General features: G+C 41.4%; 111 protein-coding genes, 5 tRNA genes and 1 pseudogene (1 of these 117 only partly in view). 54 read left to right on the top strand and 63 right to left on the bottom strand.

Annotated features, from left to right (window positions below):
• Window positions 1-522: the start of a glycerate kinase family protein gene (locus tag AC25JC_RS07645; protein WP_180115887.1), read on the bottom strand. The gene continues 648 nt to the left of window position 1, outside the view; 522 of the gene's 1,170 nt are visible here — the first part of the coding sequence; it begins with the start codon at window positions 520-522; its stop codon lies beyond the left edge, outside the window.
• An 83-nt stretch (window positions 523-605) separates the two neighbouring features.
• Here AC25JC_RS07645 and AC25JC_RS07640 point away from each other — a divergent pair.
• Window positions 606-1,054 (top strand): annotated as a pseudogene (locus AC25JC_RS07640) (carboxymuconolactone decarboxylase family protein).
• A gap of 77 nt (window positions 1,055-1,131) precedes the next feature.
• Here the strand turns inward: AC25JC_RS07640 and AC25JC_RS07635 are convergent.
• The 6 genes from AC25JC_RS07635 to AC25JC_RS07610 form a co-directional block, all read right to left on the bottom strand.
• Entirely contained in the window at window positions 1,132-1,704 is a 573-nt protein-coding gene (locus AC25JC_RS07635) for an HdeD family acid-resistance protein (RefSeq protein WP_486923791.1), read from the bottom strand.
• Between the two features lie 126 nt (window positions 1,705-1,830).
• Entirely contained in the window at window positions 1,831-2,589 is a 759-nt protein-coding gene (locus AC25JC_RS07630) for a hypothetical protein (protein ID WP_486923790.1), read from the bottom strand.
• Window positions 2,590-2,758: 169 nt separating this feature from the next.
• The gene (topA, locus tag AC25JC_RS07625) at window positions 2,759-5,401 is read right to left on the bottom strand and encodes a type I DNA topoisomerase (RefSeq protein ID WP_078192741.1); all 2,643 of its coding nucleotides are present in this window, start codon (window positions 5,399-5,401) and stop codon (window positions 2,759-2,761) included.
• A 38-nt stretch (window positions 5,402-5,439) separates the two neighbouring features.
• The gene (locus AC25JC_RS07620; protein ID WP_078189705.1) at window positions 5,440-5,889 is read right to left on the bottom strand and encodes a hypothetical protein; all 450 of its coding nucleotides are present in this window, start codon (window positions 5,887-5,889) and stop codon (window positions 5,440-5,442) included.
• A gap of 70 nt (window positions 5,890-5,959) precedes the next feature.
• Window positions 5,960-6,961 (bottom strand): hypothetical protein, encoded by a 1,002-nt coding sequence (locus tag AC25JC_RS07615; RefSeq protein ID WP_180024467.1) that lies wholly within the window; start codon window positions 6,959-6,961, stop codon window positions 5,960-5,962.
• 132 nt (window positions 6,962-7,093) lie between these two features.
• Window positions 7,094-7,339, bottom strand: a complete 246-nt coding sequence (locus tag AC25JC_RS07610) for a SlyX family protein (RefSeq protein WP_078189840.1) — start codon at window positions 7,337-7,339, stop codon at window positions 7,094-7,096.
• A 34-nt stretch (window positions 7,340-7,373) separates the two neighbouring features.
• Between AC25JC_RS07610 and AC25JC_RS07605 the strand changes: the two genes are divergently transcribed.
• From AC25JC_RS07605 to AC25JC_RS07590, 4 genes are all read left to right on the top strand, one after another.
• Entirely contained in the window at window positions 7,374-9,278 is a 1,905-nt protein-coding gene (locus AC25JC_RS07605; RefSeq protein ID WP_078192744.1) for an ATP-binding cassette domain-containing protein, read from the top strand.
• A 185-nt stretch (window positions 9,279-9,463) separates the two neighbouring features.
• Complete coding sequence (locus tag AC25JC_RS07600) at window positions 9,464-10,225, top strand: 3-oxoacyl-ACP reductase (protein ID WP_078192745.1); 762 nt, start codon at window positions 9,464-9,466, stop codon at window positions 10,223-10,225.
• 87 nt (window positions 10,226-10,312) lie between these two features.
• Window positions 10,313-11,248 carry an LpxL/LpxP family Kdo(2)-lipid IV(A) lauroyl/palmitoleoyl acyltransferase gene (gene lpxL, locus AC25JC_RS07595; RefSeq protein ID WP_180084716.1) on the top strand — a complete coding sequence of 312 codons (936 nt, stop codon included), beginning with the start codon at window positions 10,313-10,315 and terminating at the stop codon, window positions 11,246-11,248.
• Window positions 11,249-11,280: 32 nt separating this feature from the next.
• Window positions 11,281-12,393, top strand: a complete 1,113-nt coding sequence (locus tag AC25JC_RS07590; protein ID WP_486923789.1) for a glycosyltransferase family 4 protein — start codon at window positions 11,281-11,283, stop codon at window positions 12,391-12,393.
• A 138-nt stretch (window positions 12,394-12,531) separates the two neighbouring features.
• Here AC25JC_RS07590 and AC25JC_RS07585 read toward each other — a convergent pair whose 3' ends face one another.
• Together AC25JC_RS07585 and AC25JC_RS07580 are read right to left on the bottom strand one after the other, a co-directional pair.
• On the bottom strand, window positions 12,532-12,837 hold the full coding sequence (locus AC25JC_RS07585; protein ID WP_486923788.1) for a hypothetical protein: 306 nt from the start codon (window positions 12,835-12,837) through the stop codon (window positions 12,532-12,534).
• A gap of 372 nt (window positions 12,838-13,209) precedes the next feature.
• Complete coding sequence (locus AC25JC_RS07580; RefSeq protein WP_486923787.1) at window positions 13,210-14,337, bottom strand: endonuclease/exonuclease/phosphatase family protein; 1,128 nt, start codon at window positions 14,335-14,337, stop codon at window positions 13,210-13,212.
• A gap of 185 nt (window positions 14,338-14,522) precedes the next feature.
• Between AC25JC_RS07580 and asd the strand changes: the two genes are divergently transcribed.
• From asd to truA, 5 genes are all read left to right on the top strand, one after another.
• Window positions 14,523-15,641: an aspartate-semialdehyde dehydrogenase gene (gene asd / locus AC25JC_RS07575; RefSeq protein ID WP_180132702.1), complete on the top strand. Its 1,119-nt coding sequence runs from the start codon at window positions 14,523-14,525 to the stop codon at window positions 15,639-15,641.
• 143 nt (window positions 15,642-15,784) lie between these two features.
• Window positions 15,785-17,209, top strand: a complete 1,425-nt coding sequence (locus tag AC25JC_RS07570; protein ID WP_486923786.1) for a FimV/HubP-related protein — start codon at window positions 15,785-15,787, stop codon at window positions 17,207-17,209.
• A 75-nt stretch (window positions 17,210-17,284) separates the two neighbouring features.
• Window positions 17,285-18,595 carry a fimbrial protein FimV gene (locus tag AC25JC_RS07565; protein ID WP_472585054.1) on the top strand — a complete coding sequence of 437 codons (1,311 nt, stop codon included), beginning with the start codon at window positions 17,285-17,287 and terminating at the stop codon, window positions 18,593-18,595.
• Window positions 18,596-18,644: 49 nt separating this feature from the next.
• Window positions 18,645-19,607 carry an asparaginase domain-containing protein gene (locus AC25JC_RS07560; protein WP_486923810.1) on the top strand — a complete coding sequence of 321 codons (963 nt, stop codon included), beginning with the start codon at window positions 18,645-18,647 and terminating at the stop codon, window positions 19,605-19,607.
• A gap of 16 nt (window positions 19,608-19,623) precedes the next feature.
• Window positions 19,624-20,421, top strand: coding sequence for a tRNA pseudouridine(38-40) synthase TruA (gene truA, locus AC25JC_RS07555; RefSeq protein ID WP_486923785.1), 798 nt, complete (start codon window positions 19,624-19,626; stop codon window positions 20,419-20,421).
• Between the two features lie 127 nt (window positions 20,422-20,548).
• Here truA and AC25JC_RS07550 read toward each other — a convergent pair whose 3' ends face one another.
• A complete protein-coding gene (locus tag AC25JC_RS07550; protein WP_078189717.1) occupies window positions 20,549-21,556 on the bottom strand; it encodes an AraC family transcriptional regulator in 1,008 nt (335 codons plus the stop codon).
• Window positions 21,557-21,787: 231 nt separating this feature from the next.
• Here AC25JC_RS07550 and infA point away from each other — a divergent pair, with 231 nt between their 5' ends.
• From infA to AC25JC_RS07535, 3 genes are all read left to right on the top strand, one after another.
• Entirely contained in the window at window positions 21,788-22,009 is a 222-nt protein-coding gene (infA, locus tag AC25JC_RS07545) for a translation initiation factor IF-1 (protein ID WP_001284370.1), read from the top strand.
• A 148-nt stretch (window positions 22,010-22,157) separates the two neighbouring features.
• Complete coding sequence (locus tag AC25JC_RS07540; RefSeq protein ID WP_078189718.1) at window positions 22,158-22,532, top strand: hypothetical protein; 375 nt, start codon at window positions 22,158-22,160, stop codon at window positions 22,530-22,532.
• Between the two features lie 114 nt (window positions 22,533-22,646).
• Window positions 22,647-23,093 (top strand): hypothetical protein, encoded by a 447-nt coding sequence (locus tag AC25JC_RS07535; RefSeq protein WP_486923784.1) that lies wholly within the window; start codon window positions 22,647-22,649, stop codon window positions 23,091-23,093.
• 73 nt (window positions 23,094-23,166) lie between these two features.
• On the opposite strand, the gene leuB is transcribed toward AC25JC_RS07535, so the two are convergent.
• The 5 genes from leuB to AC25JC_RS07510 form a co-directional block, all read right to left on the bottom strand.
• The gene (gene leuB, locus AC25JC_RS07530; RefSeq protein WP_078189719.1) at window positions 23,167-24,246 is read right to left on the bottom strand and encodes a 3-isopropylmalate dehydrogenase; all 1,080 of its coding nucleotides are present in this window, start codon (window positions 24,244-24,246) and stop codon (window positions 23,167-23,169) included.
• 41 nt (window positions 24,247-24,287) lie between these two features.
• Window positions 24,288-24,851 carry a hypothetical protein gene (locus AC25JC_RS07525; RefSeq protein WP_486923783.1) on the bottom strand — a complete coding sequence of 188 codons (564 nt, stop codon included), beginning with the start codon at window positions 24,849-24,851 and terminating at the stop codon, window positions 24,288-24,290.
• A gap of 109 nt (window positions 24,852-24,960) precedes the next feature.
• Complete coding sequence (gene leuD, locus AC25JC_RS07520) at window positions 24,961-25,611, bottom strand: 3-isopropylmalate dehydratase small subunit (RefSeq protein ID WP_180062913.1); 651 nt, start codon at window positions 25,609-25,611, stop codon at window positions 24,961-24,963.
• 24 nt (window positions 25,612-25,635) lie between these two features.
• Window positions 25,636-27,084 carry a 3-isopropylmalate dehydratase large subunit gene (gene leuC / locus AC25JC_RS07515; protein ID WP_486923782.1) on the bottom strand — a complete coding sequence of 483 codons (1,449 nt, stop codon included), beginning with the start codon at window positions 27,082-27,084 and terminating at the stop codon, window positions 25,636-25,638.
• 157 nt (window positions 27,085-27,241) lie between these two features.
• Entirely contained in the window at window positions 27,242-27,442 is a 201-nt protein-coding gene (locus AC25JC_RS07510) for a hypothetical protein (protein ID WP_486923781.1), read from the bottom strand.
• Between AC25JC_RS07510 and AC25JC_RS07505 the strand changes: the two genes are divergently transcribed.
• A complete protein-coding gene (locus AC25JC_RS07505) occupies window positions 27,441-27,677 on the top strand; it encodes a DUF2061 domain-containing protein (RefSeq protein WP_486923780.1) in 237 nt (78 codons plus the stop codon). The two genes, AC25JC_RS07510 and AC25JC_RS07505, sit on opposite strands and share 2 nt — an antisense overlap.
• A gap of 129 nt (window positions 27,678-27,806) precedes the next feature.
• Here AC25JC_RS07505 and AC25JC_RS07500 read toward each other — a convergent pair whose 3' ends face one another.
• Window positions 27,807-28,016 carry a hypothetical protein gene (locus AC25JC_RS07500; protein WP_180131715.1) on the bottom strand — a complete coding sequence of 70 codons (210 nt, stop codon included), beginning with the start codon at window positions 28,014-28,016 and terminating at the stop codon, window positions 27,807-27,809.
• 466 nt (window positions 28,017-28,482) lie between these two features.
• Between AC25JC_RS07500 and AC25JC_RS07495 the strand changes: the two genes are divergently transcribed.
• On the top strand, window positions 28,483-29,346 hold the full coding sequence (locus AC25JC_RS07495; protein WP_078189725.1) for a LysR family transcriptional regulator: 864 nt from the start codon (window positions 28,483-28,485) through the stop codon (window positions 29,344-29,346).
• Window positions 29,347-29,962: 616 nt separating this feature from the next.
• Here the strand turns inward: AC25JC_RS07495 and AC25JC_RS07490 are convergent.
• The 3 genes from AC25JC_RS07490 to AC25JC_RS07480 form a co-directional block, all read right to left on the bottom strand.
• The gene (locus AC25JC_RS07490; protein ID WP_078189726.1) at window positions 29,963-30,205 is read right to left on the bottom strand and encodes a DUF2789 family protein; all 243 of its coding nucleotides are present in this window, start codon (window positions 30,203-30,205) and stop codon (window positions 29,963-29,965) included.
• Between the two features lie 96 nt (window positions 30,206-30,301).
• Complete coding sequence (locus AC25JC_RS07485; RefSeq protein WP_180132706.1) at window positions 30,302-30,775, bottom strand: DUF2628 domain-containing protein; 474 nt, start codon at window positions 30,773-30,775, stop codon at window positions 30,302-30,304.
• A gap of 93 nt (window positions 30,776-30,868) precedes the next feature.
• Window positions 30,869-31,525 (bottom strand): HAD family hydrolase, encoded by a 657-nt coding sequence (locus AC25JC_RS07480; RefSeq protein WP_078192760.1) that lies wholly within the window; start codon window positions 31,523-31,525, stop codon window positions 30,869-30,871.
• A gap of 181 nt (window positions 31,526-31,706) precedes the next feature.
• Here AC25JC_RS07480 and AC25JC_RS07475 point away from each other — a divergent pair, with 181 nt between their 5' ends.
• Together AC25JC_RS07475 and ptsP are read left to right on the top strand one after the other, a co-directional pair.
• A complete protein-coding gene (locus tag AC25JC_RS07475; RefSeq protein ID WP_078192761.1) occupies window positions 31,707-32,186 on the top strand; it encodes an RNA pyrophosphohydrolase in 480 nt (159 codons plus the stop codon).
• A gap of 77 nt (window positions 32,187-32,263) precedes the next feature.
• The gene (gene ptsP / locus AC25JC_RS07470) at window positions 32,264-34,558 is read left to right on the top strand and encodes a phosphoenolpyruvate--protein phosphotransferase (RefSeq protein ID WP_180024480.1); all 2,295 of its coding nucleotides are present in this window, start codon (window positions 32,264-32,266) and stop codon (window positions 34,556-34,558) included.
• Between the two features lies 1 nt (window position 34,559).
• On the opposite strand, the gene AC25JC_RS07465 is transcribed toward ptsP, so the two are convergent.
• Complete coding sequence (locus AC25JC_RS07465) at window positions 34,560-34,745, bottom strand: DUF7230 family protein (protein ID WP_078192875.1); 186 nt, start codon at window positions 34,743-34,745, stop codon at window positions 34,560-34,562.
• A 193-nt stretch (window positions 34,746-34,938) separates the two neighbouring features.
• Window positions 34,939-36,600 carry an acyl-CoA dehydrogenase family protein gene (locus tag AC25JC_RS07460; protein WP_486923779.1) on the bottom strand — a complete coding sequence of 554 codons (1,662 nt, stop codon included), beginning with the start codon at window positions 36,598-36,600 and terminating at the stop codon, window positions 34,939-34,941.
• Between the two features lie 91 nt (window positions 36,601-36,691).
• On the opposite strand from AC25JC_RS07460, the gene AC25JC_RS07455 reads away from it, so the two are divergent.
• Window positions 36,692-37,300 carry a TetR/AcrR family transcriptional regulator gene (locus AC25JC_RS07455; RefSeq protein ID WP_111884098.1) on the top strand — a complete coding sequence of 203 codons (609 nt, stop codon included), beginning with the start codon at window positions 36,692-36,694 and terminating at the stop codon, window positions 37,298-37,300.
• Window positions 37,301-37,926: 626 nt separating this feature from the next.
• Here AC25JC_RS07455 and AC25JC_RS07450 read toward each other — a convergent pair.
• A complete protein-coding gene (locus AC25JC_RS07450) occupies window positions 37,927-38,175 on the bottom strand; it encodes a hypothetical protein (protein ID WP_486923778.1) in 249 nt (82 codons plus the stop codon).
• A 1,036-nt stretch (window positions 38,176-39,211) separates the two neighbouring features.
• On the opposite strand from AC25JC_RS07450, the gene AC25JC_RS07445 reads away from it, so the two are divergent.
• On the top strand, window positions 39,212-40,732 hold the full coding sequence (locus AC25JC_RS07445) for a catalase (protein ID WP_486923777.1): 1,521 nt from the start codon (window positions 39,212-39,214) through the stop codon (window positions 40,730-40,732).
• A gap of 82 nt (window positions 40,733-40,814) precedes the next feature.
• Here AC25JC_RS07445 and AC25JC_RS07440 read toward each other — a convergent pair whose 3' ends face one another.
• The 9 genes from AC25JC_RS07440 to hcaE form a co-directional block, all read right to left on the bottom strand.
• A complete protein-coding gene (locus AC25JC_RS07440) occupies window positions 40,815-41,870 on the bottom strand; it encodes an MBL fold metallo-hydrolase (RefSeq protein ID WP_078192767.1) in 1,056 nt (351 codons plus the stop codon).
• A 60-nt stretch (window positions 41,871-41,930) separates the two neighbouring features.
• Window positions 41,931-42,872, bottom strand: a complete 942-nt coding sequence (locus AC25JC_RS07435; RefSeq protein ID WP_078192768.1) for a cation diffusion facilitator family transporter — start codon at window positions 42,870-42,872, stop codon at window positions 41,931-41,933.
• Between the two features lie 230 nt (window positions 42,873-43,102).
• Window positions 43,103-44,005 (bottom strand): DMT family transporter, encoded by a 903-nt coding sequence (locus tag AC25JC_RS07430; protein ID WP_486923776.1) that lies wholly within the window; start codon window positions 44,003-44,005, stop codon window positions 43,103-43,105.
• Between the two features lie 435 nt (window positions 44,006-44,440).
• Entirely contained in the window at window positions 44,441-45,676 is a 1,236-nt protein-coding gene (gene hcaD, locus AC25JC_RS07425) for a 3-phenylpropionate/cinnamic acid dioxygenase ferredoxin--NAD(+) reductase subunit (protein WP_249680721.1), read from the bottom strand.
• Between the two features lie 11 nt (window positions 45,677-45,687).
• Entirely contained in the window at window positions 45,688-46,650 is a 963-nt protein-coding gene (locus AC25JC_RS07420; protein ID WP_180007135.1) for a 3-carboxyethylcatechol 2,3-dioxygenase, read from the bottom strand.
• Window positions 46,651-46,715: 65 nt separating this feature from the next.
• Window positions 46,716-47,534: a 3-phenylpropionate-dihydrodiol/cinnamic acid-dihydrodiol dehydrogenase gene (gene hcaB / locus AC25JC_RS07415; RefSeq protein WP_078192772.1), complete on the bottom strand. Its 819-nt coding sequence runs from the start codon at window positions 47,532-47,534 to the stop codon at window positions 46,716-46,718.
• A gap of 2 nt (window positions 47,535-47,536) precedes the next feature.
• Window positions 47,537-47,863, bottom strand: coding sequence for a 3-phenylpropionate/cinnamic acid dioxygenase ferredoxin subunit (gene hcaC, locus AC25JC_RS07410; protein ID WP_067763933.1), 327 nt, complete (start codon window positions 47,861-47,863; stop codon window positions 47,537-47,539).
• Window positions 47,863-48,381, bottom strand: coding sequence for a 3-phenylpropionate/cinnamic acid dioxygenase subunit beta (gene hcaF / locus AC25JC_RS07405; protein ID WP_067763936.1), 519 nt, complete (start codon window positions 48,379-48,381; stop codon window positions 47,863-47,865). The genes hcaC and hcaF overlap by 1 nt, the downstream gene beginning before the upstream one ends.
• A complete protein-coding gene (hcaE, locus tag AC25JC_RS07400; protein ID WP_078192774.1) occupies window positions 48,378-49,745 on the bottom strand; it encodes a 3-phenylpropionate/cinnamic acid dioxygenase subunit alpha in 1,368 nt (455 codons plus the stop codon). The genes hcaF and hcaE overlap by 4 nt, the downstream gene beginning before the upstream one ends.
• A gap of 278 nt (window positions 49,746-50,023) precedes the next feature.
• On the opposite strand from hcaE, the gene hcaR reads away from it, so the two are divergent.
• Window positions 50,024-50,929: a DNA-binding transcriptional regulator HcaR gene (gene hcaR, locus AC25JC_RS07395; protein WP_078192775.1), complete on the top strand. Its 906-nt coding sequence runs from the start codon at window positions 50,024-50,026 to the stop codon at window positions 50,927-50,929.
• Window positions 50,930-51,335: 406 nt separating this feature from the next.
• On the opposite strand, the gene AC25JC_RS07390 is transcribed toward hcaR, so the two are convergent.
• The 7 genes from AC25JC_RS07390 to AC25JC_RS07360 all read right to left on the bottom strand — a co-directional run bounded on the left by AC25JC_RS07390 (window position 51,336) and on the right by AC25JC_RS07360 (window position 59,556).
• Entirely contained in the window at window positions 51,336-52,193 is an 858-nt protein-coding gene (locus AC25JC_RS07390) for an alpha/beta fold hydrolase (protein ID WP_078192776.1), read from the bottom strand.
• Between the two features lie 292 nt (window positions 52,194-52,485).
• Window positions 52,486-53,766, bottom strand: a complete 1,281-nt coding sequence (locus AC25JC_RS07385; RefSeq protein WP_180115909.1) for an OprD family outer membrane porin — start codon at window positions 53,764-53,766, stop codon at window positions 52,486-52,488.
• A 547-nt stretch (window positions 53,767-54,313) separates the two neighbouring features.
• Window positions 54,314-55,333: a 4-hydroxy-2-oxovalerate aldolase gene (gene dmpG, locus AC25JC_RS07380; RefSeq protein WP_111884105.1), complete on the bottom strand. Its 1,020-nt coding sequence runs from the start codon at window positions 55,331-55,333 to the stop codon at window positions 54,314-54,316.
• Between the two features lie 11 nt (window positions 55,334-55,344).
• Window positions 55,345-56,241 (bottom strand): acetaldehyde dehydrogenase (acetylating), encoded by an 897-nt coding sequence (locus AC25JC_RS07375; RefSeq protein ID WP_180024489.1) that lies wholly within the window; start codon window positions 56,239-56,241, stop codon window positions 55,345-55,347.
• A gap of 36 nt (window positions 56,242-56,277) precedes the next feature.
• Window positions 56,278-57,075 carry a 2-keto-4-pentenoate hydratase gene (gene mhpD, locus AC25JC_RS07370; RefSeq protein ID WP_078189749.1) on the bottom strand — a complete coding sequence of 266 codons (798 nt, stop codon included), beginning with the start codon at window positions 57,073-57,075 and terminating at the stop codon, window positions 56,278-56,280.
• A gap of 689 nt (window positions 57,076-57,764) precedes the next feature.
• Window positions 57,765-58,433 (bottom strand): HAD-IA family hydrolase, encoded by a 669-nt coding sequence (locus AC25JC_RS07365; RefSeq protein ID WP_486923775.1) that lies wholly within the window; start codon window positions 58,431-58,433, stop codon window positions 57,765-57,767.
• Between the two features lie 151 nt (window positions 58,434-58,584).
• On the bottom strand, window positions 58,585-59,556 hold the full coding sequence (locus AC25JC_RS07360; RefSeq protein ID WP_078189751.1) for an RluA family pseudouridine synthase: 972 nt from the start codon (window positions 59,554-59,556) through the stop codon (window positions 58,585-58,587).
• Window positions 59,557-60,314: 758 nt separating this feature from the next.
• On the opposite strand from AC25JC_RS07360, the gene AC25JC_RS07355 reads away from it, so the two are divergent.
• From AC25JC_RS07355 to AC25JC_RS07325, 7 genes are all read left to right on the top strand, one after another.
• Window positions 60,315-63,743, top strand: coding sequence for an Rne/Rng family ribonuclease (locus AC25JC_RS07355; protein WP_486923809.1), 3,429 nt, complete (start codon window positions 60,315-60,317; stop codon window positions 63,741-63,743).
• Between the two features lie 185 nt (window positions 63,744-63,928).
• On the top strand, window positions 63,929-65,770 hold the full coding sequence (locus tag AC25JC_RS07350; RefSeq protein WP_078192782.1) for a long-chain-acyl-CoA synthetase: 1,842 nt from the start codon (window positions 63,929-63,931) through the stop codon (window positions 65,768-65,770).
• A 140-nt stretch (window positions 65,771-65,910) separates the two neighbouring features.
• Window positions 65,911-65,986: transfer RNA gene (locus AC25JC_RS07345), tRNA-Lys, on the top strand.
• Window positions 65,987-66,007: 21 nt separating this feature from the next.
• Window positions 66,008-66,083: transfer RNA gene (locus AC25JC_RS07340), tRNA-Lys, on the top strand.
• A 49-nt stretch (window positions 66,084-66,132) separates the two neighbouring features.
• Window positions 66,133-66,208: transfer RNA gene (locus AC25JC_RS07335), tRNA-Lys, on the top strand.
• Between the two features lie 49 nt (window positions 66,209-66,257).
• Window positions 66,258-66,333, top strand: a tRNA-Lys gene (locus tag AC25JC_RS07330).
• Between the two features lie 262 nt (window positions 66,334-66,595).
• A tRNA-Lys gene (locus AC25JC_RS07325) sits at window positions 66,596-66,671 on the top strand.
• Window positions 66,672-66,794: 123 nt separating this feature from the next.
• On the opposite strand, the gene AC25JC_RS07320 is transcribed toward AC25JC_RS07325, so the two are convergent.
• On the bottom strand, window positions 66,795-67,448 hold the full coding sequence (locus AC25JC_RS07320) for a hypothetical protein (RefSeq protein ID WP_180115912.1): 654 nt from the start codon (window positions 67,446-67,448) through the stop codon (window positions 66,795-66,797).
• A gap of 300 nt (window positions 67,449-67,748) precedes the next feature.
• Between AC25JC_RS07320 and AC25JC_RS07315 the strand changes: the two genes are divergently transcribed.
• Window positions 67,749-68,006 (top strand): PspC domain-containing protein, encoded by a 258-nt coding sequence (locus tag AC25JC_RS07315; protein WP_078189754.1) that lies wholly within the window; start codon window positions 67,749-67,751, stop codon window positions 68,004-68,006.
• A gap of 119 nt (window positions 68,007-68,125) precedes the next feature.
• Here the strand turns inward: AC25JC_RS07315 and AC25JC_RS07310 are convergent, their stop codons facing one another.
• Window positions 68,126-69,232, bottom strand: a complete 1,107-nt coding sequence (locus AC25JC_RS07310; RefSeq protein ID WP_180034978.1) for an HPP family protein — start codon at window positions 69,230-69,232, stop codon at window positions 68,126-68,128.
• 126 nt (window positions 69,233-69,358) lie between these two features.
• Window positions 69,359-70,150, bottom strand: coding sequence for a tetratricopeptide repeat protein (locus tag AC25JC_RS07305; protein ID WP_078189755.1), 792 nt, complete (start codon window positions 70,148-70,150; stop codon window positions 69,359-69,361).
• Window positions 70,151-70,300: 150 nt separating this feature from the next.
• On the opposite strand from AC25JC_RS07305, the gene AC25JC_RS07300 reads away from it, so the two are divergent.
• From AC25JC_RS07300 to AC25JC_RS07260, 9 genes are all read left to right on the top strand, one after another.
• The gene (locus AC25JC_RS07300; RefSeq protein WP_180010262.1) at window positions 70,301-70,741 is read left to right on the top strand and encodes a hypothetical protein; all 441 of its coding nucleotides are present in this window, start codon (window positions 70,301-70,303) and stop codon (window positions 70,739-70,741) included.
• Between the two features lie 103 nt (window positions 70,742-70,844).
• The gene (gene glyQ, locus AC25JC_RS07295; protein ID WP_180105942.1) at window positions 70,845-71,828 is read left to right on the top strand and encodes a glycine--tRNA ligase subunit alpha; all 984 of its coding nucleotides are present in this window, start codon (window positions 70,845-70,847) and stop codon (window positions 71,826-71,828) included.
• On the top strand, window positions 71,828-73,897 hold the full coding sequence (gene glyS / locus AC25JC_RS07290) for a glycine--tRNA ligase subunit beta (protein WP_180115913.1): 2,070 nt from the start codon (window positions 71,828-71,830) through the stop codon (window positions 73,895-73,897). Before glyQ ends, glyS begins: the two co-directional genes overlap by 1 nt.
• Before the next feature lie 107 nt (window positions 73,898-74,004).
• Window positions 74,005-74,478, top strand: coding sequence for a hypothetical protein (locus AC25JC_RS07285; RefSeq protein WP_180115914.1), 474 nt, complete (start codon window positions 74,005-74,007; stop codon window positions 74,476-74,478).
• 235 nt (window positions 74,479-74,713) lie between these two features.
• Window positions 74,714-75,070 (top strand): DUF3060 domain-containing protein, encoded by a 357-nt coding sequence (locus AC25JC_RS07280; RefSeq protein ID WP_180115915.1) that lies wholly within the window; start codon window positions 74,714-74,716, stop codon window positions 75,068-75,070.
• A 106-nt stretch (window positions 75,071-75,176) separates the two neighbouring features.
• The gene (locus AC25JC_RS07275; RefSeq protein WP_078189759.1) at window positions 75,177-75,566 is read left to right on the top strand and encodes a hypothetical protein; all 390 of its coding nucleotides are present in this window, start codon (window positions 75,177-75,179) and stop codon (window positions 75,564-75,566) included.
• Between the two features lie 352 nt (window positions 75,567-75,918).
• Window positions 75,919-76,566 carry a hypothetical protein gene (locus AC25JC_RS07270; RefSeq protein WP_486923774.1) on the top strand — a complete coding sequence of 216 codons (648 nt, stop codon included), beginning with the start codon at window positions 75,919-75,921 and terminating at the stop codon, window positions 76,564-76,566.
• 260 nt (window positions 76,567-76,826) lie between these two features.
• Window positions 76,827-77,315: a hypothetical protein gene (locus AC25JC_RS07265; RefSeq protein ID WP_180024513.1), complete on the top strand. Its 489-nt coding sequence runs from the start codon at window positions 76,827-76,829 to the stop codon at window positions 77,313-77,315.
• 110 nt (window positions 77,316-77,425) lie between these two features.
• Window positions 77,426-77,935 (top strand): hypothetical protein, encoded by a 510-nt coding sequence (locus AC25JC_RS07260; RefSeq protein WP_180093233.1) that lies wholly within the window; start codon window positions 77,426-77,428, stop codon window positions 77,933-77,935.
• A gap of 82 nt (window positions 77,936-78,017) precedes the next feature.
• On the opposite strand, the gene AC25JC_RS07255 is transcribed toward AC25JC_RS07260, so the two are convergent.
• The 4 genes from AC25JC_RS07255 to AC25JC_RS07240 form a co-directional block, all read right to left on the bottom strand.
• Window positions 78,018-78,398, bottom strand: a complete 381-nt coding sequence (locus AC25JC_RS07255; RefSeq protein WP_180115917.1) for a hypothetical protein — start codon at window positions 78,396-78,398, stop codon at window positions 78,018-78,020.
• 101 nt (window positions 78,399-78,499) lie between these two features.
• Window positions 78,500-79,453 carry a 2-hydroxyacid dehydrogenase gene (locus AC25JC_RS07250; protein ID WP_486923773.1) on the bottom strand — a complete coding sequence of 318 codons (954 nt, stop codon included), beginning with the start codon at window positions 79,451-79,453 and terminating at the stop codon, window positions 78,500-78,502.
• Between the two features lie 97 nt (window positions 79,454-79,550).
• Entirely contained in the window at window positions 79,551-79,742 is a 192-nt protein-coding gene (locus AC25JC_RS07245) for a hypothetical protein (protein WP_078189765.1), read from the bottom strand.
• Between the two features lie 124 nt (window positions 79,743-79,866).
• Complete coding sequence (locus AC25JC_RS07240; protein ID WP_486923808.1) at window positions 79,867-81,138, bottom strand: alpha/beta fold hydrolase; 1,272 nt, start codon at window positions 81,136-81,138, stop codon at window positions 79,867-79,869.
• Between the two features lie 116 nt (window positions 81,139-81,254).
• Between AC25JC_RS07240 and AC25JC_RS07235 the strand changes: the two genes are divergently transcribed.
• Both AC25JC_RS07235 and AC25JC_RS07230 read left to right on the top strand, forming a co-directional pair.
• Window positions 81,255-82,031 (top strand): class I SAM-dependent methyltransferase, encoded by a 777-nt coding sequence (locus AC25JC_RS07235; protein ID WP_486923772.1) that lies wholly within the window; start codon window positions 81,255-81,257, stop codon window positions 82,029-82,031.
• A gap of 15 nt (window positions 82,032-82,046) precedes the next feature.
• Complete coding sequence (locus AC25JC_RS07230) at window positions 82,047-82,619, top strand: hypothetical protein (RefSeq protein WP_373685863.1); 573 nt, start codon at window positions 82,047-82,049, stop codon at window positions 82,617-82,619.
• A 78-nt stretch (window positions 82,620-82,697) separates the two neighbouring features.
• Here AC25JC_RS07230 and AC25JC_RS07225 read toward each other — a convergent pair whose 3' ends face one another.
• The 3 genes from AC25JC_RS07225 to AC25JC_RS07215 form a co-directional block, all read right to left on the bottom strand.
• A complete protein-coding gene (locus AC25JC_RS07225; protein ID WP_180084744.1) occupies window positions 82,698-83,108 on the bottom strand; it encodes a GFA family protein in 411 nt (136 codons plus the stop codon).
• Between the two features lie 73 nt (window positions 83,109-83,181).
• Window positions 83,182-84,387 (bottom strand): TIGR03862 family flavoprotein, encoded by a 1,206-nt coding sequence (locus AC25JC_RS07220; protein ID WP_486923771.1) that lies wholly within the window; start codon window positions 84,385-84,387, stop codon window positions 83,182-83,184.
• 6 nt (window positions 84,388-84,393) lie between these two features.
• Window positions 84,394-85,044, bottom strand: a complete 651-nt coding sequence (locus AC25JC_RS07215) for a class I SAM-dependent methyltransferase (RefSeq protein WP_180026647.1) — start codon at window positions 85,042-85,044, stop codon at window positions 84,394-84,396.
• An 83-nt stretch (window positions 85,045-85,127) separates the two neighbouring features.
• Between AC25JC_RS07215 and AC25JC_RS07210 the strand changes: the two genes are divergently transcribed.
• The gene (locus AC25JC_RS07210) at window positions 85,128-85,313 is read left to right on the top strand and encodes a DNA gyrase inhibitor YacG (RefSeq protein WP_078189771.1); all 186 of its coding nucleotides are present in this window, start codon (window positions 85,128-85,130) and stop codon (window positions 85,311-85,313) included.
• Window positions 85,314-85,403: 90 nt separating this feature from the next.
• Here the strand turns inward: AC25JC_RS07210 and AC25JC_RS07205 are convergent, their stop codons facing one another.
• The 5 genes from AC25JC_RS07205 to AC25JC_RS07185 form a co-directional block, all read right to left on the bottom strand.
• On the bottom strand, window positions 85,404-86,048 hold the full coding sequence (locus AC25JC_RS07205) for an MBL fold metallo-hydrolase (RefSeq protein WP_180078086.1): 645 nt from the start codon (window positions 86,046-86,048) through the stop codon (window positions 85,404-85,406).
• Window positions 86,049-86,060: 12 nt separating this feature from the next.
• Window positions 86,061-87,083, bottom strand: coding sequence for a ferrochelatase (gene hemH, locus AC25JC_RS07200; RefSeq protein WP_180115920.1), 1,023 nt, complete (start codon window positions 87,081-87,083; stop codon window positions 86,061-86,063).
• 65 nt (window positions 87,084-87,148) lie between these two features.
• Window positions 87,149-88,177, bottom strand: a complete 1,029-nt coding sequence (locus tag AC25JC_RS07195) for a DUF4062 domain-containing protein (RefSeq protein ID WP_067764038.1) — start codon at window positions 88,175-88,177, stop codon at window positions 87,149-87,151.
• Window positions 88,178-88,299: 122 nt separating this feature from the next.
• A complete protein-coding gene (gene murI, locus AC25JC_RS07190) occupies window positions 88,300-89,187 on the bottom strand; it encodes a glutamate racemase (RefSeq protein WP_168377950.1) in 888 nt (295 codons plus the stop codon).
• A gap of 49 nt (window positions 89,188-89,236) precedes the next feature.
• Complete coding sequence (locus AC25JC_RS07185; protein ID WP_486923770.1) at window positions 89,237-89,845, bottom strand: DUF1285 domain-containing protein; 609 nt, start codon at window positions 89,843-89,845, stop codon at window positions 89,237-89,239.
• 194 nt (window positions 89,846-90,039) lie between these two features.
• Between AC25JC_RS07185 and AC25JC_RS07180 the strand changes: the two genes are divergently transcribed.
• Window positions 90,040-91,752 (top strand): electron transfer flavoprotein-ubiquinone oxidoreductase, encoded by a 1,713-nt coding sequence (locus AC25JC_RS07180; RefSeq protein ID WP_078192805.1) that lies wholly within the window; start codon window positions 90,040-90,042, stop codon window positions 91,750-91,752.
• A gap of 77 nt (window positions 91,753-91,829) precedes the next feature.
• Here the strand turns inward: AC25JC_RS07180 and AC25JC_RS07175 are convergent, their stop codons facing one another.
• Window positions 91,830-92,204 carry a hypothetical protein gene (locus AC25JC_RS07175; protein WP_257223763.1) on the bottom strand — a complete coding sequence of 125 codons (375 nt, stop codon included), beginning with the start codon at window positions 92,202-92,204 and terminating at the stop codon, window positions 91,830-91,832.
• A 163-nt stretch (window positions 92,205-92,367) separates the two neighbouring features.
• Here AC25JC_RS07175 and AC25JC_RS07170 point away from each other — a divergent pair, with 163 nt between their 5' ends.
• Complete coding sequence (locus AC25JC_RS07170; protein ID WP_180002753.1) at window positions 92,368-92,781, top strand: transposase family protein; 414 nt, start codon at window positions 92,368-92,370, stop codon at window positions 92,779-92,781.
• Window positions 92,729-93,205, top strand: a complete 477-nt coding sequence (locus AC25JC_RS07165) for a transposase family protein (RefSeq protein WP_218949540.1) — start codon at window positions 92,729-92,731, stop codon at window positions 93,203-93,205. The genes AC25JC_RS07170 and AC25JC_RS07165 overlap by 53 nt, the downstream gene beginning before the upstream one ends.
• Before the next feature lie 1,045 nt (window positions 93,206-94,250).
• Here AC25JC_RS07165 and AC25JC_RS07160 read toward each other — a convergent pair.
• The 4 genes from AC25JC_RS07160 to tusA form a co-directional block, all read right to left on the bottom strand.
• On the bottom strand, window positions 94,251-94,730 hold the full coding sequence (locus AC25JC_RS07160; protein WP_180034993.1) for a hypothetical protein: 480 nt from the start codon (window positions 94,728-94,730) through the stop codon (window positions 94,251-94,253).
• A 128-nt stretch (window positions 94,731-94,858) separates the two neighbouring features.
• Window positions 94,859-95,650, bottom strand: a complete 792-nt coding sequence (locus AC25JC_RS07155) for a hypothetical protein (RefSeq protein ID WP_067764051.1) — start codon at window positions 95,648-95,650, stop codon at window positions 94,859-94,861.
• Window positions 95,651-98,428: a type VI secretion system Vgr family protein gene (locus AC25JC_RS07150; protein ID WP_486923769.1), complete on the bottom strand. Its 2,778-nt coding sequence runs from the start codon at window positions 98,426-98,428 to the stop codon at window positions 95,651-95,653.
• A gap of 133 nt (window positions 98,429-98,561) precedes the next feature.
• The gene (gene tusA / locus AC25JC_RS07145) at window positions 98,562-98,819 is read right to left on the bottom strand and encodes a sulfurtransferase TusA (RefSeq protein ID WP_078189780.1); all 258 of its coding nucleotides are present in this window, start codon (window positions 98,817-98,819) and stop codon (window positions 98,562-98,564) included.
• Between the two features lie 200 nt (window positions 98,820-99,019).
• On the opposite strand from tusA, the gene AC25JC_RS07140 reads away from it, so the two are divergent.
• The gene (locus AC25JC_RS07140) at window positions 99,020-99,859 is read left to right on the top strand and encodes a CorC family transporter (protein ID WP_078189781.1); all 840 of its coding nucleotides are present in this window, start codon (window positions 99,020-99,022) and stop codon (window positions 99,857-99,859) included.
• Window positions 99,856-101,415, top strand: a complete 1,560-nt coding sequence (lnt, locus tag AC25JC_RS07135; protein WP_486923768.1) for an apolipoprotein N-acyltransferase — start codon at window positions 99,856-99,858, stop codon at window positions 101,413-101,415. The genes AC25JC_RS07140 and lnt overlap by 4 nt, the downstream gene beginning before the upstream one ends.
• Before the next feature lie 85 nt (window positions 101,416-101,500).
• Here lnt and AC25JC_RS07130 read toward each other — a convergent pair whose 3' ends face one another.
• The 4 genes from AC25JC_RS07130 to gspF form a co-directional block, all read right to left on the bottom strand.
• Entirely contained in the window at window positions 101,501-101,839 is a 339-nt protein-coding gene (locus AC25JC_RS07130; protein WP_180182600.1) for a tRNA-binding protein, read from the bottom strand.
• 247 nt (window positions 101,840-102,086) lie between these two features.
• Window positions 102,087-102,422, bottom strand: a complete 336-nt coding sequence (locus AC25JC_RS07125) for a hypothetical protein (RefSeq protein WP_078189783.1) — start codon at window positions 102,420-102,422, stop codon at window positions 102,087-102,089.
• Window positions 102,423-102,705: 283 nt separating this feature from the next.
• Entirely contained in the window at window positions 102,706-103,122 is a 417-nt protein-coding gene (gene gspG / locus AC25JC_RS07120) for a type II secretion system major pseudopilin GspG (protein ID WP_373685861.1), read from the bottom strand.
• Window positions 103,123-103,179: 57 nt separating this feature from the next.
• The gene (gene gspF, locus AC25JC_RS07115) at window positions 103,180-104,385 is read right to left on the bottom strand and encodes a type II secretion system inner membrane protein GspF (protein ID WP_078189785.1); all 1,206 of its coding nucleotides are present in this window, start codon (window positions 104,383-104,385) and stop codon (window positions 103,180-103,182) included.
• 150 nt (window positions 104,386-104,535) lie between these two features.
• Here gspF and AC25JC_RS07110 point away from each other — a divergent pair, with 150 nt between their 5' ends.
• The 9 genes from AC25JC_RS07110 (at window position 104,536) to AC25JC_RS07070 (ending at window position 113,491) form a co-directional block, all read left to right on the top strand.
• Window positions 104,536-106,758, top strand: coding sequence for a primosomal protein N' (locus AC25JC_RS07110; RefSeq protein ID WP_486923767.1), 2,223 nt, complete (start codon window positions 104,536-104,538; stop codon window positions 106,756-106,758).
• Between the two features lie 78 nt (window positions 106,759-106,836).
• Complete coding sequence (locus AC25JC_RS07105; protein ID WP_486923766.1) at window positions 106,837-108,678, top strand: monovalent cation:proton antiporter-2 (CPA2) family protein; 1,842 nt, start codon at window positions 106,837-106,839, stop codon at window positions 108,676-108,678.
• A gap of 50 nt (window positions 108,679-108,728) precedes the next feature.
• Window positions 108,729-109,604: an Hsp33 family molecular chaperone HslO gene (gene hslO / locus AC25JC_RS07100; RefSeq protein ID WP_180116660.1), complete on the top strand. Its 876-nt coding sequence runs from the start codon at window positions 108,729-108,731 to the stop codon at window positions 109,602-109,604.
• A gap of 246 nt (window positions 109,605-109,850) precedes the next feature.
• Window positions 109,851-110,303, top strand: coding sequence for a DUF2147 domain-containing protein (locus AC25JC_RS07095; protein ID WP_373686227.1), 453 nt, complete (start codon window positions 109,851-109,853; stop codon window positions 110,301-110,303).
• A gap of 284 nt (window positions 110,304-110,587) precedes the next feature.
• Window positions 110,588-111,052, top strand: coding sequence for a DUF2147 domain-containing protein (locus AC25JC_RS07090; protein ID WP_168377964.1), 465 nt, complete (start codon window positions 110,588-110,590; stop codon window positions 111,050-111,052).
• 188 nt (window positions 111,053-111,240) lie between these two features.
• A complete protein-coding gene (locus tag AC25JC_RS07085) occupies window positions 111,241-111,705 on the top strand; it encodes a DUF2147 domain-containing protein (protein WP_078192815.1) in 465 nt (154 codons plus the stop codon).
• 141 nt (window positions 111,706-111,846) lie between these two features.
• Complete coding sequence (locus AC25JC_RS07080; protein WP_486923807.1) at window positions 111,847-112,809, top strand: DnaJ C-terminal domain-containing protein; 963 nt, start codon at window positions 111,847-111,849, stop codon at window positions 112,807-112,809.
• A gap of 10 nt (window positions 112,810-112,819) precedes the next feature.
• Window positions 112,820-113,158, top strand: a complete 339-nt coding sequence (locus tag AC25JC_RS07075; RefSeq protein ID WP_078189792.1) for a chaperone modulator CbpM — start codon at window positions 112,820-112,822, stop codon at window positions 113,156-113,158.
• Between the two features lie 69 nt (window positions 113,159-113,227).
• Window positions 113,228-113,491 carry an HP1242/YdcH family protein gene (locus AC25JC_RS07070; RefSeq protein ID WP_180002890.1) on the top strand — a complete coding sequence of 88 codons (264 nt, stop codon included), beginning with the start codon at window positions 113,228-113,230 and terminating at the stop codon, window positions 113,489-113,491.
• A gap of 477 nt (window positions 113,492-113,968) precedes the next feature.
• Here the strand turns inward: AC25JC_RS07070 and AC25JC_RS07065 are convergent, their stop codons facing one another.
• Window positions 113,969-115,237, bottom strand: a complete 1,269-nt coding sequence (locus AC25JC_RS07065) for a magnesium transporter CorA family protein (protein WP_486923765.1) — start codon at window positions 115,235-115,237, stop codon at window positions 113,969-113,971.
• Window positions 115,238-115,343: the final 106 nt, after the last annotated feature.

The raw sequence follows: 115,343 nt of genomic DNA, 5'->3' as shown, positions 1-115,343 counted from the left end.
TTTAATTTGATCAAGACAACCACCACAAACTGCTATTTGCAAGCCATTTTCATCTAAAAATTGTGCCCCCAAGGCCTGCGCCATACCTGCACCGCCATCATTGGTCACACTCCCGCCTAAGCCAATGATAATTTTACTTACTCCGAAGTCTAGAGCAGCCTGGATCATTTCGCCCGTACCATAAGTTGACGTCAGTAAAGGATTTCGCTGAGCCATATCAACAAGATGAATACCATTAGCTTTTGCCATTTCAATCACCGCAGTTTTTCCACCGTCGATCAAACCGAAATACGTCGTCACACGTTGATTGGGCAAAGGACCTGTAAGCGCTATCGTCACTTTTTGGCCGTCGCAAGTACTGAGTAACGCATCTACAGTTCCCTCACCGCCATCTGCCATTGGCACAGCGATGACATTTGCGTCAGGTATGAGCTTTAAAATTGCACGCCGCATCGCGTCACAGGCTTGTTGAGCACTCATACTTTCTTTAAATGAATCGGGCGCAAGAACAAAAGTGGTCATCTAAATGCTCAAAATAAAACTTGTCCTCAACCATAACGGTTTTAAAATAGCAGGTATATCTAAAAACATCAGAAAGGTTCGAAATGTCACGAATCAACCTAGGTCAGTCTGCACCTGAGCTATATAAAAAAGTTGCAGAACTTGATGCACTGGCAATGCAAAAATAAATGAAGCTGGCCTAAGTGAAGGATTAGCTCATTTACTCAAATTACGTGCATCCCAAATCAACGAATGTGCGTTCTGTATTCGTATGCATGCACACGATGCACTGAAAACAGGTGAAAGCATTGAACGTATTAGCCTACTGACTGCATGGCGTGAAACTGCGTACTATGACGAAAAAGAACGTGCTGCTTTAAGCTTGATCGAAGCAATTACATTAATTGCCGAAGGCCAAGTTCCTGATGCAGTTTATGAAGATGCCCTACCATTTTTAACGGATGATCAAATCAGTGCGATTGAATGGCTCGCAATTGTCATTAACACATGGAATCGTATCGCCATTAGTAGCCGCTATAGCGTGAAACCTTAACGGGTAGTACACATTTTAAATAAATAAAAAAAGAGTGCCTCAGCACTCTTTTTTTATTTATCAGATCCGCAAGCAGCTTACTGCTCTGCCGAGCTTTTCGGCACTTCACGTCGAATATAAGAAGCCAAAGTAAGGTAGTTGACCCCTTGGAATAAAATATCAACCGCCAAGAATAATCCTAATACCCAAAATGGTGCATCAGGTGACATCAAAATGATCACACCCGTAATCAAGGTCAATAGACCTGAAAATAGTGTCCATCCCCAACCTTGAAATGCTCGAAATAGCACAGCATTAAAGATACGAATGACCCCTGCAATGATCAAAATAATCGCCAATAAATTGGTTAGGACAATGGCCGTTTTGACAGGCGTTGTAAATGCATAATAGCCTGCGACCAAATACAGCACCCCAAATAGTGCCCAGAACCAGCGGTAACCGCCTTCAAAAATTTTAAATGCCGCGATGAAATGAATTACACCACCTAACATCATCAGCACACCAAAAATATAAATGACAGTGATTGTCGCGAATGGCAAAGCTGCCAAAAGGACCAATCCGAAGACCACCAATAAAGCACCTAAACCGAGATACCACTTACGGTTTTCATGGAGCTGACTGCGAATAAAATCGTTGCCTACTGTTCTCATGTTTTTTCTCAAGTTATTCGTTATTTAATGGATTATGCAACTTCATGATGAAGAAAAATGAAAGAAAAGTCCAAATCTTATCCACACTGCTGACTTAGACTGTGGATAAGATAGGTTTTATCCACATTATTTTTTCCATCCCACTTCAATTGCTGTGACGTCACTCACCACAGTATCAGCTAAATCTTCAGGCATTTTACTTTGCGTCTGTGAGGTAGGAATATGCCCAGCCATTAGTTCAGCTTTACTTTGTGGAAACAAAGGCTGCCGCTCAGGTTCTGCATAGCCGACAGGGAAGATAGGCTGACCTGTGGCCAAATCATACTTATCCGTTGCACCAAAAGCGTGTAATAACTCATGGGCTAAAACGATTTTATTCTGCGCTGTCTGTTTATTCGATGCAAATAAATTCACCGATCCAATTCGACCATTTTCCAAAGCTGTGGAATGTTTAAGTTCTTTGGTTTGGGTCGGATCGTAATAATTTAGAAAAAGTGTAACACTCGAAACGCCATCTACATTTTCATGCTGCTGCCAACCATAGTAGCGGAATTTCAAACTCCATAAGATAACGTCCAACATGCCAGCATCATTGGGTACTTTGGGAGGTAAAACTTTCAACTCGCGACCTAACTTAAAATACACATAAGTCGGTTGCCCTCGGTATTTCTGTGCTGTCGCTTGTAAATATTGTTGAACATCGTTTAAATCATTGACAGAGAGCTGCTGTATATACGCTTGTGTGCTCTCTCGACCATCTGCATTAATTGGATGTAACAATACAAAGATCGGTTTACTCCAGTCTTGATTTTTGTCTTTATAGGCATTGACTGCGACCACTAGTAGAATCAGCAGTAAACACAGTACCCGAATTTTTTTCCACATTCCCCAAGATCTCAATTAATTTTTAGCGTTTATTTTCAGAATTAAAACAGAACATTCGTAGAATGTCTTGGTCAATTTAAAAGCTCAATCGATTACTTGCTTTAAAAAATCCTTGATCAAAAGACATAAAAAATGCCGACCGAAGTCAGCATTTTATTGATTTTAAAGCTTAAGCCTCAACCCACTTACCGTCTTGGTACACCAAAGACCATTTGGTTTGTTTTCCTTCAGCATTTTCAGAACCAATATATTGCGCTTGGTTCTTACGGCTGAATTTCACCAATGTTGGGTTTCCTTCAGGATCGACATCCGGCGCTTGCAAGATGAACTGATATTTTGCATCCAACTGATCTGCGACAGAACGTAGTTCAGCCACTTTCGGTGCACGAGTTTCACGTACTTTCGGGAACTTACTTGCAGCTAAGAATAAACCTGCTGCGCCATCACGAAGGACAAAGAAGTCATCATGTTTTGTTGAACGTAAGTGCTCCATTTTAATTGGATCTACACGTGGAGGTGCAGGCTGACCACTCTTCAACACTTTACGTGTATTGTCACAGCTATTACATGCAAAGTATGGACCGAAACGGCCTGTCTTCAATTGCATTTCGCCATCACATTTGTCGCACGGAATGGTTGGGCCATCATACCCTTTGATTTTGAACTCACCTTCTTCAAGCTCAAAACCAGCACAGTCTGGGTTATTACCACAGATATGCAACTTACGCCCACCATCAATCACATAGCTGTCCATGGCTGTTTCACAGATTGGACAGCGTTTTTTCGACATTAAATCTGCTGTTTCTGCCGAGTCATCGTCAGACAGTGCAGCCAATGATTCTACAGGTGTCAGGTTCAAAGTCCCCTTACAACGCTCTTTTGGCGGTAAGTTATAACCTGAACAACCCAAGAACACGCCTGTAGTCCCTGTACGAATCTGCATCGGACGATCACATTCTTTACAGTGCACCGCATCCACTTCTACAGGTAAATTACGGCGCATGCCATTTTCACCCTGAGCTGTGGTTAAACGTGTTTTAAAATCACCGTAGAAGCTATTGAGTAACTCTTTCCAGTTACGATCACCATCCGCGACTTTATCTAGCTGACCTTCAAGATCTGCCGTGAATGCATAGTTCATCAAGTTATTGAAGTTTTCATCGAGACGATCTGTCACGATTTCACCCATTTTCTCGGCGAACAAACGACGGTTATCAAGCTTCACATAACCACGGTCTTGAATAGTTGAGATAATCGCAGCATATGTCGATGGACGACCAATCCCTTTTTTCTCAAGCTCTTTGACCAAAGATGCTTCAGTGAAGCGCGCAGGTGGTTTAGTAAAGTGTTGCGATGGATCTAATTTTTCAAGTTTCAGTACTTCACCGACTTTTACAGCAGGCAACAGTACATCATCATCCGATTTGTTTTGACCACGCACTTTAGTGAAACCATCAAAAACCAATGTACGGCCTTTGGCTTTGAGTTCGACACCATTGGCATTAACTAAAATCGTTGATGATAAATATTCTGCTGGAGTCATTTGACATGCAACGAACTGACGCCAGATCAAGTCATAAAGACGCTGTGCATCACGCTCTACACCCACCAAACTATCGCCTTTTAACGCGACATTCGATGGACGAATCGCTTCATGGGCTTCTTGCGCACCGGCTTTATTGCCATAACGATTTGGTTTAGCTGGTAAATATTTTTGACCAAACTCAGTTTCGATATGACCACGAACCATATTCACAGCATCATCACTCAAGAATGTTGAGTCTGTACGCATGTAGGTAATAAAGCCGGCTTCATATAAACGCTGTGCCAACATCATGGTTTTCTTCACAGAAAAACCTAAACGTGTACTTGCTGCTTGTTGCAATGTAGACGTGATGTATGGCGCACTTGGATTGACCTTGGTTGGTTTGTCTTCACGTGCTGAAACTGTGTAGTCGGCATCTTTAATCAAGTTCAGTAAAGCATCTGTTTCAGCTTTATTGTGCAGTTTTAAAGTCTTGCCATTTTGCTTCACCGCTTCTAAGCGGATATCGTCTTTCTTCGACTTGGTATCTGCAAAAACTTGCCAAAACTCTTCTGGAACGAAGGCACGAATTTCACGTTCACGCTCAACCACAAGTTTTACAGCCACAGATTGCACACGACCTGCCGATAAACCACGAGCGATTTTTTCCCATAAGAGTGGCGAGATCATAAAGCCCACAATACGGTCGAGGAAACGACGGGCTTGTTGAGCATTTACTTTATCTGTATCGAGGCGAGAAGGATGTTTAAACGCTTCTTGGATGGCATTTTTGGTAATTTCGTTGAACACCACACGTTGATAACGTGAGTCGTCACCGCCAATCACTTCTTTTAAATGCCAAGCAATTGCTTCTCCTTCCCTATCCATATCCGTTGCGAGATAGACCTCGTCAACTTGCGATGCAAGCTTTTTCAGTTCCGCAACAACATGTTCTTTACCCGGTAGGACTTCGTACTGTGCCTTCCAGTCATTTTCAGGGTCTACACCCATACGATTAACCAAAGCTTTTTGTGCTTTTTTGGCTTTTTCAGCTTCAGTTAATTTTGCACGAGTTACTGGCTTTTTCTCTGCTGTTTTACTCGAGCCGCCTGTAGGTAAATCACGGACATGACCCACCGATGATTTCACGATGTAATCAGAGCCCAAATATTTATTGATTGTTTTCGCTTTTGCAGGCGATTCCACAATCACTAACGCACGCTTTTTCCCAGCATCGGCAGATTTTGCTGTGGTACTTTTAGATGTGGACCGAGGAGCGTTCGCCATAGTTAACCATCATTCCTGTTTAATAGGTTTTTTTAAATTTAAAGTTCAGCCAATGAATGTAAAAATGCTTTCATATCATCAAGCTGTGTGGCTCTTAAGTCAGATTCTTCGTTCCAATAGAGTCCTACACAGTTTGCCTGCATATCAATAGCATAAATGCCCTTTAATGTAATGGCTAAATCCTTGAACTTGTCATCACCATGCACCAGTTCAAGTTTGTCATCGACCACTAAAGCACGCATTAAAGGCAAACGCGCATCTGGAATCAGCACACTGTAATACGCCACCATACTGGCACGTTTTTCAGAAGCCATTGGAATCTTGGTCCAAGCAGGTGCAGCCACTAAACGTGGGTGCAGCCCCATCTTACGCGCCTTCTCGCGCATAATGCCCAAGGCTTTTTCTCTAGGATTTACTCGAAGTCCAAAAATCGACCCAAGTACAAAGACCACAATAAAAACAGTAACCCAGATTCCAGTATTTTCCATAGCACAACCTTTATATTCCTTTATTAGAGTTGCATAAGCGCAATATAAAACGCAAGTTCACTCGATAAAATTAATTCAGGAACATCTCGTGGCTATACAGCACTTCGTGACCATTCCAGTAGATATATCCTTTTTCGATCAACTCTTTAAGTAATAATCGAACGTCAGATTGCGGGAACATTTGCTCCAATAAATCACGTAAGGCATAGATATCTTTTGGTTTATCTGACTTTAATTCATGCAATTTTCGGATCACTTCCATTTGCACAGGATCAATCTTATTGAAATTTTTAAATAAGCCTTGCTGTGCAGCCTGAATCATCGACGCCGTATCATCAGTATTTGAGGTTTGTTCTTCGAGTGAAGCAGTAAATGCATTCAGGTCTGTTTTTATCGGCAATGCTGTTTCAGCAGTCGTATTTAAATCTAGCTGCACCCATTGTTTGAGTACTTTTTTTCGAATCGAAATCTGCTCATCAAAGCGTTTGACGATTTTTAGATTGATCAACATACCGACCAAATGCTGAGCTTTTTCGCTAGAGACTTGCAAAATATTCATCAGCGAGTTTTTCAGTTTATCCAAACTGTTTGGCTTGCCACTGAGTTTTTCCAGACCATCACAATAGTGTTTAATCAGTAATAAATCAGGTTTATTCCGAATGGTTTCTAGGTCAGGAATTTTATATTTCACTTTATGTGAAACTTCTTGTTCTGACTGAATTTGAATAAGATGTGCGCTGAGTCCAGAGCCATCCAATTGTTCCATCAGTAATTCAATATCAGGCATTGCTGAAATCACTTCAATATGCGCATCTGGATCCATCAAGGCCATCAGTTGCCCCACAATCACCGCATATTCAAATTCTTTTTGCGGCGTTTCTGGAATATCCAAAACCACCAATTGACCACTCGCGATCCACCCTGCAATTTCAGTCAAATCTTCAAGTGCATATTCAAATTTTCCGCTGCAGCTAAACACATACAAAGTACTGTAATGTTCAATGATATTGCGCAATAGATTTGCTGTGGGCGGGTTATTTTCCAAATCTAGCAGGACAACTTTTTGACTCATGAGATGAAATAATGGGTTTCGATCAGCAGATGCGGTGCATTAGACCTGTCACGCTGCAAAAGGTCAAATAAATTTACACCAATCCACAGCTTTGGCGCTGATTCGTCATCTGCCTGTCATTCAATAGTGACATTAATAATGCGGTGGGCGGTTAGTCATTGGGTCAAATGCCGCAATACCTTCAGATAAATCTGCCGATTCAATACGACGATACAACATCTGCATTTGTTTCTTTAAATCAGCGATTTCGGCGTTTTGACGCGCAACTTGATCATTCAGTTGGTCAACTAAATCATCTAAAAATGCAATTCGGACTTGCAAATCTTCAATGGGTGCGGAAAATGACGCCTGTTCATCAAGATTTTGTTGTGTAGTCAATTTACACTCCTCATATAAGATTTCAGGAAACATTATGGCCTATATTACTTTAAGGGACGTCCAGCTTGCATTTGGCGGACCTTCCCTACTCGACGGCGCGAACTTCAGTTTAGAACGTGGCGAGCGAGTGTGTCTAATCGGTCGTAATGGTGAAGGTAAGTCTACTTTACTTAAACTGATTGAGGGAACTTTATTGCCAGATGGCGGTGAAGTTTCATTGCAAAATGGCATTACGATTTCAATGCTTGCTCAAGATGTACCCATGGATTCGGGCAAAGTTGCTGATATTGTTGCCGATGGTGCAGGTGAAGCTGCAACTGTTCTACGTGCTTATCATGAAGCCAGCGAAGCCTGCGTACTCGGCGATATGGACGCCTGTGAGCGCATGGGCAACCTACAACATCAGATGGATCAAATGGATGGCTGGTCACTTGAAACCAAGGTGAATGCTATCCTCAGTAAAATGGGCCTAGACCCAGAAGCTGACCTTGCAGATTTGTCTGGTGGTCGTAAGCGTCGTGTTTTATTGGCACGTGCTCTCTTGACGCAGCCCGATGTCTTACTACTCGACGAACCAACCAACCATTTGGACGTTGAAAGTATTGAATGGCTCGAAAAATTCCTGCTTGATCAAAACAACTTAACCCTGTTGTTTATTTCGCATGACCGTTCATTTGTCGACAGCATCGCAACCCGTATTGTGGAACTTGACCGCGGTATTTTGCGTAGCTATGAAGGTAACTATTCACGTTACCTCGAACTCAAAGCTCAGCAAATGGAAGCGGAAGAAAAGCAAAATGCACTATTCGATAAAAAACTCGCTGAAGAAGAAGTATGGATTCGTCAGGGCATTAAAGCGCGTCGTACCCGTAACGAAGGTCGTGTTCGCGCCCTAAAAGCATTGCGTGAAGAGTCTAAAGCACGTCGTTCACAACAAGGCAAAGTGAGCATGGCAACGCAAGATGCGCAGCGCTCAGGTAAAGTGGTCTTTGAAATTGAAAACTTAGCTGTGCAATTTGGCAACAGTGCGCCAATCATCAAAGACTTCTCGGCACTGGTATTACGTGGTGACCGTATCGGCTTAGTCGGTGACAACGGTGTGGGTAAAACCACTCTTATCAAAGCTATTTTGGGTGAGCAAGAACATACTGGTACAGTAAAAACAGGTACACAGCTTGAAGTTGCTTACTTTGATCAGCTTCGAAATGCACTTGATCTTGAAAAATCAGTGAAAGATAACGTCTCTGAAGGCTCAGACCATGTCGATGTCAATGGTAGCCGTCGTCACATCTACAGTTATTTACAAGACTTCTTATTCTCTCCAGAACGTGCACGTACACCTGTTAAAGCACTGTCTGGGGGTGAGCGTAACCGTATTCTGTTGGCAAAGCTTCTACTAAAACCATCGAACCTTATCGTGATGGACGAACCGACCAACGACTTGGATATGGTGACGCTTGAACTGTTGGAAGAAATGCTCAGCGCTTACAAAGGCACACTGTTACTGATTTCGCATGACCGTGCCTTTATGGACAACGTGGTGACTTCGACTTGGGTATTTGATGGTAAAGGTCAAATCGATGAATACATCGGCGGTTACCAAGACTATTTGGAACAGCGTCCTGACCAAACTGTCGTGGATCAAAAAAGCGATGTGAAAAAAGCCATGGCTAAAGCCGAAGCAGCGGCTGCCGCTGCGGTGCCTAAAAAAGTCAAGCTCAGCTATAAAGACCAACGTGCCCTAGAACAACTGCCGACTGAAATTGAAGCATTGGAACAAGAGCAAGCTGAATTGTCTGAAAAATTAGCTGACGGTTCTTGGTTCATGACTGACGCCGATGCTGCGACCAAAGCATCACAGCGTCTAGCTGAAATTGATGACGAAATGCTAGAAAAAATGGAACGTTTAGATGAGCTAGAAACGCTCGCAAAAGGCTAAGCCTACAAATATTCCACACAGAAAAAGCCGTATTTCGATACGGCTTTTTTTTGTCATATGACTCGGCTGAATTATTAGATCGGATAACTCAGTTTCAAATTGGAGTATACAGCGTCTGTAAAGATGATTCCGCTAATGCGAAAAGCTTGCTATGGTGACGTTCAATATAAGATTGAGTCACGAGCATGCAAATTTCAGATCAAATTGTCTTGGTTACAGGAGGCGCACGTGGCCTCGGTTTGGCAATTAGCCAAACTTTAATAGCTGAAGGCGCACGCGTGGTCGTGAACTATCTATCCAGTCAAACTGCGGCAGAACAGTTGGCGACCGCATTTCCTCAGCAAGTGTTTGCCTATCAAGCAGATGTCACAGATAAAGCTCAAGTAGAACAGCTTTTTGCCGCAGCAGAAGCACATTTTGGTACCGCGATCACCTCTGTCGTGAATAATGCCCTCATCCATTTTCAATTTAATGGCGATGCCCGTCCTAAAATGGAAGAACTGACCGCACAGCACTTACAGCAACAATTTGATGGCGCAGTCGTTGCTGCTCTCAACACCACTCAAGCGGCGCTTCCCAAGATGAAAGCACAGGGTTTTGGTCGCATTGTCAATATTGGTACCAACCTGGTACAAAACCCTGTCGTTCCTTACCACGACTACACTGCAGCAAAGGCAGCTCTGTTGGCCTTCACCCGCACAGCGGCGCATGAGCTGGGTGAGTTTGGGATTAATGTGAATATGCTTTCAGGTGGCTTATTACAAAGCACCGATGCCAGTAAAGCCACACCCGATGCCGTGTTTGATTTAATCGCAGCATCGACACCTTTACGCACAGTGACCACACCTGAAGAATTTGCGGCGGCCATCATGATGTTCTTGTCCCCTTACTCACGTGCAGTCACAGGGCAGAATTTGATTGTCGATGGCGGTTTAGTCAAAGGTTAAGTCTAGTGCAGCATGAGGTTGAACTTTCTCTTTCAATTCAGCTTCATGCTAAACTGAACCCTATTTTTTAATCTTTGATTTAGCCCTATGAGTCAAAAGCCAACATATCAACCCGGAAAATTCCAATGGTCTTTCTTACTTCCTCAGTATTGGGGAATTTGGATAGGGATTGTATTTCTTATGATTTTGGCGATTCTTCCGTGGGCAATTCAGTATCGACTTGGGCAATTCCTCGGTTCTGTCGCATTTAATAATCTCAAATCACGTCGTAAAACCACGATTCGCAACTTGGAAGTTTGCTTTCCTGAATGGACGGCAGAACAGATTGAAGCTAATGCAAGACAGGTTTTTATCGACCAAATGATTGGTATTTTTGAAACCTTAAATGCATGGTACAGCCCGCAGTGGTTCAAAAATCGGGTGCAAATTGAAGGCTTAGAACATATTCAAAATGCACAAGCTGAAGGCAAAGGTATTTTACTCCTCGGCACACATTCTACCCTGCTCGATGCTGGTGGCTATTTATGCGCACAGTTCTTTGAACCGGATGTGGTTTATCGTCCGCAAAATAATCCGCTGTTGGATATGTTGATTGTGCGTTGCCGTGCCACCATCTATGCCAACCAAATCGACCATGACGATATGCGTGGCTTGATTCGCAATCTGAAAAATGGCCATGCCATTTGGTACAGTCCCGATCAAGACTTTGGTTTAAAACAAGGGGTTATGGCACCGTTTTTTGGTACTCCCGCAGCCACTGTTACTGCACATCGTCGCTTATTAAAAATTGCTAAAGCCGTAGCGATCCCATTGTATTTTTATCGAGATGGCGACATCAGCAACCCTCAATATCATGTGCTGATTGAACCTGCTTTGGATAATTTTCCGAGTGAAGATGAAGTTTCGGATGCTGTTCGAACCAATAAAATTATTGAAAATCAGCTACGAATCGCACCGACACAATACATGTGGTTCCATCGCCGCTTTAAAACCCGCCCACAAGGCTATGACAAAATCTATTGAGTTCAACTCAGCACATAAAAAAGAGAAATGCTATGAAAGTAATGCAGCTTTTACCTGAATTGAACAGTGGTGGTGTCGAGCGAGGAACCTTAGAAATAGCTCGTGCTTTAGTGACCGCCGGTCATGAGTCCTTAGTGGTTTCAAATGGTGGTCGCATGGTAACTCAATTGGAAGCCGAAGGTTCAACTCACCTCAAGCTCGCAATCCATAAAAAAGCCTTATCAAGCTTATGGCAAATTCGTCCTCTACGTAAACTGATTGAGCAACATCAACCAGACATCGTGCATGTGCGCTCACGTGTCCCTGCGTGGCTCACGCATTTTGCCCTCAAAGGGATTCCTGCAAACAAGCGACCTCACCTGATTTCAACTGTACATGGTTTTTATTCGATTAATCGCTATAGTCAAATCATGACGCAGGCTGAAAAAGTCATTGCGGTCTCGGATAGTGTTGTCAAATACATCACGGACAACTACAAAAACTGTCCTACCAAGGACATTGTGCGTATTTATCGTGGCATTGACCCCGCTGCTTTTCCACATGGTTATCAACCCTCAGCACAGTGGCTCAATCAAACCCTAAAAGATTTCCCTGAACTAGAAAATAAGCGTCTGATTTGCTTACCAGGCCGTATCACCCGTTTGAAAGGTCATGAAACCCTGATCCATTTAATGGAACAGCTACAAACACAGTATCCCGACGTACATGCGGTGGTGGTCGGTGGTGCAGATCCGAAAAAAGCGGCTTATTTACAAGAAATGCAAGACAGTATTGCGGCTAAAGGGCTGAGTGATCGGATTACTTTTGTCGGTCATCGTTCAGATATCCGTGAATGGTTAGCTTTTAGCGATTTGGTTTTGTCTTTGTCGAGCCAAGCGGAAACCTTTGGACGGACAGTACTTGAAGCACTGTCTGTAGGTACACCTGTAATCGGTTGGAACCGTGGTGGCGTAGCTGAAATTTTATCGAATGTCTATCCGCAAGGTTTAGTCACTGTCGATGATGAAACACAATTACTCGACACCTTAAAGTTGCATTTAGACCAACCACAACACGTGCAGCCTATCAGCATGTTTAGTTTAAAAGAGATGTGTGATCAGACTTTGGAGTTGTATACGCAAGTAGCCTCTCAGCATTCCGCTTGATTGACCACACGTCATTGATCCTTGCTGCTCAGGATGAAGCTCGGGAAATATTTTTAATTCGGCAACTCAATCATCATCTAGAAAGGATATTGTGAAATGCACAATATCCTTTTTTATTATGAATGACTTAATGGTGATTCAACCCTTCCATACACGGTATCGGGCCATCAACCAAAGGATCATTGGCAGTAACAAGACATTCAAAATATGTTGCAAACTTTGCCCTATACGCCAATAGCCTCTATCTAAAATGTCATGCCGTGCATTAAACAATTCCACCCCCACTGCAACGACCACAACCGTCCAAATCGCATAATGTGATTTCAATTGGCGGTGGTGGCAAAAGGCCACAAAAAAGAACAGGATTAAGCCAAGGTAAATGGAAAGTGCATCGGTGGATAAGTGTGTAATCTGCAATATTTTTTGGTGCCATTCGTACAGCATAGAACGTCTCATACCTATATTTTTATTGGAAATTCATCGTTTTTTTTCTTGGCACACTGTATAAAGAAATTGATCAAAAGAAAAGCAAAAATATGTATATCACAAAAGCAAAACCCGAGTTCTGCATCCTGCAAAACTCGGGTCTATGAGGTTGTGCTTTCACAAGTATTCTTTTTATTTTTTATTGGCTTTCCTTTCCTGCATCTGTTCCGTGATGCTTCCATCGGCTTCGTCTTCCTTAGTGGGATGTTCCGTTCCCAGTTCCATGTGCCGATGAACAAAGAATAAGTCAATACACTTGACCTGACCATTCGTCAGAAGCCGAAAGCTGTGTAAGCTATTTCTTACACTTTTCTCTTAAATCAAACAAAATCAAGGTGCCTTCGTACCATCCTTATAATCACGGGCGATTTCATCAGTCACAATCTTCTCCTCTTCCTCAGCTTTTTCTATACCCTCCTGAATTGCCTCTTGCGCTTCTTGTTCATCTTCATCTGTTTGCTCTAATTCTTCTTGGATTTGCTCAAATACCCTGCCTGTTTGCAGCACCACATAGACTGGAAAATGGTCTGAACCGATATTGGGCAAGCGTTCCATATGTACCAATGCAAAATCTGTACTATGAAAAATATGGTCGAGCGACCAACGCAGCAGTGGATAATTGGCATGAAAGGTATTTACGAAATGACGTCCAACACGCGGGTCTAAAAGCCCACTGATTCGTTGAAAGAGTCGTGTAGTACGTGACCATGCCACATCATTCAGGTCCCCCATAACGATGCAACTTTCATCTAAATCTTTAATCTGATCGCCCACAATCAGCAATTCTGCATCGCGTAAAGTTGAATCTTTGGCTTCTGTTGGACTTGGCGGTTTAGGATGTAAACAATACAGTTGAACCTGATTTCCTGATGCTAAGGTGACTCGGGTATGGATCGAAGGAATTTCATCACTGAGAATAAATTTGACTTCAGTTTCACTAAGTTCTAACTTGCTATACAAATGCATGCCATACAAATTATCCAAAGGTACGGGTACGCGATAAGGATAATCAGCTTCAATCACTGTCAATTCATTTTGCCAAGTTTGATCTGTTTCTAGCGTGAGTACTAAGTCAGGTTGATGCTTTTGTATTTGTGCCAATAATAAGTGATATTGAGTATTCGGCGTAAGTACATTTGAGACAATGATTGAAATTTGTTTCTGTTTATCTAACTGGTCTGAACGAACTTTTTTGACTTGTTTTTTCCAAATAAAGGTATAAGGCAAAACCATTTTTAATTGATATGCCAAGGCAGCAATCAACCCAATTAAAATGATTTCACGCGCCAAGTCCCATTCAGCATTCCATAAAATTAAGCCTATGAAGGCAAATATGCCCAAAGCCAAGATTTGCAGACGCGGAAAATCTGCACCACGAAACCACCATTCATCTCGTGGTATGAGTGACCAAAATGTCAACCAAATGACGAAGCCCGCCAGTATTTCAATCCAAATCATTACGCCTCCCTTATATTCTTTATTTTTTATTGATTCATAAATTTATATCAGTTTTGCATGTAACATAAACAAGATATATTGCACAATATTATTGGTGTTTTCATTATGTAGCGCTTGCAGTTATGCGCCCTTTTGGTACACTCGAACCCCCTTTTTATTTTTTTAACGCACCGAGGCAAAGTGACATGAAAGTAGGTCTGGTCGGTTGGCGCGGGATGGTTGGTTCCGTCCTTATGCAACGTATGGTTGAAGAAAACGATTTCGCTCATTTCGAACCGTTTTACTTTTCTACCAGTAATGCAGGTGGTGAAGCCCCTGTGTTTGGTGGTAAGACTGCCCCAGCACTTATGGATGCAACGGACATTGATAGTCTGAAGCAAATGGATGTCATTATCACCTGCCAAGGTGGCGATTATACGACTGAAGTTTTCCCTAAGCTTAAAGCTGAAAACTGGAATGGTTACTGGATCGATGCTGCATCAACTTTACGTATGGATGATGAAGCGATCATCGTACTTGACCCAGTAAACATGAACGTAATCAAAGACGGCTTAGTAAAAGGCACAAAAACATTCGTGGGCGGTAACTGTACCGTTTCATTAATGTTAATGGGTCTAGGCGGTCTATTCCAAAATAATTTAGTGGAATGGGCAACCTCAATGACTTATCAAGCGGCATCTGGTGCAGGCGCGCAAAACATGCGTGAACTGATTTCAGGTATGGGTTACTTGTACAACAATACCAAAGATTTGCTAGATGACCCACGTTCTCCAATTTTAGATATCGACTCTAAAATTGCAGCCCTACAACGCGGTGAAGGTTTCCCATCTGCGAACTTCGGTGTGCCTTTAGCTGGTTCTCTCATTCCTTATATCGACAAACAGCTTGAAAGCGGTCAGTCGAAAGAAGAATGGAAAGGTCAAGTTGAAACCAACAAGATCTTAGGCAACCAGCAAATCGTGCCTATTGATGGTCACTGTGTCCGTATCGGTGCAATGCGTTGTCACTCACAAGCATTGACTTTAAAACTTCGTAAAGATGTTCCACTGGATGAAATCGAAGATATTATCGCAAGTGCCAACGATTGGTCTAAAGTGGTTCCAAATACCCGTGAAGCGTCAATGACTGATTTGACTCCTGTTGCTGTAACAGGCACCTTGTCTGTTCCAGTTGGTCGTCTCCGTAAGCTCAACATGGGTAAAGAATACCTAGGTGCATTCACTGTAGGTGACCAATTGCTTTGGGGTGCTGCTGAACCTTTACGTCGTATGCTAAGAATTCTCATTGATTATAAAAATGCTTAAGCATTTTTAAGTCTCTGAACAGGAAGCCGATCACAATTGATCGGCTTTTTTATGTAACTGTCGTGTAAATATTTTACAATTCTTTGACAACTCGCTAATCTATAATTTTCGCCATGCGACATATATTCGAGCTAAAGATTAAGATGACCGTATATAACAAATTAAAGATCGCCATTTTAGCCGTTATTGCATCTCAAAACATTCAAGCGATCAGCATTGATCCTGTACAAGTCCAGTCAGCACCCGGGGAATTGCTGTACGCTGAGATTCATTTTCGCCACTCAAATACATCTGTGCCGCTCAGTGCAAGTTTAGCCACGGCAGAAGATTTGTTGAGTATGGGTACAGGGCATCAACCACCGGGGCATTTAAACTTCTTTACGCGTCGTGATGGTGCGGGCAATGGGGTAATTACCATTACCTCTTCGCGTCCAGTGACCGATGCTGAGCTTAATTTTATTGTTAATATTAAAGAAGGTAATGCTTCACGCCTGCAACAAATTCGTACCCCATTAAAACGCAATCCAGCGCAGTCAAATGCGACTCAAACCCGTGCCAATGAGCGTGCTTTAACACCTGTCGTGATTGTAAATGAAAAAGAAATTGCCTTAAATTTACCTGTCAGCACACTGTATACCGCAAAAGCACCCGTAGCTGCAGAACAACCCTTATTACTCAGTACCAAAGCACCTCCACAGTTAGCAACGTCAACGCCTGTTGCGATTGAACCTGTCACGCATGTACAAAATTATAGTGTTACGCCTGCGGAGCAACATAGCGGAAGTACTTCATCAGGTGCTGAAACATCAATTTCGCAAGTTACAAAAACCAATTCGACCGGCTCTGTCAGTTCAGAAATGCAAGCCACACAAACTGCAACAGCATCAACTGCAAGATCTCAAGACCCATTGGCACAAAAATTTGCTGCGGAGCAGGCAGCACAAAAACGTGAAAACCCAACAACGACAACTCAAACAGCATCTACACCAAAACCAACAAGTACTGCAGCTGCATCAACAGCAACACCTGTGGCAAAATATGTGGTTCGCTCAAATGAAAGCCTTTGGGGGATTGCCTCACGTATTGCGACAGAACAAAACCGCCCTGTCTCTGAAGTCATGCAACAGATTAAAAACAGCAACGAACATGCATTCATTCAGGGCGACGTAAACCGTCTGCGCCGTGGTGCAGCATTAAATCTGCATGGTATGCAGCAAGCAAAACAGCCTGTAAAAGTCTCTGCGGCAGAACTTGCCAAAGTGCCTTCGAAGCAGTCAGGCAAAACCAAATACCGTTTGAATCAAGCTGAAATGAGTCTGGTTGCAGAGAAAGCGCAAGATTCGGCACAATCTTCTGCCAACAGTGCGGCAGAAAAGAATAAAACTTCGAAAGAGTTGTCATTAAAAGTTATGACATCTCGTGAAAAAACCGTTAAATTACAGAGAAACGTAACTCAATTAGAATTGGCGCTAAATCAAAAGGATCACAGAATTCAATTATTAAATGCTCGTCTTGCTCAACTGCAACAACAGTTGAAAGCTCAACAAGCAGATAAAAGAAGCCAATAAACTAAAACGTTACCAATCAAGATTTTATAGAGATGAGTGCAACTTTATATCGCTCTATCTCCAAGGGGTTAAAACATGCTGATTTATGTGATTCCATTAGTGATCTTAGTGATCGTATTGGTTTTTTTAAACAAACGCCAAAAAGATCAAGAATCAGATAAAGCCAAACCAACATCCACTAAAACCAAGAAAACGGGTGTTTCAGCTAAAGCGACTCCGAAGAAAACTCAAGTGGTTGAAAACAGTGTCATTGAAAAAAAATCAATGACACCATTAACGACAGAAGCTCGTGGCAAAATTGAAAAATTAATTGCAGAACGTAATTTCTTTTCTGCTGAAGCGCAAATCAATCAATCGTTAAAACGTGACAACTCACAACATGAGTTATACCTATATCTATTAGATATTCACATTTTACAAAAAGACGAATTTGCCATCAGCCAATTGCTGAGCCATATTCGTTCACTTGAACTCGATGAAATTTTAGAACAAGCTGAAGCAAAAAAAGTAGAGTTTGAAAATTCTCAAAATGTGAAAGATGATGCCATTAACTTTGTATCACCGATCACTGAAGAGGTTCCATCAAAAGCTCAAAATACCTCTGATTTTGATGCTTTAATGCAAAGTTCAACTGCTGCACCTGTTGAGCCCAAAGCAGCCGAAATTAAACCACTAGATTTTAATTTCACCACTGAAACGCCTGCAAAAGCAGACATTTCTACCCCAGTTGAAAGTGCTCCTGCTGAAAACATACAGCCGCTTGAATTTGACACGCTTTCAATTTCACCAGAACCTGCACTTGAAGCAACACCGAAAACCGAAGAGATTGCTCAGCCATCTCCTACCGTTGAAGAAATCAAACCGATTGATTTTGCAATGGACTTTGCCCCAAGCACTGAAGCTGCGGCTGAAACTAAAACAGAAACTGTAAAAGAAAAAATCGAGCCTTTAGATTTTTCATTTACAACAGAAACATCGGTTGTAGAAGAAAACAAAGTTGAAGTTCCAACCTTAAACTTTGACTTAGGTGCTTTTGAAACAGCAAAAACAGAAGAAGCGGTTGTTGCTCCTGCAACAGAGTTTAACTTAGAGTCTACGCCTGAAGTTAAACCTGCAGCCCCTGCTTCAAGTGGTGTGAGTTTTGACATTAGCGGTTTAAGCACACCGTCAACCCCATCTGCTACAGACCAAAACGATCCATTGGTTCAATCTTTCCCTGAACTGGTTGAAGTCAATGAAATTGAATTGAATCTTGAATTGGCAGCGCAATACATCAAACTAGGTGCTTATGACGCTGCACGTGAAATTTTGACTGAAAAAGAGGCTGAGTTTTCTTCAGCTCAACGTCAACAAGCAGATCAGTTACTGAATCAAATCGCATCTTAAACAAAAGCGATTTAAACTAAAGCAGTCTTTCAAGGCTGCTTTTTTTATGATGAAAAAAATTGCTCTTATTTATATGGGTGGTACTTTCGGTTGTATCGGTGAACCTTTAAGCCCCATGCCAGCGAATGTGTTTTTACCTAAATTACAGCATGTGCTGCCACTGCACCTAAACATTGAATGTTTAGTCGCACCTGTCATTCGTGACAGTAGTGCCTGTACGGCGCCCGACTGGCTGGCACTGATCCAACAAATTCAAAGTTTACAATTACAACAATTTCAGCATTTCGTAATTATTCATGGCACAGACACGCTTAGCTATGCCAGCGCAGTACTTGCACACTTTATGGCACAGTCTGCTCATATCGTGCTAACAGGCAGCCAATATCCGCTGTTTAATGTGGCTGGTGACAACACCCGTGAATTTACCGATGCCATCGACAATTTAAATTTTGCATTGGAATCGGTACACCAATCCAGTGTTGGGGTTTATTTGGCCTTTCATCATCAATTAATGCATGCTCAATCCGCACTAAAAGTACATACAACCGATCTGAAAGCCTTTGATGGGCTGCCAGCCACACAGCCACTTTCAATGCTGACATCACCGTATATTGTTCAAGCCAATGATTTAGACAAAGCAGCTCATTTCAATTGCCTGAATTGGATGTGGCAACCGATAGCAACTGATCTACACAGTCAAAATTTAGCCGCCCTACTTACACACACGCCAGATGTTTTAATTCTGCAAGGTTTTGGCACAGGCAATATTGCCGTTGATGCTGAGTTACTCAATGTATTAAAGGCTATACAACAAAAAAATTGCAAAATTATTTTAAGTACACAGGTTGTTCATGGCGGTATAGATCAACGCTATGCTGTGAGTGACTGGGTCAAAGACAGTGGAATATTACTAAGCAATTGTTTGGGTCATGCAGATCTTTATGCCAAATGTTTGAAAATGTATTTACAATACGGCAGTGCCGCAGACTGGACTGCGCATTGGAACGATTAAGTCATTTGAGGTAACTATGCAACGTTTTGCGATTGGGATTGAGTTTTGTGGCATGCAATACAAGGGCTGGCAAACTCAGCAACCGGGCGTACCAAGCGTGCAAGAAACCATTGAAACCATCCTCAGTAAAGTAGCCAATGAGCCGATCATGTTGCATGGCGCTGGCCGAACAGATGCCGGCGTCCATGCAACCAATATGGTGGCACATTTCGATACTCAGGCGATTCGCCCCATTCGCGGATGGTTAATGGGCAGCAATAGCCAATTACCCCGTGATATCTCCATCCAATGGATTAAGGAAATGGATCAGGACTTCCATGCCCGCTTTAAAGCGCAAGCACGTCGTTATCGCTATGTGGTCTATAACAATCCACAACGTCCAGCTTTACTGCACAAGCAAGTGACCCATGTTTATGCCAAGCTAGATGTGCTGAAAATGCAACGTGCTGCGGCCAAATTTGAAGGCACTCATAATTTCGAAAGCTTCCGTGCCGCAGCGTGTCAGTCCAATCAGCCCGTTCGTCATGTCAGCCATTGCCGTCTGATCCAACACGGATGCTACTTGGTCTTAGATATTCAGGCCGATGGTTTTTTACATCATATGGTGCGTAACATCATGGGCTGTTTATTGGAAATTGGGCAAGGTATGTATGACGTTGACCATATTGACGATATTTTTGCTGCTGAAGACCGTAAAGCAGCAGGTGTCACTGCACCACCCGATGGACTATATTTTATCCATGCAGACTATCCAGCTCAGTTTAAACTTCCTCAAGTTCCGTTAGGACCACATTGGCTAAATATGCCTGAATAAACAATCCCTCCCAACCTCACTTTCACAGAGAGGGTGTTTCATTTCCGCCATTGCCAGATTCTAAAGATGAAAATCCCTCTTTGAAAAAGGGGGATTTTGTTTAGGGAATACTTTTAAATGTTCAACGTTAACGCTGCTTTCGTTTACGATATTCCACAGGCGTTTCATTGGTCCAGCGTTTAAATGCACGATAGAACGTACTTGGTTCAGAAAAACCCGTTAAGTACACAATGCGCTCCACACTTTCATTGGTATTGGCCAATAATTTTTTAGCCAAACGACAGCGATAGTCTGACAAAATTTGCTGAAAACTAGTATTGGCTTCTGACAACTGAGTTCGTAAACGACGCGGGGTAATGTTGAGCTGCGCAGCGACCGTTTCAAGCGTGGTTTCACCACTTTCTAGCGTTGAACCAATTGCACGGCGAACTTCACCGACCAAATCATAACGCGCCAACTCCTGAAGTTTTTCAATCGCCAACTGCTCATGCAATTGTAATAACTCAGGTTCTGCCTGCCACAATTGATACTCTAAAATAGCCGGATCAAAATACAATCGGGTTTCTTTCTGCCCTAAGCTCACAGGGCATTCATAAACACGGAAATACTCATCATCTGGCGCGCCCTGACTAAAGTTAAAGTCGATATAAATCGGCTGAAAACGCCCTTCAGTAATAAACTTAAAGAAACGCAAAACACCGGACATCGCGCATTCAGAAAAATGACGATTCACGATATTTTCTGCCCAAGGCTGATGACCATTGGTCAAATAGCAGCGGTCATCTTCAATCACCAATTGTGCATGAAAGGCATCGCTAATTAGGCGTTGATACGCCAAAGCTCGCTTTAAACCTTCACCAAAATTCTCAGATGAAATAAATAAGTGTTCAATCACCTGCCCTCGATATAAAGGCAAATGCTCTCCCAGATGCAAACCAATATCAGGATCCTTACTGACTTCTTCTGCAGCCACCCAGAACGCAAATTGCGCATTCAATGGGGTACGGTCATTGGTTTCAACCTGATTTAATGCCACACCCGCTTTTGTTAAAATTTCTTCTGTTGGCAATCCGGCACGACGAATCGCTTGATACCCTAAACGCAACACAACAGATGCATCAGTTAGCTGACCCACTCCAGAACCTTCCTTGTATGTACTTCATTTATACCTAAAAAGATTGATTTTAGATTAACTGCGATTGACCAAACTGACAACAGTTACTGCACATTTTTTGTTGAAAATATTTAACTAAATTGTTCGCTTATTTTACTGACAGTCGATCAGTTCAAAGCCTTTTACGGCTTGTATTCTGAAAAAAAATTGACTATAATTTGCGCCTTGCTAATTTATTCATTCAGGTAGGCTATGGCCAATAAAGAGGAACTCATCGAGTTCGAAGGCGTTGTCACCGAGACGCTTCCTAATACTATGTTCCGTGTACGTTTAGAAAACGGTCATGAAGTGATTGCTCACATCTCTGGCAAAATGCGTAAACACTATATCCGTATTTTGACTGGCGACAGTGTTAAAGTAGAAATGACACCTTATGATTTGACTAAGGGTCGTATCACTTACCGTGCGCGCTAAGTTTTAGCGAAGCGAAAAAGCCACTTTATCAGTGGCTTTTTTTGTATTTATTTCAATACAATGATAAAAATTGACTGCAAATTTGCTTTACAGTCTAAAAACATAAAAATTCGATTATAAAATTCAAAATATAAGGACATAAAATCATATGAAACATCTAGGATTAGTCGGTGCTATCTTTTGTGTTGCTTGCGCCACGACAGGCCAAAAGCAACTCAATCAATCCCTACAACACTATATTGGACAGCCAGCTGATCAAGTTCGTAAAGAGCTCAACTTGAGTCAATTGGGCTATAAAGTGATGGGAGCACCCGTACAAAGCAATGAAAAACTCAGTTATACCATTTTACGCTCAATGCCAATTCCGATAGGTACACCAAATATCGGCACCAGTATAGCCATGGGCGCCCCTATCCCAACGCCGTCTAAAGGTGGTGTCACTGTCGATATGGAATGTAAAATCGAGTTCAAATTACGCAATCAAATAGTTGAATCCATTGACTATGTTGGCAGAGCTTGTTGATCCTGCATGAGAATCCTAGAGGCTAATCTTGCTCGGATGACCGTGTATCAAATGACTACAGTGTTATACAGACCGAACTGACTAAACTGAATTTATTTCGTGAGAAACTGACCCATGAAATTTATTTTAGAACCTCAGGTTTACGAAGATCAGCGTTTTATTCGCCCGATACTGAGCATGGGATGCGTTCTAAGCATTGTATGGTTGGCTGGCTGTACCACGACATCAACGATATCCTCCGTTGAGCGTGAACGCTATTTAGCCTCATTTATTGGTCAATCGAGCCAAGCGATTCAAGCAGAACTCGACCTCAGCAAACTCGGCTATCAAAGAACTTCTCCCGTAGAGGTCAGTTCAGACTACCTTCGTTATCGTGTTACACGCCCGATCAGTATTCCTTTACCGATGGCGGAAAATCCTGCGATGGGCATGGGCAGCGGCGCTGCTGTGCCGATTCCCAGTGGAAATACACGCTATGAGGTTGAGTTAAACTGCCTTATTCAATTTCGCTTAAAGCATAATATTGCAACTGATGTCCGATTAACTGGTCGCACCTGTTAGCGCATCAATTCTAGGATTGATAATTTCTAGGCACAAAAAACGCAGCATAAACGCTGCGTTTTTTGATTCGCCATTAGTTCAATGCAGAAACTACAGCTTGACCCATTTCAACAGTACCGACTTGAGTACTGCCTTCTGACATGATGTCACCTGTACGTAAGCCTTGATCTAAGACATTACCTACAGCATCTTCAATTGCTTTTGCCGCCGCTTCTTCACGGAAGGTATAACGTAGCATCATAGCAACAGACAGAATCGTTGCTAATGGGTTCGCAATGTTTTGACCTGCGATGTCTGGTGCTGAACCGTGGCAAGGTTCATACATACCTTTACCATTTTCATCTAAAGAAGCCGATGGCAGCATGCCGATAGAACCGGTTAACATCGCCGCTTCATCAGACAAGATATCGCCGAACAAGTTACCTGTCACGATTACATCAAACTGTTTTGGCGCACGGACCAATTGCATGGCAGCATTGTCAACATACATATGAGACAAGTTAATTTCAGGATACTGCTCTTCTTTTAACGCAGTTACAGTTTGTTTCCAAAGCTCAGTCACTTCTAGTACGTTGGCTTTATCCACTGAACATACCTTACCACCACGTAAGTTCGCCATTTCAAAAGCAACTTTGGCAATACGCTTGATTTCAGATTCAGCATATACGTCAGTATTGAAACCTTGTTTTTCGCCGTTTTCGAGTTCACGAATACCACGTGGTTGACCGAAATAGATCCCGCCAGTTAACTCACGTACGATCAAAATATCCAAACCTGCTACGATTTCAGGTTTTAAGCTCGACGCATCTGCAAGCTGCGGATAAAGAATTGCTGGACGTAAATTGGCAAATAAATTTAATTCTGAACGAATTTTTAATAGGCCACGTTCTGGACGAATTGAACGCTCAATGGTATCCCACTTAGGACCACCCACTGCACCCAATAAAATCGCATCAGCAGTCTTCGCTTGTGCTGCTGTTACATCTGGATAAGGTGAACCGTGCGCATCGATCGCTGCACCACCTAAAAGACCTTGTTCCCAAGTCAAACCTAAGTTGAATTTCTCGTTTACACGTGTCAGCACTTGTTCAGCCGCTTTCACGATTTCAGGACCAATACCATCACCTGGTAAAATCAAAATATGTTTTGACATGAGTCTTTCCATTTATACGCTGGCTTGATTACCAGTCAGATTTAAAGTTTCTTTTCTACAAACTCACCAAGTCCTGTGAGGACATTGTACGGTCGGCAGAAACGTCGAATCGTTTTTGCACCTTGCTTTAAGTCTACACAGAGCGGATCAGGCGCAGATTTATCTAGTAAACTGCCTCTGTTTTTTGAACGCTCACGGTACATTTTAAAGGTGTACTCGTGTTTGGACCTAAAGTTGTGAATGACATGCAAGCGCTCTGCTTTTTCCTGAGAAATAGGATAATAGCGAATCACGACTTCATGCTGACCTGAAGGTACGGACAAATACAAAGGATTAGGCTCAGACAATGAACGACCATTCAACCGTACAATGCCTGCTTTAATCGCAGCACGTTGTACACGTTGATTATTTGGATCAACCACTTGTATTTGATCAAAACGCTCAAATTCACAGTGCGCTGTACCTGCACAGTAAATCAAAGCATTAGTGTTTGTACTTTCAGTTTCTTTCACATTTTTAATGCGTGCCATGTCAAAGCTTTGACAGGCAGAGAGCGTTGCAAACAGCGCTCCCGTTACAACCAGCTGACCGAAGAACTTTTTCATTTTTCGAACCCAACCTGATAAATTCTGGCTAACGTATAAATTTTGTTTCGCCTGATATTAACAAGACTTAAGCCGACTGACTACTAAGAAGTTCTACAGTGACACTGACTTAAGCTTTAATGTCTGCAAAGACCCAAGGGCGAGATGCTTTGGTTTTTTCTTCATAAGCACGGATATCATCGGCTGCTTGTAAAGTTAAACCGATATCATCCAAACCATTCAATAAGCAGTGTTTACGGAATGGATCGACTTCAAATGTAAATGCTTCACCACTCGGTGTACGCACTTCTTGCGCAGCCAAATCAATGGTTAATTGATAGCCTTCAGATGCAGCACATTCTTTAAACAACTGATCGACGATCTCTTCAGACAAGATCACTGGCAACATGCCATTTTTAAAGCTGTTATTAAAGAAAATGTCCGCATAGCTTGGTGCAATGACAGTACGGAAACCATATTCTTCTAATGCCCAAGGCGCATGCTCACGGCTCGAACCACAACCAAAGTTTGCACGAGAGATCAAAATCGACGCACCTTGATAACGTGGTTTGTTCAATTCGAAATCTGGGTTAATTGGACGTTTTGAAATGTCTTGACCTAAATAGCCTTCATCCAAATAGCGCAACTCATCAAATAAGTTGGCACCAAAGCCAGTACGCTTAATAGATTTCAAAAACTGTTTTGGAATAATTAAATCTGTATCAACATTGGCACGGTCTAATGGTGCAACGATACCTTGTTCAACGGTATATTTTTTCATGCGATTTGCTCCTATTAGCCCTGATTAGAAGGTACGAACGTCAACGAAGTGACCAGCGATTGCCGCAGCTGCTGCCATTGCTGGACTCACCAAATGCGTGCGACCACCATTACCTTGACGACCTTCGAAGTTACGGTTAGACGTTGATGCACAGTGCTCTCCCGGTTGCAATTTGTCGGCATTCATTGCCAAACACATTGAGCAACCCGGCTCACGCCATTCAAAGCCTGCTTCAATTAAGATTTTATCTAAACCTTCTGCTTCTGCTTGTGCTTTGACTAAACCTGAACCCGGTACCACCATGGCTTGCTTAATCGATGCCGCCACTTTTTTACCTTTGGCCACTTCAGCCGCTGCACGAATATCTTCGATGCGTGAGTTGGTACATGAACCAATAAATACACGGTCTAATTGAATATCAGCCAATGCCTGACCCGCTTCTAAGCCCATGTAGTTGTATGCACGTGTCCAGTCATTACGCTGTACGTCATCTCTAGCTTGTTCTAAAGTTGGCACTGCTTGAGATACAGGAATCACCATTTCAGGAGAAGTCCCCCAAGACACTTGTGGCTCAATCTCTTCACCTTGCAACACCACAACAGTATCAAAATGCGCGCCTTCATCAGACACTAAAGTCTTCCAATATTCTACTGCAGCATCCCACTGTTCGCCCTTCGGTGCATATGGACGGTCTTTTACATAGGCAATGGTTTTGTCATCAACAGCCACCATACCCACGCGCGCGCCACCTTCGATCGCCATGTTACACACCGTCATACGACCTTCGATCGACATATCACGGAATACTTGACCACCAAACTCAATTGCGTGACCTGTACCACCTGCCGTACCGATTTTACCGATAATTGCTAAAACCACGTCTTTAGGAGTTACGCCTTGACCCAAGTGACCGTCAACACGCACCAACATGTTCTTCATTTTCTTTTGAACTAAGCATTGAGTCGCCAACACGTGTTCAACTTCAGATGTGCCGATACCATGAGCCAAGCAACCAAAAGCACCATGCGTTGCAGTATGTGAGTCACCACACACCACGGTCATACCTGGCAAGGTTAAACCTTGTTCTGGCCCAACCACATGCGCAATACCTTGACGCACATCATTGATGTCAAACTGGGCAACATTAAAAGTTTTACAGTTGTCATCTAAAGTTTGCACTTGGATACGTGAGGTATCATCTTCAATACCCGCAATACCTTCAGCACGCTCCTTAGTAGAAGTAGGTACGTTATGGTCTGGCGTTGCAACGTTAGCGCTTAAACGCCATGGTTTACGACCTGCAAGTTGTAGACCTTCAAAAGCTTGTGGAGAAGTCACTTCATGCAATAAATGACGGTCGATATACAATAATGAAGAGCCATCATCTCGTTGTTTTACTAGATGGTCATCCCACAATTTGTCATACAAGGTTTTTTTTGTTTGGGTTTCCGCTTTTTGGGTTTCGCCTGCCATGTCGATTTGCTCCACTGGACTGGGTAAATTCTTTCGTTAAATCGATTATAACCACGTATTCACATAAATCTAATTTATCATTTTTATTAGTTTAAAAACTTATAGGAATGATATTTAACTGCTGATTTCCACTGCATTTTAAAGACCATTAATGCGTTTAAAACACGCTCACTTCAATACTTTCAGTAGATGAAACTTTAGAATTTTCTCCGACTTTTTGTTCACTTTCTGCCATTTTTAAACAGTAATTTAAAAATTCAATGATCATAAATTGAATTTTCTCTTTTACATTGAAAATAAGAATCATTATTATTAACTCATTGCCAAGATTTATCAATTTAACAAGGAGCATTTTCATGGCACACATTAACAAGTTCGTCGAAAATAATCAGCGCATGTTCAAAAAAACCTTGAGCTATTACATCCTGCATATCACGGTTGCGATGTTGGTTGGTTATTACGTGACAGGCAGTATTGCAATGGCTATTACATTAAGTTTACTTGAACCAACTGTTCAAGCGGTTGCCTTTTTCTTCCACGAAAAAGTCTGGGAAAAGAAAGATAAAGCTGTAGAGGAAAATATCCCCGCTTAATCCAACCCTGCTCCTTGTAAAAAAACCACCATCACGGTGGTTTTTTTAATGACCTTAAAACGTTCTTTTACTCTATCCACTTTAACTTTCTATTCATTTCATCCTATAGATTCAATCGTAGACAGATCATCAAAGCTTGGTTTTTTGCTGTAAGACCAGCTGACCATGCGCCTCAACCAATTGTTCTATCGCAAGAATCAGTTTGTTTTTTGCCGCATTACACTCGGCAGCTGCACGGTTTTCGTCGTCTTCGTCATCTGCGATTTCATATATTGCACAGCGCTTTTCGACTGTCCCTTCAAAAATATCCAATAAATTTTTAATGTGCTTAATATCCATCGCCTTCTCCCTGTGAGGTACGCTATCGCTAATCGATGCCGCCCTGACTGTACCTGTTACTTTAATTATTCACTGAAAAGTATGTTCCCCAAGCCATCAAAACTTGAGTTCATTTTTGTTTTAGTTCAATGCTGAGTTAAAAGAAACGCCATCGCTCCTCTTTAATTCAAACGGTTGAAATACTTTTCAGCCCTGTATTTTTTATATTATGCATAACTCTGGTTTCGGTTTAAAAAACAACTTTGTAACAACGCATTTGAGCTGAAAACGTCACAGCTCCATCTTAAATCATGCAACAATCAAGCACTCGAATAACGCTATAGAACTCGAAAAATCCCCTCAGATTTAATGCGTAGTATGGCTTGAACGCCTAGTTTTAAATCAAAAGATACAACTTTCCCTTTGATTTATTCTTAAAATATTATAACAATGAGACTAAGCATAAAAATTCTTTATAGGAATGAAGATGAATCTCGCAGCCTTTGAAGCCTTTGTAAAAGTTATGGAAACTGGTTCGATCTCTTTGGCAGCAGATCAGCTCTTCATCACGCAACCTGCTGTAACCAAGCGTATTCACAGTTTAGAAGAATACTTCGGTGTCAAGCTTTTTGAATCCGCGGGTCGTGGTGTTCAAGCGACGCATGCAGCAAACTCTCTCTTGCCAAAAGTAAAAAGCTGGCTGAATGAGTTGGGCGATATTCACCATACGCTCAGCCATGAGCAAGGTCAGGTTCAAGGTAAACTGAAAATTGGTACCAGTCATCATATCGGCTTACACCATTTACCAGCGCATTTGCGTCAATATGTACAACAGTTTCCGGAAGTAACCTTAGATGTACACTTTGTTGATTCTGAACAGGCCCATGAGCAAGTTTTGGCTGGCGACTTAGAATTGGCATTTTTAACTTTACCGCCACAAGGTGACAGCCGTTTAAAATACATTACGACATGGAATGATCCACTGGTATTCGTGGTTGCACCTTTCCATCCTTTGGCGCAAGTTGAGCATTTAACCTTAGAAGATTTGATCCAATACCCAAGTCTTTTGCCTGCGGCGCAAACCTATACCAGTCAAATTACCTTGGCTGAGTTTGAAAAGTATGGCCTGAAACCAAAAGTCACCATGAGCAATAATTCACTCGAGTCGATTCGTATGTTGGTTTCCATTGGTCTCGGTTGGTCAGTCCTTCCTAAAACCTTATTGAACCAAGATTTAAAACAATTGAATTTACCTTCAAACATGAATCGTCAACTGGGGATGGTATGGCACCCAGGCCGTACTCAGTCACTTGCTGCACAAAAGCTGGTTGAATTGATGAAACACATCTAATTCATTTTTTTGCCTACAATATTTAATCGTTAAAAAAGCCACCACTATGGTGGTTTTTTATTGATCTGTTTAAGCATCTAGAAAAAGCGAATGACTTGATTAGCCAAGTGTTGAACAGTCCTTGTTGAATAGTCATCATAGACAATGCAGTGACCTTCAAATCTGCCATCAATATTTGTAGCTTGGCTCAAGGTCAGCAATAGATGCTCTTACTTATTGTGAAAGTTCAACCTCTTTTCACTGATGTTATACAGTAACATCAGAAGTGCAAGTTGATTCAAATATAAGAACGATAAGCGGCAAGGTCATCCGCAAGTGTTTGAGATAGGACTACTTCTCATCAAAAATGTTTTTTGCGATACTTTGAATAATTAGACGGTAGTGAACGAGTTTTGCGGATGACAATGGTTTTGGGTACTTTTGCCGAAACAAAAGTACCTCCAGCCGAATGCCAATCAATTTATTCAATTCCTAGATGTAAGACTTCGTTGAATAGACTTAAAAATCATTTTAAAAACACGAAATAACTTTTACGTACGTAACATCAGTTTTTCAGTAAAAATGGGATCGCCTTTTTCAGCTGATCCCATTAAAAACTAAGGAAGACCTGTCAGTTTTACTTCGTCAATGAATCTTCATGTAATGATTCATTCAATTGATCGACAATAATCGCCCATTCACCATCTGACTTAATTTTTTCGGCCAAGAACTGGCGCTGAGCATCTGTCCAATAATCTGCTTCGGTGATTTTAGTTTGGGCACTGAGTTGATGCGTCACGATAAATAAAGCAATCGCGTCTTCACTCGAATCTAAACCCAGTTGTTCAAATAGATGAGTCATGCGTGGACGTACACTCATTGTCATTCTCCGTGTTAAAACTTATTATTTATGGATACAAAATTATTCTGTTTTAAGGATATAACATGGAATGAACACGCACTCAATTACAGAATTCTATAGCGGTGAAAATTGAATAAAAGGCAAACTGAGCATAATCATCACGACAGATTGAATAAATACCAACAATAAAGGTAGCCCCCAGTTCACTCCCCCTTCTTCAGCAAACACCTGTTCACTATATTTTGGCTGCTGCATATAGGCTTTGGTCTTTTGCACCGCAAAATCGCTATATAAACGCTTTCCGATCCCTGCGAGTACGACGTTAGGAATCAATGCTAGCCCCATCAAGACTTGTTCAGGCACACCGATGATGAGTGCCAACATGCTAATCAAAAAACCAACCGCAAAGAATAAGAAGAAATAGCGGTACATCTTTCGATAGAGTAACCAATAGGGTCCAAAAATTAGCCCTGCCCAACTCAGACCATTGTTCTGTCCAACTTGTTGTTCAATGAAATTTAAATAAGATTGAGCACGTGGCCCAATAAAGATTTGAATTAAATGTTTAAAAGAAGCTTCTGTCTGCATACGGAGCGATAGTTCAAATAAGTGAGTCGAAGGTTAATCAAAAGAACATCAAATAAAAAAGCATCTCAAGATGCTTTTTTTTCATGTTCATCTTTAGGCTTGAATTGACCAGTCTTGAATGTCCCAACCTTGTTCTTTTGCTAGGACCTCTAAACGATCATCTGGATTGACTGCAATTGCATGATCCGCATATTCCAACAGGAAACGGTCATTAATCGAATCTGAATACGCCCAAGACTCTGTAACATCACGACCTTCTAACCATTGATTCAAACGGACTAATTTGCCCTTTTGATAGCACGGAGTATTAATTACTTTACCTGTATATTTACCATTCACAATTTCGGCATTGGTCGCAATGATTTCAGTAATGCCGAATTCACGAAAAATCGGTGCGGTAATAAAATCAGACGTTGCGGTGATCCCGACCAATTGATGCCCTGCATCTTGATGGCGCTGAATGGCAGCATAGCCCTCTGGACGCATTTGCGCACGAATAACTTTTTTCATAAACAACTGATGTAACTCAGTTAAGTAGGCATTGTCATGTTGGGTTAAAAACTCAAATACAAATTCGTTATAGGCAATCGGGTCAAGCTGGCCTTTTTTATAATCATCATAAAATTTGTCATTCATGGCACGATGACGAATTGGATCAACCAAGCCTTCATTGACCAAAAACTCCCCCCAAGAATGGTCTGAGTCGGTATTTAATAAGGTGTGATCAAGGTCAAACAGTGCCAATTTCATGAAAATACTCGTAAAAGCTGAAATTTAAGAAAAAAATTGTAAATCTATCTCCGCTAGTCGATAGAAATTCGTTAAGATCATAACAATTTTAACATTTTTACACTTTGCTTTTTCGAGATGGACACAGAAATAAACGTCCCCGCGAGCAAAGTCATAAATTACACAATATTTAGGTAGCCAAATGATCGATTCAGAAGGTTTCCGACCCAACGTCGGGATCATTTTGGCAAACGACATTGGACAAGTTTTATGGGCAAAGCGCATTGGTCACAATGCCTGGCAATTTCCACAAGGAGGTATCCAACATGGAGAAACCCCCGAACAGGCACTTTACCGTGAGCTGAGAGAAGAAGTTGGCTTACTGCCCGAACACGTCCAGGTGATAGCACAAACCCAAGGGTGGTTGCGCTATCGTTTGCCACATCGGTATATACGTACCGATTCAGCCCCCGTTTGTATTGGTCAAAAGCAAAAGTGGTTTTTATTGAAACTGACAGCTTCAGCACAGCATATTCAGCTTGATTTGTCAGATCCACCTGAGTTTGATCAATGGCAATGGGTCAGCTATTGGTACCCACTAGGACAAGTGGTGAATTTTAAACGCGATGTATATCGTAAAGCCATGGTGGAACTGTGCAGTCAGCTTCCACAAAAGCCGTAAAAATTTGCAGAATGGATGCAGATTTTTAGGATGAGTGTTGTTATAAATAAAGCAGAATAAATTTTGGAGCAGACACGATGTCGAACATGCAGCTGGATACATTAAGACGCATAGTCCAAGAGATTAATGCGTCAGCCAGTTTGCATGAATCTTTAGACATAATGGTCAATCAAGTGGCAGAAGCCATGCATGTGGATGTCTGCTCAATCTACTTGCTTGATGAACGAAACCATCGTTATTTACTGATGGCTTCTAAGGGTTTAAACCCTGAAGCCGTTGGGCATGTCTCTTTGCATACCAGTGAAGGTTTGGTCGGCTTAGTTGGACAACGTGAAGAAATCGTCAACTTAGACAATGCTCCCAAACACGAACGCTTTATGTATCTGCCAGAAACGGGAGAAGAAATTTACAATTCCTTCCTCGGTGTTCCGGTAATGTATCGCCGTAAAGTTATGGGTGTCTTGGTGGTTCAAAACAAAGAACCTCAAGACTTTAGCGAAGCTGCCGAATCCTTCCTCGTGACCCTATGCGCTCAACTTTCAGGGGTGATTGCCCATGCACATGCCGTCGGGAATATCGAAGTCTTTCGTAAACCGAACAACCTCCCAGCCTATAAAACCTTCCAAGGCATTTCAGGTTCAGGCGGCATTGCTCTAGGTCGTGCAGTCATCTTATATCCACCTGCTGACTTGGCTTCAGTGCCTGATCGTGAAGCCGATGACATTAGTGAGGAGCTTGAATTACTCGACAATGCCATAGACGCAGTTCGCCAAGAAATTCAGTCGCTTGATGAAAAAATGCAAGATGCCCTCATGGCTGAAGAACGGGCATTATTTAGCGTGTTCTTACGGATGCTCGATGCCAATGCCCTCCCCGCGGAAATCAAAAGTGAAATCCGCGACGGTAACTGGGCACAAGGTGCTGTTCGCATTGTCATTGATAAACACATTGCGCTCTTTGCACAGATGGAGGATGACTATCTCCGTGAGCGTGTTTCAGACTTAAAAGATCTAGGGCGTCGTATCTTGGCCTTTTTGCAAGAAGCAGATGCTAGTCACCGTGAAATCACCGATGAAAGTATTTTAATTGGTGAAGAAATTTCTACAGCTGCTTTGGTTGAACTCCCAGTCGATAAAATCGCAGCGATTGTGACCACTGAAGGTGCCATGAACTCACACATGGTGATTGTGGCGCGTGCCCTCGGCATTCCAACTGTAGTCGGTGTGACTGAACTTCCGATTAACACCCTTGATGATGTCGAAATGATTGTCGATGCACATCAAGGTCGTGTATTCATCAATCCACCTCGTCGTTTACGCACACGTTATAAAGAGATTCAAAAAGAAGAAGAGCAAATTGCCAAAGACCTAAAACAATACGAAACAAAAGATGCCATCACGCCAGATGGCGTCGCTGTTCGATTGTTTGTAAATACCGGCTTGATGATCGATGTAGTTCGCGGTGTACAACGTGGCGCCAAAGGTGTCGGTCTATACCGTTCTGAAATTCCATTTATGCTGCGTGATCGCTTCCCAGGTGAAGAAGAACAACGGGCGATTTACCGTCAACAGCTCAGTCATTTTGCCAATAAACCAGTGGTGATGCGTACCCTCGATATTGGTGCAGATAAAGACCTGCCTTATTTCTCGATTGAAGAAGAAAACTCAGCTCTGGGTTGGCGTGGGATTCGCTTTACCCTTGATCATCCTGAGATTTTTTCAGCCCAAATTCGTGCAATGCTCAAAGCCAGTATTGGCCTGAACAACTTGCATATTTTGCTGCCGATGGTGACCAGTGTCAGCGAAGTCGAAGAAGCGTTGTATTTGCTCGATCGTGACTGGCAAGCGGTGCAAGAAGAAGAACAGGTGAAAATTACCAAACCCAAAATCGGCATCATGGTCGAAGTGCCGAGTGTGCTGTTACAGATCGATGAATTTGCTGAATTGGTTGACTTCTTCTCGGTCGGATCAAACGATTTAACCCAATATTTACTTGCGGTTGACCGTAATAACCCACGTGTTGCCAATGTCTATTCACACTCACACCCAGCCGTACTTCGTGCGCTGACTCGTTTGGTGCAAGAATGTCATAAATACGACAAGCCGATTAGTATTTGCGGGGAAATGGCTGGTGATCCACTCACCGCTATTTTATTGATGGCAATGGGCTTTAATACCCTATCGATGAGTTCGAGTAATATCCTGAAAGTTCGTAAAGCCATCTGCCATGTGCCGATGCCAGATGCAAAAGAGCTCTTAGATCGTGCCTTAAGCATGAATAATCCACTGATGGTGAAAAGCTTAATGGAGTATTACTTTAAGACTCATGGTCTAGGTGATATGGTGAAATCAGCGACACGAATAGTCAGTTAAATTATAAAAATACAGACCAATAAAAAGGGAGATAGTCATTTGAGTATCTCCCTTTTTTGTGCTTGTCATAGCCACGTTTCGCATTTTTCTTTCGATCTACAAAAGTTTGGCTTTTGTTAAAATCATTCATGTGTTTTGCCACGAAGTTGCGAACTTCAACTTCTGGCAGGACTTTTTTCTTTGCCATTTGCATTCACCTTTTGCCTATACAGCACCTTCGTGCTGTAGTGCATATATTGGTCTATTTTTAGATTTTTTCAAGCACTTTCCTATGGCTTTTTGATACAGCGTCGTTAGTCCCATGTCCATAAAAAATTGTTTTCCCACATTATTCCCATCTCCAAAACCCTCTCCCATTAAGAGAGGGAAATACATTGTATTTAACTTGCGAAAGCCCGTTCCAACAAACGCTCTACATCGACCATTTTGGCATCCAACATCCCCACCACTTGCCCGTGTTTAGCGCTATAACGGCTTTGAATAAAACCATTTGCTACATAATCAGGCGCATAGCGTTTCAATAACACCGCTTGTGCAAGTACCGTTAAACGACTGACCAAACTGCGCCCCATAAATTGTAAATCTTCAGGCGATTGATGGAACAACCTGAACAAGTCCTGCAATTCTGTTTGCAAGCTTTCATCTGTACTTGCTGTACTGGCCAAATCTTTAAACAGCACCTCAATAGATTCAGGATCACGCCCAATCGCGCGCAGCACATCTAGGCACATAACATTACCTGAACCTTCCCAAATGGTATTCACAGGTGCTTCTTTAAAAATGCGCGCCATGATGCCGTTATCAACATAGCCATTGCCGCCAAAAACTTCCATCATCTCACCAGTGAGTTCGACTGCACGTTTACAAATCCAAAACTTAGCTGCTGGGGTCATAATGCGTTTCCATGCCACAGACAAGGCATCATCTGATTCATAGCACTGCGCCAAATGGAAACTGAGCTGCGTCGCTGCTTCACTCTCTAAAGCCAAATCTGCCAAAACTGCACGCATTAAGGGTTGTTCAATCAAATGTTTACCAAAAGCCTGACGCTGACGGGTATAGGCAATGCATTGCACCAAAGCTTGACGCAGCATGGCGCTCGAACCGACCGAACAGGTCAGACGGGTATAATTCGCCATTTCAATAATGGTTGGAATGCCACGCCCTGCCTCACCAATCATAATGCCCCACGCATTTTTGAATTCGACTTCCGAGCTTGAATTACTGCGGTTACCGACTTTTTCTTTTAGGCGTTGCACCTGAATATTATTCTTCGTGCCATCTTCCAACCAACGCGGCACAAAGAAACAAGCCAAACCATCTTGTTCGGTTTTTGCCACCACCAAATGCGCATCACACATCGGTGCAGAGAAAAACCATTTATGCCCCGTGAGTAAATAAGCTTTGCCTCGTCCTGTTTCTGCCACAGGCACAGCTATAGTTTCATTAGCACGTACATCTGAACCGCCCTGCTTTTCGGTCATGCCCATACCGAGCCAAATCGACTTTTTCTGCGCAATCGGTACATCGCGTTCATCATATTCAGTCGATAGTAGTTTCTCGCCAATTTTGGCCCACAGTTCAGGTTCGCGCTGAATGAGTGGAATACTGCCGAGCGTCATTGAATTTGGACATAAATTGCCGCACTCGACCTGACCTGCTAAATAAAAACGTGCTGCCCATTCCACCCATTTTGCCTTGGAATTTGGCTGATTAAATGGATGTGCATGGGTATCAAACTGGCGGTTGAGTCCCATCCATTTATGCCATGAAGGATGAAACTCGATAAAGTCAGTACGGCGGCCTCGCGCATCGAAGGCATGTAAAATTGGGGTATGTTTGTTGGCTAAAGCCCCATGCTGAAAGTATTCACTCGAACCTGCCACTTTGCCCATTTCGCATAAAGTCGGCTGATCATGGCTGCTGCAGCGTTTTAAGATTTCATGTAAAACCGTATCGCTTGAAAATAGATTGTAGTTTTCTAGTTCATCAAATTGGTTGCTGATTTGATACGTCATCCATGGCTGTTCTAATGTATTCATCGTCTATATTTTCCACTTGTTCTTGTTTGCTTTTCATTTCAGTATAGAGAAAATTTAAAGCATAGACGTTCGGTTTTCAGCGCTTAACAATATGAAGAATTCAGCCATTCAGATACGGCGTAAGCCTCGTCAATCACGTGCAAAGCTCACCCAAGAAGCCTTACAGGAAAGTTTTGTTCGGCTTTTGCATGAGCGCCCTGCCGACAAAATTACCATTCGTGAAATTACCGACCTTGCAGGCGTTGGCTTAGGGACATTTTATGAATATTTTTCCAAGAAGGAAGATTTGATTGCGCTAACCATTCATTTGCATGTGAAACACAATGCCGAACAGATGAAAACTTATGCACAATCGCTGATGAAGTTATCCACAGATTTGGATTTTCAAGAGTATTTACAGCAAATCATCCACTTTCAAATTGAGCAAATTCAAGCGCAGCAGTTTTTATGGTCACAGGTGTTTTTATTGGAACGGCGGATTTCAGATATTGAAAGTTACCGTAAAAGTTATGTCATGATGGTGCAAATGTGGCAACACATGCTTAAGCCTTTTATAAATAACGAGGAAAAGCTCAAGCCAATGGCTTTAAATATACAAAGAGTGTGTTATGGCTTTGTGTCGCAAAGCTTGTTGATCGTACCCAACTTTACTGAATGGGATGAATTAAAGCGAGATATAATTCATATGTTGCGCGATTAGACTTCGAGGACAAGTCTAATGACGTTTCAAATGCATCGGTGAATAAAATAAAGTCATGTTATTTACAAAAAAACCGGCTCTTAAACCAGTTATTTTAGATATTTAGGAAATTCATTTTTACGGTAGAAGAAAATCATTCATCACTTGGTTCATCCTTCAATAAAAGTGCTTTAGAAGCTAAGCTTTTATTGCCAGCTTACTTATCTCATTTATACGCCTTTGCAATGCTGGCCAGTTGTAAGCTCTTTAAAAATTCAGCCGTATATTTTGGACTATGGCCTAATGCACCCCGAGGATAGCCATTTGGGATCGCCTGATAAACTGCTGGCAATTTTTTATTTGCACACTTTCTGGTAATAACTTTGAGTACCAAGGTGATCTACAAATGGTCTGCGGCGCCTTAAACAAACATCAGTGTTACGGTTAGGATCTTATATTCAATCGACTGCCGTTTTAAATAGCTTAGGGATGGCCTTAAGTCTGAATTTTTTAAAAGATTGGCTGAGGTGCTTGTTTTAACTCAGTTTGTAGTTCTGACAAACAGCGTTTACGGGCCTGATTTAATAAAGAATGCATATCTAGACTAACCTGTTGATCTACATTGATCGATCTGCTGCGGCTGCTCCCTACAACACGCTGGGGCAAAATGCCGCTACGTTGGTATCTGGATTTGGATTGGTTTCTACGTATTCAGCAATACATTCATATTGATAACTACCTGGTGCCAAGGGTATTGCAGCTTTAAAATTTAATTCAAGCGCATCTTTTTGCTCCTGAGCTGCAACCGCAATCACAGCTGCACCACCTTGACTACGCCCCATCAGCATCCAGTCTTTACTAAATTGCCTCGGCTTCCAAGAATGCAATGCACGCACAGAATGCACCAAATTATAAACTTAACTGACTACATTCATATGAGGGTGCAGTTTTGGCTTACCCAGTCCTTATAATCTGTTGCAACCACTACATAGCCATGCCTCAAACAACTGTCGATTGCACCATCTATGACTAGTTGCAAACTATATACAGGCCCATTGTATAATCACTTGAAGGAGCACTTGTATCAGCCACACGAGTCGTGCCATGTGCTCATGCCAATACGGTCCAGTCTTGTTTAGGAGCTTATCCTTTAGGTAGTAAAATATAACCCGAAGTTACAATGGGTTCGCCATTAACCCCCTCAACTACGATATGCGATCACGTAAGGTTGCCTAGTATGTTGATATGATGTAGGAATCGATTCACGCTGGAGTGACTACACCTGACCTGACAACAATAAAGATAGGTGTGCCAACTAGCATCACCCCATAAAAATTTATTTACAATTTTCTAAAACAACTTAGACCACTTGCCAATATTTCTTCAGCTGTATTTTTAGCTTATTTTAAGTATTAAATAATGTCTTTAATGTTGAAAAACTCTCCAATATTAATAGCTCAAAATGTCTTTCATTAACTAGAATCAGCTAAAAAACCTATATGAAGTCTAAAATCCATAATAAAAATATGGATTTAGATATTTCGTCCTGTTCTACCTATCATAGCTTTATATTTGAGTTTAATTCATGGATAAAATATTAAAACAAAATATATAAATAATATAAATTCAATAACTTAATCAATCGAATTAACCATTTATTCAAAACTATTTTTCCATTTGTCAAAAGCCACAGAAAGCTTTAGAGTCAATAAGTATATAAAGATTTTTAAGCTTTTAACGGCTACAGTTTTATGACTTCTCTTCGATTGATTGCTGCTTGAAAAATTTTAGAATGAGAGAAAAACTGTTGTCACATTGTCACTTTAAAATGAATTAACAAAACGGTTAATGTCATGTGCTGTTGAGCGTGTTATCAATTGAAAGGTTATAACTCCCAACTTTAATACATGATTATAATAATGGAGATACTCAATGAGCGACGACGTTAAAAAATGTCCTGTCACCCACCTAACAACTGATGCTGGTGCTCCTGTTGTAGACAACCAGAACAGTATGACGGCAGGTGCACGTGGTCCTTTACTTGCCCAAGACCTGTGGCTTAATGAAAAACTCGGTAATTTCGTTCGTGAAGTAATTCCAGAGCGTCGTATGCATGCCAAAGGTTCTGGTGCTTTCGGTACGTTTACCGTGACTAACGATATTACCCAATATACCCGCGCTAAAATTTTCTCAGAAGTTGGTAAAAAAACTGAACTTTTTGCTCGTTTCTCTACCGTAGCGGGTGAGCGTGGTGCTGCAGATGCAGAACGCGATATTCGTGGTTTTGCCCTTAAATTCTATACTGAAGAAGGTAATTGGGATTTAGTTGGTAATAACACACCTGTCTTCTTCCTACGTGATGCACGTAAATTCCCTGACTTAAACAAAGCAGTAAAACGCGATCCTAAAACCAATAAGCGTAGTGCAACTAATAACTGGGATTTTTGGACTTTACTACCTGAAGCTCTACACCAAGTTACGATTGTGATGTCTGACCGCGGTATTCCAGATGGTTACCGTCATATGCATGGTTTTGGCAGTCATACTTTCAGTTTTATTAATGCCAATAATGAACGCTTCTGGGTTAAATTCCACATGCGCACTCAACAAGGCATTAAAAACTTAACCGATGCTGAAGCTGAAGCGATTATTGCCAAAGACCGTGAAAGCTCACAAACCGATCTGTTCAATGCAATTGAACGCGGCGATTTTCCAAAATGGAAAATGTACGTTCAAATCATGCCTGAACTTGATGCAGAAAAAGTACCTTATCACCCATTTGATTTAACCAAAGTATGGCCTAAAGGCGACTATCCGTTGATTGAAGTGGGTGAATTTGAACTCAACCGTAACCCTGAAAACTATTTCCAAGATGTTGAACAAGCCGCTTTTGCACCAAGTAACTTGGTGCCGGGCATTAGCTTCTCACCTGACCGTATGCTGCAAGCGCGTTTATTCAACTATGCTGATGCTGCACGTTATCGCGTGGGTGTAAACCATTACCAAATTCCTGTAAATGCACCACGTTGCCCTGTTCATTCCAACCGTCGTGATGGTCAAGGCCGTATGGATGGTAACTATGGTGCAACACCGCATTATGAACCAAACAGCTTCAGCCAATGGCAAGAGCAACCACAATACAAAGAACCACCATTGAAAATTACTGGTGATGCTGACTTGTGGGATTATCGTGAAGATGACAGCGACTATTTCAGTCAACCACGTGCATTATTCAACTTAATGAATGATGAACAAAAACAAGCATTGTTTAATAACACTGCTGGCGCAATGGGCGATGCACTCGACTTCATCAAATATCGTCATATCCGTAACTGTTACGCATGTGATCCAGCTTATGGTGAAGGTGTTGCAAAAGCATTAGGCTTAACTGTAGCGGATGCGCAAGCTGCTCGTACAACTGATCCAGCTCAAGGTAATCCAGGCTTGCTTTAAGTTTTATCTTTGAATAAAAAAACCACCTTTTAAGGTGGTTTTTTCTTGGCATTAAATATTCCAATTACCTTCTAATTAATCCTTAAACAATCAATTTTTTGCCTTCATGCATGGTTAAAAATGGATTCATTAACTTTGATGTTTTTCGCATTGCATGATGTAAGTCATGTTCAGGTTGGTCTCTAGCTTCATCAGTCAACTGAAAAGTCCGATAATGCATTGCCAATGAACATTTTGACTGTAAATCTTTATGCGCCTGAAAAGCTTCTTCGGGATTCATGTGCAAATATTTCATTAAACGACGTGGCTCATAAGCTCCAATCGGTAATAATGCTACTCGGGGTGCACCTAAGCGTGTATGGATTTGTTTGAAATGTGCAGCATAACCCGTATCTCCAGCAAAGAAGAAATGTCCTGTACTATGCACGATGGAAAAACCTCCCCATAAGGCATGATTTTGATCTCGCCAACCACGACCTGAACCATGCTGTGCAGGCGTATAAACGATGCGCAAATCTTCAAACATTTCCGATTGCCACCAATCAAGTTCAATGACATTGAAATGTGTGGGCAAATAATAAGCATTGCCTAAACCAGTATAAATCGGCATAGCAAATTGTTCATGTAACCAATTCAAGGTTGCTAAATCCATATGATCATAATGATTATGGCTCAGTAAAACCCCATGAATTGTAGGTAATTCTTCTAAGGCAATTCCTGCAGGACAAGCACGTCGTGGTCCAGTCCCTTGACGTGGTCCTGCATACTCCGCCCATACAGGATCGGTCAAAAAATTATATGGCCCAATTTGAATCAAAACCGTCGCATGTCCGACAAACCAAACCAACCAATCATCCATTTTAGCCAATGGCCGATTGTGCGGAATGCTACGCGAAGAAGCAAAAAACTGTTGGTATTCTTGCTCACGATCTACTTTCCATGTATCGCTTTTACGCGTCATGATCCATTTCAGCATATCTTTACGCGTAAACGCATCTGGATTTCGAAGGGTATTAAAGAATTTTTCCCCATTAAAATGGTCAGTTGCCAGATAATCAAATACAGGCTTCGTCCACGTATGTTTCATACAGCTTTTAGTACTGATTTGAAACTGTGCTGATTGAGTTTTTTGATTCATGTGTATTTAAAATTCATTCACTATGCTGACAAACCTTGCAAAGTATTTAACCTCGCAGACCTATTGATCAAGACGACCTTTCATGCGCTCAAGCCAAACCTTCCGAGATTGAGGCTTGACAAAGAGTGCCACAATTTCAGGATGAAGCTGTTTAATTTGTGCTTCAATTCTGTTGACACAAGCTTCTATATCATCTGACGTTAAATTATCTTTAAATTCAAGACTCAAAGATGCCAAAACTTGATGTGCACCCATCTGCTCTGTTAACACCCCATTGGCAGAATGCACTGCTGGATCTTGCTCTGCAACCATCAAGACATTATGCCTCAATTGTGGGTCAGCAGTTTCTCCCATGAGCAATCCTTTAGTCTCACGTGCAAGTAAAATTGCTGAAATAGCGAGTACAACCCCAATTAGAATTGATGCCAGACCATCAAGCATTGGCATATTCAGCGCGTGTGATAAATAGATACCGATCAGGGCAATAAACAGACCAATCAGCGCTGCTGAATCTTCAAATAACACGGTAAATGTCGTCGGATCTTTACTGCGTCGAAATGCTTCAAAATAGCCCTGTTTCCCTTTGATTTTACGAAATGCTTTCAATGCCACAAACCAAGAGGTCCCTTCACACAAAATCGCAATACCTAATACGATATAGTTAATCATCGGATTTTGCATTTCTTCGGGATGATAAATATGACTAATCCCTTGATAAATCGACACGATCGCACCCAAAGCAAAGACCATTAACGCCACAATAAAAGCCCAAAAATACAGCTCTCTCCCATAGCCAAACGGATGGCGTGCATTTGCTGGCTGCTGCGATTTTTTCATACCGTAGAGCAGTAAGATTTCATTTAAAGTATCAACCACAGAGTGAATAGCTTCACTCAACATGGCCGAACTATTCGTGATATAGGCAGCGACAAACTTCACCAGTGCAATCGCTAAATTGCCGAAGAGCGCTGCATATACCACGATTTTGTTAGATTCAGACATTTAAAATTGTCCTAAATTTATTTTTATCAAACAGATCTATTTGATTTTATAGCTCATTCCATAGTACTCAAACTGACTGTAGCTGTTGTTTGTTATTTTGTTGTTTTTACACCAACTGTCGATTGTTTCGACAATGCCATCATGTTCCATGTGAAACACGCTCTTTAGCGCAAAGGTATAGAAAAAAAAGGAAGCCGCAGCTTCCGTATAATTCTCTAGATGTACGAGGTTCAACGTACTTTATTAAAATATTGCTCGCGCCACTCTTTCCAAAAGTACATCACAATACCAAACATCACGACCACGATTCCAACAAAGGCATTGGAGCTAATATGTTCACTGTTCAACGTCGCTCCCAAAACCAATGCTATGACAGGTGTCATCACATTACTGAGTGACACCGTTGATGCCGCCAAACGTTTGATCAGCCAGAAGTAACACAGCATTGCTACAATGGATGACATGATCATAGTAAAGACAAATCCAATCATCGCACGGCCGCCTGGCAATTCGGTTGGAAAATGCTGCCAAATAAATGGAATAATGAGCATCGATCCTAAAGCAGAAACAATCAGAGAACCTGTTGCCTGAGACATCGGTTTTAACGGTGCGTTAATCTGTTTCACCCAAAAAATCGAACTAATATACGACACCATACTGATTAGCATCAGTACAACGCCAATTGGATTGACTTTGCTATCAGCAGAATCTGCAAAGACAAAAGTTAGACCTCCCACTGCAACCGCCATGCCCAACCACTGCAAAGCGACCAATTTATGTGTTTTTAAAATTACATGCCCAATCAAACCGGCAATTAAGGGTGAAAAACCAAAAATCAGTGCCATTAAACCTGAGGTGAGATAATTGGCTGCCAGATAAATAAATAACTGTGCGCCAATCAAATTCAAACTCCCTGCCACATAACTTTTTAATGAGGTTTCATCAAACGGCAAAGGATCACGCATCAATTTCAACAGAAACAGCGCAATAATAGATGCGCCGAAGTAACGGATAATCAACACCCACATCGGATGTATTTCCTGCACACTCCACACAATCGCGAGCGGCGTCGTCGCCCAAATCAGTACCAAAAGAGCATATATACTTGCCGTCAGCGGCAGTGAAGATTTCATTTCATTCTCAAATTTGATTGTTCTAACGACTTAACCTGAAACCCACTATTCAGATCTGGAACTACTCGTAAGACCAGTAACTAATAAAGTTTAAGACCAATTATTGCTCTCCACTTTATCAACTAAATTGGAGGCGGTATGAATGCCACCCGATCGTTTGGGGTATAAGGACTTCTCTTCAAACGATCAATAATCTCCCCTAACCCCTCTTTAAAAAAAGAGGGGGAATCATCCAAACGAAATCCATTCTTCACAAAGACTACTCCCTCCTTTGAAAAAGGAGGACTGGGGAGGATTAAAACCGTTGAATAGATTTACATAAGCTAAAACTATATACATGGACTACAAAATAGCTTTATAAGTGCGACGCTAAAACTAAAGACATAAAAAAACAGACCTACGTTACCGTAAGTCTGCTCCTCTTAGACATTCAGCTTACTTTACAAGTTTACGTAAATCTTGGCTTAAATCTAAATATTTATCCGCTTCAAACGCCGCATTCTTGCTAATCAATTTTTTCAAATGACGCATCTCTTTTGCAGCATTCACCGTAATACCACCAACAATGACACCGTCAGTTACACCAAACAATACAAATGAAGACTCAGCCGCCAATTCAGGATTAACTTCGCCACGTGCAATCCATTCGCTTGCAGCCATATCACCTACAAATTGATAGTTGATATTCAATTGATCTGTCCAGAACCACGCTGGATTTGGGGTTGGATGTTCAACACCCATTACATGACGAGCAAAGATACCTGCTTGCAAGTTCGCATTTTCCCAAGTTTCGACACGACGGTGGTTACCACAGTCACGAAGCTGAGTCGCAACGTCACCCGCTGCATAAATATCTGGATGCGAAGTTTGGCAGTTATCATTCACTTTAATGGCAAAATCAACGTCTAAACCTGCATCAACCGCAAGTTGAGCATTTGGCACAATGCCAATACCATAGATCACTGCATCGGCACGAAGTTCTTCACCGCCTTCAAGCGTGATCACCACTTCTTCGCCATCAAGCTTACAGTCAGAAATAGAAGTCGAAAGACGAACATCTACACCTGCAAGACGTTGTTGAGCCAATAAGAATTCGCTCAATACGCGTGGAGATGAACGCCCCATCACCATTGGACCCATTTCAATCACGGTCACGATACAGTCTTTAGAACGTGCTGAAGATGCAAGCTCAAGACCAATCACACCACCGCCGATCAATACAATACGGCGACCCGCTTGTAATACAGGCACCAATGCTTGTGAATCTTCAAGGTTACGTAAAGTATAAACGTGTTTACCCAAAGCATCGAAATTCGGTAAACGGCGTGCTGCACCACCGGTTGCTAGAAGCAACTTGTCAAATGACACAATTTCACCATTTTTCAGTTCAACTGTTTTCGCATCGCTATGGATTTTCACAGCGCCATTGCCACGAATATGTTCAACACCGAGTTCTGCCAATTTTTCTTCTGACAGAATTTCGATTTTGGTCTCTTCAGGTTTTAGAATTACGTCTTTAGACAAAGGCGGACGTTCATAAGGAAGATGTGTTTCATCACCCACCAAAATGATTTTGCCTTCATACTTGTTCGCACGGAGTTCTAAAATGGCGCTAGCACCAGCTTGACCAGCTCCAACAATAACGATGGTTTCGATACCATTTTGGCTCATGGGTTTGTTCCTTATTTCAATTCTGCAGATACGATGCCGAAGCCCGCAATCCACTCACTAATATCTTCGTAGCAATGTGTTGTCATGTCGTATTCGCCCACTTCATGTAGTGCAGCAAAAGCAGCCATCCAAGAACGAACTTCTTGACCGCCACGACCGCCTTCAACACGAATTTCAGCTTCAGTCATCGCTTCAATGGCAGCAAAGTCAGCTTTGGCGAAAGTATCAAGCAATGCACGATCCCATTCTGGGTTTAAAGGCACTGCGACAGAAGTATCACCCGCTGCGAGTTTTTGACCGACAGCAATGATTTTGCCTTGACGTGTATTACGTGCCTCTTCAGTTGGATTACGACCTGCAATCAGGAACTCTTCCACTTCTGGTGGAACTGAACCCATTTGCGGCGTTGGTGGATCATGAGACAAACCACCTGTACCCAAAACAAGTACACGTTCATTCTCTAAGTTCAATGATTTAATGAACTGACCGACTGCACGACCCAAAGCGACTGTACGCTTGGTTGTTGGCATCGGTGCAGCTGCACCATTGATAAAAATTGGAATCGTTGGATAACGATCAAGCTTACCACCACAAAGGAAATGTAATGGTTGAGTCACACCGTGGTCTGCCTGCATACGATAAGAGTATGCAACATCGACACCTTCATCCAATACGCGACGAACCAGACTGATTGCTGTTTCTTCAGGCACATTGATGTGGTCATTGTCTTTACCATAATCCCAATCACCTGCTGCTTTGGCACGAATACCGACGCAGAAAGATGGCATGAGGTCATAGAAGAAACCATTGAAATGGTCTGGACCAAAAGTAATGATCAATGTTGGATTATAGTCTTCAACTTCTTTAGCAAGTTTGGCAAAAGTTTCGCGAACTTTTTCCTCTTTGTATTTCTCTTGCGGAGAAGCAAATTCCATTAGGGGACTGTGCGATGCACAAATAAGTTTAACGGCCATGGGTGACTCCTAAACGGAAGGCAGCCAAGACGGCTGCCGAGTAAGTCCTTTACGTATTTGGCGAATTAAATCTCGTCAAAGAAGCCAGCACGTGGTTGACGTAAACCACGGATACCCAGACCACATTCAGCATTAATTAAAACACCAGTTAATGGGCGGTTGTTTTGACGAGAAGCCAATAACACGTATGAACCAGTCATATCTTCAGGTTCGGGTAAGAAATTGAGCGGCATGCCGCGTGCAATCTTCTCAGGATCACGTGCATCGAGTAGACCGAGGTTTTCTTGGCCTAAAGACGCAGCGCCTTTGATGTTTACATTCATACCCGACGGAGCAACAGCGTTCACTCGTACTTTAGGCGCAAGCTCGTAGGCTAATTCTTTCATGATCCCAACGCCAGCATGCTTAGACGCTGTGTATACAGGGCCTCCGCCTGCCGAATACAGTGCTGAGTTAGACAAAGTAAATATGATAGAACCTTCCGAAGCTATCAATGCATCAAGTGCAGCTTTGGCACCTAAGATGAGTGATTTGGTGTTAATACCCATAATCTCATCAAAAGCTTTTTCCAGCTGTTCACCCGATGTATTGACGATATCTGCGTAATGATCCCAGATACCTGCGTTTCCGACGAAACAGTCAAGTTTGCCATAATGTTCTACAGTTGCTTGAACTGCACGAACATTATCCTCATAGCTGGCTACATCTCCTGCGATCGCAAGCACGCGGTCACCAAAATGTTCTTTCAATGCATCAACTTTCGATTGAGAACGTTGAAGAACAGCAACTTGTGCACCTTCTTCTAAGAAACGTTCAACCAATGCCCAGCCTAAGCCTGAACCACCACCGGTAATAAGTGCAACTTCGCCTTGTAGCCAACCCATGATTACTCTCCTGCCATCTCTACGTATAAAGCACCATCTTCAACAATCACAGGGAATGTTTTGATAGGATCTGTTGCTGGTAAGCATAATGCTTGACCAGTTTTCAAACAGAATCGAGCCGAATGAAGTGGACATTCAACAGTGCCATCATCTTCAAGGTAACCTTCAGACATTGAAGCATTACCATGTGAACAACGGTCGTTCATCGCGAAAAATTCGCCATTGTTGTTGAATACTGCAAGCGCATCGATACCGTTAACGCCGCAATCTACTTTCAATGCTTCGCCTTCGTCTAATTCGTCAACTTGGCAAACAAAAATCTTATTCATTAGAAGAACACGCTCAGGTTATGTGAGTTGTAAGTCACCTGATCAAGGGTAATCTTACGGTTGAAGATTTCGAAACCTTGCTCAGTGTCGACTTTGCGGATCTTGTCGTGACGCTTACCACAGTAGATTGTTACATCTTTCTCTTTCTGGGTACGGTACAACAAGTACGTTACGTAAACGTCGTATTCGCCTTCAACTTCAGTCGCTTCAACAATCACATTTGAAACCATGTGTGTTGTACGTGAAGGAGGTTCTTCAGCCCAAGCCATACCTGTCTCTAAACGAGCTACACGGCGTTCCAACAAATCTTTAGTATCGTTAAATACCCAAGTTGTTGGCGGCTCAATCGAACGACGACGGTCACGTGTTTGCGCGTTTGGTGTTGTGCGTAACGTATAAGAAATATCTTCAGCTAATACAGCTAACCAATCGCGGAACTTCCAATCGTCAAGCAATTTTGCTTCACGATAAAGAAACTGACTAATTTGGTGATGGAGTTCTAAACTAATTTGACTCATTTCATAAGCTCCTTCTCATATTCGTCAGCCGCAGCTTCAACGTCTTCCCATTTTTCATGAATCAATAGGTCAGCCCAACGACGGTACATACCACGTGCAGCTGTTTCTGAGAAAATGTAGTTGGTGATACCAGGGATACCATCTTCACGTACTTTCTCGTTACCTTTACCCATTTCCATAATTAATTTGTTTTGACGGGCTTTATAACCACGTAAAACTTTTTGAATTTCAATCCAGTTCTCAGAGTCATCTTGCTCTAGGAAACCAGCAGGACCGAAGGCACGTGTTGCAGAACGTTCAAATGCTGCTTGTACATCTTCTGGCGCGTCCGCATCACAGATACAGAATGCCCATACTTCAGTCTTGTTTGGACCACGTGGGTGCCATACACGAAGCGTTGCAGTACCGTTCAACCAAGATAGTGTTGGGAACATGGTGTTGTGACCAGCAAGACGCAGTGCACGAGTTTCACCTAGGCGTTCTTTCACTTCTTCATACGTTTCACGGAAGTAGTTTGCTACTTCACCATCCACCCATACGTTTGCGTCTGGTTTCTCAGTGAAGAAGAAGCCTGAACCGTGACCACGTGAACCGTATTGGATCGCGTCTTTGGCAGTTTCCCAAACTGGACGGGCAGTTTGTGCAGCACCTAATTTCTTAGAAGATTCATCATCTGGTTTAGCACCAAGCACCTGAATCGCAGATGCATGAGAGAACAACGCGTGGTATTGGTCAGAAGCGAACTGTTCAGCTGCAAATTTCCAGTTACAGTCGATTTCCCATTTGTGTACACCACCAACGATCACAGTACCACCTTCACGACGGTCTACAACGCCGTCCAGGTACCAAGCGATATCGCCCATGTATTCTTCTAGATCTGGAGTTGTTTCATCCCAGCAGCCGAATACTAAGCCTTTGTATGATTTAACGCGGTTAACTTCTACCAGACCCCATTGCTCTTTACATGCACCATGTGGGTAAGCACGATCTTCAAGCGGGATATCTTTTAGAGAACCGTCAATACCGTATGACCAGCCGTGGTATGGGCAAGTGAACGCACGTGTATTACCACAGTCCGCGAAGCTCACACGCATAGAGCGGTGACGACATTGGTTTAAGAATGCTTTGATTGAGCCATCTTTTTGACGTGCCACGATGATTGGATCTTCACCCATATAGGTATTGAAGAAATCGCCGGCTTTAGGAATTTGGCTCTCATGGCATAGGAATAACCATGTACGACCGAACACACGTTCTAATTCAAGTTCGTAGATGTCTGGATCTGTATAGATAGATGGCGTGATACGTCCATTTTGTGCATCGACTAAAGCATCGATTTCGCGCACATCAATTTTTCCACTCATGAAAAGCTCTCCTGTGACCATAAGGCACAAAGTAATAGACTCAACTTTTCAACGATGATGGATTTTAGAGCGATATTCGGGAAATATTTATTTTGTTTTAATTAAGAGATTTTATGGATTATTACGGTAGATTTTTTTTATAGTATTTTTTTTAAATTACCGAGAACACCATTTATTTCGTGAATGGCAAAATAATCCTCACGCAATAGTTGTTTATAGATTATACTGAACGAACTTCTAAGTAAGACATTTTTTGGATTACTCCACGGGTTGATTATATGGAATTACGACACTTACGCTACTTCATTACTGTTGCTGAAGAACTCAATTTCAGTAAAGCTGCGTTAAAACTTTATACTGCTCAACCTTCTTTAAGCCAACAAATTAAAGATCTTGAAGAAGATGTCGGCGTAAAATTGTTGCACCGGACTAAACGCAAAGTTGAGCTCACAGAAGAAGGTGCCGTATTTCTAGAACAAGCACGTTTGACACTAGCTCAAGCAGACAAGGCCGTAGCGATGGCACGTCAGGTTTCACAAGCCAAACAACAGATGCTACGGATTGGTTTTGTGCCCGTCGCAGAGATGAAAATCTTCCCATACGTCTTGCCAAATCTGCGTGTTCAAAACCCAGAACTCAAAATTGAATTACTTAGTTTAAATAATCGCGATCAGATGAAATTGCTACAAAAAGGTGAACTAGATATCACTTTTACTCGCAATAACTTTCATAGCGACGAAATAGAAAGTCAGTTTGTACTACGTGAACCATTGATCTTTATTTTACCCAAAGATCACCCTTTAGCGAAGTACGAACGTATTCCAGTTAAAGCATTGAATGGTATTGATTTTATCATTCCTGCACGCGAACAATCAGGCACGTTGCATGAAGCCATTTTAGACTTTGCTTCTAACCATGGCGTTCAATTTAATATCGTGCAAAAAGCCGACAATATCCTGTTTAACATTAACTCCATCGGCATGGGTTTAGGCTGCACGATCCTACCGGGATACATCGCGCCATTGACCATGAACAATACTGTGATTCGTCCTTTAGATGTCGAATTACCGTATCTAGACCTGTACGTAAGTTACCGAAAAACGGCGAGTTCTGTGGCTGTAGATAAATTCCTTGAACTGCTAACCAAAGTTTTTTATCTCGATATCAATCGCGAACAGCGTTAATTTTCGCCAAGTCATAATTTATAGATATAGCACCATTATTTTTGAAATAAATAATGGTGCTTTTTTTATGGCTAAAAAGTCGCTTTTTTAATCGTTTAAATGTTTTAATCGACGCATTTTATCTATCATGCATATCGACTTGATGGAAAATAACTTATAAATATTAGTTTAGACATTGATAAAAATTGCTAAGAATAGCCGATTTACAACTTAAGTCTAATAAATAATTCCCCATCCCCAACCATTTAGATGAGCTTATTTTATGCCTTTTTACTGATTTAGACCGTACACTGTCGACCTTTTAATGATAATAATACTCATTTAAAGTATTTCTTTCAAAAGATTTATATAAAAAAAAGGATGGCAAAACCATCCTTTTTTTGAATTTCATGTCAGTGACAAGAAATTACACACCACGCGCTTTTAAATAATCTTTAATCACGGTGTTGAATTCTTCTGCTTTTTCAACTTGAGACCAGTGGCCACATTGGCTGAAAATATGCGCATCAGCATGAGGAACGGTATTCAAAATATCCCACGTACGAGATACAGGAATCACCACGTCTTGTACACCATGAATCAACAATACTGGCACAGTAATGTCTTTCATTTTTTCAAAATCTAATGGGAATTCGAAACGGTCACGGTCACGTGCGCCAACAACATCCATCAAACGATTTGATGCATAGTCATTTGCAGCAGATGCAAAACGTACTTTTACCAATTCGTCTGTGATCAAGTCTTTGTTTACAACAAACATAGACAAGGTTTTCTTGATGCCTTCTTCGGTTAATACAGGGTTTGCATGTGCTTTAAGTGCTGCAGTTTGTTTAGCACCGCCTGTACCCATAGAAACGATACCCAATACACGTTCTGGATAGTCCAAAGCCATTTGGAATGCTAACCAGCCACCGAGTGAGTTACCCACTAACCAAGTTTTTTCAATACCTAGTGCGTCTAACGTACGTACAGCGTGATCAACCCAAGCACGGATACCATAAGCAGTATTCGGTGCAACAACAGTTTGACCATAGCCAATCGTATCGATAGCGATACAACGTGCTTGTTCACCAATTTGAGGTAGGTTCAACCACCAGTTAGCAGCAGCAGATACACCTGTACCTGAACCGTGTAAAAATAGAATTGGTGTGCCTTCACCCACTTCGTGGTAATGCGTTAATTCGCCTTCAGCAGTTTCAATCCATTTATCTTCTAAACCAAAGAATGAATCAGTTGTATAGTCAGGAATCTGAACAGTGCTCATACATGCTCCTCGTATTGCGTAGAGCTTATGTTTCAATCCATAACGGATTTAAACACAAGGGGGACTCTTTTGGATTTTGTGGTTTTTACAGTCTCATATTACCTGTTCAGCCACTGCTAACTGATACATATTTACGATCATAAACAACAAATAGACTATAATTTAAGTTATTGTTTTTAAATACATAACTCAAAAATATATCCATAAAATCTTTGAGGTATTTCTTTTTTAAATAAACCAGCGAATAAAAAGGGAAGCAATGAATCCACTTCCCTTTTTTTATCCTGAGAAATTAGAACTTATAGGTATAAGTTGTCGCGACACGGTACTCTTGCAAGTCAGATTTGTAATCGAAATCGGCATCGATATACATTGCCTGGAAGCCTAAGCCCTTCAACTTACCTTCAGGCACGGTGTAGTTCACGATTAAGTTAAGCTCATCAGATTTTTGATCTTTCAGGATGCCATTTGCAGTACCAATTTCTGCATCAGAACCTGTAAAGTAAACCGCTGTAGCATTTAGGCCTTTCGCACCAAGCTCTGCAAAGTCATAGCCATAAGTAAAGCCCCATGATTTTTCATCTGGATTGGTAAATGTCGCTACGCCCCAGTTTACAAGGTACGGCTGTGGCACCCAGCCGCCCAAAGTTGGAAAGGCATTGTCACCAAACATTTGTTGATAACCTAAACCAAATGTATGTGAGCCATAATTGACTTTCGCCCCCACCGACAACGCTTGGTTATCAATTTCACCATAGAGCTTGTCACCCGAATCCGAGTTATCAAAATAGCGGATATGACTGTCTAACTTGACTTTTTCACCCAGTTTAGTTTTGTAGTTCGCACCTATATAGTGCTGTTGGTAGATATCCTGTACATCGGCATACCAGTAGCTACCACCAATTTCAGGCGTAAATTGGTGATCAATCCCCGCAATATACATCCCGTCAGATGCTGGACCGTTGTCAAAATGACCTATTTTTCCATTCGGCAGCTTTTTACCTGGTGAAAATAAAGTTAAATCACGGAACTGGTTATCATAACGATTATTAATACCGTCAATATAAGCCACGGTCAACTTGGTATCTTTCAGGTCTTTCGACTCCAGCCATGCACCGCTGTAAGTAGTCAGCAACTGACGTGATGGATCAAATACTAGCACTGGAGATACCGGCAATAGCTCGCCCACTTTCAATTCAGTTTTTGACACTTTGGCTTTAAGGGTCACACCCACTTTACCAAAGTTATCTTTTGATTCTTTACCATCGTGCGGCAAAATAAAGTCTGCATTGGTATCACGGCCATTGAGTTTAAAGGCATGCTGTACCAGCAGGTCCGCACCCACTTGAATACCTGCACCAATATCTTGATACCCTGACTTGGCATCCAAAGTCACACCCTGTGACCATGAACCCCAGTTACCTGCCGGATTTTCTTTAATTTGACGGTCTAAGTAGAAGTTTTTAAATTTCAATTGTACTTGGCTGTCGTCAACAAAGTCCGCATAAGTTGCAGATGTTCCTAATGTTGCTGTCGCAGCAAGAATTGCTATCCATAAATTTTGACGACGCATGGCTTATTCCCAGTGATCAAATTAAGCTATGACATCATCATGCTCAACAATACCTTGGAAAAAAATCCGACTAGAGTATTAAGGTTTATCAGGCTTTTGTACGACTTGAACTTTGGATGCGATATCTGGTTATTTTCCTTAGAGATTAAAACAATAACTCCCTTTTATCATTTAGAACGGCTGATTAAATTAACCCCATGTTTTATTAACATAAAATTTAAAGTTTTTTATTTTTTGCAATTACATCCCCTGTATTAATTGCTTTTAAGTTTAATCAAAGTTTTCTAATGAGATTTATCCTCATTTAATTTATAAAATTTAGCTATGACATGATATTTAATTTATATAATCATCAACAACTTAAAGTTAAATTTTACTACTATGGCTGCTCGAAATCAGCCATTGGTTCGTAAGATATTTCTTATTTCAATCCACTTTTCATGCCTCAAATCAATCTCAACGTAATCTCAAGCCCATCTCAAACCAACACAGCCACTTCAGACATAAAAAAAGCGCCCATTTCGGGCGCTTTTTGATTTAAAGCAAATTAAGCATTGGCTTCTTTTGCTTTAGACATGGTCAATGCCAAATCTTCGATCATATCTTCTTGACCACCAACAGTACCACGACGACCAAGCTCAAGAAGAATTTCACGCGCAGAAACGCCATATTTCGCTTCAGCACGTTTCGCGAATAACAAGAATGATGAGTAAACACCGGCATAACCTAAAGTTGCTGCATCACGGTCAGCACGGATCTGATGTGTCATCATTGGAATGATTAAATCTTCCGCAACATCTTGAACTTTAAACAAGTCCACACCTGTCTCCATTTGCATACGGTTGGCAACCGCAACAAACAATTCAAGTGGAGTATTACCTGCACCTGCACCTAAACCTGCAGAAGCTAAATCGACACGCGTTGCACCAGCTTGAACCGCTGAAACAGAGTTCGCAACACCCATACCTAAGTTATGGTGACCGTGGAAACCGATTTCGATCTCTGAAGCTAGGTTGGCACGTAAAATACCCACGCGGTCAGTCACGTCTTGAGGCAACATATAACCAGCAGAGTCAGTCACATAAATACAGTTTGCACCGTATGACACCATTTTGCTGGCTTCTTCCAAAAGTTTTTCAGGAGTTGCCATGTGCGCCATCATCAAGAAGCCCACAGTGTCCATGCCAAGTTTACGTGCAGCAGTAATGTGCTGTTCAGAAACGTCAGCTTCAGTTGAGTGCGTTGCAACACGAATGGTTGCTACACCAACATCATGTGCCATTTTCAAATGGTCAACCGTACCAATACCAGGAAGTAAAAGTGCAGATACTTTCGCCTGTTTCAGGTTTGGAATCACCGCTTTTAGGTATTCTTCATCGGTTGCTGCTGCAAAACCGTAGTTCACAGAGTTACCGCCTAAGCCGTCACCATGCGTAACTTCGATTAAAGGTACACCTGCATCATCCAAAGCAGTTGCAATGGCAACCATTTGTTCAGGTGTAGTTTGATGGCGCATAGGATGCATACCATCACGTAAAGTCATATCATTAATAATAATCTTAGACATTTTGGTATTCCTTAAGCTTCAGCAGTGTTTAATACGCGTTCTGCAAACATTTCTGCAGTACGTGCAGCTGCCGCAGTCATAATGTCGAGGTTACCTGCATATTTAGGAAGATAATCACCTAAACCTTCAACTTCTAAGAAGATTGAAACACGGTTACCGTCAAATACAGGACCATTTACAAGTTTGTAACCTGGTACATATTTTTGAACTTCAAGAATCATCGCATGTACAGATTCAGTGATTGCTGCTTGATCTGGTTCACCTTCAACAAGACAGTGAACAGTATCACGCATCATCAGTGGTGGCTCAGCAGGGTTAATGATGATGATCGCTTTACCTTGTTTCGCACCGCCCACTTTTTCAATAGCGCCAGCAGTCGTACGAGTAAATTCATCAATGTTTTTACGTGTACCTGGACCCACAGATTTTGTTGAAACTGTTGCAATGATTTCGCCGTATTCAACAGGCTGAACTCGTGAAATCGCAGCAACCATAGGAATCGTTGCCTGACCACCACATGTCACCATGTTGACGTTCGGAACTTCACCTGCGTCCAATAACGCTTCTAAGTTTACTGGTGGTACGCAGAATGGACCGATTGCAGCAGGTGTTAAGTCAATCATTAACACGCCAAGTTCATTTAATTTTCGGCTGTTTTCAGCATGAACATAGGCAGAAGTTGCATCAAATGCGATTTTAATGTCGTCTTCAATTACGTGTGGAAGTAAACCATCTACGCCTTCAGCAGTGGTTTTTAAACCCATTTTAGCAGCGCGAGCCAAACCTTCAGACGTCGGGTCAATACCAACCATCCATACTGGTTCTAAAAATTCGCTGCGTTGAAGTTTGTAAAGCAAGTCAGTACCAATGTTCCCTGGACCGATCAATGCACATTTAATCTTTTTCATGAATGTGTACTCTTAAAAATTCCGTAAAACCCAAGCTTATTTCGCTGCAAATGCTGCAGTCACAGAACCAAATCCTTCAATTTCAACTTTGAATTCATCACCAGGATTTGCCACAACCATTGGGCCTAAAGCACCGGTCAATACGATGTCACCTGCAAGCAATGGACGACCACGACGAACCATTTCGTCAGCCAACCACACTGCTGCATTTAATGGGTTAGAAAGACATGCTTTACCCACACCTTGTGAAACCACTTCTTCACCACGAGTCATGACCATTTTGCAATTCACAAGGTCAAGATCTGCAAGTTTTACAGGCTTAGAACCCAGTACAAAACCTGCTGAAGATGCGTTATCTGCCACAGTATCAATCAACGAGATTTTCCAGTTTTCGATACGACTATCGACCACTTCAATGGCAGGCAGTGCATATTCTGTTGCACTAATAATGTCTGCATAGGTGTGTTTTTCTTTGGTCAAGTCTTGGTTAATCACCAAAGCAATTTCTGCTTCAACTTTTGGCTGAATCAATAAACCAGCAGGGATTTCTTCACCATCGCCATACGCCATGTCAGCAAACAACATACCGAAGTCAGGTTGATCAACGCCTAACTGCGCTTGTACAACTTTTGAAGTTAAGCCAATTTTACGACCTACAAGGCGACGACCTTCTGCCACCGCACGTTTGGTATTCACTTCTTGAACGGCATAAGCAATATCTACATCAGCACTTTCACCACCAAGTTGTGGACGGATCGGTGCAATCGCAGCCTGATTTACTTCCGCATCGCGTAATGCTTGCGCAACTGATTCAACAACAGCAGAATTCGACATCAATGTTTCCTTAAACTGCAAAAATTGGATGCACAACGTGTTTCATCCCGATCACCATCAAAATCAAAGTGATGAAAGTCATGTCAGGATTCGCCTAAAGCATTTCACTTGACATACTACACGTTATGTTTAGATGCATTTAGCATCGAGATTTTAGAAAGTGAATACCAATACTTATTTTATTTATGACTATAGCTATTAGCTATAAATTAATCATTATTTATTATTAATATTCAAAAACTTAAGTCAAAATAATTAAATAAAATTCACTATTTTTTTCGCCCTTAAATCTGAATCTCTACTAAAAAACTTGGCTTATACGACTAAAAGATAAGATTAAAAGATTATTTTAGCGTCAGGCCAACTTTTACGCATAGGTGTTCAATTTCATATGATTTAGTTTAATAAATTGGAAATTTAAAAATAAATCAATAAACAACAATAAGATAAAACCAAAAATTCAAACAAAAAATCTATTCCAGCTTGTGGTAAAAGGCCAAATAGTTGCGCTCAATTTTTTAAGGTAAATTTGCTAGAAGACTGCTTGTTATTGTAGAAAAATCTAGTGTTATTACTTTTTTAAATAATTGAATTTACTCATTTCATCAAGTAGAGCTGGCATTACTATTCATTTGGTAACAAAAAAGGTGAAAACAAATTTCACCCTTTTTACTCGTTTGTATCTAAAACTATACAGCTAGACGTAATTTCACGTGTTCTAGTAGAAATTCAGTCAAATCACCTACGCTATGTGCAATATGTAAGGGTTGAAAATACTGGAGTGTTTCTACAGTATGCACTCCATAGCTCACGCCTACACGCGGCATCTGAATATTCAGTGCCATTTCCAAGTCATACGACGTATCACCAACCATAATGGCTTGATCGGCACGTAGTCCTGTTTCCGCCAAAATTTCTGCCAACATCAACGGATCTGGCTTAGATTTGGTTTCACTGGCTGCACGTGTCGCACGAAACAACTCATGACTTTGCGTTTGAGCCAAGACACGGTCTAGACCTTTACGACTTTTTCCTGTTGCAACAGCCAATTGTAGACCGACATCGCGTAATTCCTGCAACATATCCGCGACACCATCAAACCACATATCCCCTTTGGAATGGGCCACATAGTGATCGGCATAACTTTGCAAAATGTCGCTGTGCAATTCAGGAACCGTCGGAAATAACCGCTGTGCGACTTCCGGCAGACCTAAACCAATAATACTTTTCGCATCAGCATCGGTCAGCGGCTGTGAATATTGATCTGCTGCAAATTTTAAACTCGCTACAATTTGACCCACAGAATCAAATAAAGTGCCATCCCAATCGAAAATGACTAGTTTTACAGCTGAGTTCATATGTTTTCCTAGATTTGATTCAGTGTTTGGTAATTCAGATTCTGGAGTGCATCAATTTATTTACCTCACCCCGACCCTCTCCTTAAAGGAGAGGGCGAAAGAAAACTTACGAAGCAGTCCTGCTCAGGGGGAGAAGTCTAATATTTAAAACTTACTCGTCATCTTCCGAAGACTTCACCACTTTGTCAGCTTTTTGCGCGCGTAGCTGCGCCACAAGGCTTTGCATATCTTCTGGCAATGGCGCTTCAATGGTTTGGTAACCCGGAATTTCTAAACGCATAGCATGCAGACATAAACGACGTGGCTTTGGACCACGGTATTCAGTTTCATGACCATATTTTTCATCGCCCACCAATGGATGACCAATACTTAAACCATGTACACGGATCTGATGGGTACGGCCCGAAAGTGGAGACGCATACACCAATGTGGCATGCATAAAACGTTCTTTCACGTTCCACAGCGTCTTCGACTCTTTACCTTCTTTAGGCGACACACGTACACGACGCTCGCCATTTGCCAGTTCGTAACGATGCAAAGGCTGATCAATGAGCTGCTTATCCAAACTCACCACGCCTTTCACCACAGCAGCATAAGTTTTTTGGATTTTGTGCTCACGTAACATGTCTTGCAGGCTTTTTAACACACTACGTTTTTTCGAAATCATCACCAAACCAGAAGTGTCGCGGTCAATTCGGTGAATCAGCTCAAGGTATTTCTTCCCTGTTGCGGCACGTAAGCCTTCGATCAAGCCATACGCCACACCACTACCGCCGTGAACAGCAATACCAGAAGGTTTGTTTACCACCATTAAGCCTTCATCTTCATACACCACACGGCTCAGTAAACTTTGTGCCACTTTGTCCGATACGGGAACCGCAGACTCATCTTTTTGCTCATAACGAATTGGAGCAACTCGAACTTGGTCACCAATATTGAGTTTGGTTTCCGCTTTGACGCGTTTTTTATTGACGCGGACTTGGCTTTCACGAATCAGACGATAAATGCGACTTTTAGGCACACCTTTCAGACGACTAAACAGGAAATTATCAATACGTTGACCCGCCTGATGCTCGTCCACTTCAAACCAGGTGACGCTTTGCCATTCTTGCGTAGAATTCATACAGTTACTGTGACCTAAAAAAATACTAAAATTGATTAAAAATTGATCATTTAAGCTATACTTTTCGCAAGAAACATAAGCTTAGCCCATAGGCAGATGATGCAAGGTTTGATATAGTCAGCGCACGGAAACCACCGTAACTGAGTAAAAGTTGATTCATTTCAGTATTTACTGTCATTGAACTTTCAAGCAATTACTCATTTAGCTCGGAAAGGTCCCAAAAGAATTATGCCGACGCCGAAGGCTTATTATATCGGCAAAACTGCAAACTGTTGCGTTTAATTGTGCCGTAGGTACATAAAACAGTTTGCCCCAAAAAAATATGTGCCAACTAAGGTTGGTTTTTAAACGTAAACTGATACACATCAGACCAGTCGCTCCCTGGAAATCGTGTTCAGGCCACAACGTTTGATGCATTGGATCTGCACAGTTTGTAAAGGTACGATGATAATTCCGTATCAAGACGCTCTATCAGATATGAATGGATGCTCTTCGAGCAATGTGACAGTGAAAGTTACTCACATCCAATGCACCGTTTGTCCGCCAGTGAAACGCGTTCAGGTGACTTTAATCGTTTAAAAGATTGAAGCCGTATTGCCATCATCAATACGTGAATCAAAAACCGTTGCCCACCCAAAGAAGGTCGGTACACATGCACAGATGATGTTTTTCGATCTGTGCAACTTGATCCATGCTATCTGATGCTCGCTACGAGTCAGGCGATGTTCTTCTGTGTATCACTATTAGGTGTTACACCCATGAAACGTATGTTGATTAATGCAACACATGCCGAAGAAATTCGCGTTGCACTTGTCACTGGTCAGCGTCTTTACGATTTTGACTTAGAGAATCGTACCCGTGAACAAAAAAAATCGAATATCTATAAAGGTCATGTGACTCGCGTAGAGCCGTCTTTAGAAGCTGTATTTGTTGAATACGGTGCAGGTCGTCAAGGCTTCTTGTCGATGCGCGAAATTGCTAACTCTTATTACAAAGCAGATCCTCGCCAAACTTCAAACATCCGCGAATTGATCACTGAAGGCACTGAGCTTTTAGTTCAAGTGGAAAAAGAAGAACGTGGTAATAAAGGTGCTGCCCTTTCTACATTTATCTCACTTGCTGGCCGTTATTTGGTCTTAATGCCAAACAACCCGAAAGGTGGCGGTATTAGCCGTCAAATTTCAGGTTCAGTTCGTGAAGAATTGAAAGAAATGTTGGCGTCTTTAAATGTCCCTCGTGGCATGAGCGTGATTGTACGTACTGCAGGGATCGGCCGCTCTCAAGAAGAACTCCAACTTGACCTGCAACACTTGCTTGACCTTTGGGCACAAATCCAAAGCACATCAAGTTCAGGTCCATCACCAATGTTGGTTCACCAAGAAGCCGGTGTGGTTACACGTGCAATTCGTGACTATTTACGTGATGATGTTGCTGAAATTCTGATTGACTCTGAGCAAGCGTATAATGAAGCGTATAACTTTGTTAAAGCGGTGATGCCACGTCAAATCGACAAATTAAAAACCTATACGTTAAATGAACCGTTATTCGCTCATTTTGGTATTGAAAGTCAAATCCAAACTGCCTATGAACGTGAAGTAAAACTTCCTTCTGGTGGTTCAATTGTGATTGACCAAACTGAAGCATTGGTTTCAATTGATATTAACTCTGCAAAATCAACACGTGGTAGCGATGTAGAAGATACGGCGCTCAATACCAACCTTGAAGCTGCAGAAGAAATTGCTCGCCAATTACGTTTACGTGATATCGGTGGTTTAGTTGTGATCGATTTCATCGACATGACCAAAGACCGTAACCAACGTATGGTTGAAGCTAAACTTCGTGAAGCAACACAAAGTGACCGTGCGCGTATCCAATTCGGTCAATTGTCACGCTTTGGTTTGATGGAAATGAGTCGTCAACGCTTACGTCCATCGCTTGAAGAAGCCACCGGTTATGTGTGCCCACGCTGTCATGGTACAGGTATGGTACGTGACTTACGTTCTTTATCACTTTCAATTATGCGTAAAGTGGAAGAAATTGCGCTACGCGAACGCCATGGTGAAGTTCAAGTTGAAGTGCCTGTTGAAATTGCTGCATTCTTATTGAATGAAAAGCGTCACAGCCTTGTATATCTTGAGCAAACTTCAAATGTTCGTGTGACTGTACTTCCACACCCTCACCTAGAAACACCACATTACGAAATTTCGTATAACCCAGAAGGTTTTGCACCGACAAGCTATGAACGCACTGAAGCGACACGTTCTAGCGAAAAAGAATTGGGTTACGAAGCATCTGAATGGCATTTAGGTGAAGAACAGGCCGCTGCTGCTCAGCAACAAGCACCTGTACAACAACAAGAAAAAGGCCACAAAAAGAATAAGCAACAACCCGTTGCTGCTCAACAAGCACCTGCACAAGTTGCCGCTCCTGCAGCATCATCTAGTCCATGTGCATGGTTAGAAAACTTATTTGTTCAAAAACAAGCTGCAACCGTTGACCAGTCGCGTACTGCAAACAATGCCGCTGCTGCAATTGAACAAATGGTAAATAGCGGTGCTGCAAGCCGTGGCCAGTTTGGTCAAATTACCCCTGCATCGGCAGCGCCTGTTGTTGTCGTAGACAATAATGCTTACCTTGCGCCTTCTTCTGTTGTGCACAAACAAGAACGTGACAGCCATTCAGAAAAAGCTGACCGTGAAGAAAAACGTCACAACAAAAAGCGTACTAAGCATAAAGAACCACGTGAACAAGAAGCTCAACCGCATCAAGTTCATGAAGAAGTGTTACAACCTTCACGTCAAGACCGTCAAGAACAGCGTAATAACGAAGCACGTCAAAACGAACGCCAAGAGCAACGTTCTGAACGTCATGAACCGCGCCAAGACAACCGTCAAGACCAACGTGAAAACCGCCGTAACTCACGCCGTCAACACAACAACGAACAAGTACAGCAAGATGTTCAAAATAATGAGCAACCGCAGTCTGTTCCACGTCGTGACCGCAACAACCAACAACGTCCAAATCGCCCAAATCGCCACCGCGATCAAAGCGTATTGAACGAGCAAGCGATTGCTCAGGAAGTTGCAACTGAGCAACAACCTGAAAACCGCAATCAACGTCAACCTAAAGTTGAAGTTGTTGATGCACCACGTCAAGACGTGATGCCAACAGCACTTGTAGTAAATGTTGATCAAGCTCAAAGCGAAATCGTAGCGCTAAATACTGCCCCGGCAGTTGAAAAACCTGTAGAAACCCCAGTAGTCCAAAAAGCCGCTGTCGTTGAAGCAGAAAAAGTGGAAAAACCTGCGACTGAAACAAGAGAAGCAGCGCATAAACCACAGCATGCGCAGCAAAAACCGTCTCGTGCAAGCAATGACCCTCGTCAGCGCCGCCGTGAACAGCGTGAAGCTCGTGCTCAACAAGCACAGGCTCCGAAAATTTCGCCATCTCAAGTGCCGACACTAGGTCAATACACTATAAGCAGCTTGATTAAGCATGTATACGGCGAAGACTGCTCAGTACTAATTGAGCAATTTGGCTTAATTCCAACATTCAACCGTGCATTGCAAAAATTCACGGAAGAATATGCCGCGACTTTGACTGCACCTGCAGCTGAAGCAGCTGTAGAGAAAAAGCCTGTCACTCGTGATGTTCAAGTTACAAAAGCTGCACCTGAAGCTGAACCAGCGCCAATGTTGGATTTGACACCACCAAAGCCTGTGTCAGATAAACGTGTTGCTAATGACCCACGTGAGCGTCGTCGCCTTGCTAAACTTGCCGCTGAACAAGCGAAACAAGACCAAGCAAAAGCACATGCTGAGGTGGAAGCTACGCCTGTCGCAGACACTGCTATTGAGGCGCCTGTAGTTGCAGAAGCTAAAGCTGCTACAGTTGAAGCCAATGTATCCGACGTTGCAGGTCAAACTGAAGCACCTGAACCCGTTCAAGCTGAAGTACTGACACCCATTCAAGCTGAACTGGATGTGAGTGCGCAACCTGAAAAGACGGAAGAAGTGTCTGAAGCTCCTACTAAACCAGTAGAAGAAAAAGCTCAAGCCGTTGAAGCGGAAAAGAAAGTTGAGGTTCCTGTAGACGAAAACTCGGCCGCTGAAGGTGAAAAACCTGCACGCCCTCGTCGTCCTCGCGGTCGTCCACCGAAAAAAGCAAACACCGCAACTGAGCAGTAATTTGCTATTTTGCAGGTGAATAAAAAAATCCAGTCATTTCGGTGACTGGTTTTTTTTTGATACTTTTGTCAAATTAGGTTGATTGCACTAGATCGAAACGATTAAAAGACAATTGTAGAATTTGCTGCAAATTTCATTGCAAAGAAATAGACCGTATCGGATTACGAAAAATAAATAGGATTCACATGAGCCAAACTACACAACACGACCTTATTGGGATTGCTGATGTTGCAGCAAAAATTCCCGCGTTCATTAGCAAAGTACCCAACCTGTTGAGTGGTCTAAAGCAAGCCTATTTACGTACCCCAAATACTTCCGCAGGCTTGGGAATTGCATTTGAAAAAGCCGTAAAGCGTAATCCTAAAGGTTATGCGCTTTATTTTGAAGAGCAAAAATATACCTATAACGAACTCAATGAATGGGCCAATCAAATTGGTCACTATTACCTTGCACTGGGCGCAAAAAAAGGTGATGTGATTGCGGTGATGATCGAAAACCGATCTGAACTCGTGGCAACCATCGTTGCTTTAGCCAAAATTGGCGTCACCAGTGCTTTGGTCAACACATCACAAGTCGGCAAAGTCCTGACACACAGCATCAACTTAGTGAACCCAATTGCGGTAATTGTGGGCGAAGAATGCCGTCAAGCTGTAGAAGAAATTCGTGGTGATCTCAGTGTAGCTGCAGATCGTTTACATTGGTTCGCAGATCAAGCCACTCGTGTAGATGCTGGTCAAGCACCTAAAGGCTTCTTAAATCTTGCAGAAGCGATTGATGAATTTCCAAAGTTCAACACGCCCACCACTGCAAGTGTAAAAGGCAAAGACGGCCTATTTTATATCTACACCTCTGGGACAACAGGCTTACCTAAAGCGGTGATTTTCACCAACAGCCGTTGGACTTTGGCTTATGGAACTTATGGGCACGTTCTCAATCTGAATAAAGATGATGTGATGTATGTGACCTTGCCGCTCTATCACGCTACAGGCACTGTAGTTTGTTGGTGTGGGGTGATTGCTGGTAGCGCCACCCTTGCCCTGCGTCGCAAGTTTTCAACTTCATCGTTTTGGAAAGATGTACAAAAATTTGATGCATCAGCCATTGGCTATGTGGGCGAGCTTTGCCGTTATTTGATGGATGCTCCACATTCAGACCTTGAAAAAGGCCATCGTGTGAAAAAAATGATTGGTAACGGCATGCGACCAAACATTTGGGATAAGTTTAAAGAACGCTTTGGGGTCGAAGAAGTCCTTGAACTCTATGCTTCAAGTGAAGGCAACGTCGGCTTTAGTAATGTATTTAACTTTGACAACACTGTTGGTTTTTCACCAACGCCTTATGCGATTATTCAGTTTGATAAAGAAAAAAATGAAGCTGTACATGATGCTAAAGGTCGCTGCATTAAAGTTAAAAAAGGCGAAGTTGGCTTACTCATCGGTAAAATTACCCGTCGCTCACCTTTTGATGGCTATACCGACACGGAAAAAAACAAATCCGTCATTATGAAAGATGTATTCAAGCATGGTGATTCATACTTCAACACTGGTGACTTGGTTCGTGACATTGGCTTCCGTCATGCACAATTTGTCGACCGTCTAGGCGATACTTTCCGCTGGAAAGGTGAAAACGTTTCAACCACTGAAGTTGAAAACATGGTGAGTGAGTACGATAAAATTGCTGAAGCTGTGGTTTATGGCGTAGAAATTCCAGATACCAATGGCCGTGCAGGTATGGCTGCCATCACGCTCACCGATGGTGCCGAACTCAACGAACAAGATTGTAGTGAAATGGTTCTACAATTTAAAAAATGCTTACCAGCGTATGCTGTACCGGTATTTTTACGTGTACAGAAAAAAGTCGAAACCACAGGCACATTTAAATACCAAAAAAACAAGCTGAAAGAACAAGCTTTTGATCCTAAGCAAACTGATGAACGTTTATTGGTATTGCTGCCAAATGCAACTGCTTACTGTGATTTAACTCCTGAAATTTATGCCAATATTCAGGCATATAAATACCGTTTTTAAGCAAATAGCGCTCATTTTAGCGACAGATATCCGCTAAAATGAGCTACTTTGTTGTATTTATAATCAAACACAAGCAAGTTTATGATTTTTTACTTGCGCTTGAAGCAGATCTTGCTACAATACGCACCATCAAGCGAAATGGGTCGTTAGCTCAGTTGGTAGAGCAGTAGACTTTTAATCTATTGGTCCCGCGTTCGAGTCGCGGACGACCCACCATTTCCTTCGATACCACAAGATGGGTCGTTAGCTCAGTTGGTAGAGCAGTAGACTTTTAATCTATTGGTCCCGCGTTCGAGTCGCGGACGACCCACCATCTTTCTAAAATGCCAGTTTTAGATTACAATCTTGTGCATACCCCCTAAGGGTCGTTAGCTCAGTTGGTAGAGCAGTAGACTTTTAATCTATTGGTCCCGCGTTCGAGTCGCGGACGACCCACCATCTTTCTAAAATGCCAGTTTTAGATTACAATCTTGTGCATACCCCCTAAGGGTCGTTAGCTCAGTTGGTAGAGCAGTAGACTTTTAATCTATTGGTCCCGCGTTCGAGTCGCGGACGACCCACCATTCTTTCTTAGGGCTTCTTTCTTCCGGCAGTTGAAGAAAAAGAAACCTGCAGGTTCCGACCAAGACAAACCATCACCATTACTGGTTTTGATTCGCCATTCTCGAAATTTTGCTATAGCGATGTTGCGAAGTATCATTCTTGTCTTGCTAGATGAAGTATTTGACCTGAAAAATTTTAGATAACAAATATTCCCTAGTATTCAAAACTACGTGCTTCGTTTATCTTGCTAAAATTTTAAAATGCTCTTTTAAAATTTTCTCAGGGTTGTTAGCTCAGTTGGTAGAGCAGTAGACTCTTAATCTATTGGTCGTGGGTTCGAACCCCACACAACCCACCAATTCTATGTCGTATTAATAATTCAATTTTTTATAAGCTAGTTGCATTCGATTAGCCAAGATTTGCGAATTTCACGCCGACGCTCAAACGCAATTTATAATTTTATTTACTTCATTCGCAGTATTTAATTTGGGTCTTTCACCAAGGTATAGGCATGTTGCGGCTGAGGATAACCCTTGGAAAATAATTCCTGATTTCGATCAACTTCACCTTGACGTATTTTGTCTAAATCCATGGTGATTTTATTTTCATTAATCACGTGATAATAAAAATTCACGCCTTCTTTTCGATGAACCACCAGCTCGGTATGTGCTTCATTGACACTCCACGTATCCTTACGATATTTCACATTAATGCCTGACGTATTGGTTTTTTCAGCAAACACTTTTCCAATTTGAATAATACTGCGGTGTACCGTGCCATCTGGCAATAAGTTAAGAATGAACTCTGCATCGCCTTCTGGGCATGGAATAAAACTGTCATCGCATTTTACTTTGGCATGAAAACGTCCAATAAAAATTTTGGCATGCTCAGGAACAGGAGCTGACTTTATGTCCTCGTCATTCGGCAATGTCGCCTGCCCTGCCACTTGGGTTAATTTTTTTCCATGATCTTGCTTCGCTTGAACTTCCGATGCGACAGTTGATGCTGAACTTTCACCCTTTTCCGCTGCGGGTTGATGCGTTGGACTACAACCAATAAAAGAGAGGCTGAACACTCCTGCAAACACTGAAAGATATGCAAATTTCATCAAAAAAGGTGAAGCCGATGTTTTCATATAATGTGCCAAGACCAATCATTCATTGGTTTTTTCAGTTCTTGCTGACTTAATATTGTAATCAAATAATCAACGCTGTATACATATATTTGCGATATATGTTAATCATATCTCATTGTTATCGTTGATATTTAATTAACACTCAAGCTATTTTAAAGGCAAACTAATCAAACCAATTCTTCAAATTACATAACTTTACTTAATTTTTTTTCTGCACCCTTTAAATCGCAAAGCTTGTCACCATTTCTATAATATGAATTTGGAAATATTCAAATTTATTCTTTTTTGAAGGAGACCTGAATGGCCAATGTTGGTTTATATCGCTCAAACCGCTCTAACATGATTGCTGGTGTGATGGGGGGTATTGCTGAACGTTTTGGTTGGAACGCAAATTTACTGCGTATTATTTTTATCTTTGTATCATGCTTAAGCGCAGCCTTTCCCGGTATTTTGGTGTACTTGGTTTTATGGTTAGTCATGCCTAAAGCACAAGATAACTTTTTCCGTACCAATGGCTATTCAGACCCGATTCGTACTGTGAATGATGACAGACGTTAAAATCCTTTGACCCAGTTTGGTCGCTACGGTTTCTCCCCCAAGATTCCGTAGCTTTTTTTTTGCCTATATATTGGCAAAGCCATATTTAAGTCTGATGAATTTAAATCAAAGTTTAAGGCTTAAGATTTTGTTTGCTGATTTAGCTGTTGATATAAGGCGGCAATCATATCGGCACGGCTAATCATTCCCACCAACCGTTTTTGCTCAACGACTGGAATATAATTAAAAGATCTTTCCACAAAATAAGGCACTAAATCTTGAATGGGTTGATCCGGCTGCACGGTCACCACTTTGGGATTCATAATTTGATAAACGTGATTTTCCCAACTGGCTTTGGGGTCTGCGGCACGTTTAAACCATTCCACCACATCATATAAAGCCAAATTTCCCACCAAGCGATCCAAATCACTCACCACAGGCAAACTCATCAAATTGACTTGTTTAAACTTTTCCAATGCTGACTGAATATCATCTTCTGCACGCAGGGTAATCACTTGCTGACTCATGATGTCACGACAATGAAACTGGCTTAGGCCACGACGACTGGCTAATTGCTGTGCTTCTAAAATAATTTTTTGTAAGTCATATTCACTAATATCAAGCAACTGACTTTGCTGTTCTAAGACTTGCTGAATATCCGCTGGCTGAATCGACACTTTTTGTGTCGGTGTTGGATCTGTCGTCCGAGTATTGACTTGTGCTTTTTGTGGATACTGCTTGCCTAGTAATCGGTTATAAATGATAGCAACCACCATCAAGAGGACCGAATTTAAAAGGACTGGATAAAAAAGAAAGGCATAGCCTAAATCATGGACTGCCTCTCCGCCCAATACCGCTGTAATCGCCACGGCTCCACTTGGTGGATGCAATGAGTCTGTGGTCATCATTAAGATAATCGCTAATGCAACCGCGATACTAAATGCTTCGGTTAAATTAGGAATAAACATCGCACACGTCACGCCAATCAAGGCCGCAAGACTATTACCGACTACCATATTCCACGGCTGTGCCAATGGGCTGGCAGGTACAGCAAAGAGCAGTACGGACGATGCGCCCATCGGGGCGATATACCACGCATTTAAGTCATCTAGCGCCAGCCAACTGATCAGCGAAGAAATACTCAGGCCCAGCAAAGCACCTACCCCACACAGGATGCGGTCTTTTAAAGGCAGAACTTTAAAGTTGGGTTTAAGCGTATTGAGCCAAGCTGATTTTGCGTGAAACATGGTCATGCCTGATTTTTTGAGGATGAGAAATTATAGGAGATTTAGTCCTAAAATTTCATCAGCATCAGATGGAATTTTAAGGTTATTCTATTTTAACGTTCATATCCCATAGCTTTTACCCTCTTACTAATCCACAATATTTTTGCATTTATTTAAATAAGTTTCTTCTTCTTCCAATTTGAGACCAAAGACAGGTTGAATCGGTATTTCATCCGTTCTGTAATAGCATTTTTCACGCCATTTTATCGCCTCTTCCTCATCTTGAGGCAGTCCATTTAAACCGTGATAATAATTTTGAAACATATTCTCAAGACCTTGTGAATATCCTAAATTACCTGACTTAATGTACCATTCGGTTGAGATTTTTCCATTTTTTTCAACTCCTAATCCTCTTTGGTAAAGTACACCCAAATTGTTCATTGCTGCTGGATTACCTTGAGCAATCGCCTTTTCATACCAATATTTAGCTTGTTGAAAATCAACTTCTGTACCTAATCCTGAATGATAGGACTCTCCAAGTTTAAACTGAGCATCAGCATTACCCGACTCGGCAGACTCTTTTACTAATCTAAAAATTTCAGGATACAGCTCTGGATCATGCTTATATGCATAAAGTCTTGCTAAATTTAATTTGGCGAGTGGACTTCCTTGCTGAGATGCTTTTTCAAATAGTTTTTCGATTTTTATGTCTTGTTCAGTCGGCTGATCATTTTCATCCTCATCTCGATTTCTAACGCCTTCATAGATATTTTTATAGTAGAGTAAAGCAGCATAGCGATTTAAATCATCGCCTTTAAGTTCCTGTGTCTTGTATTTAAAAGCAGCTTTAAGATAGTTAAGGTTATTTTTTACACTCGAAAAACCGATAAAAATCAGAAAAACGACACCAAGTAGGAGGTAATATTTTTTTAAGCTCATAATTTTATAGATTTTTTCAAATAATTTTTAAATTTTACTTACATATATTTCATCAAAACACGGTTCATTATGTATAAGATTCATTATCTAGACAATCACTTGTTTAAAATTTAAAATGTTTAAATCGAAAAATTATATAAAATACAGATAATGAATACAGAAAAACCTTTTAATTTCAAACCTAAAGAAGCACTTATTTTATCACCACTTATTCCTATACTACTTTTCATTGGATATTTTTTAATTAATGGTTCATTCAAGCTTGATGTTTTAGAAATTGTAGGAACTTTTGCTGGAATTTATTACGTTATCTTGTATCCAATTTTACTTAAAATTTGCCAAATTCTTATAGCCAAAAAATTATTTATTTTTCCTTTTATATGGTTAGGTGCGCATCTAACCCTAGTCATGATCTACTTTTTCATTACAACTTTTCAAAATTTCTACTATGGATTTCCAATTTTCGAATCTGTTGGTCGAACAGTGTGGGACACAGCATTTTCCTTATTCATAGCGATCGTTAGTTTTGTTCTTTCCATTATTTTTTGGAGTTTTTCAACATTGCAACCAAAGCTAAAACTCAAAAAATAAATAGCGCTATTAAAATCTTAAAAGGAACCAAGTAGCCTTTGCCACTCCTCTGCAAAATCCTTATACTTAGAGCCAATTTTTCACTAATTTTAATGGATGCTACATGAGTCGCGCCATATCGCATATTGATACATTTCAAGGCTTAATTCTTGCCTTACAAAACTACTGGGCTGAACAAGGTTGTGTAGTGTTACAACCTTACGATATGGAAATGGGTGCAGGGACATTCCACACTGCAACTTTCCTACGTGCTTTAGGCCCTGAAACTTGGAACGCGGCTTATGTTCAGCCTTCTCGTCGTCCTAAAGATGGCCGTTATGGTGAGAACCCGAATCGTCTACAACACTACTACCAGTTCCAAGTCGTGTTGAAGCCAAACCCAGACAACATCCAACAGTTGTACTTAGATTCATTAAAAGCCATTGGTATTGATACCCTTGTTCACGACATTCGTTTCGTGGAAGACAACTGGGAATCTCCAACACTGGGTGCTTGGGGCTTAGGTTGGGAAGTTTGGTTAAATGGTATGGAAGTGACTCAGTTCACTTACTTCCAACAAGTCGGTGGTGTTGAATGCTACCCTGTAACTGGCGAAATCACTTACGGTCTAGAACGTCTAGCGATGTACCTCCAAGGTGTAGACTCAGTTTACGATTTAGTTTGGACCAAAGGTCAATTCGGTACAGTGACCTATGGCGATGTGTTCCACCAAAACGAAGTTGAACAATCCACTTACAACTTTGAATATGCCAATGTTGAAAAAATGTTTGACCTATTTGACTTCTATGAAGCTGAAGCAACTCGCTTGATGGAAGCTGAACTTCCACTTCCTGCATACGAACAAGTGATTAAAGCATCGCATAGCTTTAACTTGCTTGATGCACGTGGCGCAATTTCAGTAACTGAACGTCAACGTTATATTTTACGTGTACGTACATTGGCTCGTGCGATTGCGCAAAGTTATGTTGCTGCGCGTGCGAAGCTGGGCTTCCCAATGGCAGAACCTGCTTTACGTGATGAAGTATTAGCTCAGTTAAAAGCACAAGTTGAAGCTGAAGCAAAAGTAGAATCTAAGGAGAGCAAATAATGTCTAAACATACAGTATTGTTCGAATTAGGCTGCGAAGAACTTCCACCAAAAAGCTTAAAAAAATTACGTGATGCGCTTCATACAGAAACGGTAAAAGGCTTAAAAGACGCAGGTCTAGCATTCGATTCAATCGAAGCATATGCAGCACCACGCCGCCTTGCACTTAAAATTGTGAATGTCGATGCTGCGCAAGCCGACACTCAAAAACGTTTCGACGGCCCTGCGAAGCAAGCAGCGTTTGATGCCGAAGGCAAACCGACTAAAGCACTTGAAGGCTTTATGCGCGGTCAAGGCATTACGGTTGATCAAGTTTCAACTTTCCAAGCAGGTAAAGTTGAAAAAGTGTGCTACTTAAAAGATGTAAAAGGTCAAAGCCTTGATGTTTTACTTCCTCAAATTTTACAACACGCTTTAGATAACCTACCTATCGCAAAACGCATGCGTTCTGCGGCAAGCCGTACTGAGTTTGTACGTCCTGTAAAATGGGTTGTGTTGTTGAAAGACAGTGATGTAATTGAAGCAACCATTCAGGATCACCAAGCAGGTAACGTGACTTATGGTCACCGTTTCCATGCTCCTGAAGCAATTACACTTGTAAATGCCGATGCTTATCTTGATGCCCTGCGTACTGCAAAAGTGATTGCAAACTTTGAAGAGCGCCAAGCCATCATCGACCAACAAGTCAAAACTTTGGCTGATGAAGTAAATGCCATTGCGATTGTCCCTGCGGACTTACGTGACGAAGTAACAGCATTGGTTGAATGGCCAGTTGCGCTTCGTGCAAGCTTTGAAGAACGTTTCCTTGCTGTGCCGCAAGAAGCACTCATCACGACGATGCAGGACAACCAAAAATATTTCTGCTTAGTGAATAGCGACAATAAACTTCAACCTTACTTCATTACAGTGTCAAACATTGAGTCTAAAGACCCGACTCAAATTATTGAAGGTAACGAGAAAGTTGTACGTCCTCGTTTGTCAGATGCTGAATTCTTCTTCTTACAAGATCAAAAGCAACCGCTTGCATCTCGTAAAGAGAAACTTGCAAACATGGTCTTCCAAGCAGAACTTGGCACACTATGGAACAAGTCTGAACGTATCGCGACTTTGGCTGTTGCACTTTCTGCAATCACTGGTGCAAACCCAGCAGATGCTGAAAAAGCTGCACTCCTTGCAAAATGCGACTTAACCTCTGAGTTGGTGGGTGAATTCCCTGAGCTTCAAGGTATTGCCGGTACTTACTACGCACGTATTGAAGGCGAAAATGATGAAGTCGCTGAATCTTTAGGTGAACAATACTTACCTAAATTTGCAGGTGACCTTTTACCTAAAACCAAAACAGGTACTACGCTTGCGCTTGCTGACCGTTTAGATACATTGACAGGTATTTTTGGTATTGGTCAGGCGCCGACAGGTTCTAAAGACCCGTTTGCACTACGCCGTTCAGCCATTGGTATCTTGCGTCTTGTGACTGAAAATGATTTAGATGTTTCGATTGAAGATCTAATCAAACTTGCACTTGCTGCTTATGGCGATGTATTAAAAGATCACGATAAGACTTTGGCGGATGCTGTTGCATTCCTTGAAGGTCGTTACCGTGCGAAATACGAAGACCAAGGCGTGGCTGTAGATGTGATTCAAGCTGTTCAAGCACTTTCTCCAAAATCACCACTCGATTTTGACAAACGTGTAAATGCGGTAAATCATTTCCGTGACCTCCCTGAAGCTGCTGCACTTGCTGCTGCAAACAAACGTGTTGCCAATATTCTTGCGAAAGAAGCTGCGCCTGAAGGTGCTGTGGTTGAAGCAAACTTGGTTGAAGATGCTGAAAAAGCATTGTTCGCTGAACTTGCAAAAATCACACCTGTAGTTGAGCCGTTATTTGCTGCGAAGGACTACACTGCTGCCCTTTCTGCACTTGCTGCACTTCGTGCGCCAGTCGATGCATTCTTTGACGGTGTAATGGTGATGGCAGATGATGCTGACCTAAAAGCGAACCGTTTACGTATGCTTGCACAGCTTCGTGACTTGTTCACGAAAGTGGCTGATATTTCGGTACTTCAACACTAAGTTTAAGTATTCATTAAAAACCCGCTTTAAAGCGGGTTTTTTTATGCCGTTTGAAATCTAGGTAAAATCCTGTTAGAAATAGCGGGATTTTTTGATAAGAACAATATATGAAAAATATTACAGCTAATCATCCTTACCGCCCAGATCTCTATCTTTTTATCTTACATGCAGTACTGATGGCATGCAGCTTTTACCTTTGGAAGGTTTATCCATACATTCCAAACAAGCCAGATATGGGTGCTTTATTCTTTTTGATTATTTCTGTTTTGGGTGGATTTATTGGAATCATCATCGTTGCGGTGACTTTGCCCAGATTAGACCGCACTGTGCGTTACTTAACGCTTTCAAAATTTGTTTTAAGTTTGGTGTATTGGTTGTCGAGCACAACCATTTTCGTTTTATTTGGCAGTACTAAATTTATATTCAATAACCCCCTTGTGTTATTTGTCTTTGTTTTTCTATTTTTTAGCAGTCTGTATTTTTCAATAATTCGTGTTGCTGATATGCGTAAGAAAGATTGGCTCATTATCGGTGGAGTATTGGGTGGCCTTGTGTTGTTGTTCTTTTTGCCAAAACTTTAATCGCTAAATAAACCAGCTAAGGCTTCATTGTATATTTAGGATAACGTACTGATAATTCAATGAGACGGTTTGAAACATTAGATAAATCACCAAGCGAAATCACTTCTTAATACATCAATGTGAAAAAGATCTGGCATTGCACTCAATATCTCGTTTTAAATAAAGATGAATAAAACTTGAGCAAATAAATCTCGGCATGCTAAAAATAACTCAACCTGAATAAAATGAAATACCGATGATGAATAAAAAATTACTTAGCTTTGGACTATTGATTCTATCTTTTTCTTCTGCAAATGCTGGAACGGAAATGACTCATTCCCAAATCAGCATTTCTTCACCCGATACCGTTGCAAGTTATGATTGCGCAGGACGCTCAGTGAATATTCCTGCTCCAGATAGCCGTATTACTCTAAAAGGCAGTTGCCCGATGATTACGGTTGCAGGTCCAAATACGACGGTCTATGTAGAATCAGTCAATAAAATCAATATTTATGGACCAAATTCGAAAGTCTATTATCAAAAAAGCACCCATCCATCACGCCAAGTCAGCATCAATGCCGTTGGTCCAGGAAGTGCGGCCTATAAACGTTAAATATTAAGTAAATGAAGTTGAATTGAGGCTTAAGACTTAAATCTATAGCCAATAATTCACCAATTCCCTATACTCAATCCAACAACACTCAACAAGAATGAAACTTATGAAATTGAAAGCATTCCTTTTGACTGGTCTTGCGGGTCTAACACTTTCTGCATGTACATCTGCACCAACAATTCCACAACTTGAAACAGGTGTATTACAAGAAGTTCAAAACATTGATGTCTACCCAGATACCACAGATAACAAAGCAAAACTGACTAAATTTGTAGATAAATGCGTGATTGAATTTACAGGCAATTTAGAAGAAGCAAAATCGGTTGAACAGTGGTCATTTAAAGGCTTAACCCTTATTTCAGGTGGTACAGCAACCTTTGCCAAAGATGGTACAAGTTCAGCGCACAATTTTGATTTAAATGCGGCGGATGTACAAAAGAACTTCCTTGCATTACGCGGTCATTTTGCAAAAGATGCGCTTACACAATGTGAATAAATAATAAAAACCATATCTCCAAAATGGAGGTATGGTTTCATTTTTCGTTGAATCTTGAACCATAATCTGTTCAAACCCATAATTTTTAATCATGAAAATCGTAACTAGAACCACACCACAGCAACGCGCAAAACACACATAAGCCACTGTATTTTCATAAAATTACAATACTGCATTAACTTAACCAAGTTTCCACACTTCAAACTTCCGCGTATCTGAGCTGTTATCGCATTGTGTGACTTATCGCACAAAACCACTTTTTGCTTTTTTTTACTCTTAAGATGTCCTCTGCTCCAAAAGCGCTAATGCTGAGTGCAACAGCAGCGTTCAATAAAAGAGGACAAATGCAAAGATGAAACCTTTATTTAAAACAACACTGATCACCGCAGCATTATTCGCAACCACTCCACTATTTGCGAACACCGCAGTAGAAGCCAATGCGAAAGTTGAAACACAGCAACCGTCTGTACTGCAAAATCTAAAACAAGACATTAATCAGTCTGCGCATACAGCGGGTGACAAAATTGAGAAAGGCGTCGATAAGACCAAAACCTTCACCCAAAAAAAATGGCAAGACACCAAAGAATTCAGTGCAGACAAAAAGCAAGATGCTAAAAATAAATGGGCTGACCTAAAACAGTCTAAAGATGAAAAATCAGATGCAGCGAAAGCCAAGATCGATGCCAAAGCTGAGCAAAATAAAGCTAAGCTTGATGAGCGTAAAGCACAGCTCGATGAAAAAGCTGCAAAAGACAAAGCAAAACTCGATGAACGTAAAAGCAATGTCGACAATAAAGTTGATCAAACCAAGAGCTATTTAGGTGAAAAAGCTCAGGAAGGTCGCCAATTTGCCAGTGAAAAATGGCAACAAACCAAGGCGAATTTCCAAAAAGGTCAACAAGCCAATGTGAGTGGCAGTAGCAATGTACAGTTGCAAACGCCTGTCGCACAAGCTGAAGTCCATAGCTCACATGAAGCCAGCTTAGGTGCTCACAAATAAATAAACTGGCTTTCATCCCCTCTCCTCCAGAGAGTAGGCTCACCCTTCGGTGGGCCTTTTTTACCTTATGCAAAATACAAACGTGTACAAAGCTGTCATTTGCTGTATTGATTTTGCTACGGCAAGTTTTTTTCGCTGCAATTTTTCCTATAATGCGTTAAAACCGTTCATCAGATAGAAAATCTATAAAATTCAGAGGTGAAGCTGTGAAGATTTCATTAAAAGCAACGTTATGCCTAAGCTTAATATTCACGACACCCATGCTTTGGGCACAAGAAAACACAACAGCGCAAAGTACTGAGCAACAAGCGAAAAAACCTGTGAGCCCTTATGGCGATAATCCAAATTTATTGCATGTGTGGGCCTATAAAGCCCAAGAAGGCGTGGTCGGTGCTGCTAAAAATATTGGTGAAATGACTGAACGTGGAATTTCTAAAATTAAGCCTTCGGTTGACCAAGCTTGGGACAATACGAAAACTGCTACTCAAAATACAGTGCAACAGGTTGATCAGGGCGCACAGCAAGCCACTCAAAACGTCAATGAAAAATTGAAACAAACCCGTGAAAATATTACAGGTAAAACTAGCCAACCTGCGCCCATTAGCCAACAGTCGTTGAGTGAACCGTCTTCAGGAAATACGATCAATACGGCTCCGAGCAACAATGCGGGGCAAAATAACAATCAATATCCTCAAAGTAGCTATCCTTCGAGTTCGACGTCTACAACCTATCCTGTGACTGATTTATAATTTAACACTACATTTAAAAGCTCAACTTTGGTTGGGCTTTTTTAAAACCAAAATTGAATGCTTTTGGTCTTTGGCCTATGCCTATAAAAACAATGAATTAATGAGAAAAAATGCGAATTTTATTTGGTATCTTGCTTGGCATTCTGCTCTGTGTTGGCTCTGTGATTGGCTTACAACGTTTTCCACAATTGTTGAAAAGTTATCCACAGTTGCAAACTATTTTTCCCCAATTGTACGATTCATACCAATATAACCATGATGCCGAAGGTAAATTATTACAAACCTTAGAGATGCTAGATGACGAAGAATACAAATCGACTGAAGGCAATGAAGCGACACTGTATCAACTCGATGGTCAATGCAAAATTAATCTTTATCTTTTTGGTGAATCCAATCAATCCCTAACAAGTTTCTATTTTCACAATGATCAGATTTTACGTGCCTATGAGACAAATTTGATCTACCCAAATGGTGGCTTTAATCCTGTACCCAATACCAAAGAGCCTTTTAAACTCGAAAAAAGTTATTTACGAATCATGATGCCAAACAGTATCAAGACTGAACTTGAATTTGAGCGGATCAAAAATCATTTCAATGCTAAATTTTTGAAAAATTGCTAGAAGCTTCCTTTACATATTCTCTAAGATCTACCTAGCGAATAGGTGAATTTCATCAACTCAAATTTAGCTATTAAATTAAGCATTAAGGAGCAGGTTTGAGATATCGCCTACGTACAAACGATGCTGTACAGATTTGAATAAGCATCAACAGGCAAAATGGATAGTCAACCCAGACTGATAAACGATCAATATGCGCAACCTCTCCAAAGACGGAAAAATAGACCTGTCCCACAATAATAGGCACTACAACAAGCCATAGCCCCCAGTACCAATAGCGATTTAAAAAATCAATAAGCGCCAAGACGAAATGCGCAATAAAAAATACCGAAACCAGCACAACTTGTAAGGTCGGCATGAATTTATGAACTTCAAAATCAGGATTCTGGAATAAATAATTTTCACTGATATTTAGTACATAACTGTACCATGCCCAAGTAATGCATGCGGTAAAGAGAATCAGCATGCAAAATATTCTTAAACTTTTTTTATTGGCAAGATCGACCTGCATAGACATCCCTATTTATATGGAGCATTGTTCAAAAATAATGTTCCTTAAACTCGATTTTAATTGACCTGCCGAATGACCATTCCCGCTTTAAAGGCTTCTACATTTTCCACCAATTGCTGCACAATGCGTTGTCGCGCATCGACGCTTCCCCATGCACTATGTGGAGTAATAATTAAATTTGGAATACTTGGGTCGAGCAGCACATTACCCTGCTTGGGTGGCTCAACCGTCAAGACATCGGTTGCTGCGCCTGCGATCGTCCCTAATTTTAATGCCTCGGCTAATGCCGATTCATTAACCACACCACCTCGTGCACAATTGATCACAAAGGCCGATGCTTTCATTTGAGCCAAGCTTTCATGATTGAGTAAATCACGGGTTTCCTCTGTTAAAGGACAATGCAAACTGAGAAAATCGACCTGCGCTAACATCTCAGAAAATGCCACACGCTCAGCTGCCATAGGTCGATTCGGTAGCGCGCCAATCATAATTTTCATGCCAAACGCTTTAGCCAAATGGGCCACGGCTTGCCCCAATTCGCCATAGCCGACAATCCCCAAAGTCTTACCAGCCAACTCAATAATTGGAAAATCTAGTAAGCAGAACTGATCTGCTTTTTGCCAATCTCCCTGTTGGACCGCCCGATCATACTGTCGAAATGATGTCGCCAAGTTCAACATTAACATCAAGGTATGCTGTGCGACCGCAGCGGTGCCATAAGCTTGGCAATTACACACCACGATGCCTTGTTGTTGTGCTTGTACAAGGTCAACATTATTGGTGCCAGTAGCAGAAATCAAGATCAGTTTTAATTGCGGATTGAGCTGCATATGCTCAGCATTGATGTGTACTTTATTGCTGATAATCACATCAGCCCCTTGTATGCGCTGAGCAACCTCTGCAGCCGTTGTTGCTGGATAGAGTGTCAATTCATCAAACTGTGCTTCTAGTCCGCTAAAATCTAAGTCCTGTTTATCTAGAGACTGATAATCTAGAAATACCGCTTTCATGGCTGCTTCCCTTCTGGCCGATTATAAAAATTCGATTGTGGATGATTAAAACCTGTGATGCACCAAAGTGCAATCGAACAGCATATAAAAAAACCCGCTATTTCGCGGGTTTATCGAGATGATGTTGCAATGAATTTCGAATTTTGAGTATGACATAAATGGTCAGTATCGTAAGTAACAACATACTGCTGCTAAAAATCAGTATGCTTGAACTAACCCCCTGTGCATAGGCTGAACCCATGGTCAGCACTAAGATGAATAATACAGCAAGCATCTGTGTTGAATGCATACTGATACCCCTCATATTCCTTATGATGATTTAGGTGGTATGATTGTTTTTTATACTACCTTTCTTTCATCATAATCCCTTCCTACAAATTAGCAAGCTTTGGATTTTCAAACAAATGCCGAGCTTAAATCTGTTCGGGCTGCACCACGAACTGGCAAGATTCATCGGCGTTTTCGACAAAGAAGACTTGACCAAATTCATCACTACTCAAACGCAGTTCTTTATAGTTCAGCGTGTAATAGCCCACATATTTCTGCATTAAAATCGGATGCATACCTGTCGCCAATTCATCTTGAGCTAAGACCAGTTTCATTACCTGACGGTCATTCATCACCACCATGTAACGCTCATCTTGGACTTGTACGTATACCAGGCCTGTGCCCTTCGGCTGCAAAGGAATCAAAAACTTATGGTTCAGCGCAATCACACCGGCTGCATAGCTTTCAATTTTTTGGCTAATCACATTAAACACTAAACCATGTTCAAACTGGTCGAGTAGTAGGCTACGATTTTCCTGTGGTAAAAAGGTCGTGATTCCTAACTTTTGTAGATCTTGCTCACTGACTTGTTTGTTATTAAACAATACCCGTAATAAGGTTTGTTTTTGTTTGGCATCAAAAAATTGTGGATCAAGCTGAAACGAATTGCTTTTTAAAATTTCACCCAAGGCATCTCGATGACGTGTCAGTAAATTTTCGATGACTTTTCGATAGTAGAATTTACTGTTTTTCTTAACCCGACGCATTTTTTGATAAAAATACGGCGCATCAAAAGGATGTCTTAAGAAATCATTTAACAGTTCTGAACTCGCCAACACTGCAATTGCATCATGCCCTGTGAACGGTAGATGCAACACATGCACATGCGGAATTAAAGCCTGTAATTTTTCAAAATGCGCGCGATCTTCTGGACAATAAGGATCATACACCACGATATATTCGCGTGTAGTCGATACATCTTCAGCAAGTACTCGCATATTGGCATGCAGATTAGGTTGAAAGAACATGCCATAGCGTGTATCGACAATGTCTTCAGGGTCTATGGAGAACTGTGGCACCATACTCACCACGCGCTGGAATCCAAATAAATTGGCATACTTAATGGCTGCATAGCCACCCATGGAACCACCATAAGCAATTCGCACCTCAAATTGTTCGAGGATCGGCTTGATGGCTTGATACATCGGTTGCATTGACGATGCTGGAAACCACGATTTTTGTTTCGGCATCACACCGATCACATTAAAATCATATTTTTGCAAAGACTTCTCTGCATTGATGCTCAAGCCCTTGGCGCGGGTAATCAAATCACCGAAGGAGAAAATAAGCTCACTAGAACTGCCAGGCTGAAAAATGACACGAATTTGATCATCTTCAAAAATGATGTGCTTTTCCATTGTGCTTTGCTTCAGTCCTTGTTGCGTCACGCTTTTCCTTCCTTGTTGCATTCAAAGTTTATCTTGTTCCGAATATGCTATTTTATAGAGGCCATACAGATTAAAAAGTGCAGAATATGACACATTCAATACATCCTGCCGCACAACAAGGCTTTAGCTCTGCAGCTGAACTCTATCAACAAGCCCGTCCTGACTACCCGATTGAAATCAGTGCGTGGCTACAACAACATTTAGCTTTAGCCCCTCAAGCCCATCTGGTGGACTTAGGCTCAGGTACAGGCAAATTTCTCGAGTATATTCGCTCACTCAGTGAAAATATCACCGCGATCGAACCTGTGCATGAAATGCTGCAACAATTGCAGAAAAAACATCCGCATATTGCAACTTTAGCCGCCCAAAGTGATCAGATTCCACTGCATGATCATTCTGTAGCCGCGGTATTTTGTGCCCAATCATTTCATTGGTTTGCCACCCCTGAAACCCTCAATGAAATCAGTCGTATCTTAGTTCCCAATGGTGATCTTGTTTTGATTTGGAACCAGCGTGATATCCAAGTCAATTGGGTCAAACAACTCGCTGATGTCTTGAGTGAACTCGAAGGTGACACACCACGTTATCATAGTGGGCAATGGCAAAAAGTGTTTGAACAGCAGCAAACATTTAAATTAATTGCCGAAACCACCTTTCAACAATTGCATCATGGTACAGTGGAACACGTGGTTTCCAAACGATTATTGTCCACCAGTTTTATTGCAGCGTTAAGCACGGATGAACAACAAAAACTGAAACAACAATTTGAAAATATCGTGGCTGAATCAACCCAAAAGACTGCACAGGATTTCATTGATTTTCCGTATATCACGCATGTCTATATCTTTAGAAAAACACATTAGGACACGATTATGCTCATGCCAATCTCTTTTAAAAAATTCAGTGTCGTCTTCTTCATGGGTACGGTGCTAGGACTCACTGCATGTGAAAAATCATCTAAAACGGTGGAACAAAATAGTGAAATCAGTTCCGACGATCAAATCATGAAAGAGCTAAATAGTGATCCTATTAAAAACTTTGCCAAGACCCCAGATGATCTACACGACTTAACGCTACTGACGCAATATGACGAGAGCTTTAGTCAAATTAGCGATGAGATGGAAGATGAGCTGATGAAACTGCGTGAGGAAGGCAAACTCACTGATGAATTTGCTACACAGCGTAAGCGTGACAACATCCAGTCAGCACTGAATATGCTCAAAGAACTCGAAATGAAAACTGAACAAGGCCGTTACATTCAAGGCTTGATGTACCAGTACTGGGACAATCAATCACAAATTTATCGTGAGAAAAATCAAACAGCCGATGGTGAGTTGAAAAATCCTGGTGATAGTGTCAAAGGTCTCGGTCAGTTTATTCATGCTCAAGAACAATTGGGACATTGGCAAGAACAATATCCCGAGCTTAAACATCCTGCTCAAGCTCAATAAATTAAAAGTCGAAAAATGACTTAAACAAAAAGGGTTCCACGTGAACCCTTTTTTATTTAGAAATACAACGCAAAAAAATTAAGGATGCTCTGCATATTGCGGTAAATCATCATGAATGCTTTCCCATTCTGCTTTCGAGCTGACAAATATATGGCAGACTGGTACTTGCTGTATGGGTGTATCCAGTGTTCCTATACGTAAGCGATAGTAATCCGGGGTATCGGTTTTAATACTCATAATTGGTGAACCACATTCCCCACAAAAACAACGCTGTGTGGTTGGTGAAGATTTAAACTTTTTCAATACCTGTTCACCCGACACAATTTTGAAATCTGCTTTGGCTATTGGAGCATTGGTCGCAAATGCTGTACCATTGGCTTTTCTACACCGAGAACAATGACATTGCACGATTTCACCAATCGGACCATTGATCTCATAACAAACCGCTCCACACAAGCAGCTTCCGGTATATTGTTCTTGTACGCGCATAGTGGTCTTTCTTAGAAGAATTTCATCTCAAAATATCACAACTCCTCAGCAAGATTGTGACAATTTGAAGCGCTTAGTTCTGCAAAGAAACCAGATAGTTTTGAACCCCTTCACCCGCTGCTCGACCGGTTGCAAGGCATGCCGTCAGCAAATAACCTCCAGTAGGCGCATCCCAATCCAACATTTCTCCACAGACAAATACTGCAGGATTGCTCTTCAATTGTAAGCCATCATTTAGGACTGAACGCTTCACACCACCTGCGCAACTAATCGCCTCATCTATCGGGCGAAATCCATCAAGTTGAATATTTAAGTGTTTAATTTTCGCAGCAAGTAAGGCAGGTTCATGCCACAAAGATTTATCCACCAGTTCACGGACCAGTGCAGCTTTCGCCACATCTAAACCGGCTTTACGCCAAACATTGGTTAAAGATTGCTTTTTCGAAGGCTGTAATTTCTTAGCCAATTGTTCAACACTTTGATCTGGCAATAAGTCCAAAGTCAGCTGCATTGGCTGAGCAGATTTCACTTGTTGACGCAAAGCACGACCTTGTTTGTAGATCAATCCACTTTCCAGTCCATAGTGTGAAATGATGATATCACCTTGGGTCGGTTCGGCTTGCTCGACCCATGCATTGACCCGCTTTAAAGGCTGTCCAAACACGGGCTGCATAAACTTCGACCAAACGCGTTCCACACCGGCATTACTGGCCTGAAAAGCTTCAATACACTCAGGCTGCAGCCATTTTTGCCATGCGCCATCACTGCCTAAACGTGACCAAGACACTGCGCCACATGCCATAATAATTGCATCAAAACCAAGTACTTGACTTGATTCATCAACAAGGTTTTGAATCGTTAGCTGATTGGACTGCAAGTCCAAAACTTGATGTCGATAATGAAACTGCACCCCGTCGAAACTGAGGCGTTTTAACCATGCACGTAGCAAAGGCGCAGCTTTCATTTCAATAGGAAAGACCCGACCTGATGAACCAATATAGGTTTCAATACCTAGCCCCATCATCCATTGTTGAATCCATGCGGCATCCCACTGCTTAACCCATGGACTCAGCCATTCCACTTGATCATAGCGCTGTACAAACTGTTCAACAGGTTCTGCATGCGAAATATTCAGCCCCGTCTTGCCAGCCATTAAAAATTTACGGGCTGCCGATGGTTTTTGCTCATAAACATGAATGTCATAGTCAAATTGGCTAAGCACTTCCGCCGCCATCAATCCCGCAGGACCTGCCCCAATGATTGCAATACGCTGAGTCATGCCCAATTATTCCGCAGATGCTTCGGTGGGTTGCTTACCTTGTAGCGGCTGAAAATCATCAAAACGTGTGGTGTAATCTACAGGCTTGGTAATGATTAGCTGCTGACAGAGTTCACCACGTTCAAGATATTTAATTTCAAAATGCGTGCGTGCTGAAGTCTCTGCAATGCGTTCTTTGACAAAAGGTAGCTTCCAAACATCGATTAACTGCTGCTGTGCTTCCTCAATATATTCAGGAATATTACTCGCCAAGGTAATCTGACCACCCGGCTGCAAACGCGACAATAGAAATTCAAAAAATGGCATATTTAACCAGCGCTGTGCAGGATTATGCGGTTCAGGGTTTGGATACAAAATAAAGAATTGCTGTACTTGCGCAGGATGTAAGGCATGTACTACCCAAGGTAATGCATCAGCATGAATTGGAGTTAAATTGCTTTGCCCTTCAAGTTGATGCTGCTTTTGCATTGCCACAAATTTTTCACGTGTCCGCTCAACAGCAATCAATTGAAATTCAGGGTGATTGGCTGAAAATAATAATGCATGTTTACCTTTACCAGCCCCAATTTCCACACAAATCGGTGTGGAATCAATCGGCTGAAAATCACGGGGAGCTCGCATACGCTGCGCTTGAAATTGACGAATAGGCATAAACAGATCAAACTAAACAGAACGGCATAAGTCTAACAACTGCGACTGTATTTGCCTAATTGAATCATCCGTTTTTGCTGGAGTTAAGCATGCCCACCACCATGAATTGTCCACGCTGCGGCGCATTGACGACTTGGGAAAATAATGAATATCGCCCGTTTTGCTCAGATCGTTGTAAATTGATTGATCTCGGTGCATGGGCCAATGATGAATATCGTCTGCCGACACAAGATGCACCTCAGGCTGATGGTGGCCGTGAAGAAGATCAATTCTAAGGACTCAAGTTCATAAACCTGTTATTTAGGTAAATAAAAAAGGAATCCGTGTGGATTCCTTTTTTTTATTGGCTTTCTCAATCTTGTTGCTTAACCCGCTTTACCAGCAACGAAAGGGTTATGTTGTTTTTCATAACCAATGGTACTCATTGGACCGTGCCCTGAAATAAACTGGGTGTCATCCGGCAAGCTAAAACATTCACGCTGAATGGAGTCGAGTAATTGTTGATGGTTACCGCGTGGAAAATCTGTCCGGCCGATAGAACCTTTAAATAAAACATCACCCGTCCATAACACACCATATTTAGCGTTATAGAACATAACGTGGCCTGGTGTATGCCCCGGTGCAAAACGTACTTCAAACTCTTCTTCACCCAGTTTCAGTGTTTCGCCGCCTTCTAACCATTGGGTCACATGGACATTTTCAGGAATCGGAAAGCCATATTTGGCTGATACGTCTTGAATCATGTCGAGCCAAAATGCATCTTCTTTATGCGGGCCAATCACTGGAACATTCCATGCTTGGGTTAATGCGCCAACCGCACCTGCATGGTCTAAATGGCCATGTGTCAACCACAAGGCTTTGACCGTTAAACCGAGCGCTTCAACTTCAGCTTTTAATTTTTCCGGCTCTCCCCCTGCATCAATCAAGACCGCTTCTTTCGACTCAGAGTCCCAAACAATGGAACAGTTTTGTTGAAATGCCGTGACGGGAACGATTTTAACTTGCAACATAGGGCGAAAACCTCAAGGCGATGAATGGGCTAATGTTTGCTTTAAGGCATCAAGATTAGCTTGAAGTAATAAATTGAGCAATGCGACATGATCATCCCGCGCGTTTAATGCGGGAATATAGCCATATTCACCACCGCCTGCAGCTTGGAAAGTTTCAGCATTTTGCAGCGCCAACTCTTCTAGCGTTTCCAAACAATCCGCTGAAAATGCAGGGCTCATAACCTGTACCGATTTCACGCCTTGTTTGCCCCACGCTTCCAAAGTGGCATCGGTATAAGGTTTCACCCATTCTTGCTTACCAAAGCGCGATTGGAAACTAATCTCATACTGTTCAGCAGTTAAACCCAAGGCTTTTGCAACCAAATGCCCAGTCACACGGCAACGATCTGCATAGGGATCACCTTTATCGGCATAAGGCTGTGGAATGCCATGAAAAGACATCAGCAACTTATCCGCGACCCCATGCTCCGCTTGATAATCACGCACACTTTGCGCTAATGCTTGAATAAATAGCGGGTGCTGATAGTAGTCACGAATAATGCTCAAACCCGGCAAATTGCGTTGCTGCGGAATCCATTGTGCGATCGCATCATATAGCGGTGCAGTCGATGTTGCTGAATATTGTGGGAATAGTGGAAACAGGACGATGTGGTCTTGTGGCTGCTCAGCCAATTGCGCTAAAGCGGTAGAAATCCCTGGATTACCATAAGTCATGGCCGGAATCACATTCAGTTCAAATTCTGGATATTTTGCTGTGAGATGCTGTTTTACTGCGGCAACTTGCTCAAATAAAATTTCACGCATGGGCGAATCATTACCCCAAACCATGTCATAAGCATGTGCAACACGTTTAGGGCGAAATGGCAAAATAAACAAACGTAGAATGATTTGCCAAATCGGTTTCGGGATTTCAATCACCCGCTGATCTGACAAAAACTGTTGCAGAAAACGACGCACTGCGGGCACAGTTGGCGCATCAGGCGTACCTAGATTCGCCAGAATAATGGTGACTTTAGCTTTCTCGACAGGCAACATTACGCTTTTTCCATCAATTTGAATGACGCTAATGTAGCAGCTTTTAATCCATTTAATAAAATAGATTAATATGCAGATTTAAATTGAAAAACTCGATCATTATCAAGCAAATTACTTTCTAGTAATTTTTGACCTTTACTGGTCACTTGCCACAACATCCGCTGACGATCATCTCGGCCATTGGGCACAATCCAGTCATTCTGCCGCATCTGGCTTTTAATGCTGTGTAAAGCACGAATATTCACTTGTGCCCGCGCAACCGCATGAGCACGTGGCATCTCAATACGTGCATCATCCAAACCTGTTTCATTCAAAAACTCATTCATTCGTTTAGAGAAGAATTCTTCAGGGGTTGGATTAACAAAGGTTGCGCCTAAAATCGACAAGAGCTGCGCCCACGTCATTTTCTTCTGTACTTTTAATTCTTTGAAATTACCATCTTGATAAGCGTGCATGCGGTATTCAAATGAAAATAGTTCATGCATCGACACTTTTGGTAAAGATAAGAACGGATCAACTTCGCGTTTTCCCGACTCTGTTTCGAGTTGAACTAACTGGGCTTTTAAACGATCAATTTCATCATGTAAAGCTTGAGTATTCTGTGGTCGCACCCAACCTGTAACAGGATAGCGTTCTAGCATTTGTGGCATGTTCAATCGAACTGCCATTTCTAAATCACGCAAACTACGATAGGTAAAAACTTGATCAACTTCATTTTGTAATAGTTTTCTAAATTCTTTAAATTTTTCACGAAGTTCAGGTTTAGCATCATGTAACGCATCATCACGTGAATCTGGATCATCATGCATAAACACAATGACAGGTTTTTGCTTGGTCACCGCATAGATGTATTCAAGGTGCATATAGCCCACACCAGACACAGACTGCTCACCGTATTGACTACCCAATAAAATCATCACATAGTCACAATCGTCAATTTGACGACGCGCAAAAGCCGTACTTAATGGTGTGCGCTGTTCCAACCCCCAAGAGAAAAAACCCATCCCTACAAGCGTCTGAGCCAAAATGATCCGTTCTGGCTGCATTTCACTGCCAGATGTGGAAATGAATACTTGATAACGCTTATCGAGCATTAGAGATCCTCTTCCCGTTGCACGCTATATCCAGCACTCAAAAAAGTGGTTGCTGAAACATACAGCATGACTACCCCAAATAGATTTAAATTGTTTTATCTAAAATCGTTCAATCACAATGATTAAAATTCTAAACTTGCCGCCTGAATATTGCAGATTTTCCAAGTGATTTGATCATCTTGAATTAAGCGTGCTACCACAGGTGTTAAGTTTTCCGCATTATTTCCACTGACATAACATTCGATACGCAGTGAATCTTGGCGGTTATGCTCAAATAATAACTCATTTTTAATCAAAATTTGGGCTGTTTGTCGTGCAACCGCAAATCCTGAGTCAATTAATGTCAGCTTCTGACCAAAAATATACTGAATTGCCGATTTTAGGAAGGGGTAATGCGTACATCCAAGCACTAAATAATCTGCACCTGCATCTACAACTGGCTGTAATATCTCAGTTAATGTCTGCAGGCAAGGCTCAGTCATTTGCGCCCCCGCTTCAACAAAGGGCACCAATTCCAAAGAAGTCACTGACAAAACTTGCACCCCTGCAGGTTCAGCAAATCGCTGCATGACATCTTTGATTAATTTACCCCGAAAAGTCGCAGGCGTTGCGAGGACAGCCACAGTTTTACTTTTGGTCTGTAATACCGCAGGTTTTAAGGCTGGAACCAAGCCAATAATCGGAAAATTTTCACCGTAGTGTTCACGCAAATAATCCAAACTAAATGCCGATGCCGTATTGCATGCCACCACCGCGACTTTACACCCCTGACGGTATAACCACTCAATCGCATGTGCAGTCAGTTCACGGATGTCCTGATCTTGACGCGGGCCATAAGGGACATGTGCCGTATCTGCAAAATAAACAATCCGTTCATTCGGTAAATAACGTGCAATTTCCAACGCAACAGACAAACCACCAATACCTGAGTCAAATACCCCAATAGGCGCATCAGCAGTCGCTTTTGGCATGGGTACATTTAAGGGGTAAATGGGATGAATGGCGGTCATAGGGTCACTTTAATTTAGATTCAGAATGACAAGGTGGAAAGCTTAAACCTCAGGTGCCTAATTGCAAGTGCAAATCACCACTTTGTAACACTAAAATGGACTCCCCTTGCTCATTTTCAAGCAGCTCACCCATCTCGACTAAATGAAAAAATGCAGCACGTTGAATTAAGGCATTTATACCAAAACGAACATGCACATAAGGACGTAGTTCACCCTGATATTCACGCATAAAAATCGGATGTTCATCATCCACAACAATCACGTCTTGTGTTGTGGTCGTAAACTGGATATAGCGCTTGTTTTCTAGCTCAAGCATATCGACTTGATTAACAAATAAAGGCTCATCTTCTACCTGTATTTCAATTTGTTCCACAGGGGTTTTTAAATAGAATTTCCCATCTTCTTTCCAAAGCACGGTTGAGAACAGATCAATGAGTGCTTGCCGCTTGATCAATTGACCATCGTGCCACCATTCTCCATTGGCTAAAACCTTCAAATCCATTGCACCACAATGCTTTGGATGCCATTGATCTAATGGAGGGATTGACCTTTTGTGACCGGACTGTCCATCTTTTAAGTATTGTGCAATGTTCATTAAATTTCTATCATCCCTATTAATGAATTTTTTCGTCGGGTTTTCGTTCAATTGCTGCTTCATCCGCCTAATAAATACCTTAGTGACGGAAAAATAATATGATTCAGCCAATTGGCTAGAACTCGGTTTAAAACTATACTAGCCCACAATATCAAAGACACGATAGAAAAATTGTGTCTGGGCATTAAGAACACTCATGGCAGCACCATTTAAATGAATTGAATGGATGCCACCTTCCGAAATATGAGGAGTCCTACATGGAACACATCGAACGTGAATCGATGGAGTTTGACGTAGTTATCGTCGGTGCAGGTCCTGCCGGCCTATCTGCTGCGATTAAAATTCGTCAACTTGCAATTGAAAATAACCTAAACGATCTGTCCGTTTGTGTCGTGGAAAAGGGCTCCGAAGTGGGTGCGCATATTCTATCAGGTGCTGTGCTTGAACCTCGCGCAATGAATGAATTGTTCCCAGATTGGAAAGAACAAGGTGCACCTTTAAATGTGCCTGTGACTGAAGATAAAACCTTCTTCTTATTGTCTGATGAAAAATCACAAGAAGCACCACATTGGATGGTGCCTAAAACCATGCATAACGATGGCAACTATGTTATTTCGTTAGGTAATGTGGTTCGTTGGTTGGGCGCTAAAGCTGAAGAATTAGAAGTGTCTATTTTCCCAGGTTTTGCAGCGTCTGAAATCCTTTACCACGAAGATGGTACTGTGAAAGGTATTCAGACTGGTGACATGGGCATTGGTAAAGATGGCGAACCAACGCACAACTTTACCCCTGGCTATGAACTTCATGCGAAATACACATTATTTGCTGAAGGCTGTCGTGGTCATTTAGGTAAACGTTTAATCCAAAAATTCAACTTGGATAAAGATGCCGATCCACAACATTACGGTATTGGTATTAAAGAATTATGGGAAATAGATCCTGCTAAACATAAACCAGGTTTGGTGATGCACGGTGCAGGTTGGCCTTTAAGTGAAACAGGTTCTTCAGGCGGTTGGTGGTTATACCACGCTGAGAACAACCAAGTGACTTTGGGCATGATCGTTGACTTATCATATACCAATCCACACATGTATCCATTTATGGAAATGCAACGTTGGAAAACACATCCGCTAATCAAGCAATATCTTGAGGGTGGCAAACGTATTTCTTATGGCGCACGTGCGGTTGTAAAAGGTGGCTTCAACTCTTTACCTAAATTCACTTTCCCAGGTGGTAGCTTAATTGGTGATGATGCAGGCTTCCTAAACTTTGCGAAAATCAAAGGCTCTCATACAGCAATGAAATCAGGCATGCTGTGTGGTGAAGCAGTGTTTGAAGCGATTGCTGCCGGTGTAGAAAAAGGCGGTGACCTTGCCATTGCACGTGTGACTGAAGGTGAAGACTTCTTCGCTAAAGAGTTAACTGCGTACACAGACAAATTCAACAACAGCTGGTTGAAAGAAGAGTTATATAACTCTCGTAACTTCGGCCCTGCTATGCATAAGTTTGGTCAATGGATGGGTGGTGCGTTCAACTTTGTTGATCAAAACATCTTTAAAGTGCCATTTACACTACATGACTTACAGCCAGACTTCAGCGCTTTAAAAACTGTCGATGCTGCGAACTTCAAACCGAATTATCCAAAACCAGATGGTAAAATTACATTTGACCGTTTGTCTTCAGTATTCGTATCGAATACCGTTCATGAAGAAAACCAGCCTGCTCACTTGAAACTGACAGATGCTTCTATACCTGTAAATGTGAACTTACCAAAATGGGATGAGCCTGCTCAGCGCTATTGCCCTGCTGGTGTTTATGAAATTATGGAAGAGAATGACGGTTCTAAACGTTTCCAAATTAACGCAGCAAACTGCGTACACTGTAAGACGTGTGATATTAAAGATCCATCACAAAACATTACTTGGGTAACACCTGAAGGTGGTGGTGGTCCTAATTACCCTAACATGTAATTAGTACCCGAACATGTAATCTCTTGTGAGATAAAAATAAACCCGCTTAGAGCGGGTTTATTTATGTAGTATGAAATCTATTTATCATTAATCACTAAATCATACTTTTTATTAAATTTTACAGAAGACCCACCAACACCACCTCTATAATACCCTCTCAATTCAACATGATATTTACCTGCATTTTTTGGTATCCCATAAATTTTTATTGTATTCTCATAAAAATATTCATCTTCACCAATCTTTGCAACCTTAATTCCAGAGTCATCTTTTAAATCAGTAACAACCACCACCTCACCAACCAAATTTATTTTTTCAATTTCAATAACCTGTTCATAGTATTTATTTAAAAAAGCCGGTTTTAAATAATCAGGACTTATATCAATCTTTGAAACACATCCAACAATATTTAAGAACCCTAAAAATAAAAAAAAGATTGAATAAAGCTTCACTATAAATCCCCTCTATAAATATAAACAGCCCATAAAAACGTTAGATCTCTTTCATAAATCAAAAAAATATCCTACAACTCTTCAGAACCTATAGACATCTTGCATAAATCAAAAAACGAGCACCTTTTTGATTGATATTTGTACTCTAACTTTCTTAGCATTCATGCATAATCTGCGGATGAAATACATTGATTCAAAGAAGAAGCTTTCTGAAACACAGTTTAAGCGATATACCGGCATCTCATGGTCAACCTTTTATTTAATGGTTGAGCAATTGCAGAAGCATGTTCCAGCTAAAGGCAGACCACCCAAGTTAAGTGTGGAGGATCAGGTTCTACTCTGTCTGAGCTATTGGCGGGAATACCGAACTTTATTTCACGTTGCTACGAGTTACGGGGTTTCAGAGTCAACAGCCTCAAGAATTGTACGTCATGTTGAAGATTGCCTGATTCAATCCAATCTGTTTAATTTACCGAAGAATTTGCCTGAAGGCGAAGGGATCGACTGGAATGTGGTGATCGTGGATGCCACAGAAATTCCAATTCAAAGGCCTAAAAAAACAGAAGAAAAGCTATAGTGGCAAGAAAAAGACGCATACCTTTAAAGTACAGGCCATCATTCATTATAAAACTCAGCAAATTCTGAGTTTATGCACTGATCGCGGTATGGTGCACGATTTCGAGCTATTCAAACGCAATTTAAAGCAGATTCCTTCAGGTGCTTTTATCCTTGCAGATAAAGGCTATCAGGGAATTTATGCTGTGTACCCTAATAGCCTATTGCCGTTAAAAGCCAAAAGACGCTGTAAACTGGAACCTGAACTCAAAATCTATAATCAGGCAATCAACAAAAGAAGAATCGGGATCGAGCATGTATTTGGTCGCCTGAAGACCTTTAAAATTCTTGCTGAACGTTACCGAAATAGAGGTAAAAGGCTGGGTTTGAGATTCCGTTTAATCGCAGGAATCTATAACTCGGAATTGAGTAAAAATGATTTATGAAAGAGGTCTTATATAATTATCTAATAACACACGCTCAATATAGTCCATATTATCAACATCTTTAGCTTTTGAAAAAATTAATAAAAAAAACAACAAAATAAATATTTTAAAAAAATTCGTTAAACACTTATATCTGTATTCATAATACCAACCACCCAAAAACATAAACAAAACTGATTATATTTTTGTATAAAAATTAGTTATCAACCCAGATTCTTCATTAGGTAAAGTAAAATCACAATCATTTTATAAATATTAAATTTACCCAATATTTAGTATAATAAAAAACCAATATTTCAAAAATATGCGATTAAATTTTAAACCCCATCTATATAGTAATATACTTTTTTAGACCCTTCTATTTTATAATAATTAATTTTAATTTCTCTAAAACTTTCCATATTACAAAGCTTACTTACAACTTCATCTCCTCCACCGTACATTGTAATTTCCTTATTTTCGATCAGAAAATTAAACGATGTAGGCTCTTCATAATTTCGATGAATTTTTTCCAACTTATATTTTAAGGTTAGATCTTTTATGTTAGAAAAATCAGTACTATTAAATGGAAAAACTCCCCTATTACACCCCCTAAAAAAAGCGCTTGTTTATTTTTCTCGTATAAATATGCTATTTTTTCTTCTTCAGCATATACAGGCGAGCTAATAAGCATCATAAAAACCAGTATATTCTTTTTCATCTTAAAAGCCTGCTTTCTCTAATTTTAGTAACTCCATATTGATCATACTGAAACATTGAAAATATGCATTATCAGGATCAATGGAGATTATGAGACCATCAAGTTTTAGCAATCACTGTATAATTTATACTGACCTAAAATATTGCAGTTCAATCAAATATTACCCCTATATTTAAGTATTATTTTTTTAAAACAAGTAATTTAATTTCACCAAAAATTTAAAATTATAGCTTTAAACCCCAATATCTTTATTTAATAAACTTATAAGTCTATAAAATATTGAGTTTACTTGAGACAACAAACCCGCTTAGGCGGGTTAATTTTAAATTATTATAAAAAAATCAACTACCTTCGTATTTCAAACGCTTGAAAGTTATTAGGATGCTTCTGTTTTCTATATTGTTCAGATTTTACAATAAATATAACATCAAACAATCCATCATAAGAATATATATACCTATAATTACTTAATCTTGAGTCAAAATCAATTTTCTTAAACTTTAAAGAACTATTATTTTCAAAAAAAGTGTCATTAAAATTTGGGATAAATTTAGTATAGAATACATTTTTACTATGTAATTTAACAACACTCCATTCAGAATCACCAACACTTTTAATTAAATTAACTTGCAAGTCTGGAAAGTTCGGGATATTAAAATATACTCCTTGCTCCTTCTTAAAGTTATTATTTTTGTGGGCTAAAATTTCTAACTTACCAAGCATTAAATCTGATTTATTAAAATCTCCATTTTTTACACAAAAAATAATTCTTTCAATTAATAATTGGTAATTAATATTATTTTTTGAAATAAATTCATTATTCATATTCAATCCATTTATCGACTTATCATTAACACTATTATTTGCATAACAGCCGAAAAAACTAGTACTTACCCATACAATTACTAGTAAAAAAATACGCATTCCATATCCCTTACAAGTATGATTTGAAATTAATTTTCGTAATAGCCATTCTCAAACAAAGGATCAAGTTGACCATTTTCCAACTTCCACGATGATACACTGAAATCATGCTCACCATCAGCATCAAATAAATCGACACCTTTACCATCCTCGGGATATTCAGGATAAATGTAAGCATTATCTCCATATTTTTTATAAAATTGACTACACCACATATATGGATTTACCACCCTAAAAGGGGGAATTTTTCCATCAATTTCAATGTATCCTTTTCCATTTGGCAAGTCATCAATGACATCATCTAAAATATCTTCTGCTTCTTCAGCACAGGTATCATTCAAAATTACATTATAAGGTTTTCCTTTAAGCACTGCCGCTTCAACTTTTGCTACTTTTTGTTTAATTTTATGAAATTTTTTTTCCGTGATATTTATTTTAAATATTTGAACAACTTCATAAATTAAATAAGAAGTTGTACTTGGCCTTTTATTTACGTATCCATTTGCATAAATTTTTTCATTTCCGTCTATCTCTTCTTCACCTTTTTTATATTCTATATCTCCCAACTCTTCTGTTGGGCCAAAACTAAAAAAGGCCTCCACAACATTATTTTTGGTTATGTAAAAGAAAGCATGGCCATAATCACTACCCTCCCCTTGCAAAATTTGAACTTTTTCAACTTTATTTTTTAAAATACCTACTTTGCGTTCAACAAAAGCTGTTTCTGCTAAATTTGCTTCAAATCCAACCAACAAAGAATAATTATCAATTTTAATTTCAGTTTCAGGCTTTCCTTCTTGTGTATCAACCATTTGACTCATTTAATTATTATCCTTTAAAAAATCTTCAGCATCTTGACCAACCAAAATTCTTAATTTTTCCTTCTGCTGAGTAAAAATACGTTTAGTCATTGCGTTAATGTCACTTATTCCAGCCAAGTATTCTCCATTTGGTTTTACAATCACATATTTTTCATTTGGCATTATTTTTTGAGTATGATCTATGACCTTAATTTGTTGACTGAAGCTTTTCAGTTCATTTGGCAAGGTTGTGATTGGAACATTTACTTGTTGAGGCCCCACAAACTTATGCTGCCCTGCCTTCACTTCAAACTTACCGCTAGTTGTCGGTAATACACCCGCACTACTAATTTCAATCTGGCTACCACCAGCAGTTAGCACGATTTTTTTGCTCGCTTTGATTTCAACTTTTTCTTCCGTGGAAATAATTTGAATACCTTTTCGGGCAATCAGATCTGCCCCATCACCTTGCGCTTGGATTTCAACTTTGCCTTTGCCTGCATACGCGCGTAAACCTTCTTGTGCTGCAAATAGACTGATCTTGCTTTGTGCATGGGCAATTAAAGATTTTTGACTGCTGATATTGATGCTATCGCCCGCACTTTGGCTGATCTGTCTATCTGCTGAAAGATGAATATCTTCCTGACTACTCACAGCAATGGAGTTTGGTGCAGATAAAATCATTAAGGCTTGTTTAAAGGCATCAGCTTTTTCTTTACTGCCTTTTTCGATTTGGCCAAGGAAGTTTTTCAGATTATCTAAGACTTCAAGCGGGTCAGTTTGCTGGTTTTTCGCCACTTCACTTAAGGCTTTACTGCTGTTTAAGTTGGCTTCGATTTGTTCTTTCGCCGCTTGTGCGTCGAGGTGCATTGCTGCTGCTTGTTGTTGTGGGTGTGTACTAACAAGTAGCCCCTGTCCTGCACGCACTGCACCCCATTGGTCGGTTCTCAGTTCAAAGCCTTCGCCTCTTCCCTCACTTTCTGCGGTTTCTTTGGGATGACTGAGGTTCCCTAGGTTGAGCTGAGTGGCGCCATGGGTACTTTGTAATTGTGTTGAGATTTGTCCAGTCGTGTCATCAAAGCGAAGTTGTCCAAAGCCTTCACCTTGGACTTCCTTACTTTTTATTCCAGCCAGTTTTTTGGTGTCTGGCAGTTTACCTTTACTATCAAATTGGGTCGGACTGCGCTGTGCTTCATGTATGCGCCCCACCACAAATGGTCGGTCGATATTGCCGTCAAAGAAATCGATGACCACGATTTCATTAATACGTGGTAAGAAACGTGCACCATAGCCTTCACCGGCCCATGGGGTAAGCACATCTACCCATGCAGAATCCGTATCATTGTCATTACTGCCTGCACCGCCATCATGGCTGTGGTCATCTCCACGGGTAAATAAAAAGCGGACTTTGATACGCCCCCATTCATCGACATGTATTTCTTCACCACTTGGCCCGACAACTTTAGCCCGTTGCGGATGGGTGCTTGGACGGTGTTCGAGTGGGTTATATTCAGGAACCGTCGCAATATTGCGGCGTTGTAATGTGAGCTGATTGGCCTGACGCTCGGCCTGTTCATGGATCGGTTTAATGTTCCACTGACTTTGTTCAATCAGTTGATTGACTTGTTCAGAGAGGTCTTTAGGTAAGTTATTTTGGTTATAGAATTTTTTTTCTGTGATTAAAAATTGTTTGTCTGCACCACTGTGTTGATCGATTTCTGGGTGTTCATTCAATTCAAACCAATAACCCACTTGGGTATCACGCACAGTCGATTGTGCACTGAATTTTTTCGATTGTAGCTCGTGGTAGCGTGTTAGGTTTTGATTCAGTTTTTCAATTTGGCTGTTGGATGAAGCCGTAGCTTGATCTTCACCTTTTAAATCTTGCATCCATGCAGGGCTGATATGCCATGCTTGTTCCAAACTTAAGCTGGCATTGTCTTGGCTTTGGCTATGCTGATGTTTGCTTTGAACTGAACCTGCACCTTCTTCTTGGCTGAGACCATCGGCTTGCCAGCGCTGTACGTGTACCGCAGTCGGTTGAATGCTACGCTCACCGATCAAGCTGGTGATGCTGTCTTGTTTTTCTGTGGCGCTAGAGCGATGAAAGCGGATGCTACGACGGCTGAGTGCTTGATATTGGCTATTGTCATCAATCAGGCGGAGTTTTTGTTTTTCAATTGGCGCTGAGGAATGTGACACTTTCAGCTGCGCTTCATCGATGAGCCAGTTGATGCCTTCACTGCGCCAAAGTCGCGTTAAAAAGTCATAATCGCTTTCATTCGACTGCATGATGAAAGGTCGGACATCATAGTTCTGACTTAAACCGCTTATATCAAGCATTAGACTGGATGCAAAGAGTGGGCTTTTGCTTTGCCATTCTTTAAAGAGAGTTTCACTGACATCGCGAACAGATTTGTTCATAAACACACGGCTGTTGCGGCGCTTATGCCACAGCGATGTTGCATCTTCTAAAGTGAGTTTATACAGCGTGAGTGAACCGTCACTCTGCCCTTGGGTGGCTTCGGTGATGATACCGGTGGTGCGGAAGAGTTCGCCCTGATCGGTCACTTGATCAACCGCGACCTGTGCGCCAATAAATTGTTTTAGTGGAATAAGTGCATTAGTAGATAGGCAAATCAAAGTCGCTTGCAGGCCTTGGTTTAAGACATGCTCCCCATCAATACGTTGAATAAAAAGCTCATCATTCAACGCAGGGTTGGAAAATTGCACATGAATGGCACGTTTTTGGGCAGATAAGCCTAATTTTTCAAGTATAAGAGCAATCGAATTTAACATTTTAAAAGTCTGTTTTTTAAACTTTGTATAATTATGCTGCGAATGATATAGGCTAGCCATCAGACTTGACCAGCCTATTTTATTAATAAAAATGTAACATCTTAATAATTATTATTTTTTACAATCTCTTAAATTAACCTTTCTGAACCAAATAATGGAATTCTTTATTTCCATTTTCATCAAGACGTTCTTCTTGAAGCAAAAGCTCATGACCTAAATGCATACAAAATTTCGGAATATCCCAAGAGGTCGAATTATCTGTTGCAAAAACCTCAACAATATCACCCGATTTTGATTTACGAATGGCTTGATGCAACATCATCACAGGCTCAGGGCAACGTAAGCCACGGGTGTTTAATTGAATTGATGGGGGCACAGAAGGCTCAGACATTAGAAAACTCAGCATTAAAATCTAAGGCTATTTTAGCATAATCCTGACGACCGAATGTTAGCTTGAAAAATGCAAACGATAGCGTCTTAAAATGACTTGATCGCTCATCATCTAGATCAACATTAACAATAGACAACTGTATTTTCTACGGTATGATAAAATCATCATTTATTAGATATTAAGAGTCTTTAGGAAAGATCATGCAAGAGGAATCCGGCCCGTCGTGGGGCATGCGCGGCTTACGTAAATGGCTGGGCACTGCACCAGAAACCCGTGACGAACTGTTGAAATTGGTACAAGATTCACGTCGCTTCTTAGAACCCGATACAGTTGCCATGCTCGAAGGGGTACTCGACTTACCTGCAACTAAAATCCGCGAGGTCATGACCCCCCGTACTGCGATGATCAGCTTGCAAGAAGATGATGAGCTATTAGATATTTTGCATGTACTTGTTGAATCTGCACACTCACGTTTCCCAGTCTTTTCCTCAGACCAGCCAGACAATGTTGTCGGTATTTTGTTGGCCAAAGATTTGTTGCCATTTTTGACAGAACCGACCACCAAAGTCGATATTCGTGCATTAATGCGTCAACCCTTATTTGTACCCGAGAGCGCGCGTTCTGACCAAGTTTTACGTATGTTGAAAAATACCCAAACCCATATCGCTGTAGTGATTGATGAATATGGCACAACTTCAGGCTTAGTCACTTTAGAGGACATTCTTGAAGAAATTGTGGGTGAAATCGAAGATGAACACGACAAAGTTGATGAAGAAGCTCAATTTATCATTCCAGATGAAGATCCACTAAGTGCAAATACATGGTTGGTTCAAGCACTTACACCAATTGAACACTTTAACAATCTTTTAGATGCTGATTTTTCAGATGATGAAGTAGAAACTGTGGGCGGCTTACTGCTACAAGAAATGGGCTTAGTCAGTGATTTACAAGGTCAAGTGATTGAACTTGAAAACTGGGAATTTACCATTTTGGAGGCAGATGCACGTACTATTCATCTGATCCGAGCTGTCCGTAAATGAGAACCTACTTTGATAAGCTGCTAAACCATTCACAACAAAAAAAACAGCTACCTTTCATCTATCCTTTGCTGATCGCATTATTTTCAGGTGCCATATTCAGCTTGTCGCTGGCACCTTATCATTATTGGTGGTTGGCGATTTTCTCTCCAGCCCTGCTATATGCCTGCTTAAGTCAACGTACCCCTAAACAATCGTTTTTCATTGGTCTAGCTTATGGCTTTGGCTTATGGTTTGTTGGGGCTTTTTGGCTGTATACCTCGATCCATGTCTATGGTGATACCAATTCAGCACTCAGTGTTTTGATGATTGCCATTATGGCGATTGTGATGGGACTGTTTACCGCAGTTCAGAGTTGGCTCTACCGCCGCTTCTTTCCAGAAACACCACTGACCTTTGCGCCACTATGGGTATTTTTCGAGTGGAGTAAAACTTGGGTCTTTACCGGTTTTCCATGGCTGTTTGCAGGTTATGCCTTTACTGAACGATTCCTCGATGGCTATGCGCCACTATTCGGGATCTTTGGGGTATCTTTTGCGGTCATTGTATTGGCCTGTGCATTGGTTGAAATCCTGCGTAAACGCATCTTCTGGATTGTTCCCTCTGCCCTTGTTTTGCTCGGTGCATGGGGTGCAGGGCAAGTGCAATTTGTTCAGCCTAAAAATGAAAAACCGCTGAGTGTTTCCTTAATTCAAGGCAATATTCCACAAGATTTAAAATGGTTAACAGAATACCAAGCTCAAACCTTAATGAAATATGCGTCATTAAGTCGGACCGAATGGGGGCGTGATGTCATTGTTTGGCCAGAATCCTCTATTCCAATGTTCCAAACCGATATTGAGCCGTTTTTGGATGCGATGAAAGTCCAAGCCAATAAAACAGGTACGGCTTGGGTGACAGGTATTCCCTATTGGGACTTGGCAGAATCACAGCAAAACCAACACCCTATGTATTACAACACCATCATGGCAACTGGTGATGAATCTTCTGGTCTATACAAGAAGCAACGTCTAGTCCCCTTTGGTGAATACATTCCGCTTTCAGGGATGTTAAGTTGGGTACTGCCTGCCCTACAAAATGACCCGTCGATGAGTGGCTTTTCACGTGGTGCAAACAACCAAAAGCCTTTGAATGTTAAGGGTCATGATTTAGGTGCGGCGATTTGCTATGAAGTGGCTTATCCCAACTTAACCCGTCGTAATGCCAGTCAAAGTGATTATCTAGTGACCATTTCCAATGACGCATGGTTTACTGGAACAGCGAGCCCACATCAGCACCTACAAATGGTTCAAATGCGTGCCAAAGAAAATGGCCGTTGGTTTATCCGTGCAACCAATACCGGCATTACCGCCTTTATTGATCATAATGGTCACATTGTGAAACAAGCACCGATGGATAAAGATGCGGTACTTCGTGGTGATTTACCTGCCATGCAAGGCGAGACACTTTACACACGCTTAAGTGATTGGCCTGTGTTGATTTTCTCATTCTTGTTATTGGTTCTCGGTTGGATTTATCGCCCGCGTAAAGTTGATATTTCTTTTAAATCACGCCGTTAATTCCGCTACAAAAGATCAAAAAAACCGAGCTTTGGCTCGGTTTTTTTATTGATAAACTTTCAGGGTGCCAGTTCACCCTACTTTTTCAAAGTAACTTGGTGCCGAGGGGAATCTCTGCATCAGGCACACAAAGAGCAACATGCCCCTCTGCATTATGAAAGCCTGTGACCAAACACTCTGACTGGATCGGACCAATTTGTTTTTTTGGAAAATTCACGACGGCAACGACCAATTTTCCCAATAGATTTTCCGGCTGATACAGCTGTGTAATTTGTGCACTGGACTTTTTAATGCCCAGTTTCTCTCCAAAATCCACATGGAGAATGTACGCGGGTTTACGTGCTTGCTCAAAGACTTCTGCCTGCACAATTTTCCCCACACGTAATTCAACTTTCACAAAATCTTGCCAATCGATCTGTTGCATTTTTCCCTCTTTCTTTTCTTTGTTGTACTTCATCTAACTATCTAAGATCTGATATCTAAAGATTATAAAAATTTCATTCAGGCTGACCATATGTGAAACAGACATTCGATGCGTCAAAATGGACAAAGCAAAGTAATCTTAGAATGCGCATCATATTGATGTACGCTTTGATGTAAGCTAACTGTTCATTTGCACGGGACATAAAAAAACTGGAGCAAGCTCCAGTTTTGAAGGTTTAATTTTGGGGTTATAACTGAGTAACTAAATAGGAAAGCATGGCAGCTAAAGACACCATTGGAATATATCGATAAAGACGAACAACCATTTGTTCAATGGCAGATGCATGTTCTTGTTTTAAATTTGCCACAGTCGCTTTTAATGCAGACCAAAAACTTAAAGCTAGTAATGAACTCATTAAGCTCATGGCAAAGAAGCCCACCATAATTTGGCTACTGCCCTCAGTGCTTTGCCATAAATACACAATGCCTTGACTGATCGGCAGAATACTTAAAATCAAAAGAACAGATTTCAGCATAGACCAATGAAATTGGTTAATTTCATCCGTTAATAATAATGCTTTCATACTATCCTCCATGGCTAAAAAAGTACCATAAAAGATATTATGCTCGGTTTTATTTAAATGAAAAGCCTATATTTATTCATATTTTACGATTATTGTAATCAATAAAATTGGGAATAATTCTTATTATAAATATCACATATTTTATATTATATAATTTAAAGTAAATTCAACAACTTAATATTAATTTTATAATTAAGATTTATTATCACTTCACTCAATATTGAAACATCCTATTAAGTGAAGTGATTAATTCCATTAAAACTGAATTTATAATTATTCTCAGTTAGTGTTTATAGTAAATATCGGCATCATTGTCTTCACCGCCAGACTGACCATCTGCACCAAATGAATAAAGATCATAAGGACGGCCTTCAGAACCTGGAATCACATATTGAATGTCATTATCCCAACTGTCTTTTGGATATTGCCCATTTAAGTATCCATCTGGTAACCAATTTTTTGCAGATTCTGGCTTAGTAATTAAGGCATTTAAACCACCATCTTGCATCGATGGATATTTACCATTATCAATTTTGTATTGCTTTAGTGCACCTGCCACAGTTTTTAAGGTAATCGCCGTAGTATCAACTTTGGCTTTTTCACCACGGCCCATCACGTTCGGTACAATCAGCGCAGCCAAAACACCTAAAATGACAATGACCACCATCACTTCAATTAAAGTAAAACCTTGTTGCTTCATATTTTTTGTCTTCACTTGCATGTTACAAATCTCTGTTCACATCATTGTTCGAATGTCTTAAATCATATTATTCATATTCACGATTGGCAGCATCACAGCAATCACGATCACCAGTACAATGCTCGCCATAAATACCAACATCAGCGGTTCAAGCAACGCCAATAAAGTTGAAATTAAAGTCGTCACTTCTCGGTCTTGCATCGTCGACGCACGTTCTAGCATCCGGTCTAATTCGCCTGAACTTTCACCACTTTTGATCATTTGTACCATCATCGGTGGGAAATAACCACTTCGCTCAAGCTGTGTTGCTAAATTACCACCTTCTGTTACTTTCTCTGCCGCAAGGTTGACCGAATCTCGAATCACCCAATTATTACTGACCGCTGCGCCAATTTTTAAAGCATCGACCAATGGCACGCCAGACTTGGTTAAAATCGATAAGGTACTGGCAAAACGAGCGGCATTAATGCCTTTAGACAGTTTGGAAAATAATGGTAATTTCAAGGTCAATCGGTCAAAGGCATAATGTCCCGCCGCTGTTCTGAGGAATCGAACCAAGAGAAAAATCGAGACTACGCTACCAACCAATAAAAATGGCCAGGCCATTCGAATAAAATCACTGGCTTTCATTAAAGCGACCGTTATCCACGGCAAGGCATCTTTGCTTTGGTCAAAGGTTTTGACAATATCTGGGACCACATAGGTCATGAGTCCCATCACAATACCGAAAGACATTAACATCAGGATGATGGGATAAATCATCGCACCCTGCACTTTTTTTTGCATGGCGAAGCGGTTTTCGGTGTAATCGGCAAGTTGGTCGAGAATGAGATCGAGATGACCTGAACGCTCACCTGCTGCAATCGTGGCAATATACAGTTCTGGAAAGCGTCCCGCTTGTTGTAGTGCGTTGGCTAAAGAATGCCCTTCCAAAACTTTAGAACGCACCGACATCAACAGGTTTTGCACATGGGCTTTTTCGTTTTGTTTTCCCACAGCACGAATCGCTTCTTCTAATGGAATCGCAGCGGCAACCAAAACTGAAAGTTGGCGAGTCAATAAAGCCAAGTCATAGGCATTCAGCCCTTTTTGAAACCAGCGCTGCTGCGCGTGTTTGTCTTTTTGCTCTATCGGATCGACAGCAACTGGAATGAGTGACTGATCTCTGAGCTGTTGACGAATTTGACGCGCAGAATCACCCTCAAGTACACCCTTCTGCTGCTTCCCTGAAGCGTCTATGGCAGTAAACTGATATGCAGGCATTGTAATGCTCTAATTTTCCAAAATTTCTATCAGCGCAGTTGCGTCTGACCATCAAAATCATTCATATTCTTAGATATAAAATATGAGCTCACTCTAACACAACTCCTTTACGATCACGACGAAAATTAATCAGGAACTTATCCACGTTTTATGGCAAATTCAGCGAGCATTTCAACACCTATTTACCGCGTTCGAGTCGCCGTTCCGGTATATTTATACGACTGCTTCGATTACAGCTTAAGCCAAGAGCAATACCAACAAGCTGAAATAGGTGCTCGTGTTGCTGTATCTTTTGGTCGACAAAATTTGACCGGTATCATCGTGGAAAAAATTGCTCCCGATGCGCCACTCGATTCAAGCTTTAAACTCAAGGCCATTACCGAACTTCTTGATGATCGTGCCATTTTAGATGAGAAAGTTTTAAATTTATTGACATGGTCTGCACAGTATTACCAATTTCCGATTGGTGAAGTGATGCAAAGTGCCCTTCCGACGCTGTTACGCCAAGGAAAGCCCTATAATTTATTGGCACGGACATGGAATCTGATTGACCATAATGCTGAAGCCAAAATTAAACGTTCAGAGCGTCAACAAGAAGCGTATAAAATACTAAAATTACATCCCACAGGCACAGGTGAAAATCTTTTAAATTTGTCAGGTGTGGAAACAGCAACACTCAAAGCCTTAGAGAAAAAAGGCATCTGCGAATGTGTGTTAGCAGAACAAGACTTTAGCCCGATGCCGATGAGCATGGCGCAAATGCCACTTACGGCAAACCCTGACCAAAAAAAAGCGATCGATAGCGTATTAAACGCACGTAAAAAATATCAGGCCTTCCTGCTCGATGGCTTAACTGGCAGTGGTAAAACTGAAGTCTATTTACAAATCATGCAAGAGGTTCTAAAGCATGGCAAACAGGTCTTGGTTTTAGTTCCTGAGATTGGGCTCACCCCACAGACCATCAGCCGTTTCCAATCACGTTTTCATTGCAATATTGCTCTACTACATTCGGGTTTGAACGATTCAAAACGTATGCAAGCTTGGCAAGCTGCGCAAACGGGCAAGGCTTCAATTATCTTAGGCACACGTTCTGCGATTTATACGCCACTGCCTAATCTAGGTTTAATTGTGATTGATGAAGAGCATGATCTGTCCTTTAAACAACAAGAAGGCTTTCGCTATCACGCGCGGGATGTCGCACTTTACCGTGGGCATTTAGAGCAATGTCCTGTCATTCTTGGCTCTGCCACACCTAGTATTGAATGCTATGCCCTTGCCAAACAAGGCAAGATGACAATTTTGGAACTAAACCAACGCGCAGGCACCGCGGTCATGCCGAAAATGCACATCCTTGATCTAAAAGTGGCACAGAAGCAGCATGGAATCAGCCAATTATTAATTGGTGAAATCCGTAAGCGCCTTGAAAAAAAAGAACAAGTGTTAGTGTTCTTAAACCGTCGTGGATATGCCCCGGTTTTAATTTGTGAAAGCTGTGCATGGCAGGCCAAATGTCCGCACTGTGATGCCAATTTCACGGTACACCGCACACCCTATCAACACCTACATTGTCACCACTGCAGCACCATTCACCGTATGCCAGAGCATTGTCCACAGTGTAATCACCAAGAACTGAAATCCGTGGGTATGGGTACAGCGAAGGTTGAAGAAAGCCTAAATGAGCTATTTCCGCAGCATGACGTTATACGGGTCGATCGTGATTCCACCAGTCGAGTCGGCAGTTGGCAAAAAATCTATGACAAGATTCAAAAAAGCGAACCTGCCATTTTACTCGGTACACAAATGCTGGCCAAAGGACATCATTTCCCTTACGTCACCTTGGTGGCGATTTTAGATATCGATTCAGGTCTACTGAGTGTGGACTTCCGTGCCATCGAGCGTACTGCACAGCTCATTGTACAAGTCACTGGGCGTGCCGGCCGTGGTGAACGTAAAGGCGATGTGTTTTTACAAACCCTAAGACCCGACCATCCGCTTTTGAATATCTTGGTCAATGAGGACTATCGAAAATTTGCCAAAGAAACCATGAAAGAACGGGAAATGGCACAAATGCCACCGTTTCGCTATGCCGCATTGGTGCGCTGTGAGTCCAAAAACCAAGAACTCAATACTGAATTTTTACAGCAACATGCCCAATTGCTGCGTCAGGACTCTGCTGGAATTATTGACATTTGGGGGCCGATTCCTGCCCCGATGGAGCGCAAAGCGGGACGTTATCAATCCCACATGGTTTTACTGTCTACAGATCGTGCGCGCTTACATTATTATCTGCGTTATTGGTGGCAAAACATCTTGCATAACAAGCCATCAAATATGAAATTGAGCCTCGATATAGACCCACAGGAACTCAGTTAAACGCGTACAATTCAGTCTGAAAAATCAGTCATACTGAATTGCAACTTTCGACCAAAAATACCACTCTAGGACGAGTAAATGTCACTACTGTTACAGATCACAATTTTCCTTGGCGCATCCTTATTGCTTGTCCCTTTGCTCAAGCGCTTTGGTATTGCAACGGTATTGGGATATCTGTTCACCGGTATTTTGCTCGGCCCCGATGTCTTTAACATTGCCAGTGATCCCGAAGCGATCCAAGAGCTCGCTGAATTTGGCGTGATCTTACTGATGTTCCTGATCGGACTCGAACTTCGTCCACAGCGGCTATGGAGCATGCGTAGTTCTATTTTCGGCATGGGCAGTTTACAAGTCGGTCTGACCGGTCTGCTTTTAGCGCTAGGCAGTTTTTTTGCCTTACAACAAGGCATTGCAGCCAGTATCGTTATCGGTTTCGCTCTGGCACTCTCCTCTACTGCCTTTGTCTTGCAGATGCTGAGTGAAAAACAGCAATTAAACACCACCTATGGGCAACAATCCTTTTCGATTTTGCTGTTTCAAGATATGGCCGCAATTCCCCTGATTGCAGTCATCCCCCTGCTCGCAGGAACAGAATCATCACATCACGGAATCGCCTATTTCGCTGCAATCATTGCGACTTTTTCAGGCTTATTTTTATTTAGTCGATACTTAATGCGGCCTTTTTTCCGTTTCGTTGCGAAAAGTGGCGCGCATGAACTGATCACTGCTGTTGGCTTATTTATTGTGCTGGGTGTCGTGGTGTTGATGGATGTACTGGGCATCAGTACCACACTCGGAGCATTTCTGACCGGCGTGCTATTGGCAGACTCGGAATTCCGCCATGAACTCGAAGCCAGTATTGCTCCGTTTAAAGGGCTTTTACTTGGTTTGTTCTTTATGACCGTGGGCATGACCACAGAACTGTCATTATTCGTTGAAATGCCGTGGTTCATTATCGGTGGTGCATTGGCACTGATGCTCATCAAAATGGCGTCACTTACGGCGATTGCGCGTTATCTTAAAAATTCATGGCGCAACAGTATTTTACTGGCGACCTGTTTGGCTCAAGGCGGTGAATTTGCCTTTGTGGTCTTTAGTGTGGCGAAAAGTGAAAATGTCGTACAGCAAGCCATTTTGGAGCCATTAACCCTCATCGTCACTTTGTCGATGGTGTTGACCCCTATGTTGTACTGGTTAATACAATCACAAATTTTGCCACGTTTTAATCCAAAAACCATCCCCGAATATGACGACATTCCGGATGAACATAATCCTGTGATTATTGCGGGCTTTGGACGTTTTGGACAAATCATTGCTCGTGTGGCGCATTTACAGCATTTGTCTTTTACCGCTATTGATAGCAACTTAGACAAAGTCGATTTCGTACGTAATTATGGTGGTCATCTATATTATGGCGATGCCACACAACCAGATATTTTACGCGCTGCGGGCATTGAACATGCCAAAGTGTTCGTCCTTGCCATAGATGATATTGAAGACTCGATGAACGTGGCGCGTCATATTCGCCTGAATTACCCTCAGTTAAAATTATTGGTCCGTGCGCGTGACCGTCATCAGGTGCATCTGCTGCGTGATTTGGGGATTGAGCATATTTGGCGTGAAACCTATTTATCGTCTTTAGGAATGGCCTATCACATGCTGTGCGACTTAGGCATCAGCGATGAAGATGCCTATAAAAGTATCGAATTGTTCCGTGATTATGATGAAAAACTGCTGACTCAACAGCAGCAAATCTATACCGATGAACAAAAAATTTATGAAACGCATCGTAACGCTTTAGCTGAACTGGAACATTTGTTTGAAAGCGATGCGCAAGCCCTTGAAAAACCTACAGGTGTTGATTTACAACGCAGCTTACAACGTCATCGTATTGATGTCACAAGAGATGATAATGAATGACTTGTGTTTTACAATATCGTCACCATTAAAGCAGGGTTATGGAGAATTTTATGTCAGATTTACGCCAACGCTTTTTTATTGAAGATAGCCCTGTTCGTGGAGAAGTGGTTCATCTTGAAGAAGCCCTACAAACGATTCTTGCACAGCGTGACTATGCACCTGCTGTACAAATTCTCTTGGGTGAAATGCTCAGCGCGACTGCCTTGTTGGCCAGCACCTTAAAAATTAAAGGTCGTATTAGCTTACAAATTCAGGCTGCAGGCACTTTTAAATGGGCAATGGCGGAATGTAATCATCTCGGTGAAGTTCGCGCACTTGCAGATTATGAAGAAGACCCGCACTTTCAAACCGCTGAAGACAGCAGCACGGTACTCAAAGCCTTGGTAAACCCAGTACTTTTCATTAATATCGAGCCTGAATTTGGTGAGCGTTATCAAGGGATTGTACCTTTAGACAAACCGACTTTAGCGGGTTGCTTGATGCAATATTATGATCTATCTGCACAGATCCCAACACGCATCGTCTTAGCAAGCAGCAACAGCCGTTCAGGTGGTTTACTGATCCAGTTATTGCCTCGTAACAACGAAGAAGAACAACGCCGTGTCGATGAAGACCTATGGCCACGTTTAACCATGCTGACTGAGACATTAAAAGCAGAAGAGTTAACGTCTTTATCCGCAAATGAAATCTTATATCGTTTATATAACGAAGAAGAAGTTCGTCTTCCTGAAACTGAGGCCTTAAAATTTGGCTGTACATGTTCAAAAGAACGCTGTGCGACAGCACTTGAACAAATCGGTGTTGCTGCAGTTCGTGAAACCTTAGAGTTTCAAAACCCAATTGAAATGGACTGCCAATTCTGTAATACAAAATATACCTTTACGGCAGAAGAAGCTTTATCCCTTTTTGGTCAACACCTTAGCTAAATCATTGCATGATTAAAAGCCTAAATCTAAGCATCCTTCGGGGTGCTTTTTTATTGTCCCGATAAAATTTAGACCTACTACTTTCTTCCGCTTAGTCGAATGGTTTCGAGCTTTAGAACCTCAACATGATCAACTGTATTTGCGATCAAATTTTTTTCGAGTAGAATCGCGCCAGAAATAAAGTCAAAAAAACCAACAAAGCTTTATTTTTTAATAGAAAAATAATGTAAAAAAACTGGATAAAATATGAAACTCAAAACACTCACTATTGCTTTAGCCATGTTCTGCTTTGGCCCAATGACAGCACATGCAGCAGACCTCGTCGGGACCTGGAAAACCATAGATGACAAAACAGGCTATGCCCGTGCTGAAGTCCAAATCACCAAATTAAAAGACGGCAGCTATAGCGGTAAAATCACCAAAGTACATGCCATCCCTAACCGCCCTGTCACCACGATTTGTGAAAAATGCGAAGGTAAACTCAAAAATGCACCCTTAATTGGTTTACCGATATTCTCTGGCTTTAAACATAATGCAAAAGAGAATGCGTACACCGATGGCAAGGTGATCGACCCACTTTCAGGCAATACTTATCAAGGTAAAGGGCAATTGAATGCGCGCGGCAATGTCCTGACACTTCGAGGTTATGTTGGAACCACGCTTCTCGGCCGGACGGTATCTTGGATCCGCGTCAACTAAAGTCGCCATTTGGCTTTCATTGGCATGATGAACTCAACTCCAGACGAGTTCATCATGCCGATAATAATCTACTTTGAGATGAATTCCGACTATTTTACTAGTGCGTAGACGTTCAGCATAAACCTCATTTAGCGCCAACTCGTTCATGTTTTGGCTCAAAATATAAATACCAATTCTTAAAAAATCACTAGAATATTCATATTATTTCAGGCTACATTAAACCCATAATATTTTTATGCCTTTAAGTTTTAGGCATCCGCTTTTTGTGTAATGTGGGTAATTATATGGCTGTTAAATTCCTCCCTTCTATCCTGTTCGGCATGTTCTCCATCTGCAGTTTATCCTCTGCTTTTGCAGCGATTGACCCCTTAGTGGGGACATGGAAAACCATTGATGATCGAACAGGATATTCCCTTGCCGATGTGGTGATTCGTAAAGATAAGCATGACCTGTATTCGGCCACCATTATCCAAAGCCGAAGCGTACCCGGAACAGCAAATGTTTCGACATGCACGCAATGCACCGGTGCTCAGAAAAATAAACCCATGGTCGGTTTAACCACTTTAAGCGGCTTAAGCGCTGATCCAGAAAAGCCCAATGAATTTGTGGGTGGAGTGATGCTCGATCCCAAATCAGGCAAGCACTACAATGCACGCGCTCGTTTGATGAATAATGGCAAGCATTTGATCATCAATGGTCGTACTGAAGGCTCTGCAATTGGACGCAATGTCACTTGGGTCAAAAACTAAGCACGAGGCCTTTAAATCATTAAAGGCCTTTTTTAACTTAAAAATTAGAGTAAAAACTCCATATTAAAGCAGTGTTTTAAAAAAATCTGCCAAATACATCACAAACCATCACATTGATTTTGTAGGGCTTTATATATAAATTAGGCAACTTACTCTAAAAACACAATTCTGAATTTTCAGGGGATGAAATGAAAAAAATATATCAACAATTATTTGCCGGAATACTACTTAGCACTTTGTCAGGATTGTCAATCGCTGCGGAAACCGATCCGCTAGTGGGTAAGTGGAAAACTGTCGATGACCGCACCGGATATTCACGTGCAGACGTTGAAATTCGCAAAAAAGCCGATGGAAGCTATGAAGGCATCATTGTCACCACACGCAATGTCCCTGGCACTGAAAAAATGGGCGTCTGCTCGAACTGCCCAGGTGAATTGAAAAATAAACCTTTTATCGGCTTGCCATTTATTTGGGACTTTAAACAAGATCCAAAAAATCCACGTGAATTCCAAAACGGTAAAGTTCTGGACCCGATTGGTGGAAAAATCTATAAAGGCAAAGCAAGACTTAGTGCTTCAGGAAAACATTTAACTATACGTGGGTATGTTGGTGTATCTGTGATTGGTCGTAGTGTCACTTGGATAAAATATTAATTTTAAATGTGTTTTTAAAAGCCTCCTCGTGAGGCTTTTTTATTGTCATGTTTTGAAACAATATGCTGCAGTTTGCCCCTATGACAGTTTGATGAACCCTTCTATATTGATTAAAACATGATTAATATTTATACAGAGAGTATGCCAGACAATCACTATCAAACTTTAGGGATCGCCCGAGATGCTTCGGCAGATCAAATTAAAAAAGCCTATCGAAAATTGGCGCGTAAATATCACCCTGACGTCAGCAAAGAAGCTGATGCCGAAACGCGTATGCAAGCGATTAATGTTGCATACGACACTTTAAGTGATGCCGAAAAGAAAAAACAATACGATTTTGAACTCGATCATCCACAAGGATTTGCTGGGTTTAATGCTGGCAGCCAAGGTGGTTTTGACCAATCTCAGTTTTATCGCCAATCGACGAGTGATGGTCAGCATGCGGACTTTAGTGGATTTGAAGACTTGTTTGGTCGTTTTGGGCAAGGCTTTGGTGGCGGTGACTATCAGTATCAACGTGCAAACCGCCAAACCAAGAGCTTCCGTGGTGAAGACCAACACGCCAGTTTAGAAGTGGATTTAGATATTGCCTTTCATGGTGCAACGCAGAATATCACCTTACAGATTCCAAGCCTGAATGCGCATGGTGAGCCTGAAGTGCAACGTAAAACCCTGCAAGTCAAAATTCCTGCAGGTATGAAATCAGGTCAACAAATTCGACTCTCCGGCCAAGGGCAAGCCGGCTATAACGGTGGAGCCGCTGGCGATTTATACATTGAAATTTTGTATAAACAAACCGAGCAAACCCGTGTAGAAGGTGCTGATGTTTTCCAACAACTGAATATCAGTCCATGGGAAGCAGCATTGGGTCAAAAAATTGCATTTACCAGTCCTGATGGCAAAATATTAGAGCTACAGATTCCTAAAAATGCGCGTACTGGACAGCAGCTACGATTAAAGGACAAAGGGATACCAAACAAAACACCCGGACAGCTTTACCTGATTTTAAATATAGTGATACCAGCTGCACAAACAGAACAAGAGCAACAAGCTTATGCGGCTTTTGCTCAAGCTTTTCCGTCATTTAATCCACGACAGTCTTAAGGAGAGCACCATGACAACAATTCATTATCGTGAAATTGTCTGTGACGGATGTAAACAGACTGAAATCGTAGACGAAAAAAGTAGTTTTGATCTACAACACTTTGCCTCTGCCTGTGGGCAAAGTCCAGAATGGGTTCTGCAACTACTCGAATACGATATTCTGCCTAGCCGTTCAGAAGACAGGATTCATCAATTTTTTGGCGATGATATATCTCGCGCACGGCGTGCCTATCGGCTTCAACGAGATTTCGATGCCAGTTTTACTGCGGTCGCCATGATGCTCGACCTGATTGATGAAGTCCAACAACTACGTCGCCAAGTGAAACACCAACAGCTTCATTCGCACTAAATGTATTCGTGAACGCTCTGTCCTGCAGGGCGTTTTTCTTTTTTCTTGTAGAGGAAATGATCGACAACCATGAAAACACGAGATTGCAATAAAAAAGTCAAAAACATGTTTCCTGAGTACCGTGATTTGGTCACTCAGTTACGTGATGAAAATCCGCATTTTGCGCGGATCTTTGAAGAACATGATGAGTTGGATCGCGAAATCATTCAATTGGAATTAGATCCTGTTAATCACTACAACACGGATATTGAGACCATTAAGCGTAAGAAATTAAAGCTAAAAGATGAAATTTATCGCTTACTGAAAAGTAATGAAAATGATGATATATCTTGAGATATCGACTCGTATAGGGGAATTTTCATGATGCATGTCGTTCGCAGTACAACCCACGAGGCTAAGCAATTGAATTGCTAAGACCATAAGGATCGGTCAAATCGCGTTGTACTGCAGATTCTTTAAAAAACAAAATGTAAAACAATTACATCATGACAAAGGATTCATCATGCACATGCATCATGTCCTATTGGGTGGCATTACTCAGTTTCAGTAGTCTATTACATGCCAGTGATAAACGAGTATTTGAAAAACCATGGATGACCAAACAGGATATTCACGCGGTGATGTGACCATCGTCAAAAATGCCGACGGGACGTATAGTGGAACACTTACTGCAATACGCCCAATGCCGTACAAGCCCTTGGTCGAAGTGTGCTTAAAACGCAAAGGCAAACTCAAATATGCACCCTTGGTGAGTCTCGAAGTTATCAAAGGATTTAAAGCAGACCCATCCATCAGAGAAGCTAACGCGAACTATTTGAGTTTCGTCAGCTTCTCAATTTCTTTCATAGTTTTAACCGTACCTTTGACTGTGCCCTTCACCGTTTGTTTAATTGGTTCATAATCCATAAACCAAAACAAATTCATGTGTTGATCGCCATGTTGCTGTGCCAGCATATCAATCACACTTTTTTCGCCACGCCCCACCAAATGCCGTCGATAAAAATAATACAGCAGTAAAATCGTGGTAATCAACATGATACCAAGCATGATCCAAAAACCGGTTGGCGATTTGAGTCCGGGAATAAACTCAAAGTTCATACCGTATATACCAGTTAATAAGGTTAATGGTGCGAAAATTGCCGTAATAATTGCTAAAATACGCATATTTTCATTGGTTTGGTTGGCCACCGCTGAAAAATGCAGATCAATCGCGGCCTGCACGGCACTGCGTAATCGTGTGGTGTGTTTTTGAATGCGTTCGATATGGCTGGTTAAATCATCTACACGAACCAGCATGATATCCTGCTTTTCACTGCGCTTTTTGCCTTTCAAATGTGGGTAATTATCCACAACTTCATCACGTAGTTCTTGCAAGGCTTCAATTTGCTCTTCACACAAGTTTTCCACTTGCTGAAAGGCCATATTTTCCTGCAACAACTGATGCCACTTGGTAAAACGTCGATGCCCTTGCAGCAGCTCTTGCTGCCAAAACTCGACACGGCGGGTCAACGGAACACGTAAATCGAGGTATCCATCTACCATATTATTCAGTAAGCGCAAAGCCAAATCTAAGGGTGTAAGGGCTAATTTTCGTGGTTTATTTTGTTCATCAATCGGCCGAGAAATTAAGGTTTCAATTCGTTGGATATAACTTTCAATCGCTTTGTTGCCTTTTTCGCGTACTGTAATCAGCACTTGGGGCGTGAGCAAAAAACTGATCGGGGTGGTCGCCAAACCAAAGACCCGCTCATGCTTTTCAAGCGCATCGGCGCCGGCAGCAATTTGGTCATCGGGTGTGACCATTTTTCTAAAAATTAATAAATCGTAATCATCAAGTGTGTCAAAAGCACACGGATGCTCTAAATTTAAAATATCCCGCAGATGGTATTCATTGACCCGCAAGTCTGATGCCTGAAAAATATCACTCTGCCACTGCTCTGGGCGGTTGACGACATCTTCACGGGTACAATCAATCCAAATAAACTCAGGCTCAAGTTCAGGATGATGCTCACATTGCACTTGGTCTTGCACATAGATATGCGCGGCTGTTGGATGCTGAAAAAAATAATAGGTTTGCATATCTCATTTATTATTGTGTTTACTTTTTGCATGATGCCATAAAAAAGCCTTGAGCAAGTCAAAGTTCATACTCTGACTGCACTCAAGGCTTTTTAGAATCCATTCA

The organism is Acinetobacter sp. P37 (assembly GCF_057480965.1).
This window is presented reverse-complemented; position numbering and strand designations above follow the sequence as displayed.

What these genes read in the sequence shown, in the direction of transcription:
- AC25JC_RS07155 (WP_067764051.1), bottom strand. Translation starts at nt 95,650, where the DNA reads ATGAGTCAAATGGTTGATACACAAGAAGGAAAGCCTGAAACTGAAATT.
- ptsP (WP_180024480.1), top strand. Translation starts at nt 32,264, where the DNA reads ATGTCGAACATGCAGCTGGATACATTAAGACGCATAGTCCAAGAGATT.
- AC25JC_RS07420 (WP_180007135.1), bottom strand. Translation starts at nt 46,650, where the DNA reads ATGGCCGTTAAACTTATTTGTGCATCGCACAGTCCCCTAATGGAATTT.
- AC25JC_RS07350 (WP_078192782.1), top strand. Translation starts at nt 63,929, where the DNA reads ATGAGCCAAACTACACAACACGACCTTATTGGGATTGCTGATGTTGCA.
- AC25JC_RS07165 (WP_218949540.1), top strand. Translation starts at nt 92,729, where the DNA reads ATGCCACAGAAATTCCAATTCAAAGGCCTAAAAAAACAGAAGAAAAGC.
- AC25JC_RS07600 (WP_078192745.1), top strand. Translation starts at nt 9,464, where the DNA reads ATGCAAATTTCAGATCAAATTGTCTTGGTTACAGGAGGCGCACGTGGC.
- dmpG (WP_111884105.1), bottom strand. Translation starts at nt 55,333, where the DNA reads ATGTCTAAGATTATTATTAATGATATGACTTTACGTGATGGTATGCAT.
- murI (WP_168377950.1), bottom strand. Translation starts at nt 89,187, where the DNA reads ATGACCGCCATTCATCCCATTTACCCCTTAAATGTACCCATGCCAAAA.
- AC25JC_RS07445 (WP_486923777.1), top strand. Translation starts at nt 39,212, where the DNA reads ATGAGCGACGACGTTAAAAAATGTCCTGTCACCCACCTAACAACTGAT.
- AC25JC_RS07580 (WP_486923787.1), bottom strand. Translation starts at nt 14,337, where the DNA reads ATGATTTGGATTGAAATACTGGCGGGCTTCGTCATTTGGTTGACATTT.
- leuD (WP_180062913.1), bottom strand. Translation starts at nt 25,611, where the DNA reads ATGAAAAAATATACCGTTGAACAAGGTATCGTTGCACCATTAGACCGT.
- AC25JC_RS07560 (WP_486923810.1), top strand. Translation starts at nt 18,645, where the DNA reads ATGAAAAAAATTGCTCTTATTTATATGGGTGGTACTTTCGGTTGTATC.
- glyS (WP_180115913.1), top strand. Translation starts at nt 71,828, where the DNA reads ATGTCTAAACATACAGTATTGTTCGAATTAGGCTGCGAAGAACTTCCA.
- AC25JC_RS07310 (WP_180034978.1), bottom strand. Translation starts at nt 69,232, where the DNA reads ATGTTTCACGCAAAATCAGCTTGGCTCAATACGCTTAAACCCAACTTT.
- AC25JC_RS07360 (WP_078189751.1), bottom strand. Translation starts at nt 59,556, where the DNA reads ATGAATTCTACGCAAGAATGGCAAAGCGTCACCTGGTTTGAAGTGGAC.
- AC25JC_RS07300 (WP_180010262.1), top strand. Translation starts at nt 70,301, where the DNA reads ATGAATACAGAAAAACCTTTTAATTTCAAACCTAAAGAAGCACTTATT.
- asd (WP_180132702.1), top strand. Translation starts at nt 14,523, where the DNA reads ATGAAAGTAGGTCTGGTCGGTTGGCGCGGGATGGTTGGTTCCGTCCTT.
- AC25JC_RS07605 (WP_078192744.1), top strand. Translation starts at nt 7,374, where the DNA reads ATGGCCTATATTACTTTAAGGGACGTCCAGCTTGCATTTGGCGGACCT.
- tusA (WP_078189780.1), bottom strand. Translation starts at nt 98,819, where the DNA reads ATGTCTGAGCCTTCTGTGCCCCCATCAATTCAATTAAACACCCGTGGC.
- lnt (WP_486923768.1), top strand. Translation starts at nt 99,856, where the DNA reads ATGAGAACCTACTTTGATAAGCTGCTAAACCATTCACAACAAAAAAAA.
- AC25JC_RS07460 (WP_486923779.1), bottom strand. Translation starts at nt 36,600, where the DNA reads ATGAATACATTAGAACAGCCATGGATGACGTATCAAATCAGCAACCAA.
- AC25JC_RS07480 (WP_078192760.1), bottom strand. Translation starts at nt 31,525, where the DNA reads ATGAAATTGGCACTGTTTGACCTTGATCACACCTTATTAAATACCGAC.
- AC25JC_RS07570 (WP_486923786.1), top strand. Translation starts at nt 15,785, where the DNA reads ATGACCGTATATAACAAATTAAAGATCGCCATTTTAGCCGTTATTGCA.
- AC25JC_RS07205 (WP_180078086.1), bottom strand. Translation starts at nt 86,048, where the DNA reads ATGTTGCAAGTTAAAATCGTTCCCGTCACGGCATTTCAACAAAACTGT.
- AC25JC_RS07630 (WP_486923790.1), bottom strand. Translation starts at nt 2,589, where the DNA reads ATGTGGAAAAAAATTCGGGTACTGTGTTTACTGCTGATTCTACTAGTG.
- glyQ (WP_180105942.1), top strand. Translation starts at nt 70,845, where the DNA reads ATGAGTCGCGCCATATCGCATATTGATACATTTCAAGGCTTAATTCTT.
- AC25JC_RS07140 (WP_078189781.1), top strand. Translation starts at nt 99,020, where the DNA reads ATGCAAGAGGAATCCGGCCCGTCGTGGGGCATGCGCGGCTTACGTAAA.
- AC25JC_RS07235 (WP_486923772.1), top strand. Translation starts at nt 81,255, where the DNA reads ATGACACATTCAATACATCCTGCCGCACAACAAGGCTTTAGCTCTGCA.
- AC25JC_RS07130 (WP_180182600.1), bottom strand. Translation starts at nt 101,839, where the DNA reads ATGCAACAGATCGATTGGCAAGATTTTGTGAAAGTTGAATTACGTGTG.
- AC25JC_RS07500 (WP_180131715.1), bottom strand. Translation starts at nt 28,016, where the DNA reads ATGGATATTAAGCACATTAAAAATTTATTGGATATTTTTGAAGGGACA.
- hcaE (WP_078192774.1), bottom strand. Translation starts at nt 49,745, where the DNA reads ATGAGTGGAAAAATTGATGTGCGCGAAATCGATGCTTTAGTCGATGCA.
- AC25JC_RS07180 (WP_078192805.1), top strand. Translation starts at nt 90,040, where the DNA reads ATGGAACACATCGAACGTGAATCGATGGAGTTTGACGTAGTTATCGTC.
- leuB (WP_078189719.1), bottom strand. Translation starts at nt 24,246, where the DNA reads ATGTCAAAACATATTTTGATTTTACCAGGTGATGGTATTGGTCCTGAA.
- AC25JC_RS07240 (WP_486923808.1), bottom strand. Translation starts at nt 81,138, where the DNA reads ATGGAAAAGCACATCATTTTTGAAGATGATCAAATTCGTGTCATTTTT.
- AC25JC_RS07315 (WP_078189754.1), top strand. Translation starts at nt 67,749, where the DNA reads ATGGCCAATGTTGGTTTATATCGCTCAAACCGCTCTAACATGATTGCT.
- AC25JC_RS07105 (WP_486923766.1), top strand. Translation starts at nt 106,837, where the DNA reads ATGTCACTACTGTTACAGATCACAATTTTCCTTGGCGCATCCTTATTG.
- AC25JC_RS07150 (WP_486923769.1), bottom strand. Translation starts at nt 98,428, where the DNA reads ATGTTAAATTCGATTGCTCTTATACTTGAAAAATTAGGCTTATCTGCC.
- AC25JC_RS07620 (WP_078189705.1), bottom strand. Translation starts at nt 5,889, where the DNA reads ATGGAAAATACTGGAATCTGGGTTACTGTTTTTATTGTGGTCTTTGTA.
- AC25JC_RS07585 (WP_486923788.1), bottom strand. Translation starts at nt 12,837, where the DNA reads ATGCTGTACGAATGGCACCAAAAAATATTGCAGATTACACACTTATCC.
- AC25JC_RS07455 (WP_111884098.1), top strand. Translation starts at nt 36,692, where the DNA reads ATGAAGAATTCAGCCATTCAGATACGGCGTAAGCCTCGTCAATCACGT.
- AC25JC_RS07615 (WP_180024467.1), bottom strand. Translation starts at nt 6,961, where the DNA reads ATGAGTCAAAAAGTTGTCCTGCTAGATTTGGAAAATAACCCGCCCACA.
- AC25JC_RS07250 (WP_486923773.1), bottom strand. Translation starts at nt 79,453, where the DNA reads ATGAAAGCGGTATTTCTAGATTATCAGTCTCTAGATAAACAGGACTTA.
- AC25JC_RS07255 (WP_180115917.1), bottom strand. Translation starts at nt 78,398, where the DNA reads ATGCTGATTCTCTTTACCGCATGCATTACTTGGGCATGGTACAGTTAT.
- infA (WP_001284370.1), top strand. Translation starts at nt 21,788, where the DNA reads ATGGCCAATAAAGAGGAACTCATCGAGTTCGAAGGCGTTGTCACCGAG.
- AC25JC_RS07185 (WP_486923770.1), bottom strand. Translation starts at nt 89,845, where the DNA reads ATGAAGCAGCAATTGAACGAAAACCCGACGAAAAAATTCATTAATAGG.
- lpxL (WP_180084716.1), top strand. Translation starts at nt 10,313, where the DNA reads ATGAGTCAAAAGCCAACATATCAACCCGGAAAATTCCAATGGTCTTTC.
- AC25JC_RS07495 (WP_078189725.1), top strand. Translation starts at nt 28,483, where the DNA reads ATGAATCTCGCAGCCTTTGAAGCCTTTGTAAAAGTTATGGAAACTGGT.
- AC25JC_RS07280 (WP_180115915.1), top strand. Translation starts at nt 74,714, where the DNA reads ATGATGAATAAAAAATTACTTAGCTTTGGACTATTGATTCTATCTTTT.
- AC25JC_RS07220 (WP_486923771.1), bottom strand. Translation starts at nt 84,387, where the DNA reads ATGACTCAGCGTATTGCAATCATTGGGGCAGGTCCTGCGGGATTGATG.
- hcaC (WP_067763933.1), bottom strand. Translation starts at nt 47,863, where the DNA reads ATGAATAAGATTTTTGTTTGCCAAGTTGACGAATTAGACGAAGGCGAA.
- AC25JC_RS07590 (WP_486923789.1), top strand. Translation starts at nt 11,281, where the DNA reads ATGAAAGTAATGCAGCTTTTACCTGAATTGAACAGTGGTGGTGTCGAG.
- hcaF (WP_067763936.1), bottom strand. Translation starts at nt 48,381, where the DNA reads ATGAGTCAAATTAGTTTAGAACTCCATCACCAAATTAGTCAGTTTCTT.
- AC25JC_RS07245 (WP_078189765.1), bottom strand. Translation starts at nt 79,742, where the DNA reads ATGCATTCAACACAGATGCTTGCTGTATTATTCATCTTAGTGCTGACC.
- hslO (WP_180116660.1), top strand. Translation starts at nt 108,729, where the DNA reads ATGTCAGATTTACGCCAACGCTTTTTTATTGAAGATAGCCCTGTTCGT.
- AC25JC_RS07085 (WP_078192815.1), top strand. Translation starts at nt 111,241, where the DNA reads ATGAAAAAAATATATCAACAATTATTTGCCGGAATACTACTTAGCACT.
- AC25JC_RS07065 (WP_486923765.1), bottom strand. Translation starts at nt 115,237, where the DNA reads ATGCAAACCTATTATTTTTTTCAGCATCCAACAGCCGCGCATATCTAT.
- AC25JC_RS07430 (WP_486923776.1), bottom strand. Translation starts at nt 44,005, where the DNA reads ATGAAATCTTCACTGCCGCTGACGGCAAGTATATATGCTCTTTTGGTA.
- AC25JC_RS07475 (WP_078192761.1), top strand. Translation starts at nt 31,707, where the DNA reads ATGATCGATTCAGAAGGTTTCCGACCCAACGTCGGGATCATTTTGGCA.
- hcaD (WP_249680721.1), bottom strand. Translation starts at nt 45,676, where the DNA reads ATGAGCCAAAATGGTATCGAAACCATCGTTATTGTTGGAGCTGGTCAA.
- AC25JC_RS07110 (WP_486923767.1), top strand. Translation starts at nt 104,536, where the DNA reads ATGGCAAATTCAGCGAGCATTTCAACACCTATTTACCGCGTTCGAGTC.
- gspF (WP_078189785.1), bottom strand. Translation starts at nt 104,385, where the DNA reads ATGCCTGCATATCAGTTTACTGCCATAGACGCTTCAGGGAAGCAGCAG.
- AC25JC_RS07260 (WP_180093233.1), top strand. Translation starts at nt 77,426, where the DNA reads ATGCGAATTTTATTTGGTATCTTGCTTGGCATTCTGCTCTGTGTTGGC.
- AC25JC_RS07510 (WP_486923781.1), bottom strand. Translation starts at nt 27,442, where the DNA reads ATGAAAATGCTCCTTGTTAAATTGATAAATCTTGGCAATGAGTTAATA.
- AC25JC_RS07440 (WP_078192767.1), bottom strand. Translation starts at nt 41,870, where the DNA reads ATGAATCAAAAAACTCAATCAGCACAGTTTCAAATCAGTACTAAAAGC.
- AC25JC_RS07270 (WP_486923774.1), top strand. Translation starts at nt 75,919, where the DNA reads ATGAAACCTTTATTTAAAACAACACTGATCACCGCAGCATTATTCGCA.
- AC25JC_RS07375 (WP_180024489.1), bottom strand. Translation starts at nt 56,241, where the DNA reads ATGAAAAAGATTAAATGTGCATTGATCGGTCCAGGGAACATTGGTACT.
- AC25JC_RS07305 (WP_078189755.1), bottom strand. Translation starts at nt 70,150, where the DNA reads ATGAGCTTAAAAAAATATTACCTCCTACTTGGTGTCGTTTTTCTGATT.
- AC25JC_RS07080 (WP_486923807.1), top strand. Translation starts at nt 111,847, where the DNA reads ATGCCAGACAATCACTATCAAACTTTAGGGATCGCCCGAGATGCTTCG.
- AC25JC_RS07365 (WP_486923775.1), bottom strand. Translation starts at nt 58,433, where the DNA reads ATGAACTCAGCTGTAAAACTAGTCATTTTCGATTGGGATGGCACTTTA.
- AC25JC_RS07635 (WP_486923791.1), bottom strand. Translation starts at nt 1,704, where the DNA reads ATGAGAACAGTAGGCAACGATTTTATTCGCAGTCAGCTCCATGAAAAC.
- AC25JC_RS07230 (WP_373685863.1), top strand. Translation starts at nt 82,047, where the DNA reads ATGCCAATCTCTTTTAAAAAATTCAGTGTCGTCTTCTTCATGGGTACG.
- AC25JC_RS07435 (WP_078192768.1), bottom strand. Translation starts at nt 42,872, where the DNA reads ATGTCTGAATCTAACAAAATCGTGGTATATGCAGCGCTCTTCGGCAAT.
- AC25JC_RS07355 (WP_486923809.1), top strand. Translation starts at nt 60,315, where the DNA reads ATGAAACGTATGTTGATTAATGCAACACATGCCGAAGAAATTCGCGTT.
- AC25JC_RS07095 (WP_373686227.1), top strand. Translation starts at nt 109,851, where the DNA reads ATGAAACTCAAAACACTCACTATTGCTTTAGCCATGTTCTGCTTTGGC.
- mhpD (WP_078189749.1), bottom strand. Translation starts at nt 57,075, where the DNA reads ATGTCGAATTCTGCTGTTGTTGAATCAGTTGCGCAAGCATTACGCGAT.
- AC25JC_RS07090 (WP_168377964.1), top strand. Translation starts at nt 110,588, where the DNA reads ATGGCTGTTAAATTCCTCCCTTCTATCCTGTTCGGCATGTTCTCCATC.
- AC25JC_RS07490 (WP_078189726.1), bottom strand. Translation starts at nt 30,205, where the DNA reads ATGAGTGTACGTCCACGCATGACTCATCTATTTGAACAACTGGGTTTA.
- leuC (WP_486923782.1), bottom strand. Translation starts at nt 27,084, where the DNA reads ATGGCAGGCGAAACCCAAAAAGCGGAAACCCAAACAAAAAAAACCTTG.
- topA (WP_078192741.1), bottom strand. Translation starts at nt 5,401, where the DNA reads ATGGCGAACGCTCCTCGGTCCACATCTAAAAGTACCACAGCAAAATCT.
- AC25JC_RS07210 (WP_078189771.1), top strand. Translation starts at nt 85,128, where the DNA reads ATGCCCACCACCATGAATTGTCCACGCTGCGGCGCATTGACGACTTGG.
- AC25JC_RS07465 (WP_078192875.1), bottom strand. Translation starts at nt 34,745, where the DNA reads ATGGCAAAGAAAAAAGTCCTGCCAGAAGTTGAAGTTCGCAACTTCGTG.
- hemH (WP_180115920.1), bottom strand. Translation starts at nt 87,083, where the DNA reads ATGTTGCCTGTCGAGAAAGCTAAAGTCACCATTATTCTGGCGAATCTA.
- AC25JC_RS07320 (WP_180115912.1), bottom strand. Translation starts at nt 67,448, where the DNA reads ATGAAAACATCGGCTTCACCTTTTTTGATGAAATTTGCATATCTTTCA.
- AC25JC_RS07265 (WP_180024513.1), top strand. Translation starts at nt 76,827, where the DNA reads ATGCTTTGGGCACAAGAAAACACAACAGCGCAAAGTACTGAGCAACAA.
- gspG (WP_373685861.1), bottom strand. Translation starts at nt 103,122, where the DNA reads ATGAAGCAACAAGGTTTTACTTTAATTGAAGTGATGGTGGTCATTGTC.
- AC25JC_RS07285 (WP_180115914.1), top strand. Translation starts at nt 74,005, where the DNA reads ATGAAAAATATTACAGCTAATCATCCTTACCGCCCAGATCTCTATCTT.
- hcaR (WP_078192775.1), top strand. Translation starts at nt 50,024, where the DNA reads ATGGAATTACGACACTTACGCTACTTCATTACTGTTGCTGAAGAACTC.
- AC25JC_RS07170 (WP_180002753.1), top strand. Translation starts at nt 92,368, where the DNA reads ATGCATAATCTGCGGATGAAATACATTGATTCAAAGAAGAAGCTTTCT.
- AC25JC_RS07070 (WP_180002890.1), top strand. Translation starts at nt 113,228, where the DNA reads ATGAAAACACGAGATTGCAATAAAAAAGTCAAAAACATGTTTCCTGAG.
- AC25JC_RS07505 (WP_486923780.1), top strand. Translation starts at nt 27,441, where the DNA reads ATGGCACACATTAACAAGTTCGTCGAAAATAATCAGCGCATGTTCAAA.
- AC25JC_RS07125 (WP_078189783.1), bottom strand. Translation starts at nt 102,422, where the DNA reads ATGAAAGCATTATTATTAACGGATGAAATTAACCAATTTCATTGGTCT.
- AC25JC_RS07390 (WP_078192776.1), bottom strand. Translation starts at nt 52,193, where the DNA reads ATGAGCACTGTTCAGATTCCTGACTATACAACTGATTCATTCTTTGGT.
- AC25JC_RS07195 (WP_067764038.1), bottom strand. Translation starts at nt 88,177, where the DNA reads ATGCTCGATAAGCGTTATCAAGTATTCATTTCCACATCTGGCAGTGAA.
- AC25JC_RS07485 (WP_180132706.1), bottom strand. Translation starts at nt 30,775, where the DNA reads ATGCAGACAGAAGCTTCTTTTAAACATTTAATTCAAATCTTTATTGGG.
- AC25JC_RS07535 (WP_486923784.1), top strand. Translation starts at nt 22,647, where the DNA reads ATGAAATTTATTTTAGAACCTCAGGTTTACGAAGATCAGCGTTTTATT.
- AC25JC_RS07075 (WP_078189792.1), top strand. Translation starts at nt 112,820, where the DNA reads ATGACAACAATTCATTATCGTGAAATTGTCTGTGACGGATGTAAACAG.
- AC25JC_RS07275 (WP_078189759.1), top strand. Translation starts at nt 75,177, where the DNA reads ATGAAATTGAAAGCATTCCTTTTGACTGGTCTTGCGGGTCTAACACTT.
- truA (WP_486923785.1), top strand. Translation starts at nt 19,624, where the DNA reads ATGCAACGTTTTGCGATTGGGATTGAGTTTTGTGGCATGCAATACAAG.
- AC25JC_RS07525 (WP_486923783.1), bottom strand. Translation starts at nt 24,851, where the DNA reads ATGAAAAAGTTCTTCGGTCAGCTGGTTGTAACGGGAGCGCTGTTTGCA.
- AC25JC_RS07385 (WP_180115909.1), bottom strand. Translation starts at nt 53,766, where the DNA reads ATGCGTCGTCAAAATTTATGGATAGCAATTCTTGCTGCGACAGCAACA.
- hcaB (WP_078192772.1), bottom strand. Translation starts at nt 47,534, where the DNA reads ATGGGTTGGCTACAAGGCGAAGTTGCACTTATTACCGGTGGTGGTTCA.
- AC25JC_RS07540 (WP_078189718.1), top strand. Translation starts at nt 22,158, where the DNA reads ATGAAACATCTAGGATTAGTCGGTGCTATCTTTTGTGTTGCTTGCGCC.
- AC25JC_RS07565 (WP_472585054.1), top strand. Translation starts at nt 17,285, where the DNA reads ATGCTGATTTATGTGATTCCATTAGTGATCTTAGTGATCGTATTGGTT.
- AC25JC_RS07160 (WP_180034993.1), bottom strand. Translation starts at nt 94,730, where the DNA reads ATGAATAATGAATTTATTTCAAAAAATAATATTAATTACCAATTATTA.
- AC25JC_RS07225 (WP_180084744.1), bottom strand. Translation starts at nt 83,108, where the DNA reads ATGCGCGTACAAGAACAATATACCGGAAGCTGCTTGTGTGGAGCGGTT.